This window comes from Paenibacillus sp. (assembly GCF_031177825.1).
Lineage (GTDB): Bacteria > Bacillota > Bacilli > Paenibacillales > YIM-B00363 > Paenibacillus_AE.
In genome coordinates this window covers 57,521-172,863 of the sequence record NZ_JAPSKE010000009.1, presented here as the reverse complement: position 1 = coordinate 172,863, position 115,343 = coordinate 57,521, and the positions used below count along the sequence as shown (strand labels likewise).

Annotated in this window: 100 protein-coding genes, 2 pseudogenes and 1 riboswitch (1 of these 103 cut by a window edge); of the genes and pseudogenes, 77 read left to right on the top strand and 25 right to left on the bottom strand. The window is 61.6% G+C overall.

Annotated elements, in window-relative coordinates:
- The first annotated feature begins 140 nt into the window (after positions 1-140).
- On the top strand, positions 141-323 hold the full coding sequence (locus RIN49_RS13465) for a hypothetical protein (protein WP_309120688.1): 183 nt from the start codon (positions 141-143) through the stop codon (positions 321-323).
- Between the two features lie 57 nt (positions 324-380).
- Here RIN49_RS13465 and RIN49_RS13460 read toward each other — a convergent pair whose 3' ends face one another.
- Entirely contained in the window at positions 381-560 is a 180-nt protein-coding gene (locus tag RIN49_RS13460) for a sporulation protein Cse60 (RefSeq protein ID WP_309120719.1), read from the bottom strand.
- A 5-nt stretch (positions 561-565) separates the two neighbouring features.
- Complete coding sequence (locus RIN49_RS13455; protein ID WP_309120687.1) at positions 566-1,012, bottom strand: GreA/GreB family elongation factor; 447 nt, start codon at positions 1,010-1,012, stop codon at positions 566-568.
- A 356-nt stretch (positions 1,013-1,368) separates the two neighbouring features.
- Between RIN49_RS13455 and RIN49_RS13450 the strand changes: the two genes are divergently transcribed.
- The 10 genes from RIN49_RS13450 to RIN49_RS13405 all read left to right on the top strand — a co-directional run bounded on the left by RIN49_RS13450 (position 1,369) and on the right by RIN49_RS13405 (position 15,646).
- Positions 1,369-3,693, top strand: coding sequence for a glycoside hydrolase family 95 protein (locus RIN49_RS13450; RefSeq protein WP_309120686.1), 2,325 nt, complete (start codon positions 1,369-1,371; stop codon positions 3,691-3,693).
- Positions 3,694-3,984: 291 nt separating this feature from the next.
- Positions 3,985-6,276 carry a helix-turn-helix domain-containing protein gene (locus RIN49_RS13445; RefSeq protein ID WP_309120685.1) on the top strand — a complete coding sequence of 764 codons (2,292 nt, stop codon included), beginning with the start codon at positions 3,985-3,987 and terminating at the stop codon, positions 6,274-6,276.
- Positions 6,277-6,505: 229 nt separating this feature from the next.
- Positions 6,506-7,423, top strand: a complete 918-nt coding sequence (locus RIN49_RS13440) for an ABC transporter permease (protein ID WP_309120684.1) — start codon at positions 6,506-6,508, stop codon at positions 7,421-7,423.
- A 16-nt stretch (positions 7,424-7,439) separates the two neighbouring features.
- Entirely contained in the window at positions 7,440-8,354 is a 915-nt protein-coding gene (locus tag RIN49_RS13435) for a carbohydrate ABC transporter permease (RefSeq protein ID WP_309120683.1), read from the top strand.
- Between the two features lie 117 nt (positions 8,355-8,471).
- Entirely contained in the window at positions 8,472-10,142 is a 1,671-nt protein-coding gene (locus RIN49_RS13430) for an extracellular solute-binding protein (RefSeq protein ID WP_375295247.1), read from the top strand.
- A 63-nt stretch (positions 10,143-10,205) separates the two neighbouring features.
- Positions 10,206-12,575 (top strand): glycosyl hydrolase family 95 catalytic domain-containing protein, encoded by a 2,370-nt coding sequence (locus RIN49_RS13425; RefSeq protein ID WP_309120682.1) that lies wholly within the window; start codon positions 10,206-10,208, stop codon positions 12,573-12,575.
- A gap of 59 nt (positions 12,576-12,634) precedes the next feature.
- Positions 12,635-13,312, top strand: coding sequence for a GntR family transcriptional regulator (locus RIN49_RS13420; protein ID WP_309120681.1), 678 nt, complete (start codon positions 12,635-12,637; stop codon positions 13,310-13,312).
- An 18-nt stretch (positions 13,313-13,330) separates the two neighbouring features.
- Positions 13,331-14,092, top strand: coding sequence for an SDR family NAD(P)-dependent oxidoreductase (locus tag RIN49_RS13415; protein ID WP_309120680.1), 762 nt, complete (start codon positions 13,331-13,333; stop codon positions 14,090-14,092).
- A 58-nt stretch (positions 14,093-14,150) separates the two neighbouring features.
- Positions 14,151-15,248: a mandelate racemase/muconate lactonizing enzyme family protein gene (locus RIN49_RS13410; protein ID WP_309120679.1), complete on the top strand. Its 1,098-nt coding sequence runs from the start codon at positions 14,151-14,153 to the stop codon at positions 15,246-15,248.
- A gap of 77 nt (positions 15,249-15,325) precedes the next feature.
- The gene (locus tag RIN49_RS13405; RefSeq protein WP_309120678.1) at positions 15,326-15,646 is read left to right on the top strand and encodes a cupin domain-containing protein; all 321 of its coding nucleotides are present in this window, start codon (positions 15,326-15,328) and stop codon (positions 15,644-15,646) included.
- A gap of 87 nt (positions 15,647-15,733) precedes the next feature.
- Here the strand turns inward: RIN49_RS13405 and RIN49_RS13400 are convergent, their stop codons facing one another.
- The 3 genes and pseudogenes from RIN49_RS13400 to RIN49_RS28795 form a co-directional block, all read right to left on the bottom strand.
- On the bottom strand, positions 15,734-16,288 hold the full coding sequence (locus RIN49_RS13400) for a GrpB family protein (RefSeq protein ID WP_309120677.1): 555 nt from the start codon (positions 16,286-16,288) through the stop codon (positions 15,734-15,736).
- Positions 16,281-16,709 (bottom strand): helix-turn-helix domain-containing protein, encoded by a 429-nt coding sequence (locus RIN49_RS13395; RefSeq protein WP_375295250.1) that lies wholly within the window; start codon positions 16,707-16,709, stop codon positions 16,281-16,283. Before RIN49_RS13395 ends, RIN49_RS13400 begins: the two co-directional genes overlap by 8 nt.
- 25 nt (positions 16,710-16,734) lie before the next feature.
- Positions 16,735-16,875 (bottom strand): annotated as a pseudogene (locus tag RIN49_RS28795) (hypothetical protein); the annotation flags it as partial.
- 136 nt (positions 16,876-17,011) lie between these two features.
- Here RIN49_RS28795 and RIN49_RS13390 point away from each other — a divergent pair.
- From RIN49_RS13390 to RIN49_RS13380, 3 genes are read left to right on the top strand one after another with little or no spacing between them, the layout of a single operon-like run.
- Complete coding sequence (locus RIN49_RS13390) at positions 17,012-17,320, top strand: Gfo/Idh/MocA family oxidoreductase (RefSeq protein ID WP_309120675.1); 309 nt, start codon at positions 17,012-17,014, stop codon at positions 17,318-17,320.
- Positions 17,317-18,105, top strand: coding sequence for a Gfo/Idh/MocA family protein (locus tag RIN49_RS13385; protein ID WP_309120674.1), 789 nt, complete (start codon positions 17,317-17,319; stop codon positions 18,103-18,105). Before RIN49_RS13390 ends, RIN49_RS13385 begins: the two co-directional genes overlap by 4 nt.
- A 2-nt stretch (positions 18,106-18,107) precedes the next feature.
- Positions 18,108-18,902 (top strand): sugar phosphate isomerase/epimerase family protein, encoded by a 795-nt coding sequence (locus RIN49_RS13380; RefSeq protein ID WP_309120673.1) that lies wholly within the window; start codon positions 18,108-18,110, stop codon positions 18,900-18,902.
- 66 nt (positions 18,903-18,968) lie between these two features.
- On the opposite strand, the gene RIN49_RS13375 is transcribed toward RIN49_RS13380, so the two are convergent.
- Complete coding sequence (locus RIN49_RS13375) at positions 18,969-20,126, bottom strand: glycerate kinase (protein ID WP_309120672.1); 1,158 nt, start codon at positions 20,124-20,126, stop codon at positions 18,969-18,971.
- Positions 20,127-20,220: 94 nt separating this feature from the next.
- Here RIN49_RS13375 and RIN49_RS13370 point away from each other — a divergent pair, with 94 nt between their 5' ends.
- From RIN49_RS13370 to RIN49_RS13330, 9 genes are all read left to right on the top strand, one after another.
- Positions 20,221-21,081 carry an NAD(P)-dependent oxidoreductase gene (locus RIN49_RS13370; RefSeq protein ID WP_309120671.1) on the top strand — a complete coding sequence of 287 codons (861 nt, stop codon included), beginning with the start codon at positions 20,221-20,223 and terminating at the stop codon, positions 21,079-21,081.
- Positions 21,082-21,379: 298 nt separating this feature from the next.
- A complete protein-coding gene (locus tag RIN49_RS13365; RefSeq protein WP_375295249.1) occupies positions 21,380-22,357 on the top strand; it encodes an ABC transporter ATP-binding protein in 978 nt (325 codons plus the stop codon).
- Entirely contained in the window at positions 22,354-23,157 is an 804-nt protein-coding gene (locus RIN49_RS13360; protein WP_309120669.1) for an ABC transporter permease, read from the top strand. The genes RIN49_RS13365 and RIN49_RS13360 overlap by 4 nt, the downstream gene beginning before the upstream one ends.
- A 5-nt stretch (positions 23,158-23,162) precedes the next feature.
- A complete protein-coding gene (locus RIN49_RS13355) occupies positions 23,163-23,948 on the top strand; it encodes an ABC transporter permease (RefSeq protein WP_309120668.1) in 786 nt (261 codons plus the stop codon).
- Positions 23,949-24,002: 54 nt separating this feature from the next.
- Complete coding sequence (locus tag RIN49_RS13350; protein WP_309120667.1) at positions 24,003-24,533, top strand: GNAT family N-acetyltransferase; 531 nt, start codon at positions 24,003-24,005, stop codon at positions 24,531-24,533.
- 109 nt (positions 24,534-24,642) lie between these two features.
- Entirely contained in the window at positions 24,643-25,182 is a 540-nt protein-coding gene (locus tag RIN49_RS13345; RefSeq protein WP_309120666.1) for a hypothetical protein, read from the top strand.
- Between the two features lie 114 nt (positions 25,183-25,296).
- Positions 25,297-25,434 carry a hypothetical protein gene (locus RIN49_RS13340; protein WP_309120665.1) on the top strand — a complete coding sequence of 46 codons (138 nt, stop codon included), beginning with the start codon at positions 25,297-25,299 and terminating at the stop codon, positions 25,432-25,434.
- Between the two features lie 77 nt (positions 25,435-25,511).
- The gene (locus RIN49_RS13335) at positions 25,512-27,224 is read left to right on the top strand and encodes a proline--tRNA ligase (RefSeq protein WP_309120664.1); all 1,713 of its coding nucleotides are present in this window, start codon (positions 25,512-25,514) and stop codon (positions 27,222-27,224) included.
- 21 nt (positions 27,225-27,245) lie between these two features.
- A complete protein-coding gene (locus tag RIN49_RS13330) occupies positions 27,246-27,416 on the top strand; it encodes a hypothetical protein (protein WP_309120663.1) in 171 nt (56 codons plus the stop codon).
- A 49-nt stretch (positions 27,417-27,465) separates the two neighbouring features.
- Here the strand turns inward: RIN49_RS13330 and RIN49_RS13325 are convergent, their stop codons facing one another.
- Both RIN49_RS13325 and RIN49_RS13320 read right to left on the bottom strand, forming a co-directional pair.
- Positions 27,466-28,452 carry a glycoside hydrolase family 43 protein gene (locus tag RIN49_RS13325; RefSeq protein WP_309120662.1) on the bottom strand — a complete coding sequence of 329 codons (987 nt, stop codon included), beginning with the start codon at positions 28,450-28,452 and terminating at the stop codon, positions 27,466-27,468.
- A 130-nt stretch (positions 28,453-28,582) separates the two neighbouring features.
- The gene (locus tag RIN49_RS13320) at positions 28,583-29,473 is read right to left on the bottom strand and encodes a LysR family transcriptional regulator (protein WP_309120661.1); all 891 of its coding nucleotides are present in this window, start codon (positions 29,471-29,473) and stop codon (positions 28,583-28,585) included.
- 109 nt (positions 29,474-29,582) lie between these two features.
- On the opposite strand from RIN49_RS13320, the gene RIN49_RS13315 reads away from it, so the two are divergent.
- The 3 genes from RIN49_RS13315 (at position 29,583) to RIN49_RS13305 (ending at position 32,470) form a co-directional block, all read left to right on the top strand.
- Entirely contained in the window at positions 29,583-30,866 is a 1,284-nt protein-coding gene (locus RIN49_RS13315; protein WP_309120660.1) for an adenylosuccinate synthase, read from the top strand.
- Positions 30,867-30,943: 77 nt separating this feature from the next.
- Positions 30,944-31,432, top strand: coding sequence for a DUF3221 domain-containing protein (locus RIN49_RS13310; protein ID WP_309120659.1), 489 nt, complete (start codon positions 30,944-30,946; stop codon positions 31,430-31,432).
- 50 nt (positions 31,433-31,482) lie between these two features.
- Positions 31,483-31,561: riboswitch (ZMP/ZTP riboswitch) on the top strand.
- A 57-nt stretch (positions 31,562-31,618) separates the two neighbouring features.
- Complete coding sequence (locus RIN49_RS13305) at positions 31,619-32,470, top strand: bifunctional 5,10-methylenetetrahydrofolate dehydrogenase/5,10-methenyltetrahydrofolate cyclohydrolase (protein WP_309120658.1); 852 nt, start codon at positions 31,619-31,621, stop codon at positions 32,468-32,470.
- Between the two features lie 60 nt (positions 32,471-32,530).
- On the opposite strand, the gene RIN49_RS13300 is transcribed toward RIN49_RS13305, so the two are convergent.
- Entirely contained in the window at positions 32,531-34,249 is a 1,719-nt protein-coding gene (locus RIN49_RS13300; protein ID WP_309120657.1) for a cellulase family glycosylhydrolase, read from the bottom strand.
- A 236-nt stretch (positions 34,250-34,485) separates the two neighbouring features.
- Positions 34,486-35,994, bottom strand: coding sequence for an arabinosylfuranosidase ArfA (arfA, locus tag RIN49_RS13295; protein ID WP_309120656.1), 1,509 nt, complete (start codon positions 35,992-35,994; stop codon positions 34,486-34,488).
- A 278-nt stretch (positions 35,995-36,272) separates the two neighbouring features.
- Between arfA and RIN49_RS13290 the strand changes: the two genes are divergently transcribed.
- From RIN49_RS13290 to RIN49_RS13245, 10 genes are all read left to right on the top strand, one after another.
- Positions 36,273-36,917 (top strand): rhamnogalacturonan acetylesterase, encoded by a 645-nt coding sequence (locus RIN49_RS13290; RefSeq protein WP_309120717.1) that lies wholly within the window; start codon positions 36,273-36,275, stop codon positions 36,915-36,917.
- A 125-nt stretch (positions 36,918-37,042) separates the two neighbouring features.
- Entirely contained in the window at positions 37,043-39,370 is a 2,328-nt protein-coding gene (locus RIN49_RS13285; protein ID WP_309120655.1) for a helix-turn-helix domain-containing protein, read from the top strand.
- A gap of 153 nt (positions 39,371-39,523) precedes the next feature.
- Positions 39,524-40,498 (top strand): ABC transporter permease, encoded by a 975-nt coding sequence (locus RIN49_RS13280; protein ID WP_309120654.1) that lies wholly within the window; start codon positions 39,524-39,526, stop codon positions 40,496-40,498.
- A gap of 22 nt (positions 40,499-40,520) precedes the next feature.
- Positions 40,521-41,405, top strand: coding sequence for a carbohydrate ABC transporter permease (locus tag RIN49_RS13275; protein ID WP_309120653.1), 885 nt, complete (start codon positions 40,521-40,523; stop codon positions 41,403-41,405).
- A gap of 62 nt (positions 41,406-41,467) precedes the next feature.
- Positions 41,468-43,060: an extracellular solute-binding protein gene (locus RIN49_RS13270; protein WP_309120652.1), complete on the top strand. Its 1,593-nt coding sequence runs from the start codon at positions 41,468-41,470 to the stop codon at positions 43,058-43,060.
- A gap of 78 nt (positions 43,061-43,138) precedes the next feature.
- Positions 43,139-44,410, top strand: coding sequence for a rhamnogalacturonan lyase family protein (locus RIN49_RS13265; protein WP_309120651.1), 1,272 nt, complete (start codon positions 43,139-43,141; stop codon positions 44,408-44,410).
- A gap of 25 nt (positions 44,411-44,435) precedes the next feature.
- Positions 44,436-45,125, top strand: a complete 690-nt coding sequence (locus RIN49_RS13260; RefSeq protein WP_309120650.1) for a DUF1961 family protein — start codon at positions 44,436-44,438, stop codon at positions 45,123-45,125.
- Between the two features lie 14 nt (positions 45,126-45,139).
- Entirely contained in the window at positions 45,140-47,764 is a 2,625-nt protein-coding gene (locus RIN49_RS13255) for an exo-rhamnogalacturonan lyase family protein (RefSeq protein ID WP_309120649.1), read from the top strand.
- Positions 47,764-49,989, top strand: a complete 2,226-nt coding sequence (locus RIN49_RS13250) for a rhamnogalacturonan lyase (RefSeq protein WP_309120648.1) — start codon at positions 47,764-47,766, stop codon at positions 49,987-49,989. Before RIN49_RS13255 ends, RIN49_RS13250 begins: the two co-directional genes overlap by 1 nt.
- 106 nt (positions 49,990-50,095) lie before the next feature.
- Complete coding sequence (locus RIN49_RS13245; protein WP_309120647.1) at positions 50,096-50,635, top strand: NUDIX domain-containing protein; 540 nt, start codon at positions 50,096-50,098, stop codon at positions 50,633-50,635.
- On the opposite strand, the gene RIN49_RS13240 is transcribed toward RIN49_RS13245, so the two are convergent.
- On the bottom strand, positions 50,625-51,497 hold the full coding sequence (locus RIN49_RS13240; RefSeq protein WP_309120646.1) for a helix-turn-helix transcriptional regulator: 873 nt from the start codon (positions 51,495-51,497) through the stop codon (positions 50,625-50,627). The two genes, RIN49_RS13245 and RIN49_RS13240, sit on opposite strands and share 11 nt — an antisense overlap.
- A gap of 126 nt (positions 51,498-51,623) precedes the next feature.
- Between RIN49_RS13240 and RIN49_RS13235 the strand changes: the two genes are divergently transcribed.
- Positions 51,624-53,132, top strand: a complete 1,509-nt coding sequence (locus tag RIN49_RS13235; RefSeq protein WP_309120645.1) for a sulfatase family protein — start codon at positions 51,624-51,626, stop codon at positions 53,130-53,132.
- Positions 53,133-53,194: 62 nt separating this feature from the next.
- Here the strand turns inward: RIN49_RS13235 and RIN49_RS13230 are convergent, their stop codons facing one another.
- Positions 53,195-53,470: a hypothetical protein gene (locus RIN49_RS13230; protein WP_309120644.1), complete on the bottom strand. Its 276-nt coding sequence runs from the start codon at positions 53,468-53,470 to the stop codon at positions 53,195-53,197.
- Positions 53,471-53,634: 164 nt separating this feature from the next.
- Here RIN49_RS13230 and RIN49_RS13225 point away from each other — a divergent pair, with 164 nt between their 5' ends.
- The 6 genes from RIN49_RS13225 to RIN49_RS13200 all read left to right on the top strand — a co-directional run bounded on the left by RIN49_RS13225 (position 53,635) and on the right by RIN49_RS13200 (position 62,760).
- The gene (locus RIN49_RS13225) at positions 53,635-55,380 is read left to right on the top strand and encodes a sensor histidine kinase (protein WP_309120643.1); all 1,746 of its coding nucleotides are present in this window, start codon (positions 53,635-53,637) and stop codon (positions 55,378-55,380) included.
- Positions 55,377-57,023, top strand: coding sequence for a response regulator transcription factor (locus tag RIN49_RS13220; RefSeq protein ID WP_309120642.1), 1,647 nt, complete (start codon positions 55,377-55,379; stop codon positions 57,021-57,023). Before RIN49_RS13225 ends, RIN49_RS13220 begins: the two co-directional genes overlap by 4 nt.
- Positions 57,024-57,170: 147 nt before the next feature.
- On the top strand, positions 57,171-58,790 hold the full coding sequence (locus RIN49_RS13215) for an extracellular solute-binding protein (protein WP_309120641.1): 1,620 nt from the start codon (positions 57,171-57,173) through the stop codon (positions 58,788-58,790).
- Positions 58,791-58,876: 86 nt separating this feature from the next.
- Positions 58,877-59,782: an ABC transporter permease gene (locus RIN49_RS13210; protein WP_375295246.1), complete on the top strand. Its 906-nt coding sequence runs from the start codon at positions 58,877-58,879 to the stop codon at positions 59,780-59,782.
- The gene (locus RIN49_RS13205; RefSeq protein ID WP_309120640.1) at positions 59,776-60,699 is read left to right on the top strand and encodes a carbohydrate ABC transporter permease; all 924 of its coding nucleotides are present in this window, start codon (positions 59,776-59,778) and stop codon (positions 60,697-60,699) included. The genes RIN49_RS13210 and RIN49_RS13205 overlap by 7 nt, the downstream gene beginning before the upstream one ends.
- A gap of 27 nt (positions 60,700-60,726) precedes the next feature.
- Complete coding sequence (locus RIN49_RS13200; protein ID WP_309120639.1) at positions 60,727-62,760, top strand: alpha-L-arabinofuranosidase C-terminal domain-containing protein; 2,034 nt, start codon at positions 60,727-60,729, stop codon at positions 62,758-62,760.
- On the opposite strand, the gene RIN49_RS13195 is transcribed toward RIN49_RS13200, so the two are convergent.
- Positions 62,743-64,191 carry an aminotransferase-like domain-containing protein gene (locus RIN49_RS13195; protein ID WP_309120638.1) on the bottom strand — a complete coding sequence of 483 codons (1,449 nt, stop codon included), beginning with the start codon at positions 64,189-64,191 and terminating at the stop codon, positions 62,743-62,745. The two genes, RIN49_RS13200 and RIN49_RS13195, sit on opposite strands and share 18 nt — an antisense overlap.
- Before the next feature lie 152 nt (positions 64,192-64,343).
- Between RIN49_RS13195 and RIN49_RS13190 the strand changes: the two genes are divergently transcribed.
- Positions 64,344-65,465, top strand: a complete 1,122-nt coding sequence (locus tag RIN49_RS13190) for an aminopeptidase (RefSeq protein ID WP_309120637.1) — start codon at positions 64,344-64,346, stop codon at positions 65,463-65,465.
- 270 nt (positions 65,466-65,735) lie between these two features.
- Here the strand turns inward: RIN49_RS13190 and RIN49_RS13185 are convergent, their stop codons facing one another.
- Positions 65,736-66,512 carry a helix-turn-helix domain-containing protein gene (locus tag RIN49_RS13185; protein ID WP_309120636.1) on the bottom strand — a complete coding sequence of 259 codons (777 nt, stop codon included), beginning with the start codon at positions 66,510-66,512 and terminating at the stop codon, positions 65,736-65,738.
- A gap of 128 nt (positions 66,513-66,640) precedes the next feature.
- Between RIN49_RS13185 and RIN49_RS13180 the strand changes: the two genes are divergently transcribed.
- The 16 genes from RIN49_RS13180 to RIN49_RS13105 all read left to right on the top strand — a co-directional run bounded on the left by RIN49_RS13180 (position 66,641) and on the right by RIN49_RS13105 (position 84,145).
- The gene (locus tag RIN49_RS13180; protein WP_309120635.1) at positions 66,641-67,564 is read left to right on the top strand and encodes a nucleoside hydrolase; all 924 of its coding nucleotides are present in this window, start codon (positions 66,641-66,643) and stop codon (positions 67,562-67,564) included.
- Positions 67,561-68,493: a ribokinase gene (gene rbsK / locus RIN49_RS13175; RefSeq protein ID WP_309120634.1), complete on the top strand. Its 933-nt coding sequence runs from the start codon at positions 67,561-67,563 to the stop codon at positions 68,491-68,493. Before RIN49_RS13180 ends, rbsK begins: the two co-directional genes overlap by 4 nt.
- On the top strand, positions 68,490-68,819 hold the full coding sequence (locus RIN49_RS13170; protein ID WP_309120633.1) for a CHY zinc finger protein: 330 nt from the start codon (positions 68,490-68,492) through the stop codon (positions 68,817-68,819). Before rbsK ends, RIN49_RS13170 begins: the two co-directional genes overlap by 4 nt.
- Positions 68,820-69,056: 237 nt before the next feature.
- A complete protein-coding gene (locus tag RIN49_RS13165) occupies positions 69,057-69,341 on the top strand; it encodes a CD3324 family protein (RefSeq protein WP_309120632.1) in 285 nt (94 codons plus the stop codon).
- A 293-nt stretch (positions 69,342-69,634) separates the two neighbouring features.
- Entirely contained in the window at positions 69,635-70,837 is a 1,203-nt protein-coding gene (locus tag RIN49_RS13160; RefSeq protein WP_309120631.1) for a hypothetical protein, read from the top strand.
- Positions 70,838-71,051: 214 nt separating this feature from the next.
- On the top strand, positions 71,052-72,062 hold the full coding sequence (gene iolG, locus RIN49_RS13155) for an inositol 2-dehydrogenase (RefSeq protein ID WP_309120630.1): 1,011 nt from the start codon (positions 71,052-71,054) through the stop codon (positions 72,060-72,062).
- A gap of 69 nt (positions 72,063-72,131) precedes the next feature.
- The gene (gene iolD, locus RIN49_RS13150) at positions 72,132-74,000 is read left to right on the top strand and encodes a 3D-(3,5/4)-trihydroxycyclohexane-1,2-dione acylhydrolase (decyclizing) (RefSeq protein ID WP_309120629.1); all 1,869 of its coding nucleotides are present in this window, start codon (positions 72,132-72,134) and stop codon (positions 73,998-74,000) included.
- Positions 74,001-74,038: 38 nt separating this feature from the next.
- Positions 74,039-74,971 (top strand): myo-inosose-2 dehydratase, encoded by a 933-nt coding sequence (iolE, locus tag RIN49_RS13145; RefSeq protein ID WP_375295245.1) that lies wholly within the window; start codon positions 74,039-74,041, stop codon positions 74,969-74,971.
- Positions 74,968-75,786: a 5-deoxy-glucuronate isomerase gene (iolB, locus tag RIN49_RS13140; protein ID WP_309120628.1), complete on the top strand. Its 819-nt coding sequence runs from the start codon at positions 74,968-74,970 to the stop codon at positions 75,784-75,786. Before iolE ends, iolB begins: the two co-directional genes overlap by 4 nt.
- A gap of 25 nt (positions 75,787-75,811) precedes the next feature.
- Positions 75,812-76,813: a 5-dehydro-2-deoxygluconokinase gene (iolC, locus tag RIN49_RS13135; protein ID WP_309120627.1), complete on the top strand. Its 1,002-nt coding sequence runs from the start codon at positions 75,812-75,814 to the stop codon at positions 76,811-76,813.
- A 5-nt stretch (positions 76,814-76,818) separates the two neighbouring features.
- A complete protein-coding gene (locus tag RIN49_RS13130) occupies positions 76,819-77,661 on the top strand; it encodes a class II fructose-bisphosphate aldolase (protein ID WP_309120626.1) in 843 nt (280 codons plus the stop codon).
- Positions 77,662-77,667: 6 nt separating this feature from the next.
- Complete coding sequence (locus RIN49_RS13125; RefSeq protein WP_309120625.1) at positions 77,668-79,116, top strand: CoA-acylating methylmalonate-semialdehyde dehydrogenase; 1,449 nt, start codon at positions 77,668-77,670, stop codon at positions 79,114-79,116.
- Positions 79,117-79,188: 72 nt separating this feature from the next.
- A complete protein-coding gene (locus RIN49_RS13120) occupies positions 79,189-80,205 on the top strand; it encodes a LacI family DNA-binding transcriptional regulator (RefSeq protein WP_309120624.1) in 1,017 nt (338 codons plus the stop codon).
- 214 nt (positions 80,206-80,419) lie between these two features.
- The gene (locus RIN49_RS13115; RefSeq protein WP_309120623.1) at positions 80,420-81,685 is read left to right on the top strand and encodes a CehA/McbA family metallohydrolase; all 1,266 of its coding nucleotides are present in this window, start codon (positions 80,420-80,422) and stop codon (positions 81,683-81,685) included.
- Positions 81,686-81,777: 92 nt separating this feature from the next.
- Positions 81,778-82,578: an endonuclease/exonuclease/phosphatase family protein gene (locus tag RIN49_RS13110; RefSeq protein WP_309120622.1), complete on the top strand. Its 801-nt coding sequence runs from the start codon at positions 81,778-81,780 to the stop codon at positions 82,576-82,578.
- An 85-nt stretch (positions 82,579-82,663) separates the two neighbouring features.
- Positions 82,664-84,145, top strand: a complete 1,482-nt coding sequence (locus tag RIN49_RS13105; RefSeq protein ID WP_309120621.1) for a stalk domain-containing protein — start codon at positions 82,664-82,666, stop codon at positions 84,143-84,145.
- A gap of 359 nt (positions 84,146-84,504) precedes the next feature.
- Here RIN49_RS13105 and RIN49_RS13100 read toward each other — a convergent pair whose 3' ends face one another.
- Both RIN49_RS13100 and RIN49_RS13095 read right to left on the bottom strand, forming a co-directional pair.
- On the bottom strand, positions 84,505-85,230 hold the full coding sequence (locus RIN49_RS13100) for a DsbA family oxidoreductase (RefSeq protein ID WP_309120620.1): 726 nt from the start codon (positions 85,228-85,230) through the stop codon (positions 84,505-84,507).
- Positions 85,231-85,259: 29 nt separating this feature from the next.
- Positions 85,260-86,099: an AraC family transcriptional regulator gene (locus tag RIN49_RS13095; RefSeq protein WP_309120619.1), complete on the bottom strand. Its 840-nt coding sequence runs from the start codon at positions 86,097-86,099 to the stop codon at positions 85,260-85,262.
- A gap of 123 nt (positions 86,100-86,222) precedes the next feature.
- Here RIN49_RS13095 and RIN49_RS13090 point away from each other — a divergent pair, with 123 nt between their 5' ends.
- Positions 86,223-86,996, top strand: a complete 774-nt coding sequence (locus tag RIN49_RS13090; RefSeq protein ID WP_309120618.1) for a phytanoyl-CoA dioxygenase family protein — start codon at positions 86,223-86,225, stop codon at positions 86,994-86,996.
- 57 nt (positions 86,997-87,053) lie between these two features.
- Positions 87,054-87,956, top strand: coding sequence for an arginase (gene rocF / locus RIN49_RS13085; RefSeq protein WP_309120617.1), 903 nt, complete (start codon positions 87,054-87,056; stop codon positions 87,954-87,956).
- On the opposite strand, the gene RIN49_RS13080 is transcribed toward rocF, so the two are convergent.
- Complete coding sequence (locus RIN49_RS13080) at positions 87,949-88,491, bottom strand: hypothetical protein (protein ID WP_309120616.1); 543 nt, start codon at positions 88,489-88,491, stop codon at positions 87,949-87,951. The two genes, rocF and RIN49_RS13080, sit on opposite strands and share 8 nt — an antisense overlap.
- 73 nt (positions 88,492-88,564) lie before the next feature.
- Between RIN49_RS13080 and RIN49_RS13075 the strand changes: the two genes are divergently transcribed.
- Both RIN49_RS13075 and RIN49_RS13070 read left to right on the top strand, forming a co-directional pair.
- A complete protein-coding gene (locus tag RIN49_RS13075; protein ID WP_309120615.1) occupies positions 88,565-89,554 on the top strand; it encodes a ketopantoate reductase family protein in 990 nt (329 codons plus the stop codon).
- A 95-nt stretch (positions 89,555-89,649) separates the two neighbouring features.
- Positions 89,650-90,585 (top strand): cation diffusion facilitator family transporter, encoded by a 936-nt coding sequence (locus tag RIN49_RS13070; RefSeq protein WP_309120614.1) that lies wholly within the window; start codon positions 89,650-89,652, stop codon positions 90,583-90,585.
- Between the two features lie 273 nt (positions 90,586-90,858).
- Here the strand turns inward: RIN49_RS13070 and RIN49_RS13065 are convergent, their stop codons facing one another.
- Positions 90,859-91,689: a flagellin gene (locus tag RIN49_RS13065; RefSeq protein ID WP_309120613.1), complete on the bottom strand. Its 831-nt coding sequence runs from the start codon at positions 91,687-91,689 to the stop codon at positions 90,859-90,861.
- Positions 91,690-91,700: 11 nt separating this feature from the next.
- Positions 91,701-92,069, bottom strand: a complete 369-nt coding sequence (locus tag RIN49_RS13060; protein ID WP_309120612.1) for a hypothetical protein — start codon at positions 92,067-92,069, stop codon at positions 91,701-91,703.
- A gap of 245 nt (positions 92,070-92,314) precedes the next feature.
- Between RIN49_RS13060 and RIN49_RS13055 the strand changes: the two genes are divergently transcribed.
- Both RIN49_RS13055 and RIN49_RS13050 read left to right on the top strand, forming a co-directional pair.
- Complete coding sequence (locus RIN49_RS13055; protein WP_309120611.1) at positions 92,315-95,884, top strand: family 10 glycosylhydrolase; 3,570 nt, start codon at positions 92,315-92,317, stop codon at positions 95,882-95,884.
- A 65-nt stretch (positions 95,885-95,949) separates the two neighbouring features.
- Positions 95,950-96,585, top strand: a complete 636-nt coding sequence (locus RIN49_RS13050; protein ID WP_309120610.1) for a hypothetical protein — start codon at positions 95,950-95,952, stop codon at positions 96,583-96,585.
- Between the two features lie 83 nt (positions 96,586-96,668).
- Here RIN49_RS13050 and RIN49_RS13045 read toward each other — a convergent pair whose 3' ends face one another.
- The gene (locus tag RIN49_RS13045; protein WP_309120609.1) at positions 96,669-97,478 is read right to left on the bottom strand and encodes a DeoR/GlpR family DNA-binding transcription regulator; all 810 of its coding nucleotides are present in this window, start codon (positions 97,476-97,478) and stop codon (positions 96,669-96,671) included.
- A gap of 206 nt (positions 97,479-97,684) precedes the next feature.
- Between RIN49_RS13045 and RIN49_RS13040 the strand changes: the two genes are divergently transcribed.
- From RIN49_RS13040 to RIN49_RS12995, 10 genes and pseudogenes are all read left to right on the top strand, one after another.
- Positions 97,685-98,707 carry a Gfo/Idh/MocA family oxidoreductase gene (locus RIN49_RS13040; protein WP_309120608.1) on the top strand — a complete coding sequence of 341 codons (1,023 nt, stop codon included), beginning with the start codon at positions 97,685-97,687 and terminating at the stop codon, positions 98,705-98,707.
- Between the two features lie 32 nt (positions 98,708-98,739).
- Complete coding sequence (locus RIN49_RS13035) at positions 98,740-99,783, top strand: alcohol dehydrogenase catalytic domain-containing protein (RefSeq protein WP_309120607.1); 1,044 nt, start codon at positions 98,740-98,742, stop codon at positions 99,781-99,783.
- A gap of 45 nt (positions 99,784-99,828) precedes the next feature.
- Positions 99,829-101,364, top strand: coding sequence for a xylulokinase (locus RIN49_RS13030; RefSeq protein ID WP_309120606.1), 1,536 nt, complete (start codon positions 99,829-99,831; stop codon positions 101,362-101,364).
- 34 nt (positions 101,365-101,398) lie between these two features.
- A complete protein-coding gene (locus RIN49_RS13025; RefSeq protein ID WP_309120605.1) occupies positions 101,399-102,340 on the top strand; it encodes a shikimate dehydrogenase family protein in 942 nt (313 codons plus the stop codon).
- A 23-nt stretch (positions 102,341-102,363) separates the two neighbouring features.
- Positions 102,364-102,978 (top strand): glucose-6-phosphate isomerase, encoded by a 615-nt coding sequence (locus RIN49_RS13020; RefSeq protein ID WP_309120604.1) that lies wholly within the window; start codon positions 102,364-102,366, stop codon positions 102,976-102,978.
- Between the two features lie 8 nt (positions 102,979-102,986).
- On the top strand, positions 102,987-103,940 hold the full coding sequence (locus tag RIN49_RS13015; protein WP_309120603.1) for a phosphoglycerate dehydrogenase: 954 nt from the start codon (positions 102,987-102,989) through the stop codon (positions 103,938-103,940).
- Positions 103,937-104,785, top strand: coding sequence for a sugar phosphate isomerase/epimerase family protein (locus RIN49_RS13010; RefSeq protein WP_309120602.1), 849 nt, complete (start codon positions 103,937-103,939; stop codon positions 104,783-104,785). The genes RIN49_RS13015 and RIN49_RS13010 overlap by 4 nt, the downstream gene beginning before the upstream one ends.
- A gap of 18 nt (positions 104,786-104,803) precedes the next feature.
- Positions 104,804-106,576, top strand: coding sequence for an L-fucose isomerase (locus RIN49_RS13005; RefSeq protein WP_309120601.1), 1,773 nt, complete (start codon positions 104,804-104,806; stop codon positions 106,574-106,576).
- Positions 106,573-107,547 carry a phosphotriesterase family protein gene (locus RIN49_RS13000; protein ID WP_309120600.1) on the top strand — a complete coding sequence of 325 codons (975 nt, stop codon included), beginning with the start codon at positions 106,573-106,575 and terminating at the stop codon, positions 107,545-107,547. Before RIN49_RS13005 ends, RIN49_RS13000 begins: the two co-directional genes overlap by 4 nt.
- A gap of 590 nt (positions 107,548-108,137) precedes the next feature.
- A pseudogene (locus RIN49_RS12995) lies at positions 108,138-108,251 on the top strand (Virginiamycin B lyase); the annotation flags it as partial.
- 277 nt (positions 108,252-108,528) lie between these two features.
- Here RIN49_RS12995 and RIN49_RS12990 read toward each other — a convergent pair.
- The 4 genes from RIN49_RS12990 to RIN49_RS12975 form a co-directional block, all read right to left on the bottom strand.
- Positions 108,529-110,505, bottom strand: coding sequence for a glycoside hydrolase family 127 protein (locus RIN49_RS12990; protein ID WP_309120599.1), 1,977 nt, complete (start codon positions 110,503-110,505; stop codon positions 108,529-108,531).
- 42 nt (positions 110,506-110,547) lie between these two features.
- Positions 110,548-111,375 carry a carbohydrate ABC transporter permease gene (locus tag RIN49_RS12985; RefSeq protein ID WP_309120598.1) on the bottom strand — a complete coding sequence of 276 codons (828 nt, stop codon included), beginning with the start codon at positions 111,373-111,375 and terminating at the stop codon, positions 110,548-110,550.
- Positions 111,376-111,392: 17 nt separating this feature from the next.
- Positions 111,393-112,340: a carbohydrate ABC transporter permease gene (locus RIN49_RS12980; RefSeq protein WP_375295248.1), complete on the bottom strand. Its 948-nt coding sequence runs from the start codon at positions 112,338-112,340 to the stop codon at positions 111,393-111,395.
- A gap of 63 nt (positions 112,341-112,403) precedes the next feature.
- On the bottom strand, positions 112,404-113,708 hold the full coding sequence (locus tag RIN49_RS12975; RefSeq protein ID WP_309120596.1) for an ABC transporter substrate-binding protein: 1,305 nt from the start codon (positions 113,706-113,708) through the stop codon (positions 112,404-112,406).
- A gap of 194 nt (positions 113,709-113,902) precedes the next feature.
- On the opposite strand from RIN49_RS12975, the gene RIN49_RS12970 reads away from it, so the two are divergent.
- Entirely contained in the window at positions 113,903-114,793 is an 891-nt protein-coding gene (locus RIN49_RS12970; RefSeq protein WP_309120595.1) for a helix-turn-helix transcriptional regulator, read from the top strand.
- A 266-nt stretch (positions 114,794-115,059) separates the two neighbouring features.
- Here the strand turns inward: RIN49_RS12970 and RIN49_RS12965 are convergent, their stop codons facing one another.
- On the bottom strand, positions 115,060-115,343 hold the 3' portion of the coding sequence (locus RIN49_RS12965; protein WP_309120594.1) for a VOC family protein. It continues 103 nt past the right edge of the window; only the last 284 of its 387 coding nucleotides appear in the window; its start codon lies beyond the right edge, outside the window — the gene reads right to left on this strand; it ends in the stop codon at positions 115,060-115,062.

The following is a 115,343-nucleotide window of genomic DNA, read 5'->3' as shown; positions in this document are numbered from 1 at the left end:
TCGGGGATGGATGCGTCTTTCGCGCGCAACGCGATCCGCGGGGGAGGGATGCCGCCTTTCGCATCTTAGCGCTGCTGCGGAATCGGGGAGTCGTTCCGAATCGGTATGGCCCATATCTCGACAAAGGCGGGTAGCGCATAATGAGAGCCTCATCGTTCCTGAACGGGCTGAGCTTCGCGCTGTTGCTTCTGAATTTCGCGATCCTCGTGTTGCATCACTTCAAGCTGCTGTTGATTCTTCCATCGCTTCTATATAAACCGCTTCTTGCGGCCACAATTTTGCTAGTGCTGATCGCTCAACTGTTGTCGTTCATGAAAAGGTAGCGAAAAAAAGGAGAGCCCTCCGAGGCTCTCCTTTCCGTTCACGGCAATGGATCGGTTCTACTCCGATTTCCGATAAACGATCAGAATGGCGCTTCGCTGCCCTTCCGTCCCGTTGATGGATTTCTTCACGATCGAGCCGTACTTCACTTCGACGATGTCTTCTTCCTTCAGTTGAGCTAAGAACGCATTCGCTTCGTCCACCGCGAGCGAATGCTCGCTGTCCAGAAATTCCTTCACTTGAATCAAGCGGTTTCACCTCCTTGGATAAACCGTACCCCCTCGATTCGCACGCGAACGATGCCGGCGGGAAGCTCCAACTCGTAGGTTTCGCCTATGCGCGCCATCAACAACTGGAAGCCGAGCGGGGACAGGAAGGACAGCCGGCCGTCGTCCGGATCCGCGGTGTGCGGCAGGACGATGGCATAGGTTTCGCGGCTGCCGTCGTCCAGGTAACGGATTTCGACTTCGCTGCCGATCAGGGCGATCGCATGCAAGGCGGGGAAGGCTCCCCCTTCCAGGATGTCTTCGAGCACGGACGTATAAATTTGCAGCGTCTTCTCGACGATGCTCCGGGCTTGCCCTTGCTCCGGATAATGCTCGTCCAAGAAGCGCGCTCGGTGATCGTCGAAATAAACGAGCTGATGTAACAGCTGCAGACGCGGCCCTTCTAATAATAATCTATGGGTCATGATTTGTCGTTCTCTCCTTCGCGAGGATGATGGGTATCGCCAGAGGCGGAATAAAGACGGGAAACACAGCATCACCTTCCTAAGCCATTTAATGTAAACCAACGTCAAAATGAAGGAAAGACACTTCGCTTTCCGGAAGCGAAATGTCTCTCTCACCGTCACCATATCAAAACTGGTACATCGTGTCAATGAAGTATAATACATCCATAAACAGGGTGGAGATATAGGAAATGGTTATTTCGTTGTAAGCGCGGACGTCGGCAGCGGCTTTACAGCTTTAGGAAGCGATGATATAGTGAAATTATCTTTTTAAATCATACATGATATATTATATACTCGCGAAAAGGGGTAGCACCGTGGCAAGCAGCTTGCGCATATGGTACGACCGTCCGGCGTCGGGTTGGCAGCAAGGGCTGCCAATCGGCAACGGGCGACTGGGCGCCGTCGTGTACGGAGGGATCGGCGCGGAGACGTGGAGCTTGTCGGAGACGACCTTCTGGTCGGGGCGGCCGGAGCCGCTCGATCCGCCTTCGAATACGAAGGCGGATCTGACGCGGATGCGGAACGAATTTTTCGCGGGAGACTTCGAGCGCGGGGAGGCGGAGGCTCGCGCGCGGCTGCAGCCGACGAAGCGCAACTTCGGCACGAACCTGCCGTTATGCCGCATGGAGCTGACGTTCGATTCGGCGGGCGAGGGGGTTACGCGGGAGCTGGACCTCGAGCGGGCCGTCGTCTCGACAACGTACTCGAACGGCGGCGCGCGCTTCCGGCGCGAGGCGTTCGCGTCCCATGTCGACGGCGTACTTGCTTCGCGGTTCTTATGCGACCGTCCGGGGGGCGTGTCGTTCGAGCTGCGGATCGAGGGCGACGACTATGTCCGCGTCTTGGGCGCCTCGGCGGGCGACGGAACGATCCGTTTCGAAGCGCAGGCGCTCGAGACGATGCACAGCGACGGCCGCTGCGGAGTGCGGTGCGCGGGCGCCGTTCGCCTCGCGGTTCGCGGCGGCGCCGTTCGCGAGAACGAAGGCGGCGGCTTGCTCGTGAGCGGCGCGGACGAAGCGGTCGTCTACGTCGCCGTCGCGACCGACTACGGCGCGACCGAGGGCGAGGATTGGCGATCGGCGTGCGACTCGGCGCTGTCGCAGGCGATCCGCAAGGGCTACGAGCAGGCGAAAGCGGATCATGTATGCGATTATCGAGCGTTATTTTCGAGAGTAACCCTTTCACTCGGGGACGGCGGACAGCCTTCGCTGCCGACCGACGAGCGGGTGCGGCGGATCGGAAGCGGTCCGGAGGACCCCGCGTTGTACGCTTTGTTCTACCAATACGCGCGGTACTTAACGATATCCGGCTCCCGGGAGGATTCTCCGCTGCCGATGAACCTGCAAGGCATCTGGAACGACGGCGAAGCGAACCGAATGCAATGGAGCTGCGACTATCATCTGGACGTCAACACGCAGATGAACTATTACCCGGTCGAGACCGGGCACTTGGGCGAATGTCATGCGCCGCTGATGCGGTTCGTGGAGCGGCTCGCGGCGTCGTCGGGGCGGGCGGCGGCGCGTCATTTCTATGACAGCGACGGATGGGTCGCGCACGTTTTCACGAACGCGTGGGGGTTCGCCTCGCCGGGGTGGGAGACGTCTTGGGGCCTGAACGTCACCGGCGGCTTGTGGATCGCGGCGCATCTGATGGAGCGGTATACGTTCGGCCGCGACGACGCGTTCCTCGCGCGAACGGCGTACCCGGTGCTGAAGGAAGCGGCTGCGTTCTTCCTCGATTACATGACGATCCATCCCGAGTTCGGCTGGCTCGTGACCGGTCCCTCCAATTCGCCGGAGAACAGCTTTTACACCGGGGACGATCGCGTACGTTCGCATGCGCTTTCGATGGGGCCGACGATGGATCAGATGCTCGTGCGGGAGCTGTTCGAGTTTTGCATCGAGGCGTCCGAACGGCTCGACGCGGACGCGGCGCTGCGCGAACGGCTGCGGGAGGCGGCGGAAGCGCTGCCGCCGCTGCGCGTCGGAGCGCGGGGGCAGCTGCAGGAATGGCTGGAGGATTACGCCGAGGCGCAGCCGGATCATCGCCACTTATCGCATCTCTACGGCTTATTTCCCGGCAATCAGGTGACGCCGTTCGGTACGCCGGCATTGGCGGCCGCCGCCCGGAAGACGCTCGAGCTTCGCATGAGCCGCGCGGAGCTGGAGGACGTCGAGTTTACGCTTGCGCTGTTCGCGGCCTGCTTCGCCCGTCTGCGCGACGGCGATGCGGCGCACCGGCAGCTGTCGGATTTGATCGGGAAGCTGTGCTTCGATAACTTGTTCACCTTCTCCAAAGCGGGCATCGCCGGGGCGGAGACGAACATCTTCGTCATCGACGGCAACTTCGGCGGCGCGGCGGCGATCGCCGAGCTGCTGCTGCAGAGCCACGCGGGCGAGCTCGACCTGCTCCCGGCGCTGCCGAAGCGCTGGCCGACGGGGCGGGTCGCCGGCCTTCGCGCGCGAGGCGACGTCGAGGTCGACCTCGTCTGGGAAGGCGGGGCGCTCGCGGAAGCGACGTTGCGAGCCGGCACGGCGGGCCGAACGACGGTGCGGTACGGGGAGAGGACGCTCTCTCTGGAGCTGCAGCCTGGGATGACGTTCCGGTTCGGGCCGGACTTGACGCCGTTGCCGGGGTAGCTCGGGAAATTCCGCTTCTAAGCGCAAGAATAGGCGGAAAAATCCGCTTCTAAGCGCAAATATGAGCTTAAAGTGGGGGGATAGGCGGAAGATTCCGCTTCTAAGCGCGAATATGAACCTAGAGCGGCGGCGGAGGGCCGGCATAGCAAACAACATACGAGAGCAACTTCGGCGGAATCTAGCACGCTTGAGGTTGCTCTTTATATTTCGGCGGTGTACGTATCCTGTTATAATAGGAGGTATTCCATTCGAGTGACTGACAGCGCTTACAATGGAAGAGGGGGCAAGTGCATGTTCAGACATACGAAGGTGTTTCGCAATTTCCTGATCTCCTATTTAGTCATTCTCGCCATACCGAGCGTCGCCGGCTACATGTCTTATCGCACCTCGATCAACGTCACGACGTCGGTGTCGATCGAAAACAGCGTCACGCAGCTGCAGAAAAGCAAAGAATTGTTAGAACGCCGGATGGCGGAGGTGGAAGGCCTCACCAGGCAGTTGGCGATCAACCAGGACCTCGCCGTCCTGATCAACGAGAAGGCGACCCAAGAAGGCGTCAACGTCTACGGCATTTGGAAAATGATGCGCGACGTCACGGCCGTCGGTCAAACGAACGATTTCCTGCGGCATTTCTACATTTACCTTCAAAACTATAACGTCGTATTAGCGCCGGGCTCCGCGTACTTTCGACCTGAGCATTATTACGCGATCTATCATTACGCCGATCTCCCGTTCGAGGATTGGCGGAAGCAAGTGCTCGACACGACGCATCGAAGCGAGCTGATCCCGCTGAAGGAATTCGTCTCGGGCACGCAGCGCACGTCCGTTATTACGTACATGCAATCGCTTCCGCTCGACAGCTTCCACGACACGTCGCCCGCGGTCGTCGTCGTCGTCATCGACGAAGATGCGATCGCGAGCCTCTTATCCGGCATCACCGACCGGTACGGCGGCTGGGTTCGCGTCGGCGACGAACAAGGGGTCGTCGTCAGCTTGACGGGCATCGAAGAGCCGGCGGTCGCGGCGATGGCGGCGGACTCGCGGTTCGACGCGGAGCGGGTCAGTCAATTTTACGAAGACGATCTCGTCATCACGATCCGATCCGAGAAGAACGGCTGGGTGTACCAGGCGGGCATCCCGAGGGAGGCGCTGCTCGAGAACGCGAACAAAATCAAGTCGATCACGTGGACCGTGACGGGCATCGCGCTGTTCGCCGGACTATTGGTCGGATTGGTGCTGGCTTATCGAAACAGCGCGCCGATCCATCGGATGCTCACCGTCTTCGGACAGGAGGGGAAAACCGGGCGCAACGCATTCGACTTCCTGCAAGGCAACATCGCCGAGATGATCACGAACAACCGGAAGCTCGAATCGGAGCTTCGCCGGCAGCAGCCGCTCGTCCGCGATGCGTTCTACAAACGTCTGATCGCCGGCGAATTCCAGACGCGCGAGGAGATCGTCGCCGCGGCGGTGCAATCGGGCGCGGGTTTAAGCGGCGACGCGGGGTTCGTCGGTATCGTGCAGATCAACGGCTATTCCGGGATGAACGACGTTCAGGTGCTGAACGAGCTGAGCGCGGCGCGCCTCATCCTGAAGCAGACGATGCTCGAACTGGCCGGACCGGTGCCGATCACGGAGCTGGGCGCGGACAAGTCCGTCGTAATGCTGCTTTCCCAGGAAGGAAGCGAAGGCGCGTTCGACCGCGATCAAGCGGATGCGCTGTTCCGGCATCTGTCCGAGCTGCTCTTCCGCGAGTATAAAATTTCCGTCTTCGCCGCGGTCGGCAATCCGTTCGCTTCGATTACGGACGTCAGCCTCGCGTACGAGCAGGCGAAGCTGGCGCTCGAACGCGCCGACCCGGCGCGGACGAACGACAAATCCGTCGTCTGGTACGGCGAGACGAAGCCGGAGAGCGATACGTATTATTATCCGCTCGACGTGGAACTGCGCCTCCTCGGCACGATCCGCGCCGGGGAACTCGAAGAGGCGAAGCGCATCGTTCGCATGATCGTGAGCGAGAACAAGGACGCCCGCGAGCTGTCGCCCGAGATGAAACAACAGCTGGCGTTAGAAATCAAGGGCACGCTGCTGAAGCTGCTCGATCAGAAGACGTTCCTGGAATCCGAGGCATCGGGCGACGTCAAAGCCCGAATCCTCGCGCTGCAATCGACGGACTCGCTCGACGCGTTCCACGCAGAGGTAGACGCGGTCATGGAGACGATGTGCCGAACGATCGCCAGCAAGAAAAACGACATGCACATCAAGATCGTCGAGCAGATCAAGTCGTTCGTCGGCGAGCGGTATTCCGATGCGGAGCTGACGTTGTACCGCATTGCGGAGCGGGTCGAGCGACCGGAGAAGTACATTTCGCAGCTGTTCAAGGAGGTGACGGGCACGAACTTGTCCGATCATCTGGAGCAGGTGCGCATGGACCGGGCGGTCGAGCTGCTGAAGGAGAGCGCCCACACGATCGACGAGATCGCGTCGCTCGTCGGATATAACAGCTCGCATTCGTTCCGTCGGGCGTTCAAGCGCGTGACGGGCGTGTCTCCGAGCGTCTATCGGCATTCCATCGAAGAGTAATCGTCGAATCGCTTCCGATTCAAGCGCCTCCCGAAACCGGGGGGCGCTTTCCTTTTTCCCATCGGAACTTTGGCCGTTCTTAGGAAGAGATGGACCCCCGAAATCGGCGTTATGGTACGTCGAACACCGGAATTGTACCTTACAGTCGGCCCGAACGATCGACTATGATCAATGCCAGAAGTAAGCGCTGTCAGCCTACTACATCGGTGATTCGTTGGGAGGGATCGTTTTGCAAGGGTTATGGGGGCAAGCCGTGAGAAGCTTTCGAACGCATTGGCAATTGTACATTCTCGTGCTGCCGCCGGTGCTGTATTTTCTGATTTTCAAATATTACCCGATGGCGAACGCGGCGTTGGCCTTTAAGGATTACAACGTCATGAAGGGGATCTGGGGCAGTCCGTGGGTCGGGTGGAAGCATTTCAATTTGTTCTTCGACAATCCGATGTTTTGGACGCTCGTGAAGAACACGCTGTTTCTGAGCTTCTATTTGTTGCTGGCGGGATTTCCGATCCCGATTTTGCTTGCGCTCATGCTGAACGAAGTGCGCAGCGCCCGCTTCAAGAAAGCCGTGCAGCTCGTCACGTTCGCGCCATACTTCATCTCCACCGTCGTCATGGTGTCGATCATTATGCTGTTCCTCGCGCCGAGGCTCGGGTTCGCGAATGTCGCGCTGCAGCAGCTCGGGCTGGAATCGGTTAATTTCCTCGGCGAGCCGAGCTTCTTCCGTTCGATCTACGTCTGGTCCGACATCTGGCAGACGGCCGGTTACGCGGCGGTCATCTATTTGGCCGCGCTCGCGGGCATCGATCCGACGTTATACGAGGCGGCGAAGGTGGACGGCGCGTCCCGGCTGCAGAAAATCATTCACGTCGATCTGCCCGGCATCCTGCCGACGATTACGATCATTCTTATTCTGAACGTCGGCAGCGTCATGTCGGTCGGCTTCGAGAAAATTTATTTGCTGCAAAACTCGCTGAACCTCGCGACGTCGGAAGTCATCGCGACTTACGTCTACAGCGTCGGGCTGCTGAACGCGAACTACAGCTTCGCGACGGCGGTGGGCTTGTTCAATTCCGTCATCAATCTCGTCCTGCTCGTCCTGGTGAACGGATTCGCGAAGCGCATATCGAACACCAGCATCTGGTAGGAAGGGGTAGACACCTATGGAATTGGCGACAACAACGACGAGGACGAAGCGGGCGATCCGCGAATCGGCGGGCGACAGGCTGTTCATGGCCGTCATCTACGCGATTCTGACGATCGTGCTCGTCATCGTACTGTATCCGCTCGTGTACATTCTCAGCAGCTCGATCAGCAGCCCGTCCGCGGTGACGTCCGGACAAGTGTGGCTTTGGCCCGTCGACGTCTCCTTCAGGGGATTCGAGGCGGTGTTGGGCACGCCCCAAATTATGCGGAGCTACGGCAACTCGCTGTTTTATACGGCGGCCGGCACGTTGATCAGCGTGACGCTGACGGTTATGCTGGCGTATCCCTTGTCGCGGACGACGTTGTTCGGACGGAACGGCCTTATGGCGTTCATCGCGTTCACGATGCTGTTCGGCGGCGGTCTTATCCCGACGTATCTCGTCGTGAGGGAGCTGGGGCTGATCGACACGCGCTGGGCGCTCCTCATCCCGAACGCGATCTGGGTGTGGCAGGTCATCATCGCGCGGACGTTCTTCCAAGCGACGATTCCGAGCGAGCTGTTCGAGGCGAGCGAGATCGACGGCTGCAACGACTGGCGCTTCTTGACGAGCATCGTGCTGCCGCTCTCGAAGCCGATCTTGGCCGTGTTGGTGCTCATGTACGCCGTCGGTCAGTGGAACGCGTATTTCGACGCGCTCATCTACTTGAAGTCGGATAAGCTGTATCCGCTGCAGCTCGTGCTGCGCAGCATCATCATCCAGAACAACAGCGCGGGCGTCATGGACCCGAGCATTCAGGTGGAGCGGGCGCAGCTCGCGGAGCTGCTAAAGTATTCATTGATCGTCGTGGCGACGCTGCCGGTGCTGCTCATCTATCCGTTCGTGCAGCGGCATTTCGTGCAAGGCATGCTGGTCGGTTCCGTGAAGGGATAACGCTCTGAACATGGGATCGGGCGACGGCAAGGTGGTGAGGACGATGTAGCCGGCCGAAGATGGATCGAGAAAAAAGGGGTATAATGGAATCCGAAATCGAAAGGGGAGCGTTACCCAGTGAAGAAGGTTGGACTCGGGTTATTAACGATCGTAATGGGATTAAGCGTCGTCCTGGCCGCATGCTCGAACGGCGGCTCCGACACGGCGGAAGGTTCCGCGGCGGGGCAATCGTCGGGTTCGGAAGCGCCGGCGGAGACGTCCGCGGGACCGGTGGAGATCAGCGTGTTCGCGGTGCAGGAGCAAGGCATCGACCTCGCGACGAACAAATTCACGAAGCATGCCGAGGAGATGTTCGGCATTACATTCGATTGGCAGACGATCCCGTCGGACGGGGCGAAGGAGAAGCGCCAAATCTCGCTCGCGAGCGGCGACTATCCGGACGCGTATATCCTGACGGCGTACATCGATCAATTTTCCCAAGCGGACGTTCTGAAATACGGCCAACAAGGCGTGCTCGTTCCGCTCAACGACTTGATCGATCAATACGCGCCGAACATTAAGGCGGCGATGGAATCCAATCCGGAGCTGAAGACGTTCAACACGGCGCCGGACGGCAACATCTACGGTCTTGTCGCTTACTCGCAGTGCTTCCACTGCTCGTATCCGAACAAGATGTGGATCAATACGGACTGGCTGGAAAAGCTGAACCTCGAGATGCCGACGACGCCGGAACAGTTCAAGAACGTATTGACGGCGTTCAAGACGCAGGATCCGAACGGCAACGGCCAAGCGGACGAAGTGGCGCTCAGCGGTTCGACGGAAGACTTCGGGGTGCGCGTCCTGCCGTTCCTTATGAACGGATTCGTGTACAACGACGACCGGAACTACTTGAACTTGAACGGCGGCAAGGTCGAGTCCGCCGCGATCAAGCCGGAGTGGAAGGAAGGCTTGGCGTACGCGAAATCGCTGTACGACGAAGGCTTGATCGACCCGGGCGCGTTCACGCAGAACGCTGAGGCGTTCAAGAAGATCGGCGAAAACGCGGGCGCGGAAATTCTCGGCGCCGGCGCCGGCATGCACCCCGCCATCTTCATTAACCTCGACGGGGAACGTTCGGCGCATTATAACCCGCTCCCGCCGCTGACGGGTCCGCACGGCTCCTTCGCGACGCATGACGCCGGCGGCGTATCGCCGGGCGCGAAATTCGCCATTACGAACAAGGCGAGCAAGGAAGCGCAGATCGCGTTGATCAAGCTGGCCGACTACATGTATACGCCGGAAGGGCAGACGAATGCGGCATCCGGCATGAAGGGCATCGACTGGGAAGATCCGGCGCCGGGCGACGCCGCGCTCGGGGAGAACGTCGAGCCGATGGTGAAGCCGATTCCGGCCAAGGAAGGCGAAGAGCCTCGCAACGCGGGCTGGAGCGGCATGGGCCACTTCTACATGCCGAAGGAGTATCGCGACAGCTGGGTGCAGGGCACGGACATCTACGACTCGGCGAACTACGAGCGACGTCTGTATCAGGCGACCTTATTGTACCAAGGCCACGAGCCGCAGGAGCTGTTCCCGATGTGGTCCGTCTGGGTCGATCCGGAGCAAGTCGACGAGCTGAGCATGCTGCAGACGAATATCAAGAAGTACATCGAGCAAAGCTCGCTGCAGTTCGTCACCGGCAGCAAGGACCTGAACGCGGACTGGGACGGCTACGTCAAAGGGCTTAAAGATCTCGGGCTCGACCGCTACCTGGAAATTCTGCAAGAAGCGTACGACGCTTCCGCGAAATAACGTACGTTACCAGGCGCCTGGTCATGCCGGAGCGCCTGGTTTTCTTTAAGGAGGGTCACCCCTATGAACTTGCAATCGCAAGCCGGCAAGCATGCGATCGTCGGGAACCGTCCGGCGCCCGATTTCTTCGAAGGCGCGCTGCTCGGGAACGGAGGCATGGGCGCTGTCGTCACGACGCGGCCAGATGCGGTCGTCGTCCGGTTCGGACATAACGACGTCTGGGACATTCGGATCGAGGAGCGGCATCGCGAGGAACTGGGGACGTTCGATTCCGTATTTGCGAAGCTTAAACAAATTCCGGAAACCTGTAAGTCGCTCGACGAGGATCCGTGGTACCGCGAATACGTTAAGATGGCCTGCGAAAATTATTCTTTCCCGTACCCGCGCCCGATGCCTTGCGGGTCGCTGCTGCTCGGCTTCGATCGACGGAAGGCGGAGCTGCTCGGACATCGCCTCGACATCGCGGACGGGACGTGCCGCGTATACTTCCGCGCGGGAGAGGCGGACGCGGCGCTCCGATTGTTCGTCGATCCGCGGGACGACGTGTTGTGGGCGACATGGGAAGCGCCGCCGAATAGCGGCGTCGCAGCCCCGTTCGATCGCGTCCGGCTGATTCCCGATCCCGAGACGCCGCCCGAGCTGCCGGTCTACGCCGCATCTTCGGACGACGCGGCGAAGCAGCTGTCGTTCCGGCAACGGCTGCCGCGCTCGATCGAGGCCCCCGATCCGCGGGACCGCGCGTTCCGGCTGACGGCGCGTGTTGGCGGGGGCGCGGCGTTCGCCGCCGGCGGCCGACCGCTGGAGGCGGCGATCGGAGCGGGGCAGGACTTCGTCCTCAGCGTCCGGCTCGATTCCGGCCTGGCCGCGGACGCGCCGGACGCCGCCGCGCCGATCGCCGCGACGACGACGGACGCGCGCGACGCCGCATTCATAGCGGCCTCATCGGATTGGGAAGCGTATTGGTCCCGCTCGGCGGTGGAGCTCGAGGACGAGCTGCTGGAGCGGACGTGGTACCGGAACCTATACTTCTTCCATTGCGCCGTAAAGCCGGAGGCGACTTGTCCGGGCTTGTTCGCCAATTGGAGCTACGGCAGGATCGGCGCCGATTGGCATGGCGACTATCATATGAACTACAATACGCAGCAGCCGTTTTGGGCGGCATTTTCCAGCAATCATGTCGACAAGCACCTCGCCTACGCCAATATGGTCGATCACGTGCTGCCCGTCAGCCGCCGATGGGCGCGCGAGTACTACGGCCTGCGGGGCGCGTACTTCCCGCATTCCGCTTACCCGGTCGAGATGACGATGATGCCGTACCCCGTCCCGCATTGGGGCTGGGAGGTATGCGAGACGCCGTGGACCGTGCAGAGCTTGTGGTGGCATTACGTATACACGATGGATCGGACGTTCCTTGCCGATCGCGCCTTCCCGGCGATGAAGGAAGCCGTCTTGTTTATGGTCGATTACATGACGCGCCCCGAAGCGCACGGCGAGGCATGGGGAGACGGCAAGTACCACGTGTTCCCGACGGTCGTGCCGGAGCTGTACGAGCTGACCCCGGGCTTTCGGAAAAATTACGATTGCATCGTCGATCTTGCGCTGACGAAGTTTCTGTTCCGCGCGTATCTCGAAGCTTGCGAAGCGCTAGGCTTCGCCGACGATTCGGCGGAGGCGGCGATCGGTGCGGAGGTGCGAGCCGTCCTGGACCGATTCCCGGCGTACCCGACGGCCGAATCCGCGCGAGGGACGGTGTTCGTCTCCGTGCCGGGGGAGGACCCGGAGGTCGTGTACAACGTGCCGAACGGGATCGTCACCGTCTTTCCCGGCGAGGACCACGGGCTTCATTCGAGTCCCGAGGAGTACCGAATCGCGCTCGATTCGTACCGCAATCACCGCAACGAAGGCGGGAACGAGCTGGTATTCTATCATCTCGCCGGGGCGAGGCTCGGCGCGCTCGATCTGGAGAGGTTCAAGCGGCAGATCGAATATTGTCTCTTGCCGAACGGCACGTGCACCGACCGGCTGCTCGAGTCCGGCGGCAGATATTCGGATACGACCGATTACGATTACATGTCGCGGATGGGGATCTGGTTCGAAAATTTCGCATTGCCCGCCGTCATTAACGAGTGTCTGCTGCAGAGCTACAACGGCGTGCTTCGCTTGTTCCCGAACTGGCCCGCCGAGAAGAAGGCAAAGTTTCGCACGATGCGGGCGCGGGGAGCGTTCCTCGTCAGCGCCGCTTTCGAGGACGGGACCGCGAAAGAGGTCGAAGTTTTCAGCGAAGCGGGAAGCGCGCTTCGGATGTACAATCCATGGGGAATGGAAGCGGCCGTCTGCTTGCTGCCGGACGGCAACGAAGCGCCGCTGACAGGAACCCTCTTCGAGCTGCCGACGGAATCCGGCCAGACGCTTCGCTTCTTCCGCCGTGCCTAATCTTGTACGCCGCCGATCATACATGATATATTGTGTGGAAAGGCGGTGGACGGATTCGCATGAGCGGGAAAATCAGCAGAGTCAACCTAACGGACGAAATTTATCGCATGATTAAAGAAGACATTCTCTCGAATCGGCTGAAGTCCGGCGAGAAGGTCAACATCGATCAGTTGGCGCGGACGCTAGAGGTGAGCAACATCCCGATACGCGAGGCGTTGTCGCGCCTGCAGTCGGAGGGCTTCTTGCACGTCGTGCCCTTCAAGGGCATGTTCGTCAATGGCATGAGCGAACAGGACCTGAACGAGCTGTTCGAAATTCGGCTGGCGCTGGAGCCGCTCGCTGCGGAGAAAGCCGCGCCGCGCATTCCGGACGAGGCGCTGGCGCGGCTCGAGCGCTTCATGGCGTCGCGTCGCGGCGACTTGCCGAACACGGCCGAGGGGCGGCTGAAGTTCGTGGCGGAGATGAACGAATCGGTGCACGGCGCGATTCTCGATTACTGCGGCAACGCGAATCTTCGCGGGGCGGTTAGGGGGTACATCGAACGAATCGAGCGGTATCTCGGCTTCATCCGACTCCATCTGGAGATGGACGATGCGGACGTGGAATGGCGCGAACACCAGGCGATCTTGGAACGGCTCGCCGCGCGCGACGCCGACGGCGCCGCCGACGCGATGCTCCGCCATCTCGAACGATCGCGGGAGCGTACGAACTTGAGGTTTCTGCAGACCAAGGACTAGGAACGGGAGGGCGGAGGAATGCGACTCGAAGGGAAAACCGCGATCGTGACGGGCGCCGGCTCCGGCATCGGCGAAGCGATCGCGGCGCTGTTCGCAAACCGCGGCGCGAACGTCGTCGTCGCGGATCGGAACGAAGCGGCCGCGGCCCGCGTTGCGCGGGAAATCAACGAGGGAAGCGGCCGGGCAATCGCGATTCGAACGGACGTCTCGCTGGACGCGGACGTGCGGAAGCTCGCGCGAGCGACGATCGATACGTTCGGCGCCATTGACGTAGTAGTGAACAACGCGTCGGTCATCCTCCCGGGACCGATTGAGCACGTAGAGGAAGCCGATTGGCAGCGCGTGATGGATAGTAACGTCAAGAGCGTCTTCTTGACGACGAAAGCATGCATTCCCGAGCTCCGGAGACGCCGGGGTTCGATCGTCAACCTGGCTTCGTTGAACGGATTGCTCGGGCAGCGGAACAATCCGGTGTACTCGGCCAGCAAGGGGGCGGTCGTCGCGCTGACGAAGTCGCTCGCGCTCGATTACGCCGCGGACGGCGTGCGGGTCAACTGCATCTGCCCGGCCGGCGTCATGACGCCGCTGCTGGAGGATTGGGTGGAGCGGCAGCCGGATCCGGCGGCGGCGGCGCGTTCGCTGGGCGAGATGCATCCGCTGGGCCGCTGCGCGACGCCGGAAGAAATCGCGAGAGCCGCGCTGTATTTGGCCTGCGACGATGCAGGGTTCGTCACCGGCGTCGCGCTGCCCGTGGACGGCGGGGCGTCGTTGGGGTATTAGGGTTTCTTTTTCTAAATAATCATACATGATATACGAAAATTTGGAGTGTGAAACCGCCATGAAAATCGTAAACGTCGAAAGCTTCGTCCTGCACGTGCCGCTCCACCCGCCGATTACCGACGCTATTAATTCGCCGACGCATTGGGGGCTGCCGGGCGTGCGCATTACGACCGACGAGGGCATCGTCGGGTACGGGTACACGGGCACGTGCGCCTATGGAGACGACTTGATCGCCGGCGCGATCGACCGGTATTATGCGCCCGTCCTGCTCGGGAAAGATCCGTTCATGGTCAAGGAGTTATGGGACGGCATGCGGTTCGGGCAGCTGCACTGGGTCGGACGCGCGGGCATCGCGCACATGGCGTTGGCCGCGGTGGACATCGCCCTCTGGGACATTATGTCGAAGGCGTCGAATAAGCCGTTATGGCAATACCTCGGCGGACACAAGTCGGAAGGGATCCAAGCGTACAATACGAACGGCGGATGGCTGAACTGGTCGAAGGAACGATTGCTTAAGGATATTACATCGTATGTGGAGCAAGGCTTCGCCGGGGTGAAGATGAAGGTCGGCAAGCCGGATCCGCGGGAGGACTTCGAACGCGTCAAGGCGGTGCGCGAGGCGATCGGGCCGAACATTATTCTGATGATCGACGTCAATCAGCAATGGAACGTCAATACGGCGATGACGTGGGGCAAGAAGCTGGAGCAGTTCGATCTGTTTTGGCTGGAGGAGCCGCTCAACCCCGACGACGTCGCCGGGCATCGCAAGCTCGCGCGGGAGCTGAACGTACCGATCGCGCTCGGCGAGCATGTATATACGAAATACGCGTTCCGCGACTATATCCAAGCCGAAGCGGTCGAATACGTGCAGGCGGATTGCACGCGGGTCGGAGGCGTCACCGAGTGGCTGCAGGTGGCGAACCTAGCGGCGGCGTACGATCTGCCGGTCGTTCCGCACGTCGGCGATATGGGGCAAATTCACCAGCATCTCGTGGCTGCGACGCCGAACGCGATCATGCTCGAATACATTCCTTGGATTCGCGATATTTTCGTAGAGCCCGCTACGGTGAAGGACGGCCGCTACGCGCTGCCGCAGCTGCCGGGCGCTTCTACGGAAGTGATTCCGAGCTGCTTCGAGAATTATCGCGTGCGATAAGTAGCCGAGCCGCTTCTCCATCGGGTATGATGGTAGACGAGTAAAGCGATTACATCCCTCGAGAGGAGCGGTACGATTTGGCGAACACAGGCGAATGGGAAAACGCGGAGCCGGGCGTGAAACGCAAAATTTTCGGCCCGGGGGAACGGCTGATGATGATGGAGGTCCATTTCGAGGAAGGGGCCGAGGGTTACGAGCACTCGCATCCGCATGAGCAGATGAGCTATTGCTTGAAGGGGCGCATCGAGTTTCGCATCGACGGCCGCGTCACCGTGCTGCAGGCGGGAGATACGATTACGATTCCCGGCGGGGCGAAGCACGGCGTGAAGGCGCTGGAGCCGTCGGCGCTGCTCGACGCGTTCACGCCGCTGAGATTGGACTTATTGAAGAGAGAATAATCGGACTCGCCGCCGAAGCGCGGCGGGCGGCGGGCGGTCCGAGATCGAATTTCGGGCCGCCTTTTTTTACTTCGCGCCTCCGAGCGCTCACTCTTCCCAGACGGATTCCAACGGCAAACCTCGCTCCGTGCGCGCCGCGTCTACGATGCGCTGGATGAACGAGGTCTTCGCTCTCGTGTACCCGTCGGGGTCCGCCGCGTACCGTTTCGCGAGTTCGCGCTTCAAAGCGCCGTACGCTTCGACCTCCGCCGGATGCGCCCGAAGGTAGTCTCGCAGCAGGATTTCGTTCCGCTCGTAGAATCCCTCTTCCGGCAGCAAATGCAAATGATGCGTGCGCGCGCCGGTTCCCGCCTCGCGGTAGAACAGATGCCTCCCGACCATCCCAGTTTTCTGATAGGCGTATCCCGCCTCGCGCAGCCGCTCCGCGTATTCCGCTTCGGAGAGCAGCGGCCGCGCGGCCGCGAACAGATCGAGAATCGGCTTCGCGGCTTGCCCCGGTACGGACGTGCTGCCGACGTGTTCGATCCGGGAGACGTTCGGAGCGAGCATGGCAAGCAGTCGTTCGCGTTCCGCCTCGAAGGCGGCCGGCCACACAGTGTTGTATGGGACGACGGCGACGGCATAGGGCTTCGATTCAGACATCTTGGACGCTCCTTTCGGTTTCAATTCGGAAGCGGCTGCGGTACTCCCTCGGCGGGCAGCCGGCGTACGCGCGGAACTGCTTGTTGAACGCGCTGAGCGACTGGAAGCCGCTCGATTCGGCGAGCTCGATCATCGGTTCGTCGGTCGAGCGGAGCAGATCCGTCGCGGTGTGCACCCGGAGTCGATTGATGAACGCTTGCGGCGAGAGGCCGGTCATCTTCCGAAATTCCCGGTATAACAGCGTTCGGCCGACGCCGGCGTCTTGGATCAGCCGCTCGCAGGCTGCGGGGTCGCGATAAGACTCCAGCAGCGGACCGACCCATTCGGCGGCTTCGACGCGTCTCGGCGATTCGCGCCCGGCGCCCGCCCGGCTTCGCGAAGCTCCAATGCGGCTCGAACGGACGGCAGAGGAAGACGTCACCCGGCTTGCCGTGATACGTACGGCCGCCGAACCGGTATTCGAGCTCGTCTTCGAGCAAGGCGCCGACCTCGAGGCAGTCGTGGATATGCAGCTCATGCGCTTCGTCCGTGCCGCGCCCGCGGAAGAACGCGAAGTCGCGCGACAGCCGGAACCGTTCTACGTACATGTCGGAATCACCTGATGTTCATTATAACGCTTATCGGCCGATTCCGTATACAAAACGACGAGTTTCGCGGGAGCTTCGGACGAGCGCCGGCGCGCCGAGGATGGTAGAGTGGGATGCATCGGAAGAAACGAATGAGGTGATCTTAGCAGTGCGGATTTACTTGATCGGTGCCGGCGTCATCGCCCGCGCGCATGCCGCGGCGGCGAAGCTGCCCGAGCCGGCGGCGCTCCGCGTCGCCGATCCGAATCCGGCGGCGCTCGAATCGTTCCGGGACGCGTATCCGGAGGCCGCGGCGTTCGACGACGCGGCGAAGATGCTCGCCTCCGAGCCGGCGCGCGACGACGATATCGTCATCGTGGCGACGCCGCCGTTCCTGCATCTGACGGGGTACGGCTCGCGTTCGGCTCCGGCCGCCACGCGTTGTGCGAGAAGCCGCTCGCGATGAACGTCGACGAGGCGGAGGAGATGGAGCGACTGGCCGCGGAGCGCGGCCTCTTGCTCGGATGCTGCGCGGTGCGGCACAAGGGCAAGGGCATGCTGCATAACGAAGCGGTCAAGCGCGCAGTGCAATCGGGCGTCTTAGGCGAAATTTACCACGCGACGTTCGTCAACAAGTGGGAGCGCAGCCGCGCCGGCATCGAATACCAGCCTCAGAGCCGCTGGTTCCTTGAACGCGCCCGCAGCGGCGGGGGGATCGCCATGGATTGGGGCCCTTACGACATCTCGACGCTGGTAGACGTCTTGTCGCCGTCCTCGATCGACATCGCCGCCGCGTGGACGGCGAAGCCGGAGACGGCCGCCGATCCGACGGACGTCGTCTACGACGTGGAGCATCATATCGGCGCGTTCCTGTCGTTCCGGCGCAACGGCGCTCGCGCGGTCGCGGTCCATTATGAGCGCGGCACGTGCACGCACGGCCAAGAGACGTTCCTCGGCGAAATCGAAGGGACCCGGGGCGCTGTCCACTGGACGCCGTACGATTCTAGGCAGCCGGTGGTTTTGCGGACCGATCGGGACGGGAAGGTCGTCGAAGAAGTCGTCGACCCGGGTCCGCGCGGACCGTTCACCGTTATGGACCTCCCGCTCGTACACTTTTATAATCGCATTCGCGGCCTGCCGTCGCTGGCGAACGTCAACGGCCGCGCGCTGGACCATTATCGGTTCATCCGTAGCTTGTACGATTGTGCGGAAACCGGGGAGCGCCGGACGATCGGCATCGAGGAGGCGTAGGGATGAAAGCGAAGGGCATCTCATCGAATATGTACGGGTGGGTCGAGCGATGGAAGGCGGACGGGAAGGAGCCGACGTGGGAGAGTCTGTACGAGGCTTGCGCCGAGGCGGGACTCGACGCGGTCGAGACGGACGCGACGCCGGAGAAGCTGGCGCTCGTCCGCGCGGCCGGGCTCGCCGTCTCCGCCTCGTACGTCGGGGTCGCGCTGCACGGCGAATACGACGCGTTGGAAGCGGAGGTGCTGCCGTTCGCGGAGCGTCTCGCCGCGGCGGGCGGCATCGATCTGATCGTGAACACCGATCCGTACGGCGGCTGGAAGGCGCCGCTTCCGCGGTCGGAAAGCTTGCTCCGGCGGCAGGGCGAACATCTGTCCCGGTTAGCCGAGCGCGCCGGCGCGCTCGGGCTGCGGCTGAGCCTTCATAACCACGCCGCGGAGCGGGAGCGGGCGCTCGCCGACCTGCGGACGGTCGCGGAATACGCCGACGCCGCCGTCGGGCTGTGCGTGGACACGGGCTGGGCGCACGTCGCCGGCTGCGACCCGATCGAGTGGGTGATGCAGTACCCGGAGCGCGTATACGCGGTCCATCTGCGGAACCAACGCGGGCGGACGCCGACGGAGGATTTGCTCGAAGGCGACGTCGACCTCGCGGCTTTCGTCGAAGCGTTGCACGCGGCGAATTACGGCGGCTGGCTGGCGATGGAGCTATGGCATCCGCCGGAGACGCGGCCGGTTCGCACGATGACCGGGGACGTTGCGCGCTCGGTCGCTTGGCTGCGCGAAATCGCCGGCCAATAAGCAAGTAGCCCCGCCAGGAAGCGCCGCGGACGTTCATCCGCGGCGCCTCGGCGGGGCTTCTTCATGCTACGTGGCGCTTTGCCGACGACCGGCCCCCCCGACCCGAAGCGCGCGAACGATCTGCTCCGCGGCATGTTCGAGCAGCGGCTCCGCGCGATCCATCGCCTCCGCGAGGCTCATCGGCCCGTTCGCGAGGCTGAACACCGCTTCGATGCCGTGCGGGTACAGCGCCTCGATACCGGGTCCGACGGAGCCGGCGATCGCGATCGTCGGCACGCCCGCCTTGCGCGCCTCCTGCGCGACGCCCATCGGCGTCTTGCCCGAAGCGGTCTGGCTGTCGATCCGGCCTTCGCCGGTAATGACGAGGTCGGCGTCCCGGAGCGCGTCTCGGAACGGCGACGCATCGAGCACGACGTCGATGCCGCGGCGCAGCTCCGCCGGGAAGAAAGCCAAGAACGCCCCGCCGAGGCCGCCGGCCGCACCGGCGCCGGGCAAGTCGTGCAGCCGAACGCCGGTAAACCGTTCGACGACGTCCGCCCAGGACGCCATGTTGCGTTCCAGTTCTTCTACGTCTTCCGGAGTCGCGCCTTTCTGGGGCCCGAAGACGCGGGTCGCGCCGCTCGGCCCGAGCAGCGGGTTGGACACGTCCGAGGCGAGCACGAACCGCGACTCGGCGATGCGCGGGTCCCACGCCGCGCCGTCGATCGCCGCGATGCGCGACAGCGCCCCGCCGCCGGGACCGACCGGCGCGCCGTCGACATCGAGCAGCCGCAGGCCGAGCGCCTGCAGCATGCCGGCGCCGCCGTCGTTCGTGGCGCTGCCGCCGACCGCCAGAATGAAGTCGCGGCAGCCTTCGTCGAGCGCCGCCCGAAGGAGCTGCCCGGTGCCGTAGGACGTGGCGAGCAGCGGGTTTCGCCGATCCGCGTCGACGAGGCCGAGCCCCGACGCCTTCGCCATCTCGATGACGGCCGCGCCGCTTCCCGAGAGAACGCCGAATTCGGCCTCGACCTCGTCGCCGAGCGGTCCCCTCGCTCGCACGGGCACCCGCCTGCCGCCTGCGGACGCCAACAAGCTGTCCAACGTCCCCTCGCCGCCGTCGGCGATCGGCACCTTGGCGATGCGCGCGTCCGGGAGGACGCGGCGTACGCCTCTTTCGATCGCGTCCGCGGCGGCCTCCGACGACAGACAACCTTTGAACGAATCCGGTGCGATGACGATGTTCACGGACCCACGCTCCTTACCTTTTTTTGGCGATTATAGCACGAACGGCTATAATCTATATACAACTAGTATCGTTGGGATAGGGAGGCGCATGCACTTGAATATCGGATTTATCGGAACCGGGGTCATGGGGAGGAGCATGGCCGGGCATCTGCTCGAGGCGGGGCACCGGCTGCACGTGTACACCCGAACGAAATCGAAGGCGGAGGAGCTGCTCGCCCGGGGAGCGGCATGGCATGAGTCGCCTGCGGCGTTGGCGCCGGCCTGCGACGTCGTCATTACGATGGTCGGCTACCCCTCGGACGTCGAGGCGATATATCTCGGGGAGGGCGGCCTCGCGGCGAACGCGAAGCCGGGCGCGACGCTGATCGATATGACGACGTCGAGCCCCGCGCTGGCGCGGCGCATTCACGCCGCCGCCGCCGAACGCGGCGTCGAGGCGCTGGACGCCCCGGTGTCCGGCGGCGACGTCGGCGCGCGGGAGGCGCGGCTGTCGATCATGGTCGGCGGCGGGCAAGCGGCGTTCGACGCCATGCGGCCGATCTTCGCCGCGCTCGGCAAGAACGTCGTGCGGCAAGGCGGGCCGGGCGCGGGGCAGCATACGAAGATGTGCAATCAAATCGCGATCGCGAGCGGCATGCTGGGCGTGTGCGAGGCGCTCGCGTATGCGAAGCGAGCGGGACTCGATCCGAGCACGGTGCTGGCGAGCATCGAGTCGGGGGCGGCGGGCAGCTGGTCGCTGAGCAATCTCGCCCCTCGCATCATCGCGGGCAACTTCGAACCGGGCTTCTATGTAAAACACTTCATCAAAGACATGAAGATCGCTCTGGACAGCGCGGAGGAGATGGGGCTCGAGCTGCCCGGACTGGATCTCGGGCGGACGTTGTACGAGCGGCTGAGCGACATGGGCTTCGCGGAGAAGGGCACGCAATCGCTGTATAGGCTTTACGAGCGGTAAGCGGCGGAAAGCATCCGAACGGGACGATGTCGCTTTCCGATGGAGCGAAGGAAGCAAGTACAACAAGAGGGGCCTCCATAACGGAGAGCCCCTCTTTACAATGCAGAAAATAAAAAACACGACCATCATCAGGTCGCATTCCGAATTTTGACAGTTCTTAACTAAACTAGAGTACCCTCGGCCTCTATAATATTAGTATAACTCGACAGAAAGTATAAGTCTATATTTTTTTTGCCCGTTCGGCTATATTTTTTAAGCAATCCACACATAGACCGAAGGAGGCACGGCATTGGAACCGATCATAACGTTGAACGGGATCGAAAAGACGTTCAAAGTGGCGAGGCGCGCCGCAGGGTTCAAGGAAGCGGTCAAGGCGCTGTTCGCAAGGGAGTATGCGCGGGTCGAGGCGCTGCGGGACATATCCTTTTCTATAGGGGAAGGGGAAATCGTCGGCTACATCGGACCGAACGGCGCCGGCAAGTCGACGACGATCAAGGTCATGAGCGGCATCATGGTGCCGGACGCCGGCGCCTGCAACGTCATGGGATTCACGCCTTGGAAGGAACGGACGGCGTACGTGCGCAACATCGGCGTCGTCTTCGGCCAACGCTCCCAGCTGTGGTGGGACGTGCCTGTCGTCGATTCGTTCGATCTGCTGCGGGACATCTACAACACTCCAGAGAATCACTACCGGGAAAATGTTTCTTCGCTTACGGAAGCGCTCCAACTGAACGATATCCTTCACACCCCCGTCCGTCAGCTCAGCCTCGGCCAGCGGATGCGGTGCGAGATCGCGGCTTCGCTGCTCCACAGCCCCAAGATATTGTTCCTGGACGAACCGACGATCGGGCTAGACGCCGTCAGCAAGCTTGCCGTGCGGCAGTTCATCAAGACGTTGAATAAGGAGCGCGGCGTGACGGTCATCCTGACGACGCACGACATGAGCGATATCGAGGCGCTGGCGGATCGGATCCTGATGATCGGCAAAGGCACGCTGCTGTATGACGGCTCGTTGCGCGCGCTGCGCAATCGGTTCGGCACGTACCGGACCCTCACCGCCGACTTTCGCGAGCACGACGCGCCGGTCGACGTTCCCGGGACGGAGCGGCTCTCTTGGTCTTCCGGACGCGCGGTGTACAGCTACGACAGCGAACGCGTTAGCATGGCGAGCGTCGTCACCGCTTTGTCGGAGCATGTCGAGCTGGTAGACGTAACCGTCGACGCGAAGCCGATCGACGAGATCGTCGTACAGCTGTATCGGGAGCACCGGATATGAGCGCGTACGTCTCCGTCTTAAAGCTGCGTTTCGTCACCGGCTTGCAATATCGGGCGGCCGCGCTCGCGGGCATCGCCACGCAGATCTTCTTCGGCTTCATTTTTATTATGGCGTATGTCGCTTTCTACGAGCACAGCGCCGTCGAACCGCCGATGCCGTTGGGCGATCTTGTCTGCTATATATGGCTGCAGCAGATGTTCCTCGGCTTTATCGCTCTATGGTTCCGGGATCAAGACATCTTCCATCTCATTACGAGCGGGAACATCGCGTACGAATTATGCCGGCCGTGCAGCATCTATCGGTTCTGGTACGCTAAGCTGCTCGCGACGCGGCTCGCAAGCGTCGCGCTTCGCTCCTCCCCGCTGCTAATCCTGGTCTTCTTGCTGCCGGAGCCGTATCGCATGAGCCTGCCGCCGACGTGGATCGCGTTCGCGCTGTTTCTCGTCTCGTTATTCCTTGGTCTGCTCGTCGTCGTGGCGATTTCGATGCTGATCTACGTCTCGGTGTTTTGGACGCTTTCCCCGGTCGGGTCGATTCTCATCATCGCGGTCGCGGGCGAGTTTTTGGCGGGCATGATTATCCCGGTGCCGCTCATGCCGGAATGGCTCCAAGGGATAGCGAGCGCGTTACCCTTCCGCTGGACGACGGACTTCCCGTTCCGCGTCTACTCCGGGCAGATCGGGACGGCGGAAGCGCTTCAAGGCATTCCGATTCAGTTGTTCTGGTTCGTCGCGCTCGTCGGCGTCGGGCGCGGACTGCTGCGCCGGGCGTTGCGCAACGTCGTCGTCCAAGGAGGGTGATCGGGATGAGACTTTACTTCAAGTATATGGCGATTCACTTCAAATCGCAGATGCAATATCGCACGTCCTTCTGGCTGCTGACGCTCGGGCAGTTTCTCGTTCCGTTCACGGTGTTCGCCGGGCTGTATCTGATGTTCGAACGGTTCGGCCAGTTGAAAGGATGGGGGTTTTTCGAGGTCGCGCTATGCTTCGGAGTCGTGCATCTGTCCTTCTCGCTAAGCGAATGCTTCGCCCGGGGCTTCGACGCGTTCTCGTCGCTCGTCGTCAACGGCGAGTTCGACCGCGTGCTCGTCCGGCCGCGAAGCACGGTCGTGCAGGTGCTGGGCTCGAAGTTCGAGTTCAGCCGGTTCGGTCGGATGCTTCAAGGGGCGGCCGTGTTAGCATGGGCAGTCGTCGGGGCGGACGTCGAATGGACGGTCGCGAAGGCGATCACGCTCGGCCTTATGGTGGCGGGGGGCGCGCTCATATTCACAGGCATCTTCATGCTTGCCGCGACGTTATGCTTCTGGACCGTGCAGGGGCTGGAGTTGGCGAACGTGCTGACGGACGGCGGTCGGGAGATGGCGAAGTATCCGCTGACGATCTACGAAAGGTGGGTGACCGTCATCTTCACGTTCGTCATCCCGTTCGGCTTGGTCAGCTACTTGCCGCTGTTGTACATTCTCGGCCGGGCGCCGGGCGGGTACGATGCGTTGTACGTCGCTATGCCGCTCGCGAGCGCGTTGTTTTTGCTGCCCTGCTTGCTCGTTTGGCGCTTCGGCGTTCGTCGGTACCGTTCGACGGGATCGTAGGAGCAGAGGTATACTCGAGCGAAAGCATGTTTTTATAAAGAGAGGGACTTTCGCGTGAAGCTTCGTTACAAAGAACTGAAACCGGAGGATGCGTTCCGGGTCGCGGAGATCGACCGCTCGGAGACGATCGAACGCACGTATGCCTTGACCGACGGGGCGTTAACGTCGACGCCGGCTCGCATCGAGAGTCCCTCCTGGGACGAGAAAGCGGCCCAAGAGATGATAGAGCGCTTCGCAAGGGAGTTGCTCGCAGGGGGGACGGCCGTCGGCTGCTTCGAGGGCGAGAGACTCGTCGGCTTCGGCGTCCTGTCGGGCGCCTTCCGCGGCGACCGCCGGGATCGCCTCGCCGTCGATCTGATGTACGTGTCGAGAAGCCATCGGAGACGGGGGATCGGTACGCGTATTTTGCGCGAGCTTTCCGCCGTCGCCGCGGACCGCGGAGCGAAGCAACTGTACATTTCCTCGACGGAGACGGAGTCGGCGGTATGCTTTTACCGCAAGAACGGCAGCGTGCCGACGCCCGAGGTCGATCCTGAGCTGTTCGAGAAGGAGCCTTACGACATCCATATGGTGATCAAATTATAGTAGGAACGAGCCGCAAGCCGGTAACCTTAAACATTCAACCATAAGGTTGACAATGGTTTTCCCGTTTTCGTATAGTGGACTTAGACAATTCTTAGGGGGACGAACGCGCATGCAAGCGTTAATCGAACGACTGTTTTCGCTCGACCGAGACGTTGCGAGCGAAGCGTTCCACGAGCTGATCCGACTGTCGGAGGAGCCTGTCGAGTGGGCGTACGACGCGTGGGATCGGCTGGCGCACGACTTGACGCACAAGGATAACCGCCGGCGCTCGCACGCTTCGCAATTGCTGTCCAACCTCGCGAAGAGCGACCCCGAAGGCCGGATCACGACCGTTTTCCCCGAGCTGCTAGAGGTGACGAAGGACGAGCGGTTCGTTACGGCGAGGCATTGCCTGCTGTCGCTGTGGAAGATCGCTTTGGTCGGTCCGGAACGGAAGCGGATGGTCGTGGAAGGCCTCGCCGGCCGGTTCCGCGAATGCGCGGGCGAGAAGAACGGCACGCTGATTCGGCATGACATCGTCGAGAGCCTGGGGAAGCTGTACGACGCGGACCCGGACGAAGCCGTGAAATCGCTCGCGCTCGAGCTGATCGAGCTCGAGGCGGATCCGAAATACCGCAAGAAATACGCCTCCGTTTGGAAGAAAAAGTGACCGAACCGAATCGCGCTTGACCGGACTCGGAATATGTTGTAAATTGATTCCCAACCATCAATACTTGAGACTATCAACAGCCTCGACCAAGGACATGAGATTCCAAGTACGGCGATGCAGAGAAGAGACCCCCGGCTGCAAGGTCTCTCGCCGCAGGAAGCTTTCCCGCCTTGCGAGCTGCAGCGGGGAACGTACGAGTATCCGCTGCCGGCGCCGACCGTTATCGATACGAGCATCGCCCTTCGGCGGTGAAATTAGGGTGGTACCGCGACGCATTCGTCCCTGAACGAATGCGTCTTTTTGTTTTTTCAAGAAGGAGGAGGATTGCGATGAGGCAATCGACATTGTTTTCCAGCACGCTTCGCGAATCGCCTGCCGACGCGGAGGCCGCAAGCCACAAGCTGCTGCTGCGCGCGGGGTATATCCGGCAGCTGGCGGCCGGGGTATACGCGTATTTGCCGCTCGGTCTGCGGGTGTTGGGAAAGCTGGAGCGGATCGTTCGCGAAGAGATGGATCGCGCGGGGGCGCAGGAGCTGTTGATGCCCGCGCTGCAGCCGGCGGAGCTGTGGAGGGCGTCCGGACGGTACGACGTGTACGGTCCTGAGCTGATTCGTTTGAAGGATCGGCAGGAACGCGAGTTCGCGCTCGGCCCGACGCACGAGGAGGTCGTCGCCGAGCTGTTCCGGAACGAGATCAGCTCCTACCGCAGGTTGCCGGTTACGGTATATCAGGTGCAGACGAAGTATCGCGACGAACGGCGTCCCCGGTTCGGATTGCTCCGCGGCAGAGAGTTTTTAATGAAGGACGCCTACTCGTTCGACGCGTCCTGGGAGGGGTTGGACGCGTCGTACCGCGGCATGTACGAAGCGTATTTGCGTATTTTCGAACGATGCGGCTTGCGGTTCCGCGCGGTGGAAGCAGACGCCGGCGCGATCGGCGGGGAAGGCGGCTCGCACGAGTTCATGGCGCTCGCCGATATCGGCGAGGATACGATCGTCGCGTGCACCCATTGCGCCCAAGCGGCGAACGTGGAGCGGGCGGCGTCCGGCATCGACCGGCAGCCTGCCGACGGCGGCGGATCGACGACGCTGGAGAAGCGGCGCACGCCGAACGTGCGGACGATCGAGCAGCTGTCGCGGTTTCTAGGCGCGGCGCCGAGCCGCTTGATGAAGACGCTCGTTTACGCGGCGGACGGCGAACCGGTGGCCGTGCTCGTGCGCGGCGACCACGAAGTGAACGAGATCAAGCTGAAGCGCTCCCTCGGCGTCGAGCGGCTGGAGCTGGCGGACGCGGCGACGGTCGAAGCCGTCACGGGGGCGCCGGTCGGCTTCGCCGGCCCCGTCGGGCTGCCGATCCCGGTATTCGTCGACGATGCCGTCGCGCGAATGCCGAGCGGCGTCGTCGGCGGCAACGAAGCGGACATGCACTGGATCGGCGTCGTGCCGGGCCGGGATTTTCCCGTCGAACGGACCGGCGACGTCCGCAACGCGGCGGAAGGGGAAACCTGCCCGCACTGCCGCGAAGGCGAGCTCCGGTTCCATCGCGGCATCGAAGTCGGTCACGTGTTCAAGCTCGGCACGAAATACAGCGCCGCCGGCGGCGCGACCGTCGCGGACGCGGAAGGGAAGGAAACGCCCGTCATTATGGGCTGCTACGGCATCGGGATCTCGAGGCTGTTGGCGGCCGTCGCCGAGCAGCGTCACGACGAGCGAGGGTTGGCGTGGCCGGCGTCGATCGCGCCGTACCGGGCGCACATCGTGCCGGTCGCCATGCGCGACGAGACGCAGCGATCGTTGGCGGAGGCGATGTATGCGACGCTGCTACGGCATGGCGTGGAAGCGCTGCTGGACGACAGAGACGAGCGAGCCGGCGTGAAATTCGCCGACTCCGAGCTGATCGGCGTCCCGGTGCGCATCGTCGTCGGCAAGCATGCGGCGGAGGGGAACGTCGAATGGGTCGATCGAGCGACCGGAGAGCGAACGGTCGTCCCGAAGGAAGAAGCGCTCGCACGGTTGATCGGGAACGACGAATCGTTCCGATGAATGGGGCTGGGAGAGGGCTTTATGTACGTCGTCGGGGCGATCGAGGCGGCCGCGGGGACGCTCATTTCCGGGTTGGGAGCGGACGTCGTCAGGCCGTTGCTATATTTGGCGCTCCTGGCGTTGTTCTTGTCGGCGAAGCTCGGCGGCTTCGGCGGCTTGAGGAGCGGACGCGGCGTTCCGCGAACGAAATAAGTCGAAAATGCGCAGCCGACCCCATGGCGGGGTCGGCTGCGTTATTTCTTTATTCATACGGATCGATCGTCCGAATCGTGCCGTCCTCGTTATAGAACAGTTCGGCGCACTTCACGCAGCGCTTGTGGTTGACGCCGCCGGACAGAGACGCGTCGTGGTAAAACAAATACCACTTGCCTTGATATTCGACGATCGAATGATGCGTCGTCCAGCCGATGACGGGCGTGAGGATCGTGCCCTCGAACGTGAAGGGGCCTTGCGGACCGTCGCCGACCGCGTACACGAGCTTATGGGTCGTGCCCGTCGAATAGGACAAATAATACTTGCCGTTATATTTGTGCATCCACGGACCTTCGAAATACCTCCGATCCTCGTCGCCGGCTTGGATCGGCTGCCCGTCCTCGTCGACGATCGAGATTTCCTTCGGCGTCTCCGCGAAGGCGAGCAGATCGTCCGTCAGACGGGCGACTCTCGGACCGAGCGCCGGCTCGGACCCGGACGGTCCCGCCGCGTCGGGCCGGAATTCGCCCGTCTGCCACTTCTCCAACTGCCCGCCCCAGAGGCCGCCGAAATACACGTACGCCGCTCCGTCGTCGTCGATCCATACGGCCGGATCGATGCTGTAGCTGCCCGGGATGTAGCTCGGCTGCGGCGTGAACGGACCGGTCGGGCTTGCGCTCGTCGCGACCCCGAGACGGAAAATATCGTCATGATCTTTCGCCGGGAAAAATAAGTAATACGTTCCGTTCTTATAGGCGGCATCCGGCGCCCACAGCTGCCTCTTGGCCCAGGGGATGTCCCGGAGGTGAAGCGCTTCGCCGTGGTCGACCGCCCTCGACGAGGCGGGATCGTCCATCGAGAGGACATGATAGTCCTCCATCGCGTACTGATCGCCGTTATCGTTCGACTCCGCTTCGTAGTCCAGATCGTGGGACGGATAGATGTATAGTTTTCCCTCGAAGACGTGTGCCGACGGGTCGGCTGTGTAGATATGCGTCACTAGCGGCTCGTTCGTCGGTTTCGTTCGCTCTGCCATACGATTCGCTCCTATCGGCGTTGAATTGAGTTGATTCTTATGCCAAGGTACCACAGTAGCGGAAGCGCGTACATGGACTGAGCCGCCGCGGAGTTGGACAAATGAAGCGCTCGACGAAGGTCGGTTCGGCTTAATCGAGGGGTTGCGGGAGCAGCTCCAGCAATCGCTTCGCCGCGGTCGAAAGCGGAACCCCGCGGAGCGTGGCGATGCCGACGCGGCGTTCGGGAAGCGGCGGGTCGAGCGCGATCTCGACGAGCCGTCCGTCTCGGAGTTCCGCCTCGACGTACTGCCTGGGAACGAAGGCCAGCCCGAGGCCGCTGCTTGCGAACTGAGCGAGCAAGTCGATGCTGCCGAGCTCGAATTCCGGCCGGAGGCGAATGCCGCGCCGGAGCGCGAAGTCGTCGAGGAACCGCCGCGTGCTGCCGCCGGGCTCGAGCATCAGCAGCGGATACGACGCCAGCTGCTCCAGCGCCAGCGGAGCTTGTGCGACCGCGTCGTCGTCCGGCCGGCCGACGAGGATGTCCCGAATCGACGCGCTGCCGCGGAAGTCGACCTTCGGATCCGCCGCGGGCAAATTCACGATGCCGAAGTCGATCGCGCCTTCTTTCAGGAGCGCGATCGTCTCCGGCGTCGTCCGGTTCGTGACGTGGATGCGGATCTCGGGGTAATCCCGGTGAAACTTCTCCAAATACGGCAGCAGAAAATGCTTGCACAGCGTGTCGCTGGCGCCGATATGCACTTCCCCCCGCGTCAGCTGCCGCATGTCCGCGACGGTTCTCTCCCCGGCTTCCACCATGCCGAGCGCTTGTTGGACGCAGCCGAACAGCGCTTCGCCTTCCGCCGTCAGCCGCACGCCCTTCGCCGTCCGGAAGAACAGCGCCGCGCCGAGCGCCGTCTCGAGCTGCTTCAGCGTATGGCTGACCGCCGGCTGCGTAATGTGCAGCCGCTCCGCGGCGCCCGTCAGACTTCCTGTCTTCGCCGCCTCGGAGAACACGCGGTACCACTCCAAGTTGATCTCCATAGTCATTACCCCTGTTTATGATTGGTATTAGATATATCAATTTTTTCAATGTCATTACAGGGAGTATAATCATCCACGTAGCAAGATACAAGAGCGGGAGGCGGAAGAAATGACCGTTACGGCGATCGTAGGCGCCAATTGGGGAGACGAAGGCAAGGGAAAGATGACGGACGTACTGGCGGAGGGGGCGGATTACGTCGTACGGTTTCAAGGCGGCAGCAACGCGGGCCATACGATCTTGAACCGGCATGGGAAGTTCGCGCTGCGAATGCTGCCGTCGGGCGTATTTCATCCGTCCGCGACGAACGTGATCGGGCCGGGGACGGCGCTGGACGTCAAGGTGCTGCTGCAGGAGCTTAGCATGTTGGAGGAGCGGGGCGTCCCGGCGCCGCGTCTGCGCGTGTCGGACCGGGCGCAGCTCGTGCTGCCGGCCCATCGATTGCTCGACGAGCTGGAGGAGGAGCGGCTTGGCGAAGGGAGCTTCGGCTCCACGAAGCGAGGCATCGCGCCGTTCTACGCGGACAAGTACGCGAAGATCGGCGTGCAAGCGGCCGATCTCTTCGACGAGCCCCGGCTCCGGAGCCGCATCGAGCGGCAGCTCGAGTCGAAGAACGTGCTGTTTCGCTATCTCTACGGGCGCGAGCCGCTCCACGCGGACGACGCGGCGGACGCGCTGCTCACGCAAGCGGAGCGGCTGCGGCCGTTCGTTTGCGACGCGAGCGAGCTGCTGTACGACGCGGTTCGGCGCGGAGAGACCGTCCTGCTCGAAGGGCAGCTCGGGGCGCTGCGCGATCCGGACCACGGCATCTACCCGTACTCGACGTCGTCCTCGCCGCTGGCCGGCTTCGCTTCCGTCGGAGCGGGGCTGCCGGCGGGAACCATCGCGAACGTACTCGCCGTTACGAAGGCGTACTCGAGCTGCGTCGGCGCCGGCCCGTTCGCGACCGAGCTGAACGGTTCCGCCGCCGAGGAGCTCCGTCGCCGCGGGGGAGACGCGGGGGAATACGGGGCGGTGACGGGGCGCCCGAGGCGCGTCGGCTGGTTCGACGCCGTCGCGACGCGATACGGATGCCGGCTGCAAGGGGCGACCGAGGTCGCGCTGACGAACCTCGACGCGCTCGGGTACTTGGAGCGCATTCCGGTGTGCACGGCATACCGGCTGGAGGACGGGCGCGTCGTCGGGCGCTTCCCGACGACCGGGGCGTTGGAGAAAGCCGCCCCGGTGCTCGAGACGCTGGACGGCTGGCGTTCCGACGTCTCCGACTGCCGAACGTTCGAGGCGCTGCCGCCGGCGGCAAGGCGGTACGTCGAATTCGTCGAGTCGTCGATCGGCGTTCCGGTGGCATACGTGTCCGTCGGTCCCCGGCGGGAACAACTCATTCGGCGGCGGTAAACGTTCGCGCGGAACGCAACCCTTTTTCCAAAACAATCGTCTAGGGGTATATCGGTAGCTTTGGAAAGAGGGATGGGATGAGCGTGTTTCGGCGTACGTCGATTTGGATTCTGGCGCTGTCATTGTTGTCGGCCGCGACGATCGCGGGGTGCCGCGGGACGTTCGAGGATCAGGCCGTCGGGCCGCCTCCGGGGATCGAAGGGTATATCGTGAAGAAGCAGGAAGGAAATATGTTGGTCGTCGCGGCGGATCGTACGGCGATCTGGTTTTCCTCGGCGCCGGGGAAGGCGAAGGTCGGGCAGAGGGTGCAGGTCTGGTACGGCGAAACGCAAGAATCGTACCCGGCGCGGGCGAAAGCCGATCGTACGACGATCGTTCTCAGCCCGAAGCCGACCCAAGCGGATTTATCGGAGGCGGACGCGGTGCGGGAGGCGCTGAGGGCTTACGAATCCGCGACGGCGCCGGTCGTGCGGCAAGCCGAGTACGACGCGTCGGCCGACGCGTGGAGCGTCACGATCGGAATCGAGGACGCGGAGAAGGTCGAGCGGGTGAAGGATGCTCCATAAACAGCGGGCATTGATTCGGCGGGAATCTCGAACTATAATATAGGAAACTTAAGGGCATGCGTAACTGGCGTAACGTGGATACCACGGGGGAGCGCATGGCGACAACGGCCGAACGCCTGGGCAGAGGTAAGGGGAGAACCCCTTGCCTCTTTCTGTTTTCTTACGCTTACGAAGGGATGGGTTCGAATGAGAGAACAACCGTTGATCTTGGACGGGAACGCGGTGGCCGCGGCCATCAAGGAGAAGCTGGCGGCGCGGATCGGGGCGCTGGAGGAGCGCGGCGTCGTGCCGCGCCTCGCGACGATTCTGGTCGGGGACGATCCGTCGTCGGCGACGTACGTGAAGATGAAGGGGAACGCATGCAGGAGGCTCGGCATCGATTCCGTCCGCGTCGACTTGCCGGCGGCGTCGACGACGGAAGAGCTCGTCGACGTCATTCGTCGCTTGAACGACGACGAAGCGGTTCACGGCATTCTGCTTCAGCACCCGGTGCCGCATGCCGTCGACGAACGCGCGGCGTTCGAAGCGATCGCGATCGAGAAGGACGTCGACGGCGTGACGACGCTCGGCTTCGCGAGGAACGCGTTCGGCTTCGCGGACTTCCCGTCCTGCACGCCGGCGGCGATCGTCTCGATTCTGGATTACTACAAGCTTCCCATAGAAGGGAAGCACGCCGTCGTGATCGGAAGAAGTCCGATCCTCGGGAAGCCGGTGTCCGTCATGCTGCTGAATCGGAACGCGACCGTGACGATCTGCCACTCCAAGACGGAGCGGCTCCCGGACATTGTCCGCGCCGGAGACATCGTCGTCGCGGCGGTCGGCCAGCCGAAGTTCGTTCCAGGCGATTGGATCAAGCCCGGCGCGGTCGTCCTCGATGCCGGTTACAATCCGGGCAACGTCGGCGACGTCGACTTCGACGCGTGTCTCGCGAACGCCTCGGCGATCACCCCCGTTCCGGCGGGCGTAGGCCCGGTCACGATCGCGACGCTGCTGAAGCACACCGTGGACGCGGCCGAGAAGCGACATAACGGTAGCTGAACTACAGAAGGAGAACCTTCCGGCGAAGTCGCCGAAAGGTTCTCCTCGTTGCGTTAAGGCTTATTCCGCCGCGATCCCCGCGACGGATTCGCCGGCTTTCTTAATCGTGTACGATACCTTCTCCCCGCTCCAGAAATGGAACGTCAATCGCATTTCGCCGTCGTTCACTTCCTTGAAGAAGTTCGGCGTCAGCGTAATCTCGTTCGCGTCGTACGAAGGCGAGAACGCATACGCGAACTCCTTGAACGACGTCCAGTTTTGCGGGCCGGCGTTGCCTCCCGTCGCATATACGGCTTCCATCGTCGCCAGACGATCGCCATGGAACGCGGCCGGGATCGAGAACGCTTCCGTCGTGCCCGCCGCGTCCGCAAGGACCGGCGTTTCGTAGACGATGACGTCGAACGTCCAGTCCGCGCCGCGGTTGAAGTCCGCGATGAGCTCCGCGCGTTCCCCGTATTCGCCCGACGCGGTCAGCTCCGACAGCAATGCCGCCCTCAACGTCAATGTCGTACCGTCGAACGTATAATCCTCGCCTCGGCGCAGCGGCTCTCCGTCATGGCGAAGGCCGACCAATCGTCTATCGTTCGTGTCGAAGGAGATGACGGCATCCTGCGTTTCCTCGCCTTTACGCACGAAGATCAAATCGGTTTCCGCGGTCGCGGAACGTACCTTCCAGCTGGCCTTCAGCATATCGATCAGCTGCGGATCGTTCCATTCCAGCTCGGTTCGGTTCAGATGCTGCCCGTTGTCCCACAGCATATGGGCAATGCCGCGCTCCTGCACGTAATGAAGCAGAAACTCGAAGAACTTCAGCTTCTCGCCTTGCTCGATCGTTCCCGTGTGGTTATCGAAGCCGAGCAGCCCGTATTCGCCCAAGACGACAGGAATGCCCCGGGACACGAACGTGTCGTAGACGCGGTCGAACGTCTGAACGACGTCGTTCTTCGTCTCTTCGTTGAAGCGGGTGAAGCCGGCGATGTTGACGCTGAACGGCCAGAACCCGTAATAGTGGACGGTGGCGATCAGATTCGGGTCGTCGAGCGCCTCGAACGTGTCGACCAGCGCGTCGAGCCGGTCTTGATTCGCGTTCGTCTCGAGCGTCGGCAGCACGAGCGGGCGGTCGGCGTTGTTGCCGCCGGAGGCGCGCACGATGTCGTGGAAGGAGACGTTCAGTTCGCGAAGCATCGCGAAGTGCGCCTCGCCGCCTTCGCCCCAGCCATCGGAGAAGCGAGGCTCGTTGATGCTTTCGAACGACAGCTTGTTCGAATGATTCTTGAACCGCTCGGCGATCTGCGTCCACGCGGCGTTGTAACGGGCGAGCACGGTATCGTGGTCGGCGCCCATGCCGTTCACCCAGAGCCAAGAATCATGGTGCAGGTTGATCATGACGTACAACCCTGCGTCCAGCGACCAGTCGACGACTTCCTCGACGCGGTCCATGAACGCCGGATTGATCGCATAATTAGGCGCTTCGCCCATGCGATGATCCCACGTGATCGGGATGCGAATGCTGTTATAGCCTTCCTTAGCGATGTGTCGAATGAGCTCTTGCGTCACGCGCGGGTTGCCCCACGACGTCTCGTCTTCGCCGGTCGCATCGAACGTGTTGCCGAGATTCCACCCGGGCTGCATCGCGTCGACGTACGATTGAATTTCGCTCTTCGGGACGACGATCGGAGCGGGGTTCTCCGCGGAAGCCGCGCCCGCGGCGGGGGCGAACAGGCCGAACAGGAGGGAGAACGTCAATACCATACCGGTAAGCTTTCTTGTCGATAACATGTGTCGAATGTACCTCCTCTAGGATGGCGGTATACGATGGACAGCCTTGCGACTCTCGCGAATATCCCTCCTTTCTATCATGGAAGCGCTGTCAGAAAGCGGTGACAAGGAATAATGTACCATAGTTGGAATACGGGAAGAATCCCAATAATTAGATGCGAAATCATATGAAAATTAAAGGAGGCGCACGTGCGAAAAAAAATCCGCCGACGGGATATCGTCGACGGATGGCTTCCTTATTTCGTCCGGAGGCGGATGACGTTCCAGGACGCCTTGCCGAGCGTCGCGAGGACGCGGGAGCCGTCGACCGACGCGTTCCCGTTCGCGTGCGGGCGGACGTTATCGGGGGCGGACGCCGTGTTGACGGCCTTCAGGTCGTCGTTTTCCAACACGAGATGTTCGATCAGGGTGCACGCTCCGAAGCTGCGCAAATCCGCCTCGAACGCCAGCGACTCCTCCAAGTGGCGGTTGACCGCGAAGATCGTCACTTCGTTCGACGCCTCGTTATGCACCGCAACGCTCTCCAGGTAAGGCACGTCGGTAATTTGCTTCGTGTCGTATTTGTCGGAACGCACGAGCGGGACGAGCGCCTGGCCGCGGCCGAACACGGAGGCGTGCAGGTACGGGTAGTAGATCGTCTGCGCCCAAGCGGGACCGCCGTTCTGCGTCATGATCGGAGCGATGACGTTCACGAGCTGAGCGAGACAAGCCATCTTCACGCGGTCCGCATGCTTGAGCAGACTGATCAGCATGCATCCGACGACGAGGGCGTCCTCCATCGTATACACGTCTTCGAGCTGCGGCGGGGCGACCTGCCAAGGCTCCAGCTTCTTATCCGATTCGTGGCTGTGGAACCAGACGTTCCATTCGTCGAAGGAGAGGAACATCTTCTTCTTGCTCCGCTTCTTCGCCTTGACGTAATCGCAGATCGCCGACACGCTGTCGATGAATTCGTCCATCTGCAGGGAGCGGGCGAGGAACGTCGGAGTATCGTTCTCCGCGTTGCCGTAGTACGTATGCAGCGAGAGGTATTCGACGTGCTCGTACGTATGGTCGAGCACCGTCGCTTCCCAATCGGCGAACGTCTTCATGCCGAGCGCGGAGCTGCCGCAGGCGACCAATTCGATCGACGGGTCGGTCCACTTCATGACCTTCGCGGCCTCTTGCGCGAGCCGGCCGTATTCATGCGCCGTCTTGTGGCCGATCTGCCACGGGCCGTCCATCTCGTTGCCGAGGCACCACGTCTTGATCTTGTGCGGTTCGCGGTAGCCGTGGCTGACGCGCAGATCGCTCCAGTAGCTGCCGGACGGGTGGTTCGCGTATTCGACGACGTTGCGCGCGTCTTCGATGCCTTGCGTCCCGAGATTGATCGCCCACATCACTTCGGAGCCGGCCGCCTTCGACCAGTCCGCGAATTCGTTCAAGCCGAACAAGTTCGGTTCGACGGTGCGCCAAGCGAGCTCAAGCCGCTTCGGCCGGTCCGCGACCGGGCCGATGCCGTCCTTCCAGTCGTAGCCGGAGACGAAGTTGCCGCCCGGGTACCGGACGATCGGAACGCGAAGGTCGCGGACGAGCTTCAGCACGTCCTTGCGGAACCCTCGTTCGTCGGCCTCCGGATGACCCGGCTCGTAGATGCCTCCGTACACTGCGCGCCCCAAGTGTTCGATGAAGCTCCCGTACAACCGGTCGTCGACCTTCCCGATGACGAAGTCTTTGTCGACGATCATCGATGCGGATTTTGTCATGATCTGCAGCCTCCATGAATTAATGAATTTATTAATCATAACTATCAATAACCTATAAATATTAAACGATATTTCATGAATTTATGCAATAATGAAATCACTAAGGCATAAACTTTCAATAAATTAATAAAAACATTAATCCTAATTTGGATTACACCCGTTTTTCAACCTGTGCAAAAAAGTACTATTGCTGGGGAAACACGTTGTCCCTAAAATACATGACAAACGAATGGCGATTCACAAATAACGACCCGGGAGTGGCTTTCTTGAGAGAACGATTGAAAGTAAATATTTACCTTGCAGGCGACTCCACCGTACAGTCCTATCATGCGGAGCATGCGCCGCAGGCAGGATGGGGCCAGTATATTTCCGATTATTTCCCGGACGAGGTTCGTTTCCTGAATCGAGCCATAGGGGGAAGAAGCTCGAAGACGTTCGTCCTGGAAGGCCGGCTGGACGAAATCGTGGAGGCGATCGGGGAAGGCGATTATTTGCTTGTGCAGATGGGGCATAACGATGCCACGGCCGGAAGACCCGAGCGATACACGGAGCCGTATACAACCTATAAGGAGTATTTAAAAATGTATATCGACGGGGCCCGCCGACGCGGAGCCGTTCCGGTCCTTATTACTCCGGTTGCGAGACTGCATGTCGAAGGCGATTGTTTTATCAACGATTTTCCCGACTACTGCACGGCGATGAAGCAGGTGGCGACGGAGGAAAAGGTCCCGCTGATCGATTTGATGGAGAAAAGCCTTGCTCACTACGCCTTCATCGGATATGAAGAGGCGTGTACGTTATTCATGGTTTCTGTGAACGGCACCGATCATACGCATTTCACGGAAAAAGGCGCGAAGCGAATCGCGGAGCTGGTTTCGCATGGACTCATGGAATTGAATCCGCGCTTTACGCGCAAGACTTAATGTCCTTTCTTGTTATATCCGCGATCACATCCTTCGTTTATACTGTTACATACAAAAGACGGTGGACGAACGCGATGATATGTAAGCGATTTCTTAAAATTCACTCCCTGGCAGGTGATCGTCTGTTGCTGAAGCGAGTCAAAAAATACGCAATGGCCGGAAAGAAGGGAACCTTTTACTGGAAAAGCTTGATTTGGTTTTTGTTCACGACGAGCATCCCGGGGCTGATCATCGGGGGCTGCATTTATTGGTTTGCCGTCGGATCGATCGAGAAGGACGTCAGCGAGCTTCACCAAAAGCAAATTGCGGAACGGGCGCAAAACATCGACGATCAATTTAGCTCCGTGGAGTTGGATATTTCGCACTGGGCGTTTAACCCGCGGTTCGGGTCCAACCTACGGGAATTTAACTTTGTGTATTACTTCAAGGAGACTTGGGACGTTACGAAAACCCTCTTCATGCTGCAGGGGTCGCACCCGTTAATCCAAGAGGTGCAGTTATTTATCGACCGCGATAAGCCGGTTTTATTTAAGCCTGAGTACTACGAATTGAAGGACGATACCCTCGTCTCCGGCTTCGAACGATTGATTGAAGAGGGTCGGAATATTTATTGGACGAATTGGCTGCCGGCTTCGGCATCCGCTCCGCCGTCCGTTGACGCTCCGATCGTGCTGACCCATAAAATACCGGGAGACAGCACGGCGCCGTTCGGCGTCATCGTCGTATCGCTGAAGCGCGACAAGGTCATGAACTTATTGAAAACGATGACGCCGTATAACGAAGGGCTGACTTTGCTTCTAGACAAGGAAGGTCGCGTCATCGTATCGGACGATTCCGTCGAGAAGCCGATAAGCGGCGCGATCAAGAGCGAAGTGATGCAGCGGAACGAACCGGCCGGCACCTTCCTATTCGCCTCGGACGGGGTGACGTATTCCGTATCCTACGGAACGATGAAGCGCATCTCCTCCGACTGGATCTACATTTCCGCGGCGCCGATGACGTCGATCACCTCGCCCGTCGTCGCCGTGTCCAATATGATCATTACGATCAGCGCGTCCGGCGTGCTGCTAGCGCTCCTCTTGTCATGGCTTGCCTCCTGGCGGGTGTACTCTCCCGTCGAACGGTTAATGAAGAGACTCTCGGGGGACAAGACGGGACCGTTCCATCCGCAAGCGGTTGACGAATTTCAATTTTTGGAGAGGCAGTGGAACCATTTAACGAATGAAAGCCTTTCTCTGCGGAATCGGTTGGAGGAACAACGCTCTCACGTTAGAGCCGGATTTTTGCTTCAGCTGCTTCAGGGACATCTGAACTCCTATTCGGAGCAGGATTTGAAGGAACGAGTAAAGCTGTACGGATGGAACGTAGATAATCACCTGTTCCATATCGTGCATATTCAACTTACCGGTTATGACGTCTTGACGGAACGATTCGCGCACGGAGACGAGAGCCTCGTGACCTTCGCGGCTTCCAACATTATCGAAGAGCTGTCCGCCGAACGGTTCGAACAATTCAGCGTAGTGAATTTTCACGATTTGACCGTTGGATTATTGGTGATGTCGCCGTCGGGCATTTCGGTTTCCGAACGATTGCACGCGCTTGGGGAAGAAATTACGAAGGCTGTGAATCGGATTATCAAAATGCAGGTCACGATTACGATCAGCGGGAAAATCGGCAGCATTCGGCACGTTCCGGACATGTTTATCGAGGTCGAGCGCGCGACCGGCTACCGGAAATTCGTCAATCAGAATCAGCTGATCGATATGGAGAACCTGTCGACGGATTCAGGAAACGAAGAAATCGGGTATCCTTTCGCGTTGGAGCGGGACGTCATTCACGCGATGCGGAACGGGAAACGGGAAGAGGCGGAACGGTTGATCACTCTTTTCCTAGAAGAAAGCCGATCCGGCCGCGGAACCGAAATTCATGTACAGCAAAGCATGCTTCAGCTCCTCGGCTCCATTCAGCACGCGATATTGCAATCGGGAACGAGTACGCGCCAATTGTTCCACGGAGAGAACATGTTCGCTCAATTGTCGCAGATCCGCGAACCGGACAAAATGCTGCATTGGATGAAAGAAAAGGTCATCGTACCGTTCATTGAAGAAAGAGACGCGAAAGCGAACAGTCAAATGAAACGGATGGTCGAAAACACAGTCGATTATATCCACGCCCATTACGCGGAGGACATCTCGCTTGACGGATGCGCCGACTTGGTCGGTACGAATCCTTATACGCTTAGCAAACTATTTAAGCAGGTGACAGGGGTGAATTTTATCGATTATGTCACCGAGCTTCGACTCGCGCAGGCGAAGAAGCTGCTTTGCGAAACCGACAGGAAGATCAACGACATCGCCGTCGAGGTCGGCTACCAGCAGCGATACTTCAACCGCATTTTCAAGAAGCATGTCGGCGTGACGCCGGGGCAATACCGGGAGCAGGCGGAAGCTTGACGGTTCGCTTGCGGCAAAACAATACCACCCCGCCAAAAAAGTACCATAGCCCTCGAAAAGCCTTGATCTTCAAGGCTTTTCTTGTGCAAAAATGTGGGCTTGCCGGTACCTCTCCGATAACGGGATACTGTGAAAAAAAGAAAGGATGAGCCGATGAACGCGACCTTGCCCAGCGAGACCGACAATGCCGCAGCCGCGGCCGCGGTCCGGACGGCGGCGAAACGAAATCCGTGGCTGTCGAAGGTAAAAAAAGATAAGTGGTTGTATTTGCTGCTTGCGCCGGGACTGCTCTATTTTTTGATCTTTAAATATGCGCCGATGTGGGGCGTCTTGATCGCTTTCCAGAACTATTCGCCGTTTCTCGGCTTCGCCGGCAGCGAATGGATCGGCTTCGAGCATTTCCGAAATTTTTTCGCCAATCCGGATTTTACTCGGCTGCTGCGCAACACGCTCATTTTGGCCGTTTACGATCTGGTGTTTTTCTTCCCTGCGCCGATCGTCATCGCATTATTGTTGAACGAGATTCGAGTGGGGATTTTCAAGCGGTTCGTGCAAACGATGGTGTACGTGCCGCACTTCGTATCCATGGTGATCGTGGCGAGTATGACGTACGTCTTCTTGACGACGTCCGGAGGGATCGTCAACGAAGTCGTCGCGGCGGTCACCGGCGGGAAGGTGAACTTCCTGTCGGATCCGAAATGGTTTCGGCCGCTCATCATTCTGCAAATCATGTGGAAGGAAACCGGATGGGGCACGATCATCTTCCTTGCGGCGCTCGCTTCGGTCGACGTAGAACAATATGAAGCCGCCGTGGTGGACGGAGCCACTCGATTCCAGCGGCTTATTCATATTACGCTTCCCGCGATCAGCAGCACGATCGTCATTCTATTGATCTTGCGGCTGGGGAATTTCTTGGACAACGGCTTCGAACAAATCTTCCTCATGACGAACTCGCTGAACCGGTCCGTCGCCGACGTCTTCGATACGTATGTGTACTTCGTGGGCATTACGCAAGGCGCCTTCAGTTACAGCACGGCGATCGGCTTATTTAAATCGCTCGTCGGCATCGTATTGATCTACGGCAGCAACTGGTTGGCGAAGAAATTCGGACAAGAAGGCATTTTATAAACGGGAAGGAGGACCCCGGCGCATGAACCGAAAACACGATTCCCTCGGGGAAAAAGCGTTCGACGCATGTAACTACACGTTTCTTGCTCTTTTCGCGATCGTTACCGTACTCCCTTTCATTTACATCATCGCCGGATCGTTCGCGACCGAGGTCGAATTGACGGAACGGAAATTTTTCTTATTCCCTCGCGATCCGTCGCTTTCGGCGTATCTATACATCTTTTCGACCGATACGATGTTTCGGGCGATGGCCAACTCCGTGATCATTACGGCATTCGGTACGGCAACGAACCTCGCGTTCACGCTGACGATGGCGTACTCGTTGTCCCGGAGAGATTTGCTCGGACGCAATGCGTTCATGAATATGATCATCTTTACGATGTTGTTCAGCGGCGGGATGATTCCTTCGTACCTCATCGTGAAGGAGCTCGGGTTGTTGGATCGATATGCGGCGGTCATTTTGCCGGGGGCGATCAGCGCTTTCAATCTCATCGTCATTAAAAACTTCTTTCAGAATTTGCCCGCGGGGCTCGAAGAATCGGCCCGCATCGACGGCTGCACCGATCTGGGGGTATTATGGCGCATCGTGCTTCCGCTGTCGAAGCCGATCATCGCCACGTTCGGGTTGTTTTACGCCGTCGGCCATTGGAACAACTTCTTTTCCGCGCTGTTGTTTTTGAACGATCATAAGATGTGGCCGCTGCAGGTCATGCTTCGAGAGATCGTTATGCTGTCGCAGATGGCGGCCGGCGACATCAACAACTTGGACCCGGATTTCGTGGAGCCGCCGGCGCAATCCGTGAAGATGGCGGTCATCGTGGTCGGCACGGTTCCGATTCTCATGGTGTATCCGTTCTTGCAGAAGCATTTCGCCAAGGGCGTCCTGTTAGGCTCCATTAAGGGGTAGATCGTCGCCGACCGGCGATATCTATATAAAACAAGCGATCCAAAATTAGGAGGGTAAGAAAGATGTCGATGAAAAAGCGGACGACGAGAACATCACTCGCAATCTTGATGGCCGCCGTCATGACGGCGCTCGCGGCATGCTCGGGAAACTCGGGAGGCGGCAACGAACCGGCGCCTTCGACCGGCGGACAAACGCAGCAAACGACGGACAACAAGGATGCGGCGCCTGCGGAACAGGAACCCGCGAAGCAGGAGCCGTTGAAAATTTCGTTCATGGTGCCGGGATTCGATCCGGAAAACCTAGGGTATCCGGATGACGATTCCATCATTATTAAGACGATCGAGGAATACACGAACGCGGATCTGACGATGCAGTTCGTGCCGAACAGCTCGTACCCGGACAAGATGAACATCACATTGGCGTCGGGCGAGCTGCCCACGCTCATGGTTACCGATCCGAAAAATCCGAGCTTTATCAACGCGGCGCGTAACGGCGCATTTTGGGAAATCGGGCCGTATCTGAAAGACTATCAAAATCTTGCCCAGGCGAATCCCGTCGTGTTGAACAATACGAGCATCGACGGCAAAATCTACGGCATGTACCGCGCGCGCACCCTCGGCCGGAACGGGATGACGCTAAATGCGGATTGGATGAAAAATCTCGGTCTCGAGGCGCCGAAGACGCTTGACGAGTTCTACAACGTTATGAAAGCGTTCAGCGAGAACGATCCCGACGGCAACGGGAAGGACGATACGTACGGCATCGTCATTACGAAATGGCACGGGCCTTGGGATATTATGCAGGTATGGTTCGGCGCGCCGAACAAGTGGGGCGAGGATGCGAGCGGCAATCTCGTGCCGACGCACATGACGCCGGAATATCGCGAAGCGCTCAAGTTTTTCAAAAAGTTGTATGACGAGAAGCTTGTAAACGAAGATTTCGCGGTTATGGACTCGGCGGTTTGGAACGATCCGTTCATCAACGGGGAAGTCGGCGTATTCGTCGACGTCGCGGACAACGCCCGCCGACTCGACGGCAGCATGCAGGAAAAATACGGCAAACGCGAAGAGTCGTATACGGCGGTATTCCAGGCGCCGGTCGGTCCGAAGGGCCACCGCGACATGCCGACGTCCGGCTACAACGGCGTCATTGCCATCTCCAAGAGCGCGGTGAAAACCGAGGATGAACTGAAGCGCGTATTGACGTTCCTCGACCAACTGAACGACGTGGAGATGCAAATGGTGCTGGAGAACGGCATCGAAGGGCGTCATTACAACATGGTCGACGGGTTCGTCGTCCCGATCGAAGACCAAGAAGCGGGCCATAAGAAAGAACGCCTCAGCTTGAACCAAATGACGATGTATATCGGGCCGGTCATTCCGACGCGCGAGCAGACGGCCATCAATGTGATGATCGCCGACGTGCAGAAGAAGAACGAGGAGATCATCGTCGGCAACCCGGCGGAACCGTTGATCTCCGAAGTGTACGCGCAGAAGGGGCAGCAGCTCGACAACATTATTAACGACGCGCGCATTCAGTATATCGTCGGCCAGATCGACGACGCCGGCTTCGATGCCGCGGTACAGCTGTGGTTGTCCACGGGCGGTCAAGAGTACATCGACGAAATCAACAAGCTCTATAAAGCGTCCAAATAATAATAACTTTTAGCGGGAATGGACAGTGCGCGAACGTTCGCCGCACTGTCCGTCGCTTTCATCGGAGGAGGATGGCGGATGGCTCAAGCGGAAGCCGTATTGCTGAGGAAGATCGACATCCGGCGGGCGGGGCTCCGAAACAAGCTGCTGCTCGGCGATCTCGACGGGGACGGCCGCATGGAGATCGTGATGGTGCAGCCGGACGGCGGCATCGACGACCGGTACGTGCCGCATCAGGTGCAATGCTTGACGGCTTTCGATCTGGACGGCAGCCTGCTGTGGCAGGTCGGGACGCCCGATCCCGATTGCGGAGGGCACGGATCGGATGTCCCGGCGCAAATGTACGATATCGACGGAGACGGCCGTAACGAAGTGTTGTGCGTCATGAACAAGCGCTTCCTCGTCTTGGACGGACGGACCGGGGAGACGAAGCGCGCGTTCGATCTGCCGGGAGAACAGGCCCACGACTGTATCATCATCGCGAATCTGACCGGCGGACCGCATGCGAGGGACATCATCTTAAAGGATCGCTACCGTACGTTATGGGCGCTCGATCGTGACTTTCGGTTGCTGTGGAAGCATGAGGGCAATCCGGGCCATTACCCGTGGGCTTACGATTTCGACGGAGACGGGCGCGACGAGGTGATGGCCGGCTATGATTTCCTCGATCATGATGGGAGGAAGCTGTGGTCCGCCCGCGATCTCGACGATCACGCGGACTGCATCTGGGTCGGGGACGTCGACGGCGACCCGCGCGGCGAGGCGGAGATCGTGATCGGGGGCAGCGTAACCGTTATGTACGACCGGCGCGGGAGAGAGCTGTGGCGGTACGACGGTTCGATCGAATCCCAACATGTCGCGTTGGGCAAGTTCCGGGACGATGTGCCGGGGCTGCAGGTCGCCGGACTGGACCGGATCCGTCGCGGGGATACCGGCGGCCGATTCGCGGAAGGCGGGAAGGACGGCATGTTTCTTCTCGATTCTCGGGGGCGGGAGCTGTGGAAGGAGGATCGGCGGACGAGCGGCTGGCTGACGATCGTCGAGACGCTTCGCCATTGGGACGACGGCTCGCTCGATTATATATTGGCGTATCGGCGCGGAGGCGGCGTCTTTCCGACGCTGTACGACGGGCATATGAACGCGGTCGCGACGTTCCCGGTCGACGGCTACGCCGCGCACGCGGACTTGACCGGGGCGGGCCGGGAACAGGTGCTGATTTACGATGCGGCGTCGGTTTCGATTTTCGGCAGCCGGGCGAGCGACTTAACCCCGGCGCGGCCCGGGGTGCCGTTGCCCCAACCGAAGCGGCTGTACAGCTCCACGCTGTATCCCGGCGGGGAATATCGATAGAAGGATGATGCGAAAGGAGAGAATCATGTACGAGGAACATGGGGCGCGCTCTGAGCTTGGGGAGCTGCTGTATGCCAACCGGCTCGGGGACGCGAACGACGCGGCGGACTTCGTCATGGAAGGGGACGGCGCGGTCACGTTTCCGCTGGGCCGGATGCGGCTGGAGAGCCGACGAGACCCCGGGGAAGGGCAAGCCGCGAATATCGTCTACTGGTGCAAGGAGACGTTCCCGGCGGACATCGCCATCCGGTGGAAGTTTTGGCCCGTTCGTCAGCCGGGGCTTTGCATTCTGTTTTTGTCCGCCGCGGGGCGAAACGGGGAGGACCTGTTCGATCCGGCGTTGTCGCGCAGAACCGGCATTTACGATCAGTACCACCACGGGGATATCGATGCGTACCATATCTCCTATTTTCGCAAAAGCAACGCGTCGGAACGCCGATTCCAGACCTGCAACTTACGCAAGAGCTACGGGTTCCATCTCGTCGCGCAAGGAGCCGACCCGATTCCGGGCGCCGCCGACTGCGATCCGCCTTATCGGATGCAGGTGCAAAAGCGCGGCCCGAGTCTCGAGTTTTCGATCGACGAGCTGCCGATTTTCCGATTCGTCGACGATGGAAAGACGTACGGACCGCTGCTGGGCGGGGGGCGCATCGGCTTTCGGCAGATGGCGCCGACGATCGCCGAATATACCGATCTAGAGGTTTATCGACTGTAAAGGAGATGAGGGCAATGAAGACGATCGATCGGCCGACGCTGGCTTGGCTCGGGACGCCGCCCGCGCTGCCGGCCGGCGCGACGTGGGGCGTGCCTTGGAAGGAAGGGGAGTTGCCCCGAGACGCTTCGCTTGCATTGCGCGGAAGAAGCGGGACGAAGGTAGCGGTACAGAGCTGGCCGACGGCCTATTGGCCGGACGGCAGCGTGAAGTGGACGGCGCACGCCGCATCGTTCCCTGGCGGCGCGGCGGAGGAAGGGTACGCGCTGGAAGCGGGGGAAGGCGTCCCAGCGGCGGTTCCCCTTGCCGTGAAGGAAACGGGCGACGCCATCGAGGTGGATACCGGGGCGATGGTGTGCCGAATGAACCGTTCCGGCGCTTCGATCGTCCGGGAGATGCTCCGGGACGGCGAGCCGGTTTGTACGGACGGCCGGTTAGTCGGCGTACGCGAGGCGCGCGTGCGGACGTCCGGGCGGAACGCCGTCGCCCTGGAACCGATCGAGAGCGTCGTCGAGCGGACGACGGTGGAGCAGGCCGGCCCGATTCGCGCGGTCGTCAAGATCGCCGGCCGCCATCGCATCGAAGGGAGCGGGCGCAAGTGGCTGCCGTTCACGCTGCGGCTGTATTTCTACGCGGGCGCGGCTCACGTTCGGGCGGTCCATACGTTCCTCTACGACGGGAACCCGCACCAAGATTTTATACGAGGACTGGGGATCCGCTTCTCGGTGCCGATGAAGGGACCGCTCTACAACCGGCATATCCGGTTCGCGGGCGACGCGGGGGCGTTCGCCGAATCGCCCAAGGGGCTTATGACGTTCCGGCTGCCGGAGCGGCAGCGAATCTTGTACGAACGGCAGACGGCCGGCGCCTGCATCGCTCTGGGCGAAGCGGAGGACGCGGAGCTGCTCTCCTTGCTTGACGATTCCCCGATATGGGCGGATTTCAAGCTGACGCAGCAAACCGCCGACTCGTACGCGATTCTGAAGCGCACGAAGGAAGGGTGCGCCTGGATTCGGGCGGCCGTCGGGGGCAGATCCGGCGGCTTGGCGTATGCCGGCGGCGAAGGGGGCGGGCTGGCCGTCGGCGTACGCCGCTTCTGGGAGAAGTTCCCGTCCGCGCTCGAGGTGTCCGGCGCCGACCGGGACGAAGCGTCCGTGACGGCTTGGTTTTGGTCGCCGGACGCTCCGGCGATGGAACTGCGCCATTACGATACAAAGACGCATGTGAGATCCTGTTACGAAGGCGCCGACGAGCTGCGCAGCACGCCGTACGGCGTCGGCAATACGAGCGAGCTGACTTGGTGGTGCTGCGGCGGCACGCCGGACGCGGAGACGCTCGCCGCGATGGTTCGGGAGAAGGAGTCGCCGCCGCTGCTCGTGTGCGAGCCGGCCCGCTTCTACGAGACGAAAGCGCTCGGAGCTTGGAGTTTGCCGGACCGATCCACCCCGCTGAAGGCTCAGCTTGAGGATACGTTGGATCGACTCGTCCGGTTCTATCAGGATGAAATCGAGCAGCGAAGATGGTACGGCTTCTGGGACTACGGCGACGTGATGCACAGCTACGACCCGGTCCGCCATACTTGGCGCTACGACATCGGCGGCTGCGCCTGGCAAAATACGGAGCTCGCTCCGAACATCTGGCTCTGGTATATGTTCCTGCGTTCGGGGCGGGAGGACGTCTTCCGGTTCGCGGAAGCGATGACGAGACACACGAGCGAGGTGGACGTCTACCATATCGGCGAATACGCCGGGCTCGGTTCGAGGCATAACGTGCTGCACTGGGGCTGCGGCTGCAAGGAAGCGCGGATCGGCATGGCCGGGCTGCACAAATATTATTATTACCTAACGGCGGATGAGCGGATCGGAGACATCATGGACGAGGCGAAGGACGCGGATTACGCGACGCTCCGGCTGGATCCGATGCGCGCGTACTTCGCCAAGGACGAGTTTCCGACGCATACGCGCAGCGGACCGGATTGGTCCGCATTTTGTTCCAACTGGCTGGTGCAATGGGAACGCTACGAGGACACCGCTTACCGGGATAAGATGCTGCGCGGGATCGAGTGCTTGAAAGGGATGCCTCACCGGCTGCTGACCGGTCCCGTCTTCGGTTACGAGCCGAAAACCGGAGAGCTATTGTATTTCGGCGACGAAAATTACGGACATCACCTGATGATTTGCATGGGCGGCGCGCAGGTGTGGCAGGAGATGGCCATGCTGCTGAAGGACCCGGAATGGGTCCGGATGCTGGCGGAATACGGCGAGTTTTACAATCTTCCGAAGGAAGAGAAAGCGCGGAGAACGGGCGGCGCGCTACAGGGCAAGGATTGGAACATTCCGATGCTGTCGACGGCGATGATGGCGTTCGCGGCCGATCGCGACATGAACAGGGCGTTGGCCGAGCAAGCCTGGGACTATTTGCTTCGGAGCGGCTTCGGCTGGAGCGTGACCATGCCGCTTGAAGCGCGGCCGGTACCCCGCCTCGAATACATACGGCCGATTCAAGAAATCCCATGGATCTCTACGAATACGGTTTCCCAATGGTCGATCAATCTGATCGTTTGTTTAGAATTAATCGGGGAGCATTTGCCGAACTCCATAGAAATGTTGGCGGCTGTCGCAGCCGAGAGAGAGGCCGAGTAATGCAGCTTGAGTACTTGGATCGAGGATTGGTCGCCGCCTCCACATCCGAAGGCGTGTTCGTAAGTTGGAGGGTGATTGGAAGCGAAGTGACCGGTTATTGCGAGAAAGGGTTGACCGGCGCCGTTTATCACCTTTATCGCGATGGGGAGCTCATCGCAAGGATCGCGGACAGCTCCAACTACTTGGATCGCGACGGGACCTCGACTTCGATCTATTCGGTGTGCGCCGCCGTGGACGGACGGGAAGCGGACCGAAGCGCCGAGGCGACCCCTTGGGAAAGCGACTATTATGAAATCCCCCTTCGAAAACCGGAGGGGGGCGTCACGCCGACCGGAGAAGCCTACACGTATTCCGCGAACGATATGAGCGTCGGGGATGTGGACGGCGACGGCCAATACGAGTACTTCGTGAAATGGGACCCTTCGAACGCTAAGGATGTATCGCATTCGGGCTACACCGGCCCCGTATATATCGACTGCTATAAGCATGACGGAACGCTGCTGTACCGCATCGACTTGGGCGCGAACATTCGGGCAGGAGCTCACTATATGCAATTCCTGGTGTACGATTTCGACGGGGACGGCAAGGCGGAGGTCATGTTCAAGACGGCGCCCGGAACGAAGGTGATCCGATACAGTCGCGAAGGCAAGCCGATCTCGGAAGCGTACATCACCATGCTTCCGGAGGATGCGGCCGCGGGCTATCGCCATGAGGACGATTACCGGATGAGTTCTTCGGATTACTATGAGCATCTCGTTCAGAAGTTTATGGGATGGCATGCGCATGAAGAGGTGCTAGCCGGACATTGGCCGGCCACGCTGGAGCGATGCTTCGGCGTCGAAGACCAATACAGCTATCCGTTATCCCGCGAAGACGCGCAGCGGCTGGCCGACACCTTTATCGACGTGTATGCGCCTAGTCGAAGCGACCGGAACAACCTCAGGGCGTTTCAAGGCTTTATCCTGAAGGGCCCTGAATATTTGACCGTCTTTAACGGCCGGACCGGAGAAGAAATGGAAACCATCCGTTACAAGCCGGGACGCCACGACGACGGTCTGATGTGGGGCGACTATGCGTGGAACCGGATCGAGCCGGGCAATCGAGTCGATCGCTTCCTCGCCGGGGTGGCGTATTTGGACGGAAAGAAGCCTTACGCCGTATTTGCGCGAGGGTATTATACGAGAGCCGCAGTAGTCTCTTATTCGTGGGATGGAAAGCATCTGCGGGAGAAGTGGTTCGTCGACAGCGGTTGGGTTCCGATGGATAACCCGTTTCGCGATACGCTCCGTCTGGCGGACGGAAGGAACGAGGCGTTCGGAAGCCTCGCCAAACAAGGCGCTCATTCGGTAAGCATCGCGGACGTCGACGGCGACGGCTGTCACGAAATTATATACGGAGCGGCGACCATCGATCATGACGGATCGATTCTTTATAGTTCGACGGGCGTTCTGCCTCCCGCCGGCGCCGCGCCGGGCGCGACCGCCAAGCTCGGCCACGGCGACGCCCTTCACGTCGCGGATATCGACCCGGACCGGCCGGGACTCGAGATCTTCATGGTCCACGAGAGCGGCGTATGGGGTCCTTACGGATATACGCTCCGCGATGCGGCGACGGGAGAAGTGCTGTACGGCGGATTTGCCGCCGGCGACGTGGGACGCGGGATGGTCGGGCAGGTGGATCCGGAGCGCCGCGGTTTGCAAACGTGGTCGAGCGAGGACATTTTCAGCCAAAAGACGTTCGGTCTGATGACGGCCAAGGGAGAACAGATCGATAAGAAGGTTCCCGGCACCAATATGAGCATCAAATGGGCGGCGAACATGACGACGCAAATCGTCAGCGGCTCCTTCGACCAGCCTGTCGCGATCGAGGATTGGAAGAGGGGCCGGTTGCTGACGGCGGAAGGAACCCGCTCCAACAACGGGACCAAGGGAAATCCGTGCCTGGTCGCGGATTTATTCGGAGATTGGCGAGAAGAGCTGGCGGTTCGAACGGCGGACAGCTCGGCGATCCGGATTTACCTTAGCACCGAGGTGACGGACCGCAAGTTATATACGCTGATGCACGACGCGCAATATCGGACGGGCGTCGCGCGGCAGAATGTTGTATACAACCAGCCCTGCTATCCAAGCTTTTATTTCGCGTCCGACATCGATTGGGCGAAGGTTCCGATTCCAAACTATTATGCGCCTCGAGTTTCCGCAGACCATAAGGAGCCTGAGGCTTGAAGGGAGAAAAGGATTGTCCTCGCCCCCGGCCTGCCTTATATTTGGGGAGTACGGAATGATAACTGCTATGACAGATCGGGGTGCTGGGATGGAAGCGAAGTTTTGTATGGCTCGCGGGCAACCGCTGGAATCGCGCGACATCGACGGAACGCCGCGGAGCGCGTGCACGGCGTGCAGCTTCGTGCATTGGGGCAATTACAGCGTCGGCGTCGGCGCGCTCGTCGCGAAGGACGGCAAGGTACTGCTCGTGCGACGGGCGCAGGAGCCCGGGAAGGGGTACTGGACGAATCCGGGCGGCTACATCGAGCAGCTGGAGCCGATCGACGAGACGATTCGCCGGGAGGTGTTCGAGGAGAGCGGCGTCCGCGCGTCCGTGAAGAGCGTGGTCGCGCTCCGAGACCAACCGAGGAGCATCCACAACGTGTACATCGCGTTCGCGATGGAATACGAGGGAGGCGACCCGACGCCGGACGGCGTGGAAGTCGACGGCGCCGGCTTCTTCGGTCCGGAGGAGATGGAGCGGATGAACGTGGCGCCGTTCACGCGTTGGCTCGTGGACGTGGCGCTGCGCGGCAAGTCGGAAGGGCTCGCGTTCGACCGCGAGCCGAATCCGCCGATGCAAGGCGGCCGCGGGTTCAGGGTGTAACGGGAACGGAGGAGCCCGCGCTAGTTCCGCCGAGCCGATAGGCGGTCGGCGACATGCGGTAATGCTTCGTGAACGCCCGCGTGAAGGCGAACAAGTCCGGGTAGCCGACGGTCGCCGCGATGTCCTGCACGGGCAGCTCGCTGTCCCGCAGCAGATCCGCGGCGTTCGTCAAACGCAGGTTCGTCGCGTATTGCTTCGGCGACATGCCGTACGCCTTGCGGAACGCGTCGGACAAGTACGAGCGGTGAACGCCGGCCTCTTCCGCCAGCGCTTCGACGCGGATCGGCTCGGCGTAATGCAGCCGGATGTAAGAGGCGCAATGCGCGAGCCAATCCCGCGGCCTGGCGAGGCGGTCTTCCTGCGGGGTCCCGACGCGCAGCCATTCGATCAGCTCGTAGAACGAGCGCAGCTGACGGATCGGATCGCCGCCGCCGACGCTCGCATGAAGGCGGTTCGCCAGCTCGCGCCAACGGGGACCGAGATCGACGTCCAGGGAAGGGCGGTCCGGCGTCAACCCTAGCGCGGCGCACAGATGCGGCGATTGCGGCCCGCCGAACGCGAACCACTGCATCCGCAGTTCCGTGGACGCATCCGCGATCTTGTACCGGTACGACACATTGGGGAAAAGACAAAACATTCGCCCCTCCCCCACTACGAATTTCCGGCCCCGCTCGTCGGTCAGCAGCAGGCAACCCGACACGACGAAATGAAAGCTAAAGCATTCGATCATCTTCGGTCCGACGTCGTATTCGGGCTTCGCCCGATTCCGGCCCGAGCGCAGCAGATAGACGCCTCCGGCCCGCTGCAGCTCCGAGGGCACCTGCATCCGAAATTCGGCGAACTCCCTGGCATATTCCTGCACTTTCCTTCCCCCGTTCCGATAAGACCTAACATTATGACAAACATTATAACATTTTGGTATGGTATCCGGCCCAACGGTTTCATATGATTTCTATATTCCGGTTCGCAAGAGAAGGGGGGCCATCCATTGAAACGTCCTAACATTCTGCTCATCACGAGCGATCAACAGCATTGGAATACGATCGGCGCCTTCAACGCCGAGCTGCATACGCCGAATTTGGACCGCCTCGTCCGCGAAGGCACGACGTTCGCAAGGGCGTATTGTCCCAATCCGACCTGCACGCCGACGAGAGCGTCGATTCTGACGGGCCAATACCCGAGCCAACACGGCGCTTGGACGCTCGGGACGAAGCTGCTGGAGGACCGGCATGTCGTCGGCGACGATTTCGCCGCGAACGGGTACCGGACCGCGCTCGTCGGGAAGGCGCATTTCCAACCGCTCAAGAGCACCGAGGAATATCCTTCGCTGGAAGCGTATCCGCTGCTGCAGGATTTGGACTATTGGCGGCGGTTCGACGAGCGCTTCTACGGATTCGATCATGTGGAGCTGGCGAGAAACCATACGAACGAGGCGCATGTCGGTCAGCACTACGCGATCTGGCTGGAGGAGAAGGGCTGCGCGAACTGGCGCGATTACTTCCTGCCGCCGACCGGCACGATGGATAAAGCCAAGCTGCACAAATGGGAGATTCCCGAGGAATACCATTACAATACGTGGATCGCGGAGCGCACGAACGCCCTCTTGGAGCGATACAGCGCGAACGACGACAGCTTCTTCCTATGGGCGAGCTTCTTCGACCCGCATCCGCCGTATCTCGTCCCCGAACCTTGGGATACGATGTACGACCCCGAAGCGCTGACGATTCCCGAAGCGTCGCCGGGAGAGCATGCGAACAATCCGCCGCATTTCGGCTTAACGCAATCCGAGCGGCCGGACTTCTCGTACTTGAAGGAAACCGGGCAGGAAATTCACGGTTATCATTCGCATCTGCTTCCCGAAGCGGAACGCAAGCGTCTCGTCGCGACGTATTACGGCATGGTGAGCCTGCTCGATAAATATATCGGCCGCATTCTGGATCGGCTGGACGAGCTGGGGCTGGCGGACGACACGATCGTCGTGTTCACGACGGACCACGGCCACTTCTTCGGGCAGCACGGGCTGCAGGCGAAGGGGGGATTCATGTACGAGGACTTGATCAAGCTCCCGTTCCTCGTTCGGTATCCCGGGCGCGTCCCGGCCGGGGACGTGTCGCACGCGATGCAGTCGCTCGTCGATCTGGCGCCGACGTTCCTCTCGTTCGCGGGCATCCCGATTCCGCACGGCATGGCGGGGGTGGACCAGTCGGACGTGTGGACGGGGCGGAAGAGCGCCGCGAGAGATCACATCCTGTGCGAGTTCCGGCACGAACCGACGACGATCCATCAGAAGACGTATGTGGACCGGCGGTATAAGCTGACCGTCTATTATAATCAGACGTACGGAGAGCTATTCGATCTGGAGGAGGATCCGGAGGAGCGGAACAATCGGTGGGACGACCCCGCGTTCGCGGCGATCAAGAGCGGGCTGCTGTTGAAATTCGTCTGGGCGGAGCTCGGCAAGGAGCCGCTCGCGATGCCGCGCATTCACCACGCGTAAGCGGCCTGCAGAACCAAAAAGAAGGAACGGCGCAGCGCCGTTCCTTCTTCCCTATGAAACTGCTATAAACCTATCGTTCCGGGCGCTCCCGAGGAGCGCAGTCCGGGGAACCGCGCGTTTTGGATGTCGACGATGGACAGCCATAAATTTTTCATGACGTCCTTATCGTGCAAATAAGAGGCGATTTGGTAGAGAGTGTTCAGTCCGCCGACGGCTTGATCTTTCGACGCGCAGCCGCTTAAATAATTATGTAGGATCCTCTCCTTTTCGAGCTGAATGAACCATAGCGCCTGCTGCTTCATTTTCCCTCCGACGGAACCGTTTAAGACCTTCTCCAAAAGCGTGTTCCTCCCTTTCTCTCTTTGAAAAAAGTGGTGCAAGGTTAATCATACACAGCTTTCGCCGCGAAGTTTGTCGGACTGCGTTGTCGCTTAATATTTATTTATAATTAAAGGATCGTATATAATTGAAAATAAAACGCTTTCACACATCGGAGTGGCCTATGCTGAGGAAAAGCATCCAAACGAAAATGTTCGTCGCGTTCAGCGCCGTCATGCTCTTCGCGCTTCTGAGCGTCGGATTGATCATCTATTGGAATTTAACGGAGAACATCAAAGCGAACGCGATTCAGTACGTCGCGGACAGCCTTCGCCGCGCGGACGAAAACCTGAACGTGCTGTTGGAGGATACGAGTCTCCTGCTGACGACCGTCGCGGCGAACGAAGAGAACGTGGTCGACGTGCTGCGCAGTCCCCACTTCGAGGTGTCGTACGAATGGGTGCTGGAACAAAAGAAAATCGAAAATTTCCTTTCGTATTTGGTCGCTTATAAATCGCATATCGCGAGAATTTCGGTCGTCGACCGGAACGGGAAAATTTTTTTCGTCGGCGCGCCTTGGCTGGACGCTTCGAACCTGAACGCGCCGTTATTCGAGCGATTTCTGGCCTCGACCGGGCAGCAGGTGCTGTTCGAACGCGCCGGTCGGACCAAGACGCTGGTGATCGGCCGCGCGATTCAATACAGCGAGTCGCCGAACGCCGCGGTCATGATCGACCTCAACTACGAAGTGATCGAGAACGCCTACAACATTAAACCTTCGGAGGACAGTCATATTTACGTCATCGACGAAGACGGGGATTTCGTCTTCAATACGAACGGGCAGGTATCGGAAAATAACGTCTTCGACTCGCTGCTCTCCGGCGTCTTCGGCAGGCTCCTCGGCCAAAATTCCGTCGGCGAGACGGAGGTCGACGGCAAGCCGCATCTCGTCGTGAGCTACAAGTCGGAGATCACGGGATGGACGACGGTCGGCACGATTCCGGAGCATGCGTTGATTCAAGATTCGATTCGCTTCCGCCATACCATCGCTCAAGTCGTCCTGTTGGCGTTCGTCGTCGCGTTATTCGTCTCGATCGCGATCTCGTCGCAAATTACGAAAAACTTGAAGCGGCTGCGCAACGCGATGTTGTGGGTACAGGACGGCAACTTGACCGTGTCGACGAAAATCGACGCGGAAGACGAGGTCGGTCAGTTGAACGAGCTGTTCATCCGGATGCTGGACAAGATCAGAACATTGGTCGAAGACATGAAACATCGCGAACGGCAAAAGCGCGAAGCGGAGCTGATGGCGCTGCAAGCCCAAATCAAACCGCATTTTCTGTATAATACGTTAAATACGATCAAGTACATGGCTCACCTGCAGCATGCGAAGAACATCGAGGAGGTGTCGACGTCGCTTACCGATCTGCTGCGAGGCGTCCTCGGCAACACCCGCGAATTCGTGACGCTTCAGGAAGAACTCGATTATGTGAAAAGCTACGTCAACATTCAACGCTATCGGTTCGTCAATCAGTTCGACATTCATTACGATATCGAACCGGAGCTTTCGCATCGCGAAGTGTTGAAGCTGATCTTGCAGCCGCTCGTCGAGAACGCGATCTACCACGGCATCAGTCCGTTGGGCGAACCCGGCCTGATTCAAATCCGCGCGTATCGAGAGGAGAGCCGAATGAAAATCGAGGTCGCGGACACCGGTGTCGGCATGACCGAGGAACAGATCGCGAAAGCGTTCGACACCGACGTCATGCAGGACAACGTGAGGCGCGGAGGGATGGGCATCATGAACGTGCACGAACGCATCCGCATGGTGTACGGCGAAGCGTACGGACTGTCTCTCTACAGCCGGCACGGGTCTTTCACGAAGGCGGTCGTAACGATCCCGTTGGAGAGGATGGCGGAGGCGCAATGATTCGCACGATTTTGGTAGACGACGAGATGTTGGCGAGGAACTACATCCGGGGGCTGGTCGACTGGGAACGGCACGGCTTCGACATCGTCGGCGAAGCGAGCAACGGGTTCGAGGCGCTTACGCTCATCGAGGAGGTTTCCCCGCAGCTCGTCCTGGCGGACATTCACATGGCCGGCATGGACGGCGTCGCGCTGTGCAAGCGGCTGTCGGAGCTGGGGGGAGACGTTCGAACCATCGTCCTCAGCAGCTACGACAATTACGATTACGTCCGGGAGACGCTTCGGCACGGGGCTGTCGACTACTTGCTCAAGCACCGGGTGGACGGGCCCGGCTTGACCGCCCTGCTTACGAAGGTGAAAGACGAGATCGAACGATCGAACCGGCTTCGGCGCGAAGAGACGTATTTGGAGAAACACTGGAAGCTGATGAATCTGGAGCTGTCTCGGAAGTACGCCAAGGACTTGGCGCTCGGCACCGAGGAGGAGCTCGGGCGGGCGATCCAATACTTCGCCAATTTGTCGCCGATCGGCGCCCGCAATCTGATGCTCGGGGTGATGCAGCTCGCGAATTACGCGTTGTTCACCGAGCAGCTCGCCACGCAGGAGAAGATGAAGCTGTCGCGTTCGGTCGCGGATCTCTGCCATCAGCAGTTCGACGAGCTGAACGGCATCGTCTCGGACCTCGAGCAAGGCAAATTTCTATTTTTGTTTTCGTTCGAACGGGAGAAGAGCGAATACGCGATGAGGCAGAGGCTCCACGCCTGCACGCAGCGCATCGAGCGTTCGCTCCTTTCGCTCATGAACGTGAAGGCGGTCTTCGGCGCGTTCCAGCCGATGCGCGACGTCGAAGGCGTCCGGGCCGTCTACGAACGGGCAGACGCCTCGCTCGCGGAGAAGCAGCAGCTGCGGTGGATCGACGTAGGGGCTTCCGCCGTCGGCCGACAGCCGGCCTTCACGCTCGGTTTAGGCGAAGAGCGGGAGCTGCAGCTCGCTTTGGAGAGGGGCGACGAGGCGAAGACGCGGTCGCTGCTCCGCGGCATCTTCGAAGCGATCCGGAGCCGCGGGGCGACCGTTCAATCGATTCAACTGACGGTCGGGGAACTCGTGAGCTTGGCGGAGAAAGTATGGAGGAAGTCGGGGGGCAAGGAAGCGACGTTTTACGAGGGAGCCTATCTGACGCGAAGCGACCTAAGCCGGGCCGATCGGCTCGACGACATCCGGAATTGGACGTTGTCGCTGTTCGACGCGCTGCTCGGCAAGCTTCCGAGGGACTTGTCCGACGAAGGAGATTCCGCGTACGTGAAAGCGGCGAAATCGTTCGTGCGTCGGCATTACCGCGATAACGTCTCGCTCGAGCATGCGGCGGAACACGCGGGGATCACCGCTTCGTATTTAAGCCGGCTGTTCAAGCAGCAGGCGGGCGTCAATTTTACGGAATACTTGAACCAAGTCCGTATCGAACAGGCGAAGCAGCTGATCCGCGACGGGCAAGGAACGGTGAAGATGAAACAAATTTATAAAGACGTCGGATTCTCCAGCTACAACTATTTTTTCAAAGTATTCAAAGACATCGTGGGGATGACGCCGAACTCTTACGCGAACGGCGCGGAGCGGCGGGAGAGCGGAGACGGCGAAGCGCGCTGAGCGGCGCGCTTTTTTTGTATTCGGTCGCAGAGGAGCGCGTGCAAAATCGTGTAGTATTTTAGGAAATATTGTAGCGCTTTCATGTCCATTCGTTTCGTAAGATTAAAGCGGTTACAAAATAGATGAATCCTTAAGGAGGTCGCTCGTATGAAAACGTTGCAAAAGGGATTGTCGGTGTCGCTGGCGGTCGCCCTCATGTCGACGGCGCTGCTCGCTTGCAGCACGGACTCGGCCGACGAGCCGAAGCCTGCGCCGCAGAGCGAAGACGGAGGCGCGAACGGCGGGGAAAGCTCCGCCGAAGGCGCGCTGCTGAACAAGGAAGGGTTCCCGATCGTCAACGAACCGATTTCGCTCAAGATTTTCGCGCGCAAGGCGCCGCCGAACGGCCCTTACGAGGACATGCTGATGTTCAAAGAATACGAGAAGATGACGGGCATCGACATCGTCTGGGAGGACGTACCCGACGAAGGCTTCGCGGAACGCAAAAATTTGTTGTTCGCTTCGAACGAATTGCCGGATGCGTTGTACAAAGCCGGGATTACGCCGCTGGAGGCCATCCGATACGGCAGCAGCGGCATGCTCGTTCCGCTCGAGGAATTACTGGAATCGTACGCGCCGAATATCACCGCGTTGTTCGATCAGTATCCGGAGATCCGCGCGTCCATCACGGCGCCGGACGGCCATATTTACGCGCTGCCGGCCATCCTCACGCTCGGGGCGGCTCGCACGAACAAGCATTGGATGAACATGGCTTGGCTCGACGCCGTCGGTATGGAGGTGCCGGAGACGCACGAAGACGTGATCGAGGTGCTGCGCGCGTTCCGCGACGGAGACCCGAACGGCAACGGCCGGCAGGACGAAATTCCGCTGTCCACTTGGAATTTGCCGGATCTCATCAACAGCATGTCGGGTTCGTTCGGCTTGCAGAGCCAGATGGGGTATCGCATCAATATCGACAACGACAAGGTCGACCTATGGCTTGAAGACGATCGGTTCAAGCAGCTGCTCGAGTTTCTGCATCAGCTCTACTCGGAAAAGCTGGTCGACCAGGAGCTGCTGACGCATACCGGCGCGGATTACGTCGCGAAGATGGGCGAAGGAAGCCTCGGCTACTTCTTCAACCAAGCGAGCGACCCGTTCGTCAATCGGAAAGAGGATTATGCGGGGATCGCCCCGTTCGTCGGACCGAACGGAGACCGGATGGTCAACGGCAGCCCGGTCGCCCGCGACTTCGGCACGTTCGCCATTACGTCGGTCAACAAATACCCGGAAGCGACCATGCGCTGGATCGACTACTTCTTCAGCGAGGAAGGTTCGATCTTCATGCGGTACGGCATCGAAGGCGAGACGTTCGACTTCCAGCCGGACGGGAAGCCGGAATATACCGAAGCCGTCCTGACGGATCCGCGGGGCACCGGGGTGACGATCGGTCAATTCACGCCATGGCCGGGCGGCGGATCGCCGCAATACGTCAACGTGAACAACGCGTCCGCGATCAACCCGCCGGAGGTGCAGGCGGCGCAGGAAGCGCTCGATCCGTACCTGCCGGAGAAAATATACGGAGCGCCGATGTTCGACGAACAGACGGCCAAGGAAGTCAACACGCTGCGGCAAGACATCGACGCCTTCGTCGACGAAAGCGCCGCCAAGTTCGTTACCGGCGCCCTCTCGTTCGACAAGTGGGGCGAATACGTCGATACGCTGAAGAAGATGAATCTCGAACAGCTTCAGAAGTTCTACCAAGACGCTTACGACAAGACGAAGTAACGGCGACAGCTGCGACGGCAGCGGCGGCGCGGCGGCTAAGCCGCCCGCTCCGGCCGCCGGGCCGCCGGGAATGGAGGGACGCCACAGTGGAGCGCACGTTCAAAAGAGTGTTCACCCGCTATGATTTATACTTGATGCTGCTCATCCCGATGGCGTGGTACATTTTGTTCCAGTACGGGCCGATGTACGGACTGCAAATCGCGTTCAGGGATTTCAATCCGGCGCGGGGCATCGCGGGAAGCGAATGGGTCGGCTTCGAAAACTTCGATCGATTTTTCTCATCCTATTATTTCGGCAGGTTGTTATGGAATACGGTCTCGATCAGCGTCTACTCGCTCTTATTCGCGTTTCCGATTCCGATCTTCCTCGCATTGCTGATCAACGAGATGAAAGGCGAGCGGTATAAGAAGCTGCTGCAGAACGTCACTTATATGCCGCACTTTATTTCCGTCGTCGTCATCGTCGGCATGCTTCAGCTGTTCCTTAACCCGCAAGCCGGCTTCGTCAATATCGCGTTGAAGGAAATCGGCATCGAGCCCGTCGCGTTCCTCGAGAAGGCGGAATGGTTCAAGACCGTCTTCATCGGATCGAACATTTGGCAAAACATGGGCTGGCAGTCCATTATTTATATCGCGGCGCTCGCCGGCGTCAACCCGCAGCTGTACGAGGCCGCCAAGATCGACGGCGCGGGACGGTGGCAGCGCATTCGGCACGTGTCGCTTCCCGGCATCTTCCCGATTATCGTCATTCTGCTCATTCTCGATATCGGCCACTTTATGAACGTCGGCTTCGAAAAAATCTTGCTGATGCAAAACAGCTTGAACAAGGACGCTAGCGACGTCATTCAGACGTTCGTATATCAGAACGGCATTCTGCAAGGAGATTTCAGCTACAGCGCGGCGATCGGCTTGTTCAATTCCGTCATCAACTTCGCCTTGCTGGTGCTCATTAACCGGTACGCCCGGAAGAAAGCGGAGACGAGCCTATGGTAACCGAACGGGGAAGCGCCGCTGCCGTTCGCGCGCGGAGCGCCATCGACGACGGACGATGGTTCGACGCCGGCGTGAATGCGGTAGCGGCGGTCATCTTGCTGATTGTATTGTATCCGCTGCTCTTCGTCCTCAGCGCGTCGTTCAGCGACCCGAGACAGGTCATGAACGGAGAGATGTGGCTGTGGCCCGTCGGCTTTACGCTGGACGCCTACCGCGAAGTGTTCAACTACGGCGCGGTGTGGGTCGGTTATAAAAACACCTTGTTCTATTCGTTCGCGGGGACGGTCGTGAACATCTTCCTGACGACGTTGGCCGCCTACCCGCTGTCTCGAAGGGATTTGCCCGGACGCAACGTCTTTATGTTCGTCGTCACGTTTACGATGTTTTTCAACGGCGGGCTGATCCCGACGTACTTGCTCGTGAGAGATCTCGGCATGGTGAACACGATCTGGGCGCTCCTCGTGCCGAACGCGATCGCGACGTACAACCTGATCGTGATGCGCACGTATTTCCAGTCGAACATCCCGTGGGAGGTGCAGGAAGCCGCTCATATCGACGGGTGCTCGAACGTTCGGATGCTGACGCATATCATCCTGCCGCTGTCGAAGCCGATTATCGCCGTCATGGTGCTGTTTTACGCCGTCGGGCACTGGAACGCGTTCTTTAACGCGCTCATCTATTTACGCAACGACGCGCTGTATCCGCTGCAGCTGGTGCTGCGCGAAATTTTGATCATCAGCCAGAGCAGCTATCTCGACGAAGGCGGCTCCTCGTTCGGCATGACCGAGAAGCTCCTGCTCGCCGAGAGCATCAAGTACGCGCTTATCATTATCGCGAGCATCCCGGTGCTGATCATGTACCCGTTCGTGCAGAAGCATTTCGTGAAGGGCGTTATGATCGGCTCGATCAAAGGGTAAAGAAATTACGGAGAGGACTGAAATCGATTGGCGAAACATGCGAAGCTGCTCATCCATGGCGACCGCGTAGAGAAAGGCGAGATTCATCCGTTCTTGTTCGGCCATTTCGTCGAGGATATCCGCGACCATATGGATGCGATGTTGGCGTTCCCCTTGAAAAATATGGATTTCGAAAAGGAGGCGGAGTTCGCCCCCGGCGTCTCCGGCGAATGGATGCCGATCACGAACGGGAAAAATACGAAGTTCGCGTTGGAGCCGCCGGCGCCGCGCCATTCCGGACACAGCCAGAAAATTCGAATCGCAAGCGACGACCGGTGTTACGCGGGAATCGCGCAGCGCGTCTCCGTCCGGGGCGGCATTCGCTACGAGGCGAAGCTGTTCGCGAGGGCGACGAAGGAGATCGAGTCGGTGCGGCTCGCGGTCGTGGACCGTCTGACGGGGAAGACGCTCGGCGAAGTCGAGGTCTCGATCGAAAGCCACGACTGGAGGGAGTACAAGACGGAACTCCGCGTCTCCGCCGCGAGCGCCGACGCCGAGCTCCGCCTGACGATCAGCTCCGAGGAGAAGTCGTGGAAGGATTCGATCTCGACCGGCACGCTGTGGCTGGATCACGTATCGCTGCTGCCGGAGGATCATGTCGGCCTCGTCAAGCGCGACGTCTTCGACATGGCGAAACGGCTGAACGCCGGCATGATGCGGCTCGGCGGCAACTACATCAGCGCGTACCATTGGCGGCAAGGGGTCGGACCGGCCTACGAACGTCCGAACGTCATGAACGAAGCGTGGGACCATCAAGCGGATAAATATTTCGGCACGATCGAGTTTTTGGAGTTTTGCGAACGGCTCGGCGTCGAACCGCTCATCTGCGTGAACGACGGCTCGGGCGCGCCCGAGGAAGCGGCGGAATGGATCCGCTATTGCAACGCGGACGCCGAGGCCGATCCGCTCGGCGCGCTGCGGGCGTCGCACGGCCGCGTCGAACCGTTCCGGGCGAAATATTGGGAGATCGGGAACGAAGTGTGGGGACCGTGGCAGGTCGGGCATTGCGCCGCGGAGGAGTACGCGCATCGTCTCGTCGCTTTCGCGAAGGAGATGAAGGCCGCCGACCCGGAGCTCGTCCTGCTCGGCTGCGGTCATACGGACGACGCATGGAACCGTACGGTGCTCGCCATCGCAGGCGAGCATATCGATTACCTGACGATGCACATTTACCAGCATTACTCCACGTATGGGTATCCGGGCAGAGACGCCGCCGAACGCGCGCCCGCGGAGGAGAAGTTCCGCGCGATCGTCAGCTATCCCGAAGTGTCGCGGTACGCGATCCGCCAAGCCGCGGACGCGATCCGGAGCAGCGAGAAGGGGCGGCACGTGAAGCTGGCGATCACGGAGTACAACACGATGTACTACCCGAACACGATTCGCCAAGGGCTGCCGAACGAGCATACGCTGGAAGCCGCCGTCGCGAACGCGGCGAATTTGAACGAGATGATCCGAAGCTGCGACATCGTGGAGATCGGCAGCTTCTCCGATCTCGTGAACGGCTGGCTCGGCGGCTGCATCCGGGTCGGCGACAACTACGCCGATCAGAAGAAGGGACGCTTGCCGGGCTGGAGCGGCAAGGGGGATCTCGTCTACGGCACGCCGACGTATTATGCGCTCGAGCTGTTCGCGAACGCGGACATCGCCCGGGTCGTGGGACATGAGCTGAGCTGCGATACGTTCGACGCGCCGAAGCACGCGTGGGGCGTGCCGACGAACGGCCTGCCGACGCTCGATGTCGTCTGCTGCGTCAGCCGGGACGGACGCAAGCTGACCGCCCTCGTCGTGAACCGCTCCCTCGAGGACGTCGACGCGGAGCTGCGCGTGAACGGCTTCGAAGCCGCGCCTGGCGCGGTCGTACGGGAAATCGCGGGAGACCGCATCGACCTCGTCAACGACGTGTTCCAGCCGGAAGCGGTCGTCAGCCGGCGATTCGAGGTCGCGACGGAGGGAAGCGGAGCGCTGTCGCTGCGCCTCAAGGCGCACTCGATCTATGCGGTCGAATTACCGGCCAAGCAATAATTGTTTCAGGACGCGCACGCCCCGGTCCAGCTCCTCGGTCGAGGCGTACGCGTAAGACAGGCGCAGCGATCGAACGTCTCCCCGGTCATAGAGAAAACCGGGATTCAGCAGGACGCCGCGGCGCAGCGCTTCGTCGAACAACCGTCCGGCGTCGACGGCGACGTCCGGCGCGAGCGTCAGCCATATATAGAAGCCTCCGTCAGGGACGTTCCAGGAGGCGAGACCGGAGAGATGCTTGCGCAGCAGCGAGAGCATCTCTTCTCTGCGTCCGCGGAGCTCGCCGCGCACGATCGCGAGTCGCTCGTCGTACAGCCCGCTGCCGAGCCACTCCGCCGCCGCCCATTGCGAGAGCGAGCTGGCGCCGTAGTCGGTCTGCATCTTGACGTCGGCGAGCCGGCCGACGACGGATTCCGGGCCGACGACCCAACCGATGCGAAGGCCCGGGCTGAGCGTCTTGGACAAGCTGCCGAGGTACAGGACCGTCCCTTGTCGGTCCATCGACTTGATCGGCGGCGGCGGCGGCGCGTCGAGCCACAGCTCTCGATACACGTCGTCCTCGATGACGGGGAGGCGCTCCCGCTCGCATACCCGGAGCAGCGCCTCGCGTCCGCGCGCGTCGAGCGTCGCGCCGGTCGGATTGTGGAACGTCGGATTCGTGTAGAGCAGCGCGGCTTTCTGTTGCCGTTGGCTGGCGGCCACCGACTCCGCCTGGAGACCGCCCTGTTCGATCGGCAGCCCTCTCAGCCGCATGCCGGCCGACTGAAACACCTGCAGCGAGTAGAGGTACGAGGGCGATTCTGTCAAGACGGCGTCGCCCTTCCGCAGCAGCGACAGCGAGATCAGCTGCAGCGCTTGGATCGCGCCGGAGACGATGAGGATCGAAGACGGCGACGCCGCGACGCCGCGAACGTTCAGCCATTCGGAGAGCTTCTCCCGAAGATATGCATTGCCGAGCGGCTCCTCGTAGCCGAGCGGGACGGGGCGTTCCGCCAGCCGCTCGAACAGCCGCCGCGTCTGCTCCTGCGGCAGCAGCGTAGGAGCTAGTTCTCCGGAGCCGAGGCGGACGAGGCCGGGCGGCGGCTGATTGATGCGCTGCACGACGTGCAGATTGGACTCGTACAGCCCGGAGGCGACGTATTCGTTCCACTTGGGCGGCGCGGACGCGGTCAGCATCCCCCAGGTCGTATTGACGACGCGCGTGCCCCCGCCCCGGTTGCCTTCGAGCAAGCCGAGCGACGCGAGTTCGTCGACGGCCTCGACGATCGTGCTGCGGTTGACGCCGAGGGCCGCGGCCAATGCGCGCTGCGACGGAATTTTCATCCCGACCGTCCACTCGCCGCGCGCGATTTTCTCCTTCAGACGATCGACCACCTGCCGTACGATCGGCACGGGCGATGCGCGGTCGGGCTTCCAATGCAGATCCGAATGCATGCGGACGTCCCCTTTTCCCCCAAGTACGTGCTTCGGTTCATCATATCATTTGGTTGGTTCGAGAACCAACCAACTTGGATGGAGACGGCGCGCGCCGATTCCGTTACAATGAGATGGTTGCCTAAAGGACGAAAGAAAAGGGGATGTTCCTTATGATAGATCCGCGTATGACCCGGCTCGCTCGCAACGTCGTGACGTATTCGCTCAACGTGCAGCCGGGGGAGAAGGTGTTGATCGCCGCGCTCGACGTGAAGGATATGAACGCCGTATCGGCGTTCGTGGAGGAGGTGCACCGCGCCGGAGGGCTGGCGTTCGTCGAGATTACGGACTATTCGGTGCTTCGGAAGCTCCAGATCGGCGGCACGGACGCGCAGTTCGAGGCGGACGCTTCGTACAAGCTGGCCCGCGTCAAGGAGATGGACGCGGTCGTGCAGCTGCTCGGCGAAGAGAACGTCTCCGAATACGCCGACATTCCGGCGGAGCGCCGGAATGCGTACCAACGCGCGTTCCGGCCGGTGACGGAAGAGACGCACCGGAAGCGATGGACGCTGTTCAACTATCCGTCGAAGGCGTACGCCCAGCTGGCCGGCATGAGCACGGAAGCGTACACGGACTTCCTGTTCAAGACGTGCACGATGGATTACCGGGGCATGTCCGAGGCGATGAAGCCGCTCGCCGCCCTTATGGAGCGTACGGATCGCGTTCGGATCGTCGCGCCGGGGACGGACTTGTCGTTTTCGATCCGGGGACTTCCGGGCATCGCGTGCGACGGGAAGGTGAATTTGCCGGACGGCGAGGTGTTCTCGGCGCCCGTGCGGGATTCGGTCAACGGGACGGTTTTCTTCAATGCGCCGACCTCTTACCGCGGGCATACGTTCAACCGGCTGTCGCTGACGTTCCGGGACGGCCGCGTCGTCGAAGCGTCCAGCGACAACGACGCGAAGCTGTTCGACATTCTCGACGTCGACGAGGGCGCGCGGTACGTCGGCGAGTTCGCGATCGGCGTCAATCCGTACGTCGACCGGATCATGAACGACGTCGGCTTCGACGAGAAGATCAGCGGCAGCGTCCATTTCGCGCTTGGCAACGCGTACGAGGAATGCGACAATGGGAACCGTTCGATGATCCATTGGGATATCGTCTTGCTGCTTCGCGCCGAACACGGCGGGGGCGAAATCTACTTCGACGACGTGCTGATCGGCAAGGACGGACGCTTCGTCGTCGACGAGCTGCTCGCTTTAAATCCGGAGCGGCTGACGGGGGCGGGAGAGTAGGCGGGGGCTTCGGCCTCCGCTTTTTCGCCGTATTCGACCTGCGCCTTCGCGATTCGCGCGCTAATCGCGGCATGTCTCCGTTCCCCATACGCATTCTCGTTCGTTCCCGCGCCCAGGGTAGGGAAGTTCTGCGCGTTGGTGCAGAAAGTAGACTGGAGCGGTGCAAAAAGCGCTGCGTCGCCGTGCAATTCGCGTGGAAACCGGCGGCAGACGGAAACCCGGCGCTTAGCGCGAATCCGCAGCAGCGCCGGACCCGTGCGCCGTGCGTACTTACGGCGCATGCGCCGGCGACCCTTCGAGGCCGCGTTCGCGGTATTGCCCGGGGGTCATGCCCTGTTCGCGCTTGAATACGCTGCAGAACTGCGCGTCGTTCGAGAAGCCGCATTCCATCGCGACGGCGGAGACCGACAAGCCCGTCTGCCGCAGCAGCTTGCAGGCGTGCTCCAGCCGCTTGTTGACGACGTATTGGCCGGGCGAAAAACCGGTGCGATCCTTGAACAGATGCCGATATCGATCATAGCTGTACCCGGCGAGCGCGGACAGCGAGGCGAAGTCGATTTTCTGCGAGAAGTGCTCGTTCATATAATTCCGCGTATATTGGAAAGGGTCCTCCGCCGCCGGCGGCGCCTCGGCCGGCAGCCGGCGTTCGAGCTCGACGGCGAGCTGGCTCGCGAGTAAATCGAGCATGCGGCCGAAGCGGGGGCGCTGCTCCTGCAGCTCCGCGAGCATCCGCGCGAGATGCGGCAGCAGCGGCTCCGCCCCGGCGTCGCGGAAGACGCCCTCGGGCAGCGGCGGCGCGGCCGTCTCCGGCAGCGCGAAGCCGACGCAGACGACGTCGGCCGCGACGGTCCGCCGCTCGTCGTGCAGCGTATGCGGCCGCACGAGCGCGAAGTCGCCCGGTCGGTACGCCCATTCGCGCCGCCCGATCCGCGTCAACCCCTCGCCGGCGACATAATAGACGAGCTCGTAGCACCGATGCCGGTGGAACGGGATCGTCTCCTCCGCCCGGCGGTCGACCCGAAACAAGAAATCGAGCGTCGCTACCATTCCTCATCCCTCCGAACCTAGTAGCCAAATCATACAATAAAAAGACCGATTCGTGATACCGAATTGGAGCGAATGTATTTATGATGTAGAGAGACAAGAACCAAATCATGATACGGAGGAACAGAACGATGACGACATATCCCGCGATCGACGCAGCTAGCGTGACCCGACGACTGCAACACCCCGGACGGAACATCCGCATGGTGCTCGACACCGACACATTCAATGAAATCGACGACCAATTCGCCGTTACGTATGCGCTTACGTCGCCGGACAGCGTGACCGTCGAAGCGTTGTACGCAGCGCCGTTCTTCAACGAGCTGTCGACGGGGCCGGCCGACGGAATGGAGAAGAGTTACCAGGAAATTTTGAAAATATTGCCGCTGCTCGGCAAAGAAGACGTTCCGGTGTACAGGGGATCGACGTCGTATTTGCCGAAGGAGGGCGGGTACGTCGAGAGCGAAGCCGCCCGCAACCTCGTCGAGCGGGCGCTCGCGAGCGATCTCGAGGATCCGCTCTACGTCGTGGCGATCGGCGCGATCACGAACGTAGCTTCCGCGATTCTGATGGAGCCGTCGATCGTCGATCGCATCGTGATCGTATGGCTCGGCGGGCATGCGTTCTCCTGGCCGGATACGCGGGAGTTCAACCTGTATCAGGACGTGCCCGCGGCCCGCGTCGTCCTCGACTGCGGCGCCCCGGTCGTTCTGGTGCCGTGCATGGGCGTGGCGTCGCATCTGCACACGTCGCTCTCGGAAATCCGCGATTATGTGTTGGACGTCGGCCCGATCGGGGAATACCTCCACGAGACGTACAAGAACTGCGCGAAGGATCACTTCGGATATACGCGCGTCATCTGGGATATCTCGACGATCGCGTGGCTCGTGCAGCCGGATTGGGCGCCGAGCCACCTCGCGCCGAGTCCGCGCATTTCGGACGATGGACGCTGGATCCAAGACCCGACGCGGCACCCGATCCGCTGCGTATACTACCTCCATCGGGACGCCATCTTCAAGGATCTGTTCCGGAAGATCGGAGCGCGGCCGGAATGAAGACGCCGAACCTCGTCGTCGTCGGGAGCCTGAACATGGATCTCGTCGTCTCCTCGAGCCGCATGCCGCTCGTCGGGGAGACGATCGAGGGCGAAGCGATTCATTACATTCCCGGAGGCAAGGGAGCGAATCAAGCGGTCGGCTGCGCGAGGCTCGGCGCGAACGTCGCGATGGTCGGCGCCGTCGGCGACGACGCCTTCGGCGCGCAGCTGATCGACGGCCTCGCGGAGGCGGGGGCGTCGACGGACCGCGTCGCGAGGCTGACCGGCGTTCCAACCGGCACGGCTACGATTCTGCATACGCCGGAGGATAACTGCATCGTCATCGTGCCGGGCGCGAACGGCCAAGTGACGCCGGACATGGTCGAGGCGTCGCGCGATGTTATCAAAGCGGCGGACGCGCTGCTCGTGCAGCTGGAGGTGCCGCTCCCGGCCGTCGAGCGCGCGCTTCGCATCGCGCGCGAAGCCGGCGTCGTCACGATTCTGAATCCGGCGCCGGCGAAGCCGCTGCCCGAGGCGATGCTCTCGCTCGCCGACTGGGTGACGCCGAACGAGACGGAATTCGCGGCGCTCGGGGGCGGCGCGGCCGAAGACGACGCGTCGCTCGCCGCCGCGATCGAGCGGTGGGAGGCGCGCTACGGCAATCGCCTCGTCGTCACGCTCGGGAGCCGCGGCGCCGCGACCGTCGAATCCGGCCGCCTCCGCGTCGCGCCGGCGCCGAAGGCGACGCCCGTCGACACGACGGGAGCGGGCGACTGCTTGAACGCGGCGTTCGCCTTCGGCCTCGCTTCCGGCCGGTCGGTCGAGGACGCGCTCGATTTCGCCGTGCGGGCGGCGTCGCTCTCCGTCACGCGCTTCGGCGCGCAGGCGGGCATGCCGACGCTGTCGGAGGCGGAAGCCGCGTTCGCGGAACGGAGCGGCGACGCATGAGGCCGCTCGTCATCGGCGCGATCGACGCGCAGACGCGTTGCGGACATTACCATGGACCGACGGACGTGATCGCCATCAAGTTCAAATGCTGTAACGCGTACTACGGCTGCTACTTCTGCCACGAGGAGGCGGCGGGACACCCTCCGGCGAAATGGGAAGACGCCGACCGGCAAGCGACGGCGGTGCTGTGCGGCGGCTGCGGCGAGGAGCTGACGATCGACGCCTACTTGAACAGCGGATACGTCTGCCCCGGCTGCGGGATCGCTTTCAACCCGAGATGCGAAGCGCATTATCCGCTTTATTTCGAATTCGCGGGGAAGGAATGAGTATAGGAATTCTTTCCCTTTTCCGAATCGCGCGTCCGGGTTATGATATAGAAGTCGGGCCCGACGAAATAGAACGAAAGGGGTTGATCGGTGTGGTAAACCAAACAGAGGTGATCTTCGTCTAACGACGAAGCTCGCCTCATAACGAAGGGGGAGGCTTCGGCCTCCCCTCTATATACGAACTGGAGAACCGCCGTACCTGTGGAGGCATCAGCCCCCACGGTTTTTTCGCTTTGCATGAGGAGGGCGAACCCCGTACGATACAAGAACGCGAAGGACGTGCTGCCCCCGCGTCTCTTGAAGGAGCTGCAGCAGTTCGTTCAAGGGGAATTGGTCTACATTCCGAAGAACGCCGACCGGCGGGCCGGCTGGGGCGAGCTGAGCGGCGCGAGACGGCAGATCGCCGAGCGCAACGAGGAAATCAGCCGCCGCTACGCCAGCGGGTGGTCCGTCGCGGAGCTCGAGCGGAAGTACCATCTCTCGGGAGACAGCATACGGAAGATCGTTGTCAAAATGAAATAAAGAAATGAAGCCGCCGTCCGCATTCGGACGAGCGGCTTTTGCTCGTTAGGCGAAGGTTGCCCGATATCCACCCGCGATCGCCTCGGGATCCATTGTCGAAAAGATTGAATAAAATTGTAACCCTTCAAGGGAATTCCAAGGAAAATAGGTCCAAAGGATGGATTGGCAAACTTATCCAGTAGGCATATACTTGCTGTAAAAATGGGGAATGCGAGGCGCGACGATGGGGGGAAACATGTTTCGAGTGTGGAGGATATTCAGCGGTTCAAAATCAAAAAGGGAGGATCGATGAGATGGAAGAACCTTTCAGGTTGCGTCGTCGACCGTTCGCCGCCATGCTGGCCGCGTCCATCGCCGCCCTCGTTCTCGTGCCCGGCGCGGCCGATGCGGAATCGAAGACGGAGACGTTCGCCCTGCATGCGTTTACGCACCCAAAGACGGGAGAGTCGTTTTTTAATGTATTTTTGCACCGCCCCGGCGGCGAAACCGTCGACCGCCGCGTCATCTTCAAGACGCCGAATGGGGAATGGAAGAGGCTTCCCGAAGCGGTACACGGAACGGGCGCCGTATACGGCGGCAATGCGTACGTCTGGGTGAACGATCCGACGTCACCCGCTTTCGACGGCATCTACTACGACGCGGCGACGGACGAACTGGTGGCGGGGGAGCTGTACGAAACCTCGCCCAACGGAAAGTTCGGGTTGCGTTACGTGATGTATTACGAGCTCGCGCCGGCCGAACGCGGATATGCCCCCGGATATTGGCAATCGAAACGAATCGCCGTGTTTGCGAAAAATAAGCAAAACGGCGTCCTGCGTCAAATCGCCGTCGAGAGGGAATGGCCGAACCTCCGCTGGCTTCCGGACGGAACGTTGCTTCAACAGCGGTATAGCGAGCAAGAAAAACAAAACGAAGTCGTTCGAATTGATCCGGATACGGGGATCGCGGAGCGAATCGCTCTCGCATCGCTGCGTGCGTACGACGAAGAGCTCGGACTGATGCTCTACGCCTATAACGAACCGGAGAGAAAGCTGTATATATACGACTTTCACGAAGGGACATCGCGTCCGGCGCGAGCAGGCGAGAAGGAGGAGTTGTTCCGCATCGAACATGCCGAGTCGTCGCCGGAGCGGCCGGAAGCGCCTGCGGACTTGGACGTCGATGCGCTGCCGGTGGCGGAGACGGGGTTCCGGCGGAACGACGAGGCGATGCTGCGTATCGATGGGCAAGACGTTCCGCTGCCCTATGCGTACTTCGGGGTCGACCGCAAGCTTTATCTGCCGATCCGACCGATCGCGGACGCCTTCGGTTGGGGCATCGAGCGGAACGGCGCGAAGCCCGAGTACGAGTACACGATTTCGACTAAGGACGGCGGCTCCATTGTCGTCGATCGCGCGAATTCCAGTATCTTGAACTTTCGCCTGTTCGTCGACGCGGCCGACATCCGGGCGCTGTACGGCGACCTAACCATCGATTGGATCGCGCCGAAGCGGTAGCGTAGAAGCCCGTTCTACAGGCGCGGGCACCATAGAACCGCGGCAGCCGAAGGGGGCGTTTTCGACTCGGCTGCCGCGGTTCGTTCATTTTCGGTCTAGTCGAGCAGCGGTTCCCGTGCTATAATCCAAATACCGGCAAGTTAAGCGCTTACCCAAACCGGTCGTAACGTATGATTTCAGGCAAGGCACATATGAATGCAAAGGAGAGCTCCCATTGAAGACGTTGAACATCGGAGTGATCGGCGCGGGCCGCATCGGCAAGCTGCACGCCGAAAACTTGGCCGGGATGAAGTCGGCGCGGCTCCATGTCGTGTCCGATTTATTCATCCGCGGACAAGAGCAATGGGTCCGGGACATCGGCGGACCGAAGACGACGGAGAAGTATGAAGACGTGCTGAACGACCCGGAAGTCGAAGCGGTGTTCATCTGCTCGTCGACCGATACGCATGTCGAGATGATCGAGAAGGCGGCGCTCGCGGGCAAGCATATTTTCTGCGAGAAGCCGGTCAGCTTCGACGTCAAGGAGACGAAGCGGGTGATGGACGTCGTGCGGCGAACCGGCGTGCTGCTGCAGACCGGCTTCAATCGGCGCTTCGACGCGAACTTCCGCAAGGTACGCGAGCTGGTGAGCGGCGGCGCGCTGGGCGAACCGCATGTCGTTCGCATCACGTCGAGGGACCCGAGCCCGCCGCCGTACGATTACATCCGCGTGTCGGGCGGATTGCTGTTCGATATGGCGATTCACGACTTCGACATGGCGAGGTTCTTGTCCGGCAGCGAAGTGGAAGAAGTGTACGTGAAGGGCGCGGTGCTCGTCGATCCGGAGATCGGCAGGCTGGGCGACATCGACACCGCGGTGACAACGCTTACATTCGCGAACGGGGCGATCGGCACGATCGACAACAGCCGCTCGGCCGCCTACGGGTACGATCAGCGGGTAGAGGTGTTCGGCTCGAAGGGGATGGTGACGGTGAAGAACGACTTCGACCATTCGGCCGAATGGAGCACCGCGGACGGCGTGTTCGGCGACAAGCCGAAGCATTTCTTCTTGGAGCGCTACCAACAGGCGTACAAGGCGGAGACGGAAGCGTTCGTGCGAAGCGTCCTCGAAGGGAAGCCGACGCCGGTCGACGGCAACGACGCGCTGCAGGCGGAACGCATCGCGTGCGCCGCGAAGCGTTCGCTGCTCGAAGGTCGGCCCGTGAAGCTGTCGGAGATCGAGTGATGTTTTTTTGAGGTTGGGTTAAGCGGTTACCCTACGTTATATCCATAATCGAATCAAGGAGTGAGGAACATGGCAACGACGGTACGGCTTACGATGGCGCAGGCGCTGCTCCGCTTCCTGGATCGGCAATACGTGTCGGTCGACGGCGAGGAGCATAAGTTCGTCTGCGGCGTCATGGGCATCTTCGGCCACGGCAACGTCACCGGCATCGGCGAGGCGCTCGAGCGAAGCGAGAACGGCCTGCCTTACATCCAGGGGAAGAACGAGCAAGGGATGGCGCATGCGGCGGTCGCCTTCGCGAAGCAGCGCAACCGGTTACAAATCTACGCCTGCACCTCTTCGATCGGGCCGGGGGCGCTCAACATGGTGACGGCGGCGGCGACGGCGACGGTCAACCGCATTCCCGCGCTGTTTCTGCCCGGCGACATCTTCGCGACGCGGCAGCCGGATCCGGTGCTGCAGCAGGTCGAGCATCCGATGGATTACACGGTGTCGGCGAACGATTGCTTTAAGCCGATCAGCAAATATTGGGATCGGATTACGCGGCCGGAGCAGCTGATGTCGTCGGCGATCCACGCGATGCGCGTGCTGACGGACCCGGCGGAGACGGGAGCGGTAACGCTGGCCCTGCCGCAGGACGTGCAGGCGGAGGCGTACGATTATCCGGAGGAATTTTTTCGAAAACGGGTCCACCGTATCGAACGTCGGCAGCCGTCGCAGGAAGCGCTCGCCGAAGCGGCCCGGCGAATCGCCGCAAGCGCGAAGCCGCTGCTCGTGATCGGCGGCGGCGTCCACTATTCCTTGGCCGCCGCGGAGACGCTCGCGTTCGCCGAGGCGTTCGGCATTCCGATCGCCGAGACGCAGGCGGGCAAGAGCGCCGTCCCGTGGAATCATCCGCTCTATATGGGCGCGGTCGGCGTCACGGGTTCGTCGGCGGCCAACGCGCTGGCGAAGGAAGCGGACGTCGTCATCGGCCTCGGGACGCGGTTCTCCGACTTCACGACCGCCTCGAAAACCGCCTTCCGCCCGGACGCGGCTTTCGTCTCCGTGAACGTGGCCGGCTTCGACGCCGTAAAGCTGGACGCCCTCGCGCTGCTCTCCGACGTCAAGGCGGGGCTCGAGGCGCTGACGCCCGCGCTTGCGGAGCGCGGCTACCGGTCCGCTCACGAGGAGAGCGCCCTGCGCGCGCTGAAGGAGGACTGGGACCGGGAAGTGGATCGGCTCTATGCCGCGGACCTGCCGGTAGGGCTCTCCCAAACCCGCGTGCTCGGCGAGATCAACGAAGCGATCGGCGAGGACGCCGTCATCGTGTGCGCGGCCGGCAGCCTGCCGGGCGACCTGCACCGTCTGTGGCGGAGCGCGAAGCCGAAGTCGTACCACATGGAGTACGGCTTCTCCTGCATGGGGTACGAGGTGGCCGGCGCGTTCGGCATTAAGCTGGCGGAGCCGGATCGGGACGTCTACGCGATCGTCGGCGACGGCAGCTACCTGATGCTCCACAGCGAGCTGATCACGAGTCTCCAGGAAGGCCGGAAGATCAACGTGCTGCTGCTCGACAATCACGGCTACCAGTGTATTCACAACCTGCAGCGCGCGAACGGCAGCGACGGCTTCGGCAACGAGTTCCGCTACCGCAGCGCGGATACCGGCGCATTGTCCGGCGCATACCTGCCGATCGACTTCGCCGCGCATGCCCGCAGCATGGGCGTCTCGGCGTACACGGCGACGAACGTCGACGAGCTGAAGGGGGCGCTCGAGAGCGCGAAGCGGGACGCGGTCTCGACGCTCATCCATATTCCCGTCCTGCCGGGTACGAACACCGACGGCTACGGCTCGTGGTGGCGGGTCGACGCGGCGGAGGTTTCGACGGACGCGAAGGTGCTGGCGACGCGGGAAGCGTGGACGGAGCGGATGAAGTCGGCGAGGACGTTGTACTAAGCCGAGGGCATGTATTGGAAAAAGAGGAGGAGCGCATTATGGCGATGCCGTCATTTTCGGAATGGAAATTGGGAATCTCGCCGATCAACTGGGTGAACGAAGACGTGCTGGCGCTCGGCGATCATTACACGTTCGAGGAGTTGCTGAACGATTTCGAACGACTCGGATTTCGCGCCACGGAAAACTGCCGCAAGTTTCCGAAGGATCCTGAGGAGCTGAAAGCGCGGCTCGCCGAGCGGAACATTCGGTTGACGTCGCAGTGGAAGGGCGTGCTGTTCTCCGATCGTTCGCGCCGCGAGGAGGAGCTGGCGTCGTACCGGCGCCACGTCGAATTTCTGCGTGCGATGGGCAGCGAGGTCGTCGTGACGTGCGAGCTCGGCGGCTCGATCACCGGCGATCCGCGCCGACCGGCCGGCGCGAAGGACGTGATCCCGCCGTCCGACGAGGAATGGAACGCGATGACCGAAGGGCTGGAGGAAGCGGGCCGCATCTGCCGGGAATACGGGATGAAGCTCGTCTATCACTACCATATCGGAACGATCGTCGAGAAGCCGGAGGAGATCGACCGGCTCATGGCGACGACGCATCCGGAGCTCGTGCACCTGCTCTTCGACACGGGGCACGCTTATTACGGCGGCGCGGATCCGCTCGCGGTGCTGAACAAGCATGCGGACCGGATCGCGTACGTCCACCTGAAGGACGTGCGGCAGGACGTGCTCGAGCGGGTGCGGCACGACGGGATCCGTTTCCAAGACGCGGTCGTTCAAGGGGTGTTCACGGTGCCGGGAGACGGGGCGATCGACTTCGCGCCGATTCTGGATCGGCTGTTCGCCGTCGGCTACGACAGCTGGATGATCATCGAAGCGGAGCAGGATCCCTCGGTGGCCGAACCGAACGCATACGCGGAGAAGGCGATCGCGTACCTGAGCGGCATCGCGTCACGGTCGGAGCAAGGAGGCGTCGCCGGATGACGAAGCTGACCGTTCCGAGCGGCGCGCCGAACGCGGAAGGCCGCGTCGTCGCCGTATCGCCGGAGAGCGCGGGCTGGACGTACGTCGGCTTCGAGGTATTTACGCTGGAGGCCGGCGGGCGATTGACGAGGGACGAGGGGGACCGGGAAACTTGCCTCGTGCTTCTAAGCGGCAAAGCCGACGTGCGGACGAAGGATGCCGAATTCGCCGGCATCGGGGAGCGCATGTCCGTGTTCGAGGGGACGGCGCCCTATGCCGTCTATGTGCCTTCCGGAGATCGCTTCGAGGCGACCGCGCTGACGCGGCTCGAGCTCGCCGTCTGCACGGCGCCCGGCAAGGGCTCGTTCCCGGCCCGGCTTATCGCGCCCGGCGACGTCGGCGTCGAGCAGCGAGGCTACGGAGAGATGGAGCGCCGCATTCACAACATTTTGCCCGAACAGAAAGAAGCGGACAGCTTGCTGGTCGTCGAGGTGTTCACCCCGAACGGACATTGGTCCAGCTATCCGCCGCATAAGCACGATCAGGACGATCTGCCGCGCGAGTCGTTCCTCGAGGAGACGTATTATCACCGCATCAACCCCGGCCGAGGCTTCGCGATCCAGCGGGTGTATACGGACGACCGGTCGCTCGACGAGACGATCGTCGTGAAGGACGGCGACGTCGTGCTCGTTCCGAAGGGGTATCATCCGGTGTCGGCGCCTCCTGGCTACGACGTCTATTATTTGAACGTTATGGCCGGGCCGACGCGGACATGGAAGTTCCATAACGACCCGGACCACGAGTGGCTGATGCATCCGGAACGGAATCGGAAGTAATCGCAAGCGAAGGAGGAATCGTACGATGTCGTTGATATCATTCGAGCCGAACCGACCGCTCGACTTGATCGGCCTCGGCCGGCTGTGCATCGATCTGAACGCGAACGAAATTCACCGGCCGATGGAGGAGACGCTCAGCTTCACGAAGTACCTGGGCGGCTCTCCCGCCAACATCGCGGTGGCGTCCGCGAGGCTCGGGCTTCGCACCGGCTTTATCGGCAAGGTGTCGAACGACCCGTTCGGCCGGTTCATCATGAAGTACTTAGAGGACACAGGCATCAATACGGAAAATATCCACACCGATCGCACCGGCGCCGTCACCGGACTCGCGTTCACGGAAATCAAGTCGCCGACGGAATGCAGCATCTTGATGTATCGGGACAACGTCGCCGACTTGAAGCTGGAGCCGTCGGAAGTAAGCGAGGATTACATCGCGAGCGCGAAAGCGATTCTCATCTCCGGCACCGCGCTCGCGAAGAGCCCGTCCCGGGAAGCGGTATTCGTCGCGCTCGAATACGCGAAGAAGCATAACGTCGTCACATTGTTCGACATCGATTACCGCCCGTGGACGTGGCAGTCGAAGACGGAGACAGGCGTCTACTGCCGGCTCGTCGCCGAGAAATGCGACGTCATCGTCGGCGGCCGCGACGAATTCGATCTGATGGAGGCGGTCGTCGGGCCGCAACGTCAGGACGACCGATGGACGGCGGACCATTGGCTCGGCAAGGGCGCGAGCGTTATCGTCGTCAAGCGCGGCGGCGACGGGTCGACGGCGTACACGAAGGACGGCGGCGAGTTCAAGGGCTCGACGTTCCCGGCGCAGGTCGTGAAGACGTTCGGGGCGGGCGATTCGTTCGCGGGCGCGTTCATCTACGGCCTCATGAACGGCTGGGACATTCCCCGCTGCCAGGAGTTCGGCGCCGCTTCGGCGTCCATCGTCGTCTCGAGCCACAGCTGCTCGGACGCGATGCCGACCGCGGAGCAAATCCAGGCGCGCATCGACCGCTTCCGCGCGGAAGGGATTTGACCGCCATGCTCGTATCGATGAAGGAGATGGTGGAGGAGGCGGCCGGGAAGCCGCGCGCGGTGCCGGCGTTCAACGTCTTCGGCTATGAGGACGCGATCGCGGTCGTGCGCGCCGCGGAACGGCTCGGGGCGCCGGTCATGTTGTCGACGAACGTCGTCGCGCTGAAGCACATGCCGTTCGCGATGTTGGCGCCGATGCTGCTGACGATCGCGCGCGAGGCGAGCGTGCCCGTCTGCGTCCACCTCGATCACGGCAAGGATTATGCGACGATCGAGCAGGCGATCGCGTTCGGTTATCCGTCGGTCATGTTCGACGGGTCGCAGCTTCCGCTTGCGGACAACATCGCGGAGACGAAGCGGATCGCGGCGCTCGCCCGGTCGCGCGGCGTCTCGTTCGAGGCCGAGATCGGCTCTGTCGGCTACAGCGATCCGTCGCTCGGGCTGAAGCACGAGTATACGGATCCCGAAGAAGCCGGCCGCTTCGTGGCGGAGACGGGCGTAGACGCGGTGGCGGTGTCGATCGGCACGGTGCACCGAATGGAATCGCAAGGCGCGAGCATCGATTACGAACGATTGGCGGCTATCCAAGCGCGCGTCGGCTCTACGCCGCTCGTGCTGCACGGGTCCACCGGCGTCAAGGACGATGACCTGCGACGGCTCGTCCGGCACCGGTTCGGGAAAATCAACATCGGCACGGCGCTCCGCATGGCATTCGGGCGGACGCTGCGGGAAGAGATGGAGGCACATCCGTCGGAGTTCGACCGCATCAAGCTGTTCGCGAAGCCGATGGAAGCCGTCACGGCGGAAGCGATCCGGAAATTCGAAGTCCTCGGTTGGGGGAAGGAGTAAGGAACGATGAGCATACAGACGATCCAGAACTATATCGGCGGCGCATGGACGCCGTCGGCGTCGGCGAATCGCGACGACGTGCCGAATCCGGCGACGGGCGAGACAATCGCGACGGTGCCGCTGTCTTCGAAGGCGGAGCTCGACGCGGCCGTACGGGCGGCCAAGGACGCATTCCAAGATTGGAAGAAGGTGCCGGTGCCGCGGCGCGCTAGAATCCTTTTCAAATATCAGCAGCTCTTGGTCGAACACTGGGAGGAGCTGGCGAAGCTCGTTACCCTGGAAAACGGAAAAAGCTACACGGAAGCGTACGGCGAAGTGCAGCGCGGCATCGAATGCGTCGAGTTCGCCGCCGGCGCGCCGACGCTCCTGATGGGAAGTCACCTGCCCGATATCGCGACCGGCATCGAGTCGGCGATGTACCGCTATCCGGTCGGCGTCGTCGGAGGCATCACCCCGTTCAACTTCCCCATGATGGTGCCGTGCTGGATGTTCCCGCTCGCGATCGCTTGCGGAAATACGTTCGTGCTGAAGCCGTCGGAGCGGACGCCGCTCACGGCGAACCGGCTCGCGGAGCTGTTCGCCGAGGCGGGGCTGCCGGCCGGCGTGTTCAACGTCGTGCACGGAGCGCGCGACGTCGTGAACGGGCTGCTCGAGCACCTCGACGTGTCGGCGATCTCGTTCGTCGGGTCGCAGCCTGTGGCCGAGTACGTGTATACGTCCGCCGCGGCGGCCGGCAAGCGGGTGCAGGCGCTCGGCGGCGCGAAAAACCATTCGATCGTACTGCCGGACGCCGACCTGAACCTCGCCGTGAAGGAAATTACGAGCGCCGCGTTCGGTTCGGCCGGAGAGCGCTGCATGGCGGCTTCCGTCGTCGTGGCGGTCGGCGGCGTCGGCGACGCCTTGGTCGAGAAGCTCGTAGAGGCGGCGCGAGCTCTATCCGTCGGCGACGGAATGGAGCCCGGCGTCTTCCTCGGCCCGGTCATCCGCGAGGCGCATAAGGCGCGGACGGTACAGTACATCGAAGCGGGCGTCCAGGAAGGCGCGACGCTGGCGCTCGACGGACGGGAGCATGCGAGGGCGTCGGCCCCCGGCTACTTCCTCGGCCCGACGATCTTCGACCATGCGCGCGCCGGGATGAAAATTTGGAACGACGAAATTTTCGCCCCCGTCCTGCAGATCGTCCGGGTCGAGACGCTGGACGACGCCGTCGCGCTCGCGAACGAATCGGAATTCGCGAACGGCGCTTGCTTGTACACGAACGACGCTCGGGCGATTCGGCAGTTCCGCGAGTCGATCGACGCGGGGATGCTCGGCGTGAACGTCGGGGTGCCGGCGCCGATGGCGTTCTTTCCGTTTTCCGGATACAAGAAATCGTTCTACGGCGACCTGCACGCGAACGGCAAGGACGGGGTAGAGTTCTACACGCGCAAGAAAATGGTCGTCGCCAGGTACTAAACGCCTCCCGCTTTTCTGGTACAATAGTAGGAAAATGAACCGGAACGACGGCGACGATGAGGTAGATAACGGATGGCAACGATTTATGACGTGGCGAAGGAAGCGGGCGTATCGATCGCCACGGTGTCCAAGGTCATTAACGAAACGGGAAGAATCAGCGATAAGACGCGGCAGCACGTCCGGAACGTCATGAAGCAGCTCGATTACCAGCCGAGCTTGGTGGCGTCGGCGCTGACGAAGAAGCGGACGAACACGATCGGACTTCTGCTGCCCGATCTCGGCAACCTGTTTTTCGCGGAGGTGGCGCGCAGCGTCGAGGATCGCGCTCACGAGAAGGGGTACAACGTCGTCATTTGCAGCACGGATAACGACGCGGACAAGGAGGAGAAATACCTCGCTTGGCTTCGGCAGAAGCGGGTGGACGGCATTATTCTCGCCACGGGCATGCAGAGCGACAAGTCGGTGAAGTCGCTGCTCGACGCGAGGTTGCCCGTCGCGTTGATCGCGCGGGAAAGCCGGCGCCTCTCCGTCGATACGGTGCGGGTCGACGACTTCCGCGGGGGCTACCTTGCGGCGTCCCATCTCGTCGAGCTCGGGCATACCCGCATCGCGGTCATCGCGGAAAACCTGAGCGTGTCGAGCAGCCGGGAGCGCGTGGAAGGCTACAAGAAGGCGCTGGAGGAAGCGGGATTGCCCGTCGACGAGGCGCTGATCCGCATCAGCTCCTTCGATATCGAAGGCGGGAAGGAGGCGGCGCGGCAGCTGTTGGAGCTGCCCGAGCCGCCGACGGCCGTCTTCGCGTGCAACGATCTGCTCGCGATCGGCATCATGCAGGTGTGCCGGGCGATGGGGCTTGCGGTGCCGGCGCGGCTGTCGGTCGTCGGCTTCGACAACACCTTGATCGCGTCGCTCGCGGAACCGCCGCTGACGACGATCGCGCAGCCGATTCCGGATTTGGGAAGAGAAGTGGTCGATCTCATTACGCAGGAGATTCACGGGGAGAAGCAAACGAAGCAGCGGGTCGTGCTCGACCCTCGGTTGATTCGCAGAGGGTCGACCGCGTCCGCGCCCGCGCAGGCGCCCCGCTGAGGGGCGGCCTCCGCGGCTCGGTTTGAGCCGATCGCGGGGCTGTACTTAAGGAACCGTCGAACCGGTCGTCTAACGAACCGGGGCGATCGGTTTTTCCTTGATCGATTTTAAACCGGTTTAACGAATCGAGCCGAAGCTGCGCACCGCGTCCATCGGGGTCGCGGACCGGTTTATTGTATGTAAGCGCTGTTATGCGGATAAGGAGGAAACGCCGATGGAACAATGCTTCGAGCGTTATATCGCGCCCGAGGAGCAAAGCGCCTATATCGAAATCCCGTTCCGGATGCCGCAAGGGGTCGAGGCGATTACGGTCAGCTACGCGGTTCGCGTAGAGGGCGAGGGCAAGGCGACGATCGACTTGGGGCTCCGGGACGAGACGCGGGTTCGCGGCTGGAGCGGCGGCGCGCGCAAGCAGTTTACGGTGGGGTTGGAGAAGGCGACGCCCGGCTATCTCGCGGGGCGGCTGAACGCGGGCGACTGGGCGGTGCTGCACAACGCGTACGAGGTGCCGCCGCAAGGCTGCACGGTGACGGTCGCGATCCGATTCGATCCGGCGGCCCCGAGATGGCTCAAGGGCGACTTGCATATGCACAGCGACCATAGCGACGGCACGTATACCTTGGAAGACAACGCGAGGATCATGGAAGAGCTGGGCTGCGACTTTCTCGCGATGACGGATCATAATGCGACGAGCCAGAACGACGCGTATCCGCGTCGGACGGACGTCGTCATGATCCCGGGCATGGAGTTCACGACGAACTTCGGCCACAGCAACTTCTTAGGGGTGCCGGATCCGCTCGACGACTTTCGCGTATCGAACATGGACGATGTGCGCCGGCGTATCCGGACGGGCCGCGAGCGCGGCGCGAAGATCGTCTTGAACCATCCGCACTGCACCCATTGCCCGTGGCTGTGGGATTTCGACGTCGACTTCGACTGGGTCGAAATTTGGAACGGCCCGTGGCGGGAAGCGAATCTGCATACGCTCAACTGGTGGCACGAGCAGCTGGTCGCCGGGCGGCGCCTGACGGCGGTCGGCGGCAGCGATACGCACCGCCCGCATCCTCATATTCGCCATGCCCGGCCGACGACATGGGTGTACAGCGACACGAAGACGGTGTCCGGCATCTTGGACGGGATCGAACGAGGCGGCGTCGTGCTGAGCTATGCGCCGGAAGGTCCGTTCGTCGCGCTGCAAGCGGGCGGATACGGCATCGGCGCCGTCGTGCCGCGCGGGGCGGTCGGCGAAGTTCGACTGGAGGCTTCGGCCTTGCGAGTGGGCGACGTCTTGAAGCTGATCGGCAACAAGGGGACGGCAGCGGAGCTGACGATCGAAGCCGACGGCGCTTTCGCATGGACGCACCGCTTGGCGGCGGGCGACACGTTCTACCGCGCGGAGGTGTGGAGACATTTCGCGGAGGTCGACGCAACGCTGCTCGCGGCCGTCACGAACGCGATTTATTTCGAGGAGATCTCGTAGGCCGAGCAGGATCCCGCCGAGGCCGAGCCCGTACGCATACGGAACGGAGAAACATGCAAACGATACTTACAAAGCTTGGGGGTATATCCGGAATGACGATCGAGTTCAACGTCATGTCTTTTAACTTGCGCTACAACAATGCCGGGGACGGTGCGAACGCCTGGCCGCGCCGGGTCGAGAAAGTCGTTCGTACGATTCGCCGGTATGATCCGCTGCTGATCGGCACGCAGGAGGGGCTGATCGATATGCTGACCGACCTCGACGAGCGTCTTCCCGAATTCGGGCGTCTCGGGATGGGACGGCTCGGCGGCGCGGAGGGGGAGTTTAACGCGATTTTTTACAAGAAAAGCGAGCTCGTCGTAGTCGACTTCGGTCAATTCTGGTTGTCCGACGCGCCGGAGGTTCCCGCCTCGGTCGGTTGGGACGCCGATCTGCCTCGCATCTGCACGAGGGGCAGATTCCGTCACCGCGCGACGGGGCGAGAGCTGTATTTCTTCAATACCCATCTCGACCATCGCGGGCGGGAGGCGCGCATTCGGGGCAGCCGTCTCGTCGGCAGGCGCATCGACGAGGCGCGCGCGGAGGCGGAGCTGCCGCTGATTTTGACGGGCGACTTCAACTGCCATCCGTCGCATGAGCCGGTGCGCTACTTGCGCGGGGAAGCCGAGGAGCGGATGGCGACGCGACTCGCCGATGCCTACGGCGCGCTTCCCGACGGGCGAGCCGGCTTGACGGCGCACGACTTCCGAGGCGGGGCGGAAGGGGAGCCGATCGACTACATTTTCGTAACGGAGGAGTGCGACGTGAAGTCTGTCGAGGTGGTCCGCGACGTCGTGGGCGGCGGGTACCCGTCGGACCATTATCCGATCGTCGCTTCGCTTCGGATTCGGTAGAAATTGTAAGAGCGTTCGACGAAACTTATGCGTACCCGCCGGCGTCTCTATTGTTATGGAGAGATGGAACGGAGGCGTTGACGGGATGAAGCATTGGCTTGCAAAAAGGATCCTCGCCGCGTCGCTGTCCGCCGCGCTGCTCTTAGGCGGCGCGGCCGCATGGCCGGATACATCGTCGGCGGACGAAGCGGCTCCGCGGACGTCGACGCGGGAGGTCGTCTTCGACATCGACCGGGGCAGCGTATCGGTGAACGGCCGCGCGCCGGCGACGACGTATCCGATGACGATACATAACGGACGGGTGTACGTGGCGGCGCGGCAGCTCGCCGAAGCGTTCGGATTTACGGCGGAGTACGACCCCAAGAGCTACGACGCGGTTCTTCGGAACGACGAAACCCGCATTCACGTCAACCAAGGCGCGATGCAGGCGTGGGTGAACGACATGCCCGCGCCGTTCGACGGGCTGGGGCTCGTGAAGGACGGACGTCTGCTGCTGTCGATCCGGGCGATCGCGGATTACATGGGACTGTACGTCGGGTACGATCCCGTCGCGAGGAAGGCGACCGTCGCCGATCCGGAATTTCCGTTCGCGAAGCCGGTGAATCCGGCCGAGCCGAACTTCGTGCCGATCGACTTCGCCCGGTACGGGGCTTATCCGCTCGTCGCGGCGACGGCGACGCCCGACGCGTCGTCCCGGACGCTGTTGTTCAGCGACAGCCCGGAGACGTTCCGCGAGTTCGGCGTCCTGTACCGCGACGAGGTCGATGGCGACGCGCGGCTGTTCCTGACGCACGTGAACGGCATGAAGGCGGCGGCGACGGTCGGATGGCTCGCGACGAACGAAAGCGACGCTCCGGTCACGGTAGCCTTCACGCGCCAAGGCGTCGCCGCTCGATCCAAGGACTACGCGAAGCAAGGCCGCGAGGCGCTGGCGGCGTGGCTTGCCGGAGGCGCGGAGGATCGCCGGACCGTCGGGCCGGGCGAGACCGTCGTCCTGTACCGGACGGAGCCGCTTTCGCCGATGGACGGCGCGCACGCCGTCTTCGACGTGACGACGGACGGCGCGCTCCGGTTCGACGTCGTCGCGGCGCCCGCATCGGAGCCGCTCGCCGTCGCGAGGTCGACGCCGTTCGCCGCCCGGGACATCCATGATCGCGGGACGTTCCCGGTCAGCGAAATCCGGCTGACGGCCGACGCCGCCGAGTGGGAGCCGGGCGAGCCGGCGCGCATCCGAATCGGCGCCGTCGGCAGCTTGAGCGGTCACTACGCCGTCGGCACGGACGCCGTCACCGGCGAGCCCGCGCAAAACTTCGGCAACTACGGCGTTATCTACCGACTGAAGATCGAGTCGCCGGGCAAGGCCGCGTTCGTGCTGGTGCCGCTTCGCGGCTTGTACATGGGCGCGGTCAAATTCGACGGCGACGTCGTGAAGACGGACGCGCTGCATGTCGGCGAGGGGTACGCGATCGGCCGCACGAGCGGCGCGGAAGCGTCCGTCGAGCTGGAGCTCGGCGCCGCGTCCGGCTCGTTCATGCCGTTCGAGGTGCTCGTCGTGCCGCTGCCGTAAACAACAGGGCCGTACCCCAGGTCGCCGAGGCGATCCGGGGTACGGTTCTTTTTCGTGGGGGAGGGGAAGGTGTTCTCAACCGGCGCTCCTTGTCCTCGTCTTCCCTTCGCTCAGCCGAGCTGAATCGACGGAAATCGTTCGTGCCGCTGAACCGGAAAAGCTCCCTCTCATCTCGCGAAATCGGGGCGGCTTCGGCGCACGAGAGGGAAAACCTCCGCCTTGTTCGGCGAAATCCGCCTTCGATTTCGATATTGCGCCGATTCAGAGGGAGGTTTTCCGTCTCGCGGTGCAGGCGGAGGTTTTCCGTCCCGACGCGAAAAAGAGCCGCCCCGACGATTCGGGACGGCTTCAACCGTTCGTCACTCCTTCGCGTTCGGCACGGCGCATGCGCCGTCGGCGCACGCTTCGCCGCCGCTCTCGGCATCGGCGCCGAGCAAGGTAAGCGACGGACGGCTCTCGTCCCAAGCCTGCTGCAGCGCGCTGACGAACGTCGCCGTCGGCTGGGCGCCGGAGATGCCGTACTTGCGGTCGATGACGAAGAACGGCACGCCGCGAATGCCGAGGGCGGAGCCGTCGCTCTCGTCGGCGCGCACGGCGTCCGCGAACGCGTCGCCCGCAAGCGCCTCAAGCGCCGCTTCGCGGTGCAATCCGACCTCCGCCGCGAGGTCCGCCAGCGTCTCCCGGTCGCCGAGATGCTTCGCTTCGGTGAAGTACGCGTGCAGCAGCCGTTCGGTCATCTCGTGCGCCTTGCCTTCCGACGCGGCGAAGTGCGCGAGCCGATGCGCGTCGAATGTGTTCGTGAATTTCCACTCGTCGTAATTGTACTCCAGACCCACCTGCTTCGCCTGGGCGGCTAAGCCGGCGTTCGACTGCCTCGCTTGCTCGAGGCTCATGCCGTACTTTTTCGCCAAAGCCTCATGTACGTTGTATGCGACGCCCTTCTCCATCCGCGGGTCGAGTTCGAAGCTGCGGTAGACGACTTCGACGTCGTCCCGGAACGGCAGCGACGCGAGCGCCTCCTCGAACCGCCGCTTGCCGATATAACAAAACGGACACACGAAGTCCGACCAAATTTCCACTTTCATCGCGCGGCCACCTCCATTGGTTTTCTCAATTATACTTGGTTATTAAAAGTAAGTAAATCTTTACGGTATTTTCCGGGGCTTGTCCCGGTCGCGCGCTTGAACTGGCGATGGAACGCCGTAGGGCTTTCGTAGCCGACCGACGCGGCGATCTTGTCGACGCTGTCGCCGGTCGTGAGCAGCAGCCGCTTGGCCGCTTCGATGCGGCATCGGATCAAATACTGGATCGGGGACAGCCCCCTCTCCCGTCGGAACAGCCGCGACAAATGGAACGGGCTGAGATGAACCGCGGCCGCGACGTCGTCCAGCGTCAGCGGCAGGCTGTAACGGTCGTTCATGAACAGCGTCGCGAGGCGCACCGTCCGGTCGGGGGCGGGACGCCCTGCGGCTCTGTCGGGATACCGGAGCAGCCGCAGCACGTCGACGACGAGCAGCCGAAGCAAGGCGTCGACAGCTTCTTGGTATTCGGGCGCGGCGTCGCCGAACTCTTCGATCAGCCGCTCGAAGGCGGCCTTCATCGCCGGAAACCGGTCCCGGGTCGGGAGAAAGCACGGCTTCCCCGGCTCGTCGAACCGGTCGGGCGCGAGCCCCGCGACGCGCAGTCCTTGATGCCCGAGGTAATAAAATCGGAACGGCGCCGAGGGCTCGGACGCTTCCTGATGCCAGACACCGGGCGGGAAGAAGACGAGGTCGCCTTGCCGCGCAACGAAGGGCGTCAGATCGACGACGTAGCGGGCCTCCCCTTCTACGATCAAGAGCAGCTCGCCGTGATCCTCGTGACGGTGCAGCGGGTACACGGACGGCTCTCCGATCCGTTTGCGAACCTCGGCGGCATAAAGGCAAGAAGGAGCTTCCTCGATCAAAGTAGTCATGAGGGATCATCACCGCAAGAATGAGCATATTATCGGCAAGAATGCCGATGGCGCGTTTCCCGGAATGTACCATACAATGAGCATGAATTCAATGCGCATATCGAGTCCGGGGGGGCGATTCGGGTGAACGAGGAGAATAGCAAGTTTGAAGAGGCGTTGGCGGCTTTAGGCGCGTCGGACGATACTTTGACCGAAGCGGAGAAGGCGTCGATCGACGAGCGGGGGTTCGTCGTGTTTCCGGGCGTGCTGTCGGAAGCGGCGCTGGCCGAGTTGAGAGACAAATACGAGGAATTGATGGAGCGGGAAGGCGCGAACGCAGGCATGGAGGTCCATCAGGAGAAGGGGACGCGCCGGCTGGCGGATCTGGTCAACAAGGGGTCCGTCTTCGACGCGGTGTACGTGCATCCGAAGGTGCTCGCCGCCGTGCGCCGGGTGATCGGCCGTCCGTTCCAGCTGTCGTCGCTGAACGCGCGCGACGCGGTTCCCGGCGAGGGGTTGCAGGCGCTGCACGCGGACTGGGGGCCGAGGCGGGCCGACGAACCGTTCCATGTGTGCAATTCCATCTGGCTCATCGACGACTTCACGGCGGACAACGGCGCGACTCGCCTCGTGCCCGGCACGCATAAGCTCGGCGGTTCGCCTTCCGATTATATGGCCGATCCGCGGGATTCCCATCCGGACGAAATTGCGCTCGTCGCGCCGGCGGGCACGGTGTGCGTATTCAATTCGCACGTATGGCACGGCGGCACGTCGAATCGGACGAATCGGACGCGGCGCGCCATGCATTCGTATTACACGGCCCGAGAGCTGCCGCAGCAGCTCCGTCAAGCCGAATACATCCGAAAGTCGACGTACGACAGAATCTCGTCCGCGGCAAGGTATATCTTGAACGTGTAAACGCCCATGCTCCTATGGTAGACTCTGTAATAAACGATGCGAAAGTGGGTCGAACATATGGAGCAGAAAAAAATCAGTATCATCGCCGCGCCGTTCGGGCTCGGCTCGAGCCGTTCGGGAACGGAGCTGGGACCGGAGAGCATGCGCGTCGCCGGGCTGCTGCGGCAAATCAAGACGCTCGGGTACGACGTGACGGGCGAATTTACCGTCGAGACGCCGGAGAAGGACGCGGCGTCCCCGTCCCCGTCGAAGATGAAGCATCAGGCGGCCGTTCGCGGCATGTCGAGCCGCGTGGCGGATCTCGTGACGGACGCCGCGCGAGGGGGCAGCTTCCCGCTCGTGCTCGGCGGCGATCAGAGCGTCTCGATCGGCGCCTTCGCCGGACTGACGCGGCACTACGCGAACCTGGGCGCCATCTGCTTTACGGCTTACGGCGGCTTGCTCACCGAGACTTCCTCCCCGACCGGCGACGCGAACGGCATGCCGCTCGCGATCGCGCTCGGCAAGGCGGGCTTCAAGCTGTCCGACGTCGCGGAAGGGGCCAAGCTTCTGAGCAAGGACAAGCTGGTGCTGATCAGCGTCCGCCATCTCGAGCCGGAGGAGCGGGATGTGATCCGTTCCGAGGGCATCGCGTTCTTTTCGATGTACGATATCGACAAGCACGGGATCGAAAAGGTGATCGCCCAAGCGATGGACATCGCGGGCAACGGCACGGACGGCGTCCATCTCAGCATCTCGGCCGACAGCCTAGACCCGCTTGAGGCGCCCGGCGTCGGCTTCCCGATTCCCGGGGGATTGTCGTATCGGGAGGCGCATTTCGCCTGCGAGCTGCTGGCGGAAACCGGCCGCATCACCTCGATGGACGTCGCCGAAGTGAACCCGTCGCAGGACGACAACCGCCGCACGGCGCGGCTCGCGGTCGGGCTCGTCATGTCGGCGCTCGGCAAGCGCATTATTTGACGGCATCGTCCGGCGGTCGTCGCCGGCCCCATCGCGCGCCGGCCGCGAACGATACGAAGGCGACGACGACAAGGACGGCCGCGGCGAACGCGGCCGTCTTTCCCGTTAGCGCCGGCTCCGGCGGCTCCGAGGGCGGCGGGAACGTCTCGATCGGTTCGCCTAGCGCGTGACGCGCGAAGGCGCTCGCCGTGCCGCTATTGCCGCACAGGATCGGGAACCAGGCGTCGTCATGGGGCTCGGCGAAGACGACGTATTCCCCGTCTTCGTGAAAGTCGACCCACATGTTCGGCTGCACGATGACGGTCTGACCGACATCCTCTCCCTTCCAAACGGCGTCGACGCGCAGCGCGACGCGGCCGTCGTCGCGGCGTTCGGCGACTTCGCCGCGGAAGACGGCTTCCGCACGCGCGAACTCCTCCTCCAGCGGGAGGACTCTCGCGCAGCTTAGCGCGGATGCGGGCGTCGGCGAGGCGGCGAATGCGCTAAACGTAAGGATCGCGGCGGCGAGGAGGAAGAGCGGACGGAATATTTTCATATCGAACACCCCCAATACTATCCAGACGAATCGTCGCGCGGGAAGGTTTCCGCGTCCTAGGAGGGATCGAACGATGAACATCGATATCGTCGGCGGCGGCTCGCTGGGCTTGCTGTTGGCCGGCAAAGCGGCGTGCGTGCCGGGCGTTCGGGTCCGGCTGATCGCGCGGACGCGGGCGCAGGCCGAGCGCGTCGCTCGGGACGGCGTATCCGTGCTGGAGCCGGACGGCGCCGAGCGCCGGTCGCGCTTGTCTTGCGAGGCCTTCGACGCGGCGGTCTCCGAGTCCGCCGATGCGGACTGGCTATGGTTCGCGACGAAGCAGACGCACTGGAACGACGCGTTGCTGGCTTATGCCGCGGGCGCGGCGAAGGCCGGGGCGCGGCTGCTGCTGTTCCAGAACGGCGTCGGGCACGTCGAACGGCTCGCGGCCGCCGGAGCGCCGCCGGAGCGCGTCTTCGTCGCGGTGACGACCGAAGGCGCGAAGAAGACGGCGGCGGACGCGGTCGCCCACACCGGCGAGGGGACGACGGCGATCGGGAGCGCGGCCGCGGCCGGTTCGGAGGCAGCGGCTGCGAGCCTGATGGGGCAGGCGCTTCCGGCGCGCGACGTTCTTCGAGCGGCGGGCTTCGAAGCGGACGTCGTTCCCGACATCGAACGGTTCGTCAGACGGAAGCTGCTGACGAACGGCGTCATCAATCCGTTGACCGCGATCTTGCGCGTGACGAACGGCGAGCTGGCGGCATCCCCGCATTACCGCTCCGTCATGCGGGCGCTGTTCGACGAAGCGTACGCGGCGCTGACGAATGCGGCGGAAGCGACGGATCCGGAAGCCGAATGGCGTCAGGTGCTACGCGTGTGCGAGCGAACGGCGGGCAACCACTCGTCGATGCTGCAGGACGTGCTCGGCGGACGGGAAACCGAGATCGATGCGATCACGGGCGCGGTGCTCCGGTCGGCGGCTTCGAAGGGGCTTGCGGCGCCGACGCATGCGGCGATGTACGCGATGGTCCGCGGGCTGTCTTCGGCAACGGCTGACGCTGATTCTCACTCCCGGGATTCATAGAAGATTCACTTGCCAACGGTCCCTTTTCGGCATATTATGATTATAATAAGTTCTAAATTAGAATTATTATAATCTACGGACCGGGAGGGATCGGCATGATCGAAAAGGACTACCACCATATCAGCCACCGCAAGGAGCAAACGAAAACGAAGAAAACGCTCTGGATCACGTTGATTCTGACGTTCGCGTTTACGATCGTAGAGGTGATCGGCGGTCTGCTCTCCAATTCGCTCGCCCTGCTCTCCGATTCGGCGCATATGATTTCCGACGTGGCGGCGCTCGGCCTCAGCATGGCGGCGATCTATATGGCGACGCGGAAGCCCAACGGCAAATACACGTTCGGCTACGTCCGCTTCGAGACGATCGCGTCGTTCTTGAACGGGCTGGCGCTGGTCGTGATCGCCGGCGGGATTTTCGTGCAGGGGGTGCTGCGCGCCGTTCGTCCGGAGCCGATCGACCTCGGCTTGATGCTCGGCATCGCCTCCATCGGCCTCGTCGTCAACATCGTGCTGACGACCGTGCTCAGCCGCAGCATGAAGGAAGAGAACAACTTGAACGTGCAGAGCGCGCTCTGGCATTTCATCGGCGACCTGCTCAGCTCCGTCGGCGTCATCGTGTCGGCCGTGCTCATCTACTTCACCGGCATCCCGTTGTTCGACCCGCTCGTCAGCATGGCGATCGGCGGCATTATCGCGGCGGGCGGCTGGCGCATCGTGAAGGAGTCGTATCGCGTCCTGATGGACACGGTGCCGGATCATCTCGATCTCGAGACGATCCGCAAGGACATCTTGGCGGTCGAAGGCGTCCAGAACGTGCACGACATGCACGTTTGGACGATCGCGACGGACCAATATTCGCTGACCGCCCACGTCTTCGTGCAGCGGGACATTCAGCCGATGTGCGTCACGCTCGCCGTGAGCGAGATGCTGACCGCGAAGCACGGCATCGCCCACTCAACGATCCAGATCGAGCACCCGCTGCTTCACGATCACGGCGAATTCGGCAAGCAGCACTTGAAGGTCGTTTCGTAAGTTTGCGCCGCGCAACGGCCGCCCGCCGAGGTCTTTCCTCGTCCGGGCGGCCGTTTTCGGTTGCCGCTGGTCGGGGAGGTTGCCACATACCCGGCCGGCTAAGCGTAGATCTGCGGTTAAAAGCGGAATATTCCGCTAATCCGGGCGGATTAAGCGCAGTTCTGCGGTTAAAAGCGGAATATTCCGCTAAACCGGGCGGTTCAAGCGCAGATCTGCGGTTAAAAGCGGAATTTTCCGCTAAACCGTGCCGCCGCTGCTCTCTCGGGCCCCCCGTTACCGCGGGAACAAGTAGTCCACCAAGCGTTGCCGCGAATCGAGCGACGCGCCGATCGCTGCGAGCGTGTATTGCTGCAGCGTCTTGTTCCGGTCGAGCTCCGCGGCGAGCCGGATGGGGTCGACCGCCTGATACTTCTCGACCAATAAGTCCAGCTCCCGCTGTTTGCTCTCCATTAAGCCGGCGCGCGACTCCAAAATAAACTCGCCGGTCCCGAGCCGTTGCCGCAGCCCGGTCAACGTCTCGATCGCGTCCTCCAGCTTCCCCACCGCCGTATTCGCGTTGCCCGTCGACGACACGGACGTATCCTCGAGATCGAGCCCGTCGTCTCCCGCGGTCGTATTCGGCAGCGTCAGCTCGTAATACTCCCCTCCCGGCCCCGTAGCGATGCGGTAGCCGGATCCGGCAGCCGAATACGTGCCGTCCAAATACGTCTCCCCCCCGAACCCGGTCCCCTCCGCGATCGCTTTCAGCTGCTCCGTCAGCTCCTCGTATTGCTCGTTCAGCGCGCTTCGCTCGCTCGAGCTGAGGCCCCCCGCGGAAACCTTATTCGCGATGTCCCGCATGTTCTCGAGCGTCTCGAGCTGTAGTCCGACCGCGTCGTGCACGTGAGAGACGACCGCAGACCCTTCGTCGATCGCATTCAAATACGTCTCGTATCGAGCGCTTTCTACTTCGAAGGCGTGAATCCGTCGATAGAGATAGGGATCGTCTTTGGGCGATGGAATGCGTTTCCCCGTAGATAGCTGCACCATCAGACGATCGTTGGCGGATTGCAGCCGACTATAGTTGTACACCGCTTGCAGGATGGACCCGAACGAAACCGTCACTTGCAACCCCCCTATCGAATCGCGACGCGAATCGCTTCGACCGCAGCGTCGTATTCCCGCTTGTGCACGTGCAGCGAAGCGCGCGCATACGTCATGACGAGCGCGTCGCACGTCGCGGCGTCGGCCCCCGGCAGCATCGCGTTCCGGCGAATCCAGTCGGACAAAGCGTTCAACGCGCGCAGCGCCCGATGCTCGAAAGCCGCGCGCCGCAGCGGCCGATCCGCGGCTTCCGCCGCTTGCCGAATCGCCGCGACGGCGGCTTCGTGCAGCTTGAGCGCGGCTGCGCCGTGGTCGAGCGTCGAAACGTACGCTTCCTGGTACGCGCGGAGCTTCTCGCGGTAAACCGTCTGGTCGATAATCGCCGCCTCCTCGTTTTTCACGAAGTCTATGTACTCTATCTCTATGAATAGAGAGAGCAGATATGACAAGGAAGATTGTGAAATAAAATTTCAAATTACATATTGAAACGCGAAACATAATGTTATACGCTTAGATCGAAGTCTAGCCAAGCTTTGGCAATCCGTCGAAGGAGGAGATGGTCGAACGCGGGGAGCCGCGGGGAAGAATTGTTTTATATGAAAGCGCATTCATAATCTCATTCGAAAAGGAAGTGGACTTACAAGCTATGTTCAATCGCATCTCTCGAAAAGGGATCGCCGCCGCCGTCGCCGCGCTGCTCGGCGCTCAGGCGATACTGTTCGGCGCGGGCGCCGAAGAAGCCTCCGCGAGCGTTGCGTCGGGCGAGGTCGTCGTCGAGTCGTTCGAGCAGACGACCGGTCTGTTCGCGTCCGCCGCGCAAGCCAGGGGCGTTCGGCTCGATCTCGTCTCCCGGCCGGAGACGATCCATTACGGCTTTCACGCGGTAAAGCTGTCGTACGACTTCACCGGGACGGCCGGCACGTCGGCGGCGTACGTCAACTTCCGCGATCCCTCGGGAACGACCGGCCGGACGATGCCGGGCAAGCCGACGCGCATCGGCGTTTGGGTGTACGGGGACGGCAACGATCATTGGCTGCGGGGGCAGCTCCAGGACGCCTCCGGCACGAGAACGGCCGTCGATTTCACGACGAGCTCGGGCCTCAATTGGGAAGGGTGGAAGTTCGTCACCGCGGCGGTGCCGGCCGCGATGGCGGCGCCGATCAAACTCAATCAGCTCTATGTCGCCGAGACGAAGGCCGACAATAAAAACGCCGGGGCGATCTACTTCGATCAGCTGCGCGCATTTTACGGCAACTTCTCCGTCTACGGCCTCGACCTCGCCGGCGTGCCGCCGCTCGCGGTCGGCGAGGCGGCGCAGGCGCGCGCCTTCGCGACGTACGCGAACGCCTCCGCGCCGACGCCGGTCGCAAGCGGCCTGTCGTTCGCGAGCAGCGATCCGGCGGTGGCGACCGTGGACGCGAGCGGCGTCGTGACGGCGGTCGGCGTCGGTACGGCCGCGATCACGGCCCGGTACGCCGGCGCGCCGGAAGCGTCTTACGCCGTCACCGTCGCGGCGGAGAGCGTCGCGCCCGAGCGGCTCGAGGCGTCGGGACCGACGCGGCTCGAGGCGGGGGCGAACGGCGAAATGCGGGCGTACGCCGTGTATGCCGGGCTGGCGGAGCCGGTCGCGGCGCTCGACGGCGTAACGTTCGCCTCGAGCGATCCCGGCGTGGCCGCGATCGACGCGGCCGGACGGGTCGCCGCCGTTGCGAAAGGGACCGCGACGCTGACGGCGACCTACCGGGGGGCGTCGACCGAGCTCGCGCTCGAAGTGACGGATCCGGTGCCGGTGCTGCAGTCGATCGAGGTCGCGGGGCTTCGAGCGATGATCGTCGGCTCGACCCAGCAAGCGAAGGTGCTCGGGACATACACTTGGCTGCCGGCGCCGGTCGACGTGACGGCGGACGCGGCGTTCGCGAGCAGCGACCCGTCGGTCGCGACGGTCGGCGCGGACGGCACGGTCGTCGCGCGCGCCTTCGGCACGTCGCGCATCACGGCGACGTTCGGCGGCAAGACGGCGTCGCATTATCTCGTCGTGAACGAGCCGCACGAGGCGCCGAAGGCGGAGCTGCGGGCGGCATGGATCGCGACGGTCGACAACGTCGACTGGCCGCGGAAGGGCGTCACGGACGCGGCGACGCAGCAGCAGGACTACGTCGAGCTGCTCGACGAGCTGCAGGCCGCCGGCATGAACGCGGTCATCATGCAGATCAAGCCGACGGCGGACGCGTTCTATCCGTCGGAATACGGACCCTGGTCGGAATGGCTGACGGGACAGCAGGGCAAGGACCCAGGCTATAACCCGCTCGCGTTCACGCTCGAAGAAGCCCATAAGCGCAACTTGGAATTCCATGCGTGGTTCAACCCGTACCGCATCAGCCTGCAGGACGACGTAACGAAGCTCGTTCCCGATCATCCGGCGCGGCTGCATCCGGAGTGGGTCGTCAGCTACGGCGGCAAGCTGTACTTCGATCCGGGCATTCCGGAGGCGAAGCAGTTCATTATCGACGGGATTATGGAAGTCGTAGAACAATACGACATCGACGCGGTTCATTTCGACGATTACTTCTACCCGTACCCGGTGGCCGGCGTCGACTTCCCGGATCAGCGCACGTACGAAACGTACGGCGCGGGCTTCGCGAACAAGGCGGATTGGCGGCGCCACAACGTAAATACGTTCGTGCAAGAGGTCGCCGAGGCAATCAAAGCCGAGAAGCCGCACGTCAAGTTCGGCATCAGCCCGTTCGGCATTTGGAAAAACAAATCGCAAGACCCGACCGGCTCCGACACGAACGGGCTGAGCAGCTACGACGCCATCTACGCCGATTCGAAGACGTGGGTGGAACAAGAGTGGATCGATTACATTACGCCGCAAATTTATTGGTACATGGGGTATTCGCCTGCAGCGTACGACGTCTTGGTCGAGTGGTGGAGCGATCTCGTGAAGGGGAAGAACGTGCATCTCTATAGCGGGCAGGCGGTATACCGGATCGGCTCGGCCGACCCCGCATGGCAAAACCCCGACGAAATGCCGAACCAAGTCGCCTATAACCGCAATTACGACGAGGTGCGCGGCAGCATGTACTTCAGCGCTAAGTGGTTCGGGGACAACCCGCTCGGCTTTACCGACCGGTTGAAGAACGAACTGTACCGCGAGCCCGCGCTCGTGCCCGTCATGCCGTGGCTCGGCGGCGCGGCGCCGCAGGCGCCGGCGGAGACGTCCGCGACCGCGCGCGGGGGAGCCGGCGTCGAGCTGACGTGGCAGGACGGCGGCGCGTCGGCCGGGGACGAGGCGGCGTATTACGTCGTCTACCGGTTCGACGGCGCGGCTGCCGGCGACACGAGCCGGCCGGAAGCGATCGTCGGGACGGCGCGAGCCGCAGACGGTGCCGTACAACGCTTCACGGACGGGACGGCCGCGTCGGGAGCGACGTACACGTACGTCGTGACGGCGGTCAGCCGCCTTCATCGGGAGAGCGTTCCGAGCGCGCCGGCGACGGTGCGGAACGTGCCGGACGTCGAGGCGCCGACGACGACCGCCGTCGCTTCCGGGGAGGAGCGGAACGGCTGGTACGTCTCGCGCGTGACGGTGACGCTGACCGCCGTCGACAACGACGCCGGGGCGGTTCGGACGGAGACGAGTTTCGACGACGGCGCGACGTGGCGGGCGTACGATGGCCCGATCGTCCTCGACGAAGACGGCACGCATCGGATTACTTATCGAAGCGCGGATGCCGCGGGGAACGTCGAAGCCGCGAAGACGCTTGCCGTCGGTATCGACCGGACGGCGCCGACGATTCTGTTCGAAGGCGCTCGATCCTATGCGATCGACGAATTCGTCGTTGTGAGCTGCGTCGCGTCGGATACGGTTTCCGGCGTCGTCTACGATCCGTGCATCGGGGCGGTCGTGTCGATGCCGGCGCTGGAGGTAGGCGTCGGTACGCATGAAGCGACCGTCAGCGCCGTCGACGCGGCGGGCAACGTCGGCACGGCTGCGGCGACGTTCGCCGTCGAAGCGCCCGATGGCGCCGTTCTCGCCCGCCTCATCGAGACATACGTCTCAGGGCCCGGGGAAGAAGGCATCCAAAACTCCTTGATCAAGAAAGCGGAGCCGGGCAACCTCGAAGCGTTCGCGAACGAGGTTCGCGCGTTAACCGGCAAGCGGCTGACGGAGGAGCAAGCGGCGATGCTGCTTGCCGTCGCCGAGCTGCTCTAGACGAACGAAAGCCGCATCCTTTTCGGCAGAACTACGGTTCTGCCGAAAGGCGCGGCTCTTTTCGCGTGGACAGCAACAAACGGATAACGTCGTCCGTTGGAGTAAGAAAGGGGGAATTCGATGAAACGAATTACGCGCTCTTCGCCAACCAAGCTCCCGCTTATGCTTGTTCGCCTGCTCCTTGGTTTTTCGAGGATGCCTTCGAGTCGAAAGCCATGGTGTACGGCAAGGTAATCGAGACAGAAAAGGATGGAAGAAAAGCAACGGTGGATGTGATTTCTTATGTAGGTCCCGATCAAGCGCCCAAACGCATTCTAATGCCGGAAACCATCGACGATCGGGACCAATATCCGGCAGGCTATAGCTGCCCTGACTTTTCGATGAAGTTTAAGGCAGGCGAAGAATATGTCTTCTTCTTAAGGGACATCCCGCCGAACCTTCGACTTCTTTCTCCAAGTTATAGAACTGCATCGAACGTCGAAAACGGGCAGGTGATCGTCGGATGGCCTAGGGGAGAAACAGACTCGTTGCAACATCGGTTGCAGGAATTTGCTCGAGTTAGCGGGTATTCCATCCAATCACCTGATCGTTCCTCTCCGGTTTGGAGCGGGGATCATAACAATGCTTGGTTATGGATTGTATTCGCATCCTGCATCTTATCGGGCATCATCTTCTTGTCATACAAAAGGGCGAAACGCTAAACGGAAAAGCTCCATCCGATTCGACTGACTCGGCGATGAAGCGCAGAAATCAGCGAAATAAGAGGGAGCTTTTCCCGTTCGCCTCACTTCGCGATGCGCAAATCCAACCCTTGCTCGGCGAACTCCTCGATTTGATTCGGCTTGATGCCGTCGTCGGTGATGAATGCGTCGATATGCTCCGGGCTCGCGAACTGCACGAACGAATTGACGCCGATTTTCGAACTGTCGCATAGCACGATCACCTGGGACGAAATTTTCACCATGATTCGCTTGATCTCGGCCTGGTTGATGTCCGGCGTCGTACAGCCCTTCTGCAGGCTGAAGCCGTTCGTGCCGAGGAACACTTTATCCACGTTCAGCTCGGCCAGCAGATTAGCCGCGAACGGACCGATCGTGCAGTGGAACTTCTTGCGCAGCGTGCCGCCGATGACGACGACCTGCACGCCGTCGAAATCCTCGAGGCATCGGGCGATCTCGATATCGTTGACGATGGCGGTGACGTTCCGCTTGTCCCGCAGCAGCTTCGCCAGCTCGTACGTCGTCGTTCCCGTATCCAATATAATGATGTCGCCGTCCTCGATCAGCTCCGCGGCTTTCCGCGCGACGGCTTGCTTTTGTTTATGGTGTTTAATCGTCTTGTTATGGTTGTCCAGCTCGAAGCCGACCTTAAGCGTGTCGGGCGGAATCGCGCCGCCGTGCGTCCGCTTGATCAGGCCGTTCGCCTCCAGGTCCCGAAGATCGTTGCGGATCGTCGCGGGCGATACTTGGAAATGCGCGATCAAATCGGGCACGAGCACTTTGCCGCGCTCCTGCACGAGCTGGACGATCTCCATCTTCCTCTCCTCGGCGAACAGCACGTCCTTCGCGAGCTCCTTCGAATTCATGCCTTCCATGTCCAGTCCTCTTTTCTGAGCGAAGAATGCTTCCTATTATAGCATATATCGTCAGCGTTCACTATTATCTGTTATTATACGAAAAAGAACGAGAGCGAAATCGACAAAAAGTAATTGACGATAACCAAAACGATAAAATATAATAACATAGGATAATAAAAAACAATAATGCAGGGCGAATTCAACCGGATAGAAGGGGAATGGCCATGGGCGTCAAAGACATTAACGTAGCGGTCATCGGCGCGGGGCGCGCGGGTCTGATCCACGCGCATCACTTCCGCAAGAGCGTGCCGTACGCGAGACTCGCGGCCGTCGTCGATCCGAACCGGGCGGCGGCGGAGCAGGCGGCCAAGGAGCTCGGCATCGAGACATGGTACGGCGACTATCGCGAAGCGCTTCGGGACGACGGGATCGACGCGGTCGTCGTCGTTACGCCTACGATCTATCACCGGGACATCGTCGTCGACGCGGCGCGGGCCGGCAAGCACGTCTTGTGCGAGAAGCCGATGGCGATGAACGCGGAAGAGTGCGAGGCGATGATCGAGGCGGCGAAGGAAGCGAAGGTCAACCTGCAGATCGCGTTCATGCGCCGGTTCGACGCCAGCTTCCAAGAGGCGAAGGCGCGGCTGGACGCCGGGGAGATCGGCGAGCCGGTGCTCATCCGGTCGCTCACCCGGGGGCCGAGCACGCCGCAGCCTTGGATGTACGACCTGAAGAAGAGCAACGGTCCGCTCGCCGAGGTGAACAGCCACGATATCGATACGCTGCGCTGGTTTAGCGGGGCGGAATTCGCCGAGGTGTACGCGATCGCCGGCAACTACCGCTGCCCCGAAGCGGCGGAGCCGTACCCGGACTTTTACGATAACGTTCTGCTGACGGCCCGGTTCGACGACGGGCGGCAAGGGGTGATCGACGGCGCGCTGTCGGTCCAATACGGTTACGATTCGAGAGTGGAAATTCTCGGGACGGAGGGCGTCATTTTCCTCGGGCAGCTGCATGAGAAGACGATCGTCACCGCGAGACGGAACAAAGAAATCACGAGACCCTTCATGAACAGTTGGAAACATCTGTATAAGGACGCGTATCTGGCGGAGGACATCGACTTCGTACAGAGCATCCTCGAGCAGCGATCCCCGAAGGTGACGGGCTACGACGGGATGATGGCGGTGAAGGTGGTCGAAGCGGGCAACCGCTCGATCCGGGAGTCGTCCGTGATTCGGCTGTCCTAACCAATACGATTTCCAAGGAAGGAGCATGCCTTATGCTAGCCGCCCAGATGACCGGGGTTCGGAAGGTGGCGGTGCGGGACATTCCCGCGCCGGAGATCGGCGACGACGAGCTGCTGGTCCAAGTCAAGAGCGTCGGAATATGCGGAACGGATTTGCGAATCATCGGGAACGGATTGCCGGGCATCGACGAGGAGCGTCCGCGGGTGCTCGGCCATGAAATCAGCGGCGTCATCGCGCAGGTCGGACGGCGCGTCGCCGGATATAAGGAAGGACAACGCGTCGCGATCGCGCCGAATATGGGCTGCGGGGTATGCCGCCGTTGCGGACGAGGCGACTCGCATCTATGCGCGAACTATTCGGCGCTCGGCGTCCAGATCGACGGCGGCTTCGCCGAATACGTCCGGGTGCCGGCCGCCGCGGTGCGGTACGGCAACGTCTTCGCGCTGCCGGATCATGTAAGCTTCGACGCGGCGGCGATTAACGAGCCGTTGTCCTGCGTCTATAACGGGCTCAAGCAATGCCCCGTCGCCGTCGGCGACGACGTGCTCATCATCGGCGCGGGGCCGATCGGCATCATGTACGCCATGATGGCGAAGTTATCCGGCGCGGCGCGCGTGTTCGTCGCGAACCGGAGCAAGGGTCGGCTCGAGCTCGCCAAGTCGATCGACGGCAGCTTCGTCGCGGTGGAGGCGGATAAGCTGCGGGAGACGATCCTCGACCTGACGGACGGGGAAGGGGTCGACGTCGCGGTGACGGCGAATCCGTCGCCGGAGGCGCAGCAGCTGGCCGTCGAGCTGACGGCGATGAACGGCAAGATCAACTTCTTCGGCGGGCTGCCGAAGGAGAAGCAGATCGTCCCGATCAACACGAATACGGTACACTATAAGCAGATTTTGCTGACGGGGTCGACGAAGGCGAACAATGAACATTTTCGAAGCGCGTTGAAGATGATCTCCTCCGGCCTTCTCGACGTCAGCCGGCTGGTCACGGCGCGGTACCCGCTAAGCCGATTCGAGGAAGCGCTCGAGAACGCCTCGAACGGCAGCGGGATGAAGACGGTCATCGCGTTCGATTGACGATTCGGGCAATGAATGCAAGAAACGGAAGGACGAGGTGGGAGCGTGACGGAGCGGAACGGCAATATCCCGTGCGTAGCGAGCGTCGACGTCGGCACGCAAGGCACGAAGGCGGCGCTGTTGACACAAAGCGGCGAGATTTTGGCGTCGGCGTTCGTGCCGTCGAAGCTTATTCGACGGAGCGGGGGGCAGGTGGAGCAGCGCCCGGACGACATGCTGCAGGAGTTCGTCGAAGCGGTCGCCGCCTGCGCCGCCGCGCGGCCGGACGCCGCGGTCGAGGCGGTCGCGCTGAGCGGACAGATGGCCGGCGTGATGGGCATCGACGCGCGCGGGGAAGCCGCGACGCCGTACGATTCTTGGCTCGATACGCGCTGCGAGTCGCAATTCGATCGGATCAAGGCGCTCGGGGAAGCGGCGGTCATCGCCGAAACCGGCTGTCCGATCACGTACGCGCACGGCCCGAAGACGCTGTGGTGGAAGCGCGAGCGGCCGGACGCGTACCGCGCGATCTCGAAGTTCGTCGTGCCGACGGCTTATATCGCCGGCCGGCTGACGGGCGCGAAGGCGGACGAGGCGTATATCGATTATACGCATTTGCATTTCTCCGGCTTCGCCGACGCGGCGTCGGGCGGGTGGTCGGCGTCGCTGCTCCGCGAGCTGGACGTCGAGCCGTCGAAGCTGCCGCGGGTCGCCAACCCGTGGGACCGCGTCGGCGGACTGACCGCCCGTTGGGCCGACGCGTGCGGGCTGCGCGAAGGGACGCCCGTGCTCGCCGGCTGCGGCGACACGGCCGCGTCGACGCTCGGCGCCGGCATCGTGCGCCCGGGCATGCTGTTCGACGTCGCCGGCACGGCGTCGGTGCTGGCCTGCTGCGTCGACGCGTATCAACCGGACACGGAGCAAAAGACGCTGATGTTCGCGCGCTCGGTCGTGCCGGGCTTATGGGCGCCGCTCGCGTACATTAACGGCGGCGGACAATGCATCGCGTGGTTCCGGGATCAGCTGAAGAACGAGGCGGGCGGCGGACCGGCGTTCGACGACTTGAACCGCGGCGCGGAGGCGTGGGCGCCCGGCTGCGACGGGCTGCATTTCGTCCCGCACTTCGGCGGACGGGTATGCCCGAACAACGCGCTGCTGCGCGGCGCATGGGCGGGCCTCAACTGGGGGCACGACAAATACGCTATGTACCGGTCGATCTTGGAATCGATCGCTTACGAATATCAGATCTACCTGAATATCTTGGCCGATTCGCTTCCGGACGTCCGGTTCGACGAGGTGCGGGTCGTCGGCGGCGGAGCGAAGGGGGCGACGTTCAACCGGATCAAGGCGAACGTGCTCGGCGTTCCGTACGCGACGCTGCGCGAGTCGGACACCGGCCACCTCGGCAATCTGCTGATCGCGGGGTACGCGCTCGGGTGGCACGACGACTTCGCGGGCGAAGCCGATCGGCTGGTCGCCGTGCGGGAGCGGTTCGAGCCCGATGCGGACGCGGGCCGGGCGTACCTCGAGCCGAAACGCCGCTACCCGGCGCTGCTCGAGAAGATCGCCGAGCTGCAGAGCGTGCTTAAGGATCGCGCGTAACGGAGCCATGCAAGACAGAGGAGGAACGAAGAACATGAAACTACCGGAGCCGGCCCATCGGCCGACGATGTATTTCATCGGCGTAACGACCGGCCAATCGTCGATCATGAAGCTGTTCCCGCTATGGGCGGAAGCGCTCGGCCTGAACGACGCCGTCATCAAGGGAATCGATATCGCCATTCACGCCGATCCGGCGACGTACGTCGAATGCGTTGAGTTCATTAAGCGGGACCCGCTGTCGCTCGGCGCGCTCGTCACGACGCATAAGATCGATCTCTACCACGCGGCGAGAGACGTCTTCGACGCGTTCGACCCGTACGCCGAATCGTTCGAGGAGGTGTCCTCGATCTCGAAGCGCGGCGGTCGCCTGATCGGCCACGCGAAGGATCCGATCACGAGCGGTCTCGCGATGGAGGCGTTCATCCCCAAGGGGCATTGGGCCGCGGGCGGCGAGGCGTTCCTGATGGGCGCCGGCGGCAGCGCGCTCGCGATCGCCTCCTGGCTCACCGACCCGGCGCGCGGCGGCGACGTCCCGTCGAGGATCGTCGTCAGCAATCGAAGCGAGCCGCGGCTGCGGTCGGCCGAGAAGCTGCTCGGCCGGATCGACACGAACGTCCGCTTCGAATACGAGCTGTGCCCGGAGCCGGCGGACAACGATGCGGCGCTCGCGCGGCTCGCTCCGGGCTCGCTCGTCGTGAACGCGACGGGGCTCGGCAAAGACCGCCCGGGCTCGCCGCTGACGGACGCCGCCGCATTCCCGGAGGGCGGCCTCGTCTGGGAGCTGAACTACCGCGGCGAGCTCGACTTCATGCATCAAGCGAACCGGCAGAAGGCGGCGCGCGGCCTGCGCGTCGAGGACGGCTGGATTTATTTCCTTCACGGCTGGACGCAGGTCATCGCCGAAGTGTTCGACCTCGAGATGACGCCGGAGCGATTCGCCGCCTGCGAGCGGATCGCCATGAGTCAGCGCAAGTAAAAACGAAACGAGGAGGAATCGCCATGTCCGCGAACGCGCATCCGCATCACCCGACGGCCGGCGGCGCGCCGGCGGCGCTGTCGCCGTTCGGAGTTTACTTTAGCCTGAATAACGGATTGTCCGATGCGTTGCCGTCCTTGAAGCGTCACCTCTCCAAGATGTCCGGCATGTACGCCGACGACGCCGCATACCGTGCGATGCTGGAGAAGGAAGATACGTTGCTCTATGAATTCTACGACCTCGGCGTTCCGGAGGCGGAGGGCAACCTAGCGTTCGGCACGAGCATCGTCTACCCCGGGAAGGTCGGGGACGAGTATTTCATGACGAAAGGGCATTTTCATACGATTCTAGATACTTCGGAAGTGTACTACTGCATCGGCGGCAAAGGGTACATGCTGATGGAAAACCCGGAGGGCGACGTACAGGTCGAAGCATTCACGCCCGGACGCGCCGTGTACGTGCCCGGACGGTACGCCCACCGAAGCATTAACGTCGGCTCGGAGCCGCTGATCACGTTCTACGTGTTCCGGGCCGATGCCGGCCATGACTACGGCAGCATCGAGACGAAGGGCTTCCGCAAGATCGTCGTCGAGCGGGACGGCGCTCCGGCCGTCGTCGATAACCCGAAGTGGAAGTGATGCGAGCCATGACCGCGCAAACCTATAAAGTGCTAGTGACGCCGCGTTCATTCGGCAAAAACGACCCCGAGCCGTACCGCCTGCTGGAGCGGGCCGGCTTCGAGATCGCCCGGAATCCGTACGGGCGGATTCTCACGCGCGAGGAGATGCGCGACGCCGCGCAGGACGCCGATGCGATTGTTCTCGGCGTCGATCCGCTCGACCGCGGCGTGCTGGAAGCGGCGCCGAAGCTGAAAGCGGTTGCGAAATACGGCGTCGGCACGGATAATATCGACATGGAATACTGCCGCGAACGCGGCATCCGCGTCACCGTGACGACCGGCGCGAACGCCGAGGCGGTCGCCGACTTCGCGCTCGCGCTCATGCTGGCGGCGGCGCGCCGGATCGTGCCGATCGACGCGGGCTGCCGGCGTCTCGAGTGGGGGAAGGTGACCGGCGTCGATCTGCACCGCCGCACGCTCGGCCTCGTCGGCATGGGGCAGATCGGCAAGGGCGTAGCGCGGCGGTCGCGCGGCTTCGATATGCGCATTCTCGCGTACGATCTGGCGCGGGACGAAGCGTTCGCGCGCGAGACCGGCGTCGAATACGTCGACAGCCTGCATGAGCTTGCGGCCGCCTCCGACTTCATCAGCTTGCACCTGCCGTTGACGCCCGCGACTCATCGACTGTTCGGGGCGGAGCTGCTCGCGCTCATGAAGCCGACGGCCGTCCTCGTCAATACGGCGCGCGGCGGCCTCATCGACGAGGACGCCTTGTACGACGCGCTGAAGCAAGGCGAAATTTGGGGAGCGGGGGTAGACGTGTTCGAACAAGAGCCGCCGACGAACCGAGCGCTGCTCGAGCTGGACAATTTGGTCATCGGCTCGCACACGGCCGCTTCCACGTTTCAAGCGATCGACAATATGGGAGTGATGGCCGCGAGATCGCTGGTCGACTTTTTCCAAGGGGGAACGAACGAATGAAGCTTGGGATACATGCGTACGCTTGGTGCTCGCAATGGACGAACGACACGCTGGACCTGATCGACCGCGTGAAGGGGCTCGGTCTCGATTTCATCGAAATTCCGCTCATGACGCTCGATACGTTCGATGCGGCGGCGGTGAAAGCCCGGCTCGACGCGGTCGGTCTCGAAGCGGTCACGTCGACCGTCCTGCTCGGCGACACGGACATCACGAGCGGGGACGCCGCCATCCGGGCGAAGGGGCTGCAGTACCTTAAGGACTGCGTCGACGCGACGCATGCCATCGGGGCGACCAGCCTCTCGGGCGTCGTCTATTCGCAGCACGTGAAGGCGGCCCAGTCGCGGCCGACGGAGGAAGAGTGGGCTTGGGCGGCGGAGGCGCTGCGGGAGGCGGCGCGGTACGCGCAGCGCGTCGGCGTCACGATCGGGCTCGAGCCCGTGAACCGGTACGAGTCGTATCTCGTCAACACGTGCGAGCAGGCGCTCCGTCTCAAGGAGATGATCGGCGAGCCGAACATCCGGGTGCATCTCGACACGTACCACATGAACATCGAAGAGAAGAGCTACTACGAAGCGACGAAGCGGGCGGGCGGGGATCTCATTCACTACCATCTATGCGAAAACGATCGCGGCATCCCCGGCACCGGCCTCGTCGATTGGGACGACCTCTTCCGGGCGCTCGGCGAACTAAAGTACGATGGCTATGCCGCGCTCGAATCGTTCGTCGACGTGACCGACAATATGAACACGTGGGTATGGCGGCAGCTGGCGCCGAACGGCGACGCGCTCGTTCGCGAGGGCGTCGCGTTCATCAAGGGCAAGATGGCCCAATACGGCCTGCAATAAGAGAGGGGAACGAATCACATGACGCATACGACGTATCCGAAAATCGGCATCCGCCCGATCATCGACCGGCGCAAGCTCGTCAAGGCGGCGACCCGCCACGTGACGCTGGGCCTCGCGAACGAGGTTGCTTCGTTCCTGAGCGCGAACCTGCGCTATCCGAACGGCGAGCCGGTCGTCTGCGTTCTCGCGGACGATTGCATCTCCGGTTTGCCGGAGGCGGCGCGGGCGACGGAGAAGTTCCGCCGCGAGGGCGTCGGCCTCGTCGTCACGGTCGCCTCGGGCTGGTGCTACCCGCTCGAGACGATGGAGATGAACGCGGATTGGCCGCACGCGATCTGGGGCTTCAACGGCACGGAACGGCCGGGCGCCGTCTATCTCGCCGCGCTGCATGCCGCGCATAACCAGAAGGGGCTGCCCGCGTTCAAGATTTACGGGCGCGAGGTGCAGGACATGGACGACGACAGCGTCCCGGAGGACGTATGCGCGAAGCTGCTGCAGTTCGCGAAGGCGGGGCTCGCCGTCGCGACGATGCGCGACAAGGCGTACTTGTCGATCGGCTCCGTCTCGATGGGCATCGCCGGCTGCATCGTCGAAGATTCGTTCTATCAGCATTATCTCGGCATGAAGAACGCTTACGTCGACATGACCGAGGTGACGCGGCGCATCGATAACGGGATCTACGATCCGGCGGAATTCGAGCGCGCGCTTCGCTGGGTGAAGGACAACTGCGCCGAGGGCGAAGATCCGAACCCGTCGGAGCAGCAAATCGCTCGGGACGCCAAAGACCGCAATTGGGAAACCGTCGTCAAGATGGCGTTGATCGTGCGCGACTTGATGGTCGGCAACCCGAAGCTGGCGGAGATGGGCTATGAGGAAGAAGCGTATGGGTACCACGCGATCGCGGCAGGCTTCCAAGGCCAGCGCGAATGGACGGACCACTTCCCGAGCGCCGACTTCCTCGAGGCGATTCTCAACTCGTCGTTCGATTGGAACGGCACGCGGCCGCCCTACATCGTAGCTACGGAAAACGACAACCTGAACGCGGTCACCATGCTGTTCAACCATTTGATCTCGCATACGGCGCAAATCTTCGCCGACGTCCGCGCGTATTGGAGCCCGGAAGCGGTGAAGCGCGTAACCGGGGAGACGCTGCAAGGAGCCGCTGCGAACGGCATCCTACACCTGATCAATTCCGGTCCGGCGGCGCTGGACGGCACTGGCGAGCAGTCGATCGACGGGCGGCCGGCGATGAAGCCGTTCTGGGACATTACGCCGGAGGAGGTCGACGCGTGCATGAAGGCGACCTCTTGGCGACCGACGTACATGGACCAATTCGCCGGCGGCGGGTATTCGACCGACTTCCTGACGAAGGGCGGCATGCCGGTCACGATGAGCCGCATCAATCTCGTCGAAGGGCTCGGTCCGGTGCTGCAGATCGCGGAGGGCGTCACCGTCGAGCTGCCGACGCACGTACACGACAAGCTCGATCAACGCACGACGCCGACTTGGCCGACGACGTGGTTCGCGCCGAACCTCGTGCCGGGCGACCCGGTATTTTCCGATGTCTACGACGTGATGGAAAACTGGGGCTCCAACCATTGCGCGGTCAGCTACGGACATATCGGCGGCGAGCTGATCACCCTTGCGTCGATGTTGCGCATTCCGGTCAATATGCATAACGTGCCGCGGTCGCGCGTGTTCCGTCCGAGCGCTTGGAGCGCGTTCGGCACGAAGGATCCGGAGGGTGCCGATTACCGCGCCTGCGCGGCGTACGGTCCGCTGTACAAGTGACGGGCGGGGCGGGCGGGTTCGTCCGGACGGTGCGGGGGGACGTTCCGAAGTCGGCGCTCGGCTTCTGCCACAGCCATGAGCACGCGTTCTTAGCGGACGGTCATCCCGCGACGCTGAACCCCGCGCTGCGCATCGACGATTACGCGGCGACGGTCGCCGAGCTGCGGGATTTCCGCGCGGCGGGCGGCCGGGCGATGGTCGACTGCCAGCCGCTCGGCTGCGGGCGCATGGAGCGGGCGCTCGTCGCCGCGTCGACCGAGGCGGACGTACATCTCGTCGCGTCGACGGGGTTTCATAAACTCGCGTTTTATCGGGACGGTCATTGGGTGAGGACGTACTCGGAGGAGCGGCTGCGGGACGTGTTCGTTCGCGAGGTGACGGTCGGGATGTACGAGGGGACCGACGCGGCCGAGCCTTGTGCGGCGTCCCTGAACGCGCGGGCCGGCGTCGTCAAGACGGCGGTCGACCGCGAGCGGATGGCGGATCCGGACAAGCGCTGGTTCGCGGCGGCCGCGGCCGCGTCGATCGCGACGGGCGCGCCGATCGTCTGCCACACCGAGACGCACGAGGAGGCGATCTGGCTCGCCCATTACTATTTGGAGCGCGGGGTGCGGCCGAACAACGTCGTGCTGTGCCATCTCGACCGCACGACCGATCGGCCGGAGACGCATCGAGAGCTGGCGAAGCTCGGCGTGTACCTCGAGTACGACACGATCGGCCGGTTCAAGTACCACTCGGACGAGGACGAAGCGAAGCTGCTGCTGCGGCTCCTCGAGTGGGGGATGGAGGATCGCATCCTGCTCGGACTCGACACGACGCGCGCCCGGCTGAAGCATTACGGCGGAGACGTCGGCTGGACGTATTTGATCGAGACGTTTCTCCCGCTGCTTGCGCGGTTCGGCGTCGGCGACGAAGCGATTCGGCGGTGGATGGTCGACAATCCCGCCGAGGCTTTCGCGTTCAAGCCATAAACATGCATCGCAGCCCGGTCGCCGTCGTTCGGCGCCGGGTTTTCCTGTTTCTAAACGGGCGGCGGCGGCCTACCTTCATCGCAGAATGAGTTCATGGAACTGCATTACACCCGACATCGTCTATTTATGTAAGATCATTTTCGATGGGAAATAAGATTATGAAAAGAAAAGGGGTCAAAAGCGATGACGGAAGAAAAGTATCGGTTAGTCAAAGCGATTTGCTTAAATCGGCAACTACCCTGTTGTTAACTCGACCGATCCGAGAGCGGGCGGTGGGATCGTTTCACTCGTAAGTTGCTCGTCCATCTGTCCTTGATAAGGAGATGAGAGGATTGAAACGTAAAAGCTTTTTCCTTATTTGTCTGAGTGTATTTATACTGACTCCCGCTAAGGCGAGTGAACCGCTTCAGGAAAAGGTAAGTAAGGCGTACGACTTATCGGGTAAGACGACAGAACAAATCGGAATCACACTTCGTTACAATGGGAGAACGCAAAAGGAGTTTTTCGTGGAAGGAACGTACGTATCCGTTAGGGCATTGTTTGAAGATACAGCCGATCGAATCGCCTGGGATCACAAATCCAAAGTTGCAACGATTCCGACTCCCAACGCGGAGCCTCACGGTATCGGATTCGGTTTGGACGGCGCAGTATGGTTTGCAGAAGAGTGCAATCAAATAGGGAGACTAGTTCCTCCCAGTGCTTAACTCGACTGCGATCGTCATGATCGAAGGTGCAACGTAACAGATCCCCAGAAACGGAAGGAGCCGCCATCGAATCGGAACGTTGTCGCGATTTCGGGGGGCGGCTCCACTTTCTTTCACGAAGGCTTACCGGGAGGACGACGAGCGAACCGGAAAATAGACGGTCCGCGCGGCGGGCAAGCGGGGATCCCCAGCCCAGAAGCTCGGAGCGCTCCCTTGCCGGCTAGCGTCGAAAGCTCCGTCGATGTCGGGACCGTCTTCATCGGAACATCTCCCCCCGCTATTCGGATCGAATCCACACGGTCATCTCGCCCGGCGTCCGGTTGCTCCAGGCGTAATACGGTATCGCGACGAGGGGCGCGTCAACTCGATCGATACGGTGCGCAACGTATAGCCGCCCTTCGTCTTCGTCCCGCATGGCGCTGCGCTTGCCGACCGTCGTCAGCTTGCAGACGCCGCCGAGCAGCGACGCATCGTACGACTCGACGAACGAAGCGTCGGCCGGAAGCGTCACGTCCTGCAGGTTTGGGCCATTGTCGGCTTCCTCCAGGCAATAGACGATCGGCCCGCGCTGCAGCGCGACCTTGCCCGCGTTCGCCCGCGCGTTCGGATGCGCCCGCATCCGTTCCACCGGCAGGTCGAACGTCAGCTCGACCCGGTCGCCGTCGACCCAGACGCGGTTCAGCTTGATATACCCGTCGACAGCCGCGCCCGCGTCGACCGCTTCGCCGTTCACCGTCGCGGTCGCCCGTCGGCACCAGCCCGGCACTCGCAACGCGAGCGTGAACGGCGCCGGCGAAGCGGACGATACGACGAAGGAGACGCGGCCGTCCCATGCATAATTCGAGGTCGCGGACAGGCGCACGTTATCGCCGCCGAACGCCGCCTCGACGCTGCCGCCGACGTACAGGTGCGCGAACAGCTCGCGAGCGGCTTCGTCGAACGAGTAGGCATAGGATCCTAGCGAGGCGAGCAGCCTAGCGATGTTGGGCGGGCAGCAGGCGCAGCCGAACCACGGCTGGCGCTCGACCTTCACCGTCGACATGTCCTCGCGGAAGTTCGCCGTCGCCGGCCACACCTCGAGCGGATTGACGTAGAAGTAGCTCTTGCCGTCGAGCGAGATGCCGCTCAGCACGCCGTTATACAGCGCGAGCTCCATCGCGTCGGCGTATTCGCCGCGTTTCTCGATCGCGAGCATGCGCTGCGCCCAGAACATGAGCCCGATCGCGGCGCACGTCTCCGTATAGGCTCGGTCGTTCGGCAGGTCGAAGGGGACGGTGAACCGTTCCTCGTATTGCGACGAGCCGATGCCGCCGGTCACGTAAAGCTTCGTACGCACGACGTCGTTCCACAGCCGCTTGCATGCTTCCATCAGCGAGTCGTCCCGGTACGCGGCGGCGAGATCCGCCATAGCGGTATACAAATACACGGCGCGAACAGCGTGCCCTTCGGCCGTCGTCTGCTCCCGCACGGGCAGGTGCGCCTGGAAATAGTCGTACGTGCGCCGACGGGCGCGCCGTCCGGTCGCCGGCTGTTCGTCGCGCTCCCGCGCTTCGAGGTCGAAGAAATGCGGCTGACGCCCCCGCTCCTCGACGAAAAATTTGCTCAGCTCGAGATACTTGGTTTCTCCGGTCGCGCGGGCCAGCTTGACCAGGGCGAGTTCGATCTCCGGATGGCCGTCGTAGCCTCGCTTCTGCCCCGGACCGTCGCCGAACATCGTGCCGATGTAATCCGCGTACCGGCTCATGACGTCGAGCAGCTTGCGCTTGCCCGTAGCGTCGAAGTAAGCGACGGCCGCTTCCATAAGATGGCCCGCGCAGTACAGCTCGTGATTGTCGCGCAAATTTGTCCAACGGTTGCCCTGCTCCTTGACCTGATAATAGGAATTCAAGTAGCCGTCCGGCTGCTGCGCCCTCGCCAGCAGCTCGATCGCGTCGTCGGCGATGCGCTCGAGCTCGGGATCGCGCCGCTCGGCGAGCACGTAGCCGACCGTCTCGAGCCACTTCCCGAGATCGCTGTCTTGGAACACCATGCCGTAGTAGTCGCCTTCGGCTTCCCCCGCGGCGATACGGAAGTTTTCGATCGTGTGGCTCGGCTCGGCGCCCGGAACTTCGTCGTTCAGCGCCTTCCATTGGTACGGGACGACGGCGTCGCCGACGCTCCTCACGCGCGGCGACCAGAATGCGTCCTCGATCGTAACGCGCTTCAAGTCGACCGGTTGCAGCGGTGTGCGGGTATCCTTTTCCAACTTGTTCATAGTTCCCCATTCCTTCCGTTAGGTAATTAACGACGATCCGCTCTAGCCCTTCAGGCCGGAGAGCGTGACCCCTTTAATAAAGAAATCCTGAGCCAATAGGAAAATGACGATCAACGGGGCGACCGACAGGACGGTGCTCGCCATCAAGACGGGCCAATCGGTGCCGTATAATCCTTGCATGGACGCGAGGCCGAGCGGCAGCGTCATCTTCGCTTGGGTGTTAATGAAGATGAGCGGCCCCATGAAGTCGTTCCACGTATTCATGAAGACGAAGACGCCGAGCGTCGCCATCGCCGGCTTCGACAGCGGCACGAACACGCGCCAGTACGCGCCGAACGGGGTGCAGCCGTCGATCTTCGCCGCTTCCTCGAGCTCCCCGGGGATCGTCAGGAAAAACTGCCGAAGGAGGAACGTGCCGAACGCGGACACGAGCGCGGGCAGGATGAGCGCCCAATGCGTGTCGACCAGGTTGTATTGTCGCATCACGATAAAGTTCGGAATGAGCGTCACTTGTACCGGAATCATCATCGTTGCAAGGTAGGCCGCGAAGAGGCCGTCACGGAACCGAAAACGCAGCCGCGCGAAGACGTAGCCGGCCATGGAGCTCGTGAACAGCTGAAAGGCGACGACGATGAGGGTCACTTTCAAGCTATTGAGAAAATACACATCGAACGGGAACCGATCCGCAAGCTTCAAATAATTGTCCCAGACGAGCCGCTCCCCGAACAGGGTCGGCGGGAAGACGAATACCTCCGGTAGCTGCTTGAGCGACGTGCCGATCATCCAGAGGAAGGGCGCGACCATCGTGAGCGCGCCGAGCGTCAGGACGGCATGCGATAGCAGCTTCGTCGCGAGGCCGGTCTTCGTCATGAGCGATCCCTCCTTGTTTAGTAGTACACGCCCCATTTGCGTTGACGCCAAAATTGAATGACCGTGATCAGGAACATCATGAAGAACAGCACGTACGCCATCGCGCTCGCGTACCCCATGTTGAAGTATTTGAAGCCGTGCTCGTACAGGTAGTGCACGATGACCGACGTCGAACGAGCGGGGCCGCCTTGCGTCATCAGGAAGATCGTATCGAATACCTGGAACGAGGCGATGAACGACATGACGGTGACGAAGAACGTCGTCGGCGACAGCAGAGGCACGGTAATGTACAGGAATTTCTGATACCACCGCGCGCCGTCGAGCGAAGCGGCTTCGTAGTAGTCGTCCGAGATGCCCTGCAGTCCGGCGAGGAAGATGAGCATGTTGAAGCCGAGATTTTTCCAGACGCTCGTCAGAATGACCGCGGGCATCGCCCAGACGGTGCTGGTGAGCCATTGCGGCCCGCGAATGCCGAACCAGCTAAGCACGTAGTTAAACAAGCCGTACTCCGGGTTATAGATGAATTGCCACACGACCGCGATCGCGACCATCGACGAGACGACCGGGAGGAAATACGCGGCGCGGTAAAACTTCTTAAGCTCGATACGGTCGAGCGCTACGGCCAAAAACAGCGAACAGGCGATGCCGAGCGGCACCGACGCGCCGGCGAAATAAATCGTGTTCCAGAACACCTTAATGAACGTCTCGTCCTTCCACAGCTCGATGTAGTTCGTGATCCCCGTCCACTCGATCGGCGTCAGCATATCCCAAGACGCGAAGCTCAGGAAGAAGGACGCGAAGACGGGGATCAGCGTGAACGCGAGAAAGCCTAGCAAATTCGGGAGCAGCAATAGTGCCGCCCAAGCGCCGTCCTTCCGGAAAAGACGCCGCAACGATTTCGCGCGAGCATCGCCTGCGCGGAACGACGCCTCCCGGCCGCCGGCTTCGGTCAAGCTCCTCTCCATGCTCATACGTATCTCCCTCCTTCGGCCGGCGCCCCGGCTCGCCGGAGCGCCGGCCTCAATCGCTTATTTTGCCAATTCCGCGTTCGATCTCTTCTCGATATTCGCCATCGTGTCGTCGACCGATTGCCCCGAATACCAAAGCTTATCCGTTTCTTCCGTAATGATGTCGTTGACGATGTTTTGCGTGATGAGGGTGAAAGGATACGCGTCCGCTTCGGCGAAGAAACGGGCCATCGCTTTGAAGCCTTCAGGATGCACCGATTCGTTATGCCACTTCGCGATGCCGTCCTCCGTGTACAGCGACTTGCGGTTCGGCATCCAGAGCCCTTCTTTAATGAGCTGGATTTGATACTCCTCCGAGGAGAGGAATTCGATCAACTTCCACGCTTCATCCGGATGCTTCGTGTTATGGGCGGCGGCGTGTACGTGCGCTTGACCGTGCGTCTTCGGCACGTCGAAGACGGGCAGAGGGGCGACGCCGACCGGAAAATCCATCGCGGCGAGCTCCTGCAGCGCCCAAGAGCCTTCGATGATCATCGCCACTTTACCGGTTTGCAGCATCTGATTCGCGCGCATGCCGATGCTCTCCAGCGTCTTCGCCGTCGGCGAGGCGCCGTGCTCGAGACGAAGGTCGAGCACCTTCTGCATGACTTCTTTGGCCTCCGGGGAATTGACGGCGATCTTCGATCCGTCTTCCGTGAAAATCTGTCCGGCGTTCGATAAGATTTCGGCCGACGTCATATAGAAGTTCTCCAATCCAAAGGCGCCGTACTGTACCACCTTATCGCCTTCCTTCACGGTAAGGTCGATCGCCGCTTGCCGGAACTGGTCCCAGGTCCACGCGTGGCTCGGATCGCTCGGCGGATAAGGGATGTTCGCCTTGTCGAACAAATCCTTGTTGTAGAACAACACCGGGGAGACGGTACAGCTGCTGACGCCGTATATTTTCCCGTCGATCTCCATAATGCGGGCCGAGGAGGGAATGAAGTCGTCCAGCGACATGGCCGCCTCGAACGTAGGCGTCAGGTCTAGCAACACGTTGCGTTCTTGGAAGGAACGATATTCGGCGGCGCCGAGGAAGAACACGTCCGGCGCCGCATTGCCCGCCAGCATCGTCAGCAGCTTCTGCGCGTATTGCGCCCCGCCCGGCGTGGGCTGATATTCGACCTTGATGTTCGGGTATTTCTCCATGAACAAATCAAGGCCTTTCTTCACAGCCTCGGTTTCGAGCGGGCTAGCTTCCCAGCCCATGAACTGCAGCGTGACCGCTTCGTTGCCGCCGCTTCCGCCGCCGTTTCCTCCTCCGCCGCAGCCGGACGCGAACAAGGCGAACGCCAATGCCAAGACCCCGATTTTTGCCATCTTCATCTTGCGACCCTCCTAGAATAGGTAATTTGGGTTCGACTGACTGGGCTGTGTTTGGTCGTATTGTAACCGCTTGCAATAAAAAGAATATCATGCGTACAATGAGAAGTAAGTAGCGCCCAAACCATATTAGGTGGAGAAAAGTTACGAAAGTTTGCATCCGGGAGACGATGGAGGCGGAGGGGAGGCGGGGCCGCGTGGCCTATTTGCGCGCGAAAATCGAGAAGCCGATCGAATTTTTATCTTGCGGCCGTTTCGAGTCGGAGGTGCCGTGGACGCATGGACGGCGCTGCTTGGATTCGTTCGTGGTCATCATCGGTCTGGAAGGCTGCCTGCACATCGCGCAGGACGGGGAGAAGTACGAGGTGAGGCCCGGGGACGTGCTCGTGCTGCTGCCGGGCGTCGTGCACGAGGGCTATCGTCCGTGCGAGGCGGGCGTATCGTATTTCTGGTTCCATTTCCTAACCTATTCTCCTTACGCCGTCCTCGACGAGGCGTCGCTGTCCGCCGAGCTGGCATCGCTCAACGGTCCGGAGTCGCAGAAGACGTGCGACGACGTGTACCTTCCTTTGTATTTCTCGCCCGTCAGTATCGAGCGCGCCAACATCTTGTTTCAGCAGCTGCAGCATATCGGCATGTCGAACTATTACACCCAGCAGGCGGCGCATTATATCGCCACGCTGCTCCTCATCGAGCTATCGGACCAGATGATCGCCAGCTATAAGACGTCGCCGGACAAGTCGCAAGGCGACAGGAATCTTGCGGAGATCATCGAATGGGTCCGAGTGCACGCCTTGGAGGATATATCCGTGCGTGACGTGGCGAAGCGGTTCCGTTACAACAAGAACTACCTCTCGCGTTTCTTCAAGCAGAAGACGGGATTTAACCTGAAGGAATATATCAATTTGATGAAAATCTCGAAGGCCAAGGACTTCCTCACCCGAAGCTCGCTCGGCGTGAAGGAAATTTCCGAAAGGATCGGCATCGCCGACGAGAAATATTTCATGCGCCTGTTTAAGGAATACGAGAGTATGACCCCGACCGAGTACCGCAAGGCATTTTATCTGATCCATATGAACAATCATTAAAAGGGTTAACTAGGTAGATAAATCTTACCTTTAGTGGAGAATCCTTAGCTCTCGGGTTTCGGAAGTTATCGTTTTCGATCTTTTGATCAAGATGGTGAAGGCGACCGCTCCCGCAAGAGACGTTCGGCTTCCTTTTTCCGGGCAATGTTGCTAACGAATACGGTAAAAGACACTGTTCGCTTGCTACGATCAGTGTCTTTTTCCACGAACGAGGAACGAAGTGGGGGGAGCGGGAACATACGCCCTCGCCCCGCCCCAATTACGACTTAGCTGCGCTGGAAAAACTCGATCCACTCGCCGTCCGGACCGTAGAAGAAGAAGTACCGGTATCCGTTCGGCAGCGTCGTGATTTCGGTATCGATCAGGCGAACCTCGGACGCTTTAAGCCGTCCGAATTCCGCCTCGACGTCGTCTACGGCGAACGCGGCGTGATGCACTTTGCCTTCGGCGGGAAGCTTGTCGCTGTACCCTTGAATGAGCTCAAGCTCCGTTTCGCCCTCGTGGCCGTAGCCGAGGAAAGCCAGTTCGATCACGCCGTTCGTATGCGTGA

Coding starts and splice junctions, on each gene's coding strand:
- RIN49_RS13465 (WP_309120688.1), top strand. CDS start 141: ATGAGAGCCTCATCGTTCCTGAACGGGCTGAGCTTCGCGCTGTTGCTT.
- RIN49_RS13455 (WP_309120687.1), bottom strand. CDS start 1,012: ATGACCCATAGATTATTATTAGAAGGGCCGCGTCTGCAGCTGTTACAT.
- RIN49_RS13445 (WP_309120685.1), top strand. CDS start 3,985: ATGTTCAGACATACGAAGGTGTTTCGCAATTTCCTGATCTCCTATTTA.
- RIN49_RS13435 (WP_309120683.1), top strand. CDS start 7,440: ATGGAATTGGCGACAACAACGACGAGGACGAAGCGGGCGATCCGCGAA.
- RIN49_RS13425 (WP_309120682.1), top strand. CDS start 10,206: ATGAACTTGCAATCGCAAGCCGGCAAGCATGCGATCGTCGGGAACCGT.
- RIN49_RS13420 (WP_309120681.1), top strand. CDS start 12,635: ATGAGCGGGAAAATCAGCAGAGTCAACCTAACGGACGAAATTTATCGC.
- RIN49_RS13415 (WP_309120680.1), top strand. CDS start 13,331: ATGCGACTCGAAGGGAAAACCGCGATCGTGACGGGCGCCGGCTCCGGC.
- RIN49_RS13410 (WP_309120679.1), top strand. CDS start 14,151: ATGAAAATCGTAAACGTCGAAAGCTTCGTCCTGCACGTGCCGCTCCAC.
- RIN49_RS13400 (WP_309120677.1), bottom strand. CDS start 16,288: ATGTCTGAATCGAAGCCCTATGCCGTCGCCGTCGTCCCATACAACACT.
- RIN49_RS13385 (WP_309120674.1), top strand. CDS start 17,317: ATGAACGTCGACGAGGCGGAGGAGATGGAGCGACTGGCCGCGGAGCGC.
- RIN49_RS13380 (WP_309120673.1), top strand. CDS start 18,108: ATGAAAGCGAAGGGCATCTCATCGAATATGTACGGGTGGGTCGAGCGA.
- RIN49_RS13360 (WP_309120669.1), top strand. CDS start 22,354: ATGAGCGCGTACGTCTCCGTCTTAAAGCTGCGTTTCGTCACCGGCTTG.
- RIN49_RS13355 (WP_309120668.1), top strand. CDS start 23,163: ATGAGACTTTACTTCAAGTATATGGCGATTCACTTCAAATCGCAGATG.
- RIN49_RS13345 (WP_309120666.1), top strand. CDS start 24,643: ATGCAAGCGTTAATCGAACGACTGTTTTCGCTCGACCGAGACGTTGCG.
- RIN49_RS13340 (WP_309120665.1), top strand. CDS start 25,297: ATGCAGAGAAGAGACCCCCGGCTGCAAGGTCTCTCGCCGCAGGAAGCT.
- RIN49_RS13335 (WP_309120664.1), top strand. CDS start 25,512: ATGAGGCAATCGACATTGTTTTCCAGCACGCTTCGCGAATCGCCTGCC.
- RIN49_RS13330 (WP_309120663.1), top strand. CDS start 27,246: ATGTACGTCGTCGGGGCGATCGAGGCGGCCGCGGGGACGCTCATTTCC.
- RIN49_RS13325 (WP_309120662.1), bottom strand. CDS start 28,452: ATGGCAGAGCGAACGAAACCGACGAACGAGCCGCTAGTGACGCATATC.
- RIN49_RS13320 (WP_309120661.1), bottom strand. CDS start 29,473: ATGGAGATCAACTTGGAGTGGTACCGCGTGTTCTCCGAGGCGGCGAAG.
- RIN49_RS13315 (WP_309120660.1), top strand. CDS start 29,583: ATGACCGTTACGGCGATCGTAGGCGCCAATTGGGGAGACGAAGGCAAG.
- RIN49_RS13310 (WP_309120659.1), top strand. CDS start 30,944: ATGAGCGTGTTTCGGCGTACGTCGATTTGGATTCTGGCGCTGTCATTG.
- RIN49_RS13305 (WP_309120658.1), top strand. CDS start 31,619: ATGAGAGAACAACCGTTGATCTTGGACGGGAACGCGGTGGCCGCGGCC.
- RIN49_RS13300 (WP_309120657.1), bottom strand. CDS start 34,249: ATGTTATCGACAAGAAAGCTTACCGGTATGGTATTGACGTTCTCCCTC.
- arfA (WP_309120656.1), bottom strand. CDS start 35,994: ATGACAAAATCCGCATCGATGATCGTCGACAAAGACTTCGTCATCGGG.
- RIN49_RS13280 (WP_309120654.1), top strand. CDS start 39,524: ATGAACGCGACCTTGCCCAGCGAGACCGACAATGCCGCAGCCGCGGCC.
- RIN49_RS13275 (WP_309120653.1), top strand. CDS start 40,521: ATGAACCGAAAACACGATTCCCTCGGGGAAAAAGCGTTCGACGCATGT.
- RIN49_RS13270 (WP_309120652.1), top strand. CDS start 41,468: ATGTCGATGAAAAAGCGGACGACGAGAACATCACTCGCAATCTTGATG.
- RIN49_RS13265 (WP_309120651.1), top strand. CDS start 43,139: ATGGCTCAAGCGGAAGCCGTATTGCTGAGGAAGATCGACATCCGGCGG.
- RIN49_RS13260 (WP_309120650.1), top strand. CDS start 44,436: ATGTACGAGGAACATGGGGCGCGCTCTGAGCTTGGGGAGCTGCTGTAT.
- RIN49_RS13255 (WP_309120649.1), top strand. CDS start 45,140: ATGAAGACGATCGATCGGCCGACGCTGGCTTGGCTCGGGACGCCGCCC.
- RIN49_RS13250 (WP_309120648.1), top strand. CDS start 47,764: ATGCAGCTTGAGTACTTGGATCGAGGATTGGTCGCCGCCTCCACATCC.
- RIN49_RS13245 (WP_309120647.1), top strand. CDS start 50,096: ATGGCTCGCGGGCAACCGCTGGAATCGCGCGACATCGACGGAACGCCG.
- RIN49_RS13225 (WP_309120643.1), top strand. CDS start 53,635: ATGCTGAGGAAAAGCATCCAAACGAAAATGTTCGTCGCGTTCAGCGCC.
- RIN49_RS13220 (WP_309120642.1), top strand. CDS start 55,377: ATGATTCGCACGATTTTGGTAGACGACGAGATGTTGGCGAGGAACTAC.
- RIN49_RS13215 (WP_309120641.1), top strand. CDS start 57,171: ATGAAAACGTTGCAAAAGGGATTGTCGGTGTCGCTGGCGGTCGCCCTC.
- RIN49_RS13205 (WP_309120640.1), top strand. CDS start 59,776: ATGGTAACCGAACGGGGAAGCGCCGCTGCCGTTCGCGCGCGGAGCGCC.
- RIN49_RS13195 (WP_309120638.1), bottom strand. CDS start 64,191: ATGCATTCGGATCTGCATTGGAAGCCCGACCGCGCATCGCCCGTGCCG.
- RIN49_RS13190 (WP_309120637.1), top strand. CDS start 64,344: ATGATAGATCCGCGTATGACCCGGCTCGCTCGCAACGTCGTGACGTAT.
- RIN49_RS13185 (WP_309120636.1), bottom strand. CDS start 66,512: ATGGTAGCGACGCTCGATTTCTTGTTTCGGGTCGACCGCCGGGCGGAG.
- RIN49_RS13180 (WP_309120635.1), top strand. CDS start 66,641: ATGACGACATATCCCGCGATCGACGCAGCTAGCGTGACCCGACGACTG.
- rbsK (WP_309120634.1), top strand. CDS start 67,561: ATGAAGACGCCGAACCTCGTCGTCGTCGGGAGCCTGAACATGGATCTC.
- RIN49_RS13170 (WP_309120633.1), top strand. CDS start 68,490: ATGAGGCCGCTCGTCATCGGCGCGATCGACGCGCAGACGCGTTGCGGA.
- RIN49_RS13165 (WP_309120632.1), top strand. CDS start 69,057: ATGAGGAGGGCGAACCCCGTACGATACAAGAACGCGAAGGACGTGCTG.
- RIN49_RS13160 (WP_309120631.1), top strand. CDS start 69,635: ATGGAAGAACCTTTCAGGTTGCGTCGTCGACCGTTCGCCGCCATGCTG.
- iolD (WP_309120629.1), top strand. CDS start 72,132: ATGGCAACGACGGTACGGCTTACGATGGCGCAGGCGCTGCTCCGCTTC.
- iolE (WP_375295245.1), top strand. CDS start 74,039: ATGGCGATGCCGTCATTTTCGGAATGGAAATTGGGAATCTCGCCGATC.
- iolB (WP_309120628.1), top strand. CDS start 74,968: ATGACGAAGCTGACCGTTCCGAGCGGCGCGCCGAACGCGGAAGGCCGC.
- iolC (WP_309120627.1), top strand. CDS start 75,812: ATGTCGTTGATATCATTCGAGCCGAACCGACCGCTCGACTTGATCGGC.
- RIN49_RS13130 (WP_309120626.1), top strand. CDS start 76,819: ATGCTCGTATCGATGAAGGAGATGGTGGAGGAGGCGGCCGGGAAGCCG.
- RIN49_RS13125 (WP_309120625.1), top strand. CDS start 77,668: ATGAGCATACAGACGATCCAGAACTATATCGGCGGCGCATGGACGCCG.
- RIN49_RS13120 (WP_309120624.1), top strand. CDS start 79,189: ATGGCAACGATTTATGACGTGGCGAAGGAAGCGGGCGTATCGATCGCC.
- RIN49_RS13115 (WP_309120623.1), top strand. CDS start 80,420: ATGGAACAATGCTTCGAGCGTTATATCGCGCCCGAGGAGCAAAGCGCC.
- RIN49_RS13110 (WP_309120622.1), top strand. CDS start 81,778: ATGACGATCGAGTTCAACGTCATGTCTTTTAACTTGCGCTACAACAAT.
- RIN49_RS13105 (WP_309120621.1), top strand. CDS start 82,664: ATGAAGCATTGGCTTGCAAAAAGGATCCTCGCCGCGTCGCTGTCCGCC.
- RIN49_RS13100 (WP_309120620.1), bottom strand. CDS start 85,230: ATGAAAGTGGAAATTTGGTCGGACTTCGTGTGTCCGTTTTGTTATATC.
- RIN49_RS13095 (WP_309120619.1), bottom strand. CDS start 86,099: ATGACTACTTTGATCGAGGAAGCTCCTTCTTGCCTTTATGCCGCCGAG.
- rocF (WP_309120617.1), top strand. CDS start 87,054: ATGGAGCAGAAAAAAATCAGTATCATCGCCGCGCCGTTCGGGCTCGGC.
- RIN49_RS13080 (WP_309120616.1), bottom strand. CDS start 88,491: ATGAAAATATTCCGTCCGCTCTTCCTCCTCGCCGCCGCGATCCTTACG.
- RIN49_RS13075 (WP_309120615.1), top strand. CDS start 88,565: ATGAACATCGATATCGTCGGCGGCGGCTCGCTGGGCTTGCTGTTGGCC.
- RIN49_RS13070 (WP_309120614.1), top strand. CDS start 89,650: ATGATCGAAAAGGACTACCACCATATCAGCCACCGCAAGGAGCAAACG.
- RIN49_RS13055 (WP_309120611.1), top strand. CDS start 92,315: ATGTTCAATCGCATCTCTCGAAAAGGGATCGCCGCCGCCGTCGCCGCG.
- RIN49_RS13045 (WP_309120609.1), bottom strand. CDS start 97,478: ATGGAAGGCATGAATTCGAAGGAGCTCGCGAAGGACGTGCTGTTCGCC.
- RIN49_RS13040 (WP_309120608.1), top strand. CDS start 97,685: ATGGGCGTCAAAGACATTAACGTAGCGGTCATCGGCGCGGGGCGCGCG.
- RIN49_RS13035 (WP_309120607.1), top strand. CDS start 98,740: ATGCTAGCCGCCCAGATGACCGGGGTTCGGAAGGTGGCGGTGCGGGAC.
- RIN49_RS13025 (WP_309120605.1), top strand. CDS start 101,399: ATGAAACTACCGGAGCCGGCCCATCGGCCGACGATGTATTTCATCGGC.
- RIN49_RS13020 (WP_309120604.1), top strand. CDS start 102,364: ATGTCCGCGAACGCGCATCCGCATCACCCGACGGCCGGCGGCGCGCCG.
- RIN49_RS13015 (WP_309120603.1), top strand. CDS start 102,987: ATGACCGCGCAAACCTATAAAGTGCTAGTGACGCCGCGTTCATTCGGC.
- RIN49_RS13010 (WP_309120602.1), top strand. CDS start 103,937: ATGAAGCTTGGGATACATGCGTACGCTTGGTGCTCGCAATGGACGAAC.
- RIN49_RS13005 (WP_309120601.1), top strand. CDS start 104,804: ATGACGCATACGACGTATCCGAAAATCGGCATCCGCCCGATCATCGAC.
- RIN49_RS12990 (WP_309120599.1), bottom strand. CDS start 110,505: ATGAACAAGTTGGAAAAGGATACCCGCACACCGCTGCAACCGGTCGAC.
- RIN49_RS12985 (WP_309120598.1), bottom strand. CDS start 111,375: ATGACGAAGACCGGCCTCGCGACGAAGCTGCTATCGCATGCCGTCCTG.
- RIN49_RS12980 (WP_375295248.1), bottom strand. CDS start 112,340: ATGGAGAGGAGCTTGACCGAAGCCGGCGGCCGGGAGGCGTCGTTCCGC.
- RIN49_RS12975 (WP_309120596.1), bottom strand. CDS start 113,708: ATGAAGATGGCAAAAATCGGGGTCTTGGCATTGGCGTTCGCCTTGTTC.